General features: G+C 63.5%; 103 protein-coding genes, 1 other RNA gene and 2 pseudogenes (1 of these 106 running past the window's edge). 68 read left to right on the top strand and 38 right to left on the bottom strand.

From position 1 onward, the window contains the following. Both X735_RS141710 and X735_RS141715 read left to right on the top strand, forming a co-directional pair. On the top strand, positions 1-241 hold the 3' end of the coding sequence (locus X735_RS141710) for an ABC transporter permease (RefSeq protein ID WP_023813183.1). It extends 914 nt beyond the left edge of the window; the window shows 241 of its 1,155 coding nt (coding positions 915-1,155); the start codon falls outside the window, past its left edge; the stop codon is at positions 239-241. Between the two features lie 40 nt (positions 242-281). Beyond that, positions 282-1,253: an ABC transporter substrate-binding protein gene (locus X735_RS141715; RefSeq protein ID WP_013894623.1), complete on the top strand. Its 972-nt coding sequence runs from the start codon at positions 282-284 to the stop codon at positions 1,251-1,253. A gap of 42 nt (positions 1,254-1,295) precedes the next feature. On the opposite strand, the gene X735_RS141720 is transcribed toward X735_RS141715, so the two are convergent. After that, on the bottom strand, positions 1,296-1,754 hold the full coding sequence (locus X735_RS141720; protein WP_023813182.1) for an Lrp/AsnC family transcriptional regulator: 459 nt from the start codon (positions 1,752-1,754) through the stop codon (positions 1,296-1,298). A gap of 125 nt (positions 1,755-1,879) precedes the next feature. Here X735_RS141720 and X735_RS141725 point away from each other — a divergent pair, with 125 nt between their 5' ends. Then, the gene (locus X735_RS141725) at positions 1,880-3,163 is read left to right on the top strand and encodes a cystathionine gamma-synthase family protein (protein WP_023813181.1); all 1,284 of its coding nucleotides are present in this window, start codon (positions 1,880-1,882) and stop codon (positions 3,161-3,163) included. Positions 3,164-3,310: 147 nt separating this feature from the next. Then, on the top strand, positions 3,311-3,754 hold the full coding sequence (locus X735_RS141730; RefSeq protein ID WP_023813180.1) for a CHRD domain-containing protein: 444 nt from the start codon (positions 3,311-3,313) through the stop codon (positions 3,752-3,754). 52 nt (positions 3,755-3,806) lie between these two features. Here X735_RS141730 and X735_RS141735 read toward each other — a convergent pair whose 3' ends face one another. The 3 genes from X735_RS141735 to X735_RS141745 all read right to left on the bottom strand — a co-directional run bounded on the left by X735_RS141735 (position 3,807) and on the right by X735_RS141745 (position 7,660). Beyond that, positions 3,807-5,456, bottom strand: coding sequence for a thiamine pyrophosphate-binding protein (locus X735_RS141735; protein WP_023813179.1), 1,650 nt, complete (start codon positions 5,454-5,456; stop codon positions 3,807-3,809). Further along, positions 5,453-6,628: a CaiB/BaiF CoA-transferase family protein gene (locus X735_RS141740; protein WP_023813178.1), complete on the bottom strand. Its 1,176-nt coding sequence runs from the start codon at positions 6,626-6,628 to the stop codon at positions 5,453-5,455. The genes X735_RS141735 and X735_RS141740 overlap by 4 nt, the downstream gene beginning before the upstream one ends. Positions 6,629-6,727: 99 nt before the next feature. Then, the gene (locus tag X735_RS141745) at positions 6,728-7,660 is read right to left on the bottom strand and encodes an alpha/beta hydrolase (protein ID WP_023813177.1); all 933 of its coding nucleotides are present in this window, start codon (positions 7,658-7,660) and stop codon (positions 6,728-6,730) included. A 182-nt stretch (positions 7,661-7,842) separates the two neighbouring features. Between X735_RS141745 and X735_RS141750 the strand changes: the two genes are divergently transcribed. Continuing rightward, a complete protein-coding gene (locus X735_RS141750) occupies positions 7,843-8,850 on the top strand; it encodes a ribonuclease (protein ID WP_023813176.1) in 1,008 nt (335 codons plus the stop codon). A 135-nt stretch (positions 8,851-8,985) separates the two neighbouring features. Further along, a complete protein-coding gene (locus tag X735_RS141755; protein ID WP_023813175.1) occupies positions 8,986-9,165 on the top strand; it encodes a hypothetical protein in 180 nt (59 codons plus the stop codon). A gap of 4 nt (positions 9,166-9,169) precedes the next feature. Here X735_RS141755 and X735_RS141760 read toward each other — a convergent pair whose 3' ends face one another. Further along, positions 9,170-10,456, bottom strand: coding sequence for a GGDEF domain-containing protein (locus tag X735_RS141760; protein WP_023813174.1), 1,287 nt, complete (start codon positions 10,454-10,456; stop codon positions 9,170-9,172). 275 nt (positions 10,457-10,731) lie between these two features. On the opposite strand from X735_RS141760, the gene ettA reads away from it, so the two are divergent. The 4 genes from ettA (at position 10,732) to X735_RS141780 (ending at position 15,371) form a co-directional block, all read left to right on the top strand. Beyond that, a complete protein-coding gene (gene ettA / locus X735_RS141765; RefSeq protein ID WP_013530923.1) occupies positions 10,732-12,381 on the top strand; it encodes an energy-dependent translational throttle protein EttA in 1,650 nt (549 codons plus the stop codon). Between the two features lie 46 nt (positions 12,382-12,427). Next, on the top strand, positions 12,428-13,195 hold the full coding sequence (tam, locus tag X735_RS141770) for a trans-aconitate 2-methyltransferase (protein ID WP_023813173.1): 768 nt from the start codon (positions 12,428-12,430) through the stop codon (positions 13,193-13,195). A gap of 185 nt (positions 13,196-13,380) precedes the next feature. Further along, on the top strand, positions 13,381-14,502 hold the full coding sequence (locus X735_RS141775; RefSeq protein WP_023813172.1) for a beta-ketoacyl-ACP synthase III: 1,122 nt from the start codon (positions 13,381-13,383) through the stop codon (positions 14,500-14,502). Between the two features lie 251 nt (positions 14,503-14,753). Next, entirely contained in the window at positions 14,754-15,371 is a 618-nt protein-coding gene (locus tag X735_RS141780) for an MOSC domain-containing protein (protein WP_023813171.1), read from the top strand. 69 nt (positions 15,372-15,440) lie between these two features. On the opposite strand, the gene X735_RS141785 is transcribed toward X735_RS141780, so the two are convergent. Further along, complete coding sequence (locus X735_RS141785) at positions 15,441-16,406, bottom strand: D-amino acid aminotransferase (RefSeq protein WP_023813170.1); 966 nt, start codon at positions 16,404-16,406, stop codon at positions 15,441-15,443. Between the two features lie 150 nt (positions 16,407-16,556). On the opposite strand from X735_RS141785, the gene X735_RS141790 reads away from it, so the two are divergent. Continuing rightward, entirely contained in the window at positions 16,557-17,060 is a 504-nt protein-coding gene (locus X735_RS141790) for a hypothetical protein (RefSeq protein WP_023813169.1), read from the top strand. A 6-nt stretch (positions 17,061-17,066) separates the two neighbouring features. Here the strand turns inward: X735_RS141790 and X735_RS1000000170000 are convergent, their stop codons facing one another. Both X735_RS1000000170000 and tsaA read right to left on the bottom strand, forming a co-directional pair. Continuing rightward, positions 17,067-17,477: a DUF2293 domain-containing protein gene (locus tag X735_RS1000000170000; RefSeq protein ID WP_023813168.1), complete on the bottom strand. Its 411-nt coding sequence runs from the start codon at positions 17,475-17,477 to the stop codon at positions 17,067-17,069. Next, the gene (tsaA, locus tag X735_RS141800; RefSeq protein ID WP_023813167.1) at positions 17,474-18,013 is read right to left on the bottom strand and encodes a tRNA (N6-threonylcarbamoyladenosine(37)-N6)-methyltransferase TrmO; all 540 of its coding nucleotides are present in this window, start codon (positions 18,011-18,013) and stop codon (positions 17,474-17,476) included. Before tsaA ends, X735_RS1000000170000 begins: the two co-directional genes overlap by 4 nt. 121 nt (positions 18,014-18,134) lie before the next feature. On the opposite strand from tsaA, the gene X735_RS141805 reads away from it, so the two are divergent. Further along, positions 18,135-19,142 carry a metalloregulator ArsR/SmtB family transcription factor gene (locus tag X735_RS141805; RefSeq protein ID WP_023813166.1) on the top strand — a complete coding sequence of 336 codons (1,008 nt, stop codon included), beginning with the start codon at positions 18,135-18,137 and terminating at the stop codon, positions 19,140-19,142. After that, positions 19,142-20,059 (top strand): methylenetetrahydrofolate reductase [NAD(P)H], encoded by a 918-nt coding sequence (gene metF / locus X735_RS141810; RefSeq protein ID WP_023813165.1) that lies wholly within the window; start codon positions 19,142-19,144, stop codon positions 20,057-20,059. Before X735_RS141805 ends, metF begins: the two co-directional genes overlap by 1 nt. A 471-nt stretch (positions 20,060-20,530) precedes the next feature. Here metF and X735_RS141815 read toward each other — a convergent pair whose 3' ends face one another. Beyond that, the gene (locus X735_RS141815) at positions 20,531-21,448 is read right to left on the bottom strand and encodes a DMT family transporter (protein ID WP_023813164.1); all 918 of its coding nucleotides are present in this window, start codon (positions 21,446-21,448) and stop codon (positions 20,531-20,533) included. A gap of 199 nt (positions 21,449-21,647) precedes the next feature. Here X735_RS141815 and X735_RS141820 point away from each other — a divergent pair, with 199 nt between their 5' ends. After that, complete coding sequence (locus X735_RS141820; RefSeq protein WP_023813163.1) at positions 21,648-22,868, top strand: alanine racemase; 1,221 nt, start codon at positions 21,648-21,650, stop codon at positions 22,866-22,868. Between the two features lie 148 nt (positions 22,869-23,016). On the opposite strand, the gene X735_RS141825 is transcribed toward X735_RS141820, so the two are convergent. Both X735_RS141825 and X735_RS141830 read right to left on the bottom strand, forming a co-directional pair. After that, a complete protein-coding gene (locus tag X735_RS141825; RefSeq protein ID WP_023813162.1) occupies positions 23,017-24,198 on the bottom strand; it encodes a lytic murein transglycosylase in 1,182 nt (393 codons plus the stop codon). A 355-nt stretch (positions 24,199-24,553) separates the two neighbouring features. Next, positions 24,554-25,354 carry a GH25 family lysozyme gene (locus tag X735_RS141830; protein WP_023813161.1) on the bottom strand — a complete coding sequence of 267 codons (801 nt, stop codon included), beginning with the start codon at positions 25,352-25,354 and terminating at the stop codon, positions 24,554-24,556. A gap of 228 nt (positions 25,355-25,582) precedes the next feature. Between X735_RS141830 and X735_RS141835 the strand changes: the two genes are divergently transcribed. Continuing rightward, positions 25,583-26,962, top strand: coding sequence for a serine hydrolase (locus X735_RS141835; RefSeq protein WP_023813160.1), 1,380 nt, complete (start codon positions 25,583-25,585; stop codon positions 26,960-26,962). 18 nt (positions 26,963-26,980) lie between these two features. On the opposite strand, the gene X735_RS141840 is transcribed toward X735_RS141835, so the two are convergent. The 5 genes from X735_RS141840 to X735_RS141855 form a co-directional block, all read right to left on the bottom strand. Beyond that, positions 26,981-27,289 carry a HigA family addiction module antitoxin gene (locus X735_RS141840; RefSeq protein ID WP_023813159.1) on the bottom strand — a complete coding sequence of 103 codons (309 nt, stop codon included), beginning with the start codon at positions 27,287-27,289 and terminating at the stop codon, positions 26,981-26,983. 48 nt (positions 27,290-27,337) lie between these two features. Next, positions 27,338-27,595, bottom strand: coding sequence for a type II toxin-antitoxin system RelE/ParE family toxin (locus X735_RS01000000166275; protein ID WP_050592739.1), 258 nt, complete (start codon positions 27,593-27,595; stop codon positions 27,338-27,340). Between the two features lie 110 nt (positions 27,596-27,705). After that, on the bottom strand, positions 27,706-28,389 hold the full coding sequence (locus tag X735_RS141845; RefSeq protein WP_023813158.1) for a class I SAM-dependent methyltransferase: 684 nt from the start codon (positions 28,387-28,389) through the stop codon (positions 27,706-27,708). Continuing rightward, positions 28,386-29,684 (bottom strand): DUF3419 family protein, encoded by a 1,299-nt coding sequence (locus X735_RS141850; RefSeq protein WP_031213598.1) that lies wholly within the window; start codon positions 29,682-29,684, stop codon positions 28,386-28,388. The genes X735_RS141845 and X735_RS141850 overlap by 4 nt, the downstream gene beginning before the upstream one ends. Positions 29,685-29,717: 33 nt before the next feature. Next, positions 29,718-33,545, bottom strand: coding sequence for a hydantoinase B/oxoprolinase family protein (locus X735_RS141855; RefSeq protein ID WP_023813156.1), 3,828 nt, complete (start codon positions 33,543-33,545; stop codon positions 29,718-29,720). 195 nt (positions 33,546-33,740) lie between these two features. Here X735_RS141855 and X735_RS1000000168015 point away from each other — a divergent pair, with 195 nt between their 5' ends. From X735_RS1000000168015 to X735_RS01000000166270, 7 genes are all read left to right on the top strand, one after another. Continuing rightward, entirely contained in the window at positions 33,741-34,001 is a 261-nt protein-coding gene (locus tag X735_RS1000000168015; protein WP_081734943.1) for a hypothetical protein, read from the top strand. Positions 34,002-34,164: 163 nt separating this feature from the next. After that, complete coding sequence (locus tag X735_RS141865; RefSeq protein WP_023813154.1) at positions 34,165-34,884, top strand: DnaJ family molecular chaperone; 720 nt, start codon at positions 34,165-34,167, stop codon at positions 34,882-34,884. Then, positions 34,881-35,636 (top strand): N-acetylmuramoyl-L-alanine amidase, encoded by a 756-nt coding sequence (locus X735_RS141870; protein ID WP_023813153.1) that lies wholly within the window; start codon positions 34,881-34,883, stop codon positions 35,634-35,636. Before X735_RS141865 ends, X735_RS141870 begins: the two co-directional genes overlap by 4 nt. A 208-nt stretch (positions 35,637-35,844) precedes the next feature. Beyond that, positions 35,845-36,570 carry a lytic transglycosylase domain-containing protein gene (locus X735_RS141875; protein ID WP_023813152.1) on the top strand — a complete coding sequence of 242 codons (726 nt, stop codon included), beginning with the start codon at positions 35,845-35,847 and terminating at the stop codon, positions 36,568-36,570. Positions 36,571-36,620: 50 nt separating this feature from the next. Next, positions 36,621-37,030: RNase P RNA component class A (gene rnpB / locus X735_RS1000000166870), an RNA gene on the top strand. Between the two features lie 177 nt (positions 37,031-37,207). After that, positions 37,208-37,483, top strand: a complete 276-nt coding sequence (locus tag X735_RS141880; protein WP_023813151.1) for a type II toxin-antitoxin system ParD family antitoxin — start codon at positions 37,208-37,210, stop codon at positions 37,481-37,483. Positions 37,484-37,543: 60 nt separating this feature from the next. Then, entirely contained in the window at positions 37,544-37,780 is a 237-nt protein-coding gene (locus X735_RS01000000166270) for a type II toxin-antitoxin system RelE/ParE family toxin (RefSeq protein WP_348625603.1), read from the top strand. A gap of 8 nt (positions 37,781-37,788) precedes the next feature. Here the strand turns inward: X735_RS01000000166270 and X735_RS141885 are convergent, their stop codons facing one another. Beyond that, entirely contained in the window at positions 37,789-38,904 is a 1,116-nt protein-coding gene (locus X735_RS141885) for a cystathionine gamma-lyase (protein ID WP_023813150.1), read from the bottom strand. A 410-nt stretch (positions 38,905-39,314) separates the two neighbouring features. On the opposite strand from X735_RS141885, the gene mraZ reads away from it, so the two are divergent. The 24 genes and pseudogenes from mraZ (at position 39,315) to X735_RS141995 (ending at position 66,883) form a co-directional block, all read left to right on the top strand. Next, entirely contained in the window at positions 39,315-39,773 is a 459-nt protein-coding gene (gene mraZ / locus X735_RS141890; RefSeq protein WP_023813149.1) for a division/cell wall cluster transcriptional repressor MraZ, read from the top strand. Further along, a complete protein-coding gene (gene rsmH, locus X735_RS141895) occupies positions 39,770-40,804 on the top strand; it encodes a 16S rRNA (cytosine(1402)-N(4))-methyltransferase RsmH (RefSeq protein ID WP_023813148.1) in 1,035 nt (344 codons plus the stop codon). The genes mraZ and rsmH overlap by 4 nt, the downstream gene beginning before the upstream one ends. Before the next feature lie 3 nt (positions 40,805-40,807). Next, the gene (locus X735_RS141900) at positions 40,808-41,203 is read left to right on the top strand and encodes a hypothetical protein (RefSeq protein WP_023813147.1); all 396 of its coding nucleotides are present in this window, start codon (positions 40,808-40,810) and stop codon (positions 41,201-41,203) included. Further along, the gene (locus X735_RS141905) at positions 41,200-42,909 is read left to right on the top strand and encodes a penicillin-binding protein 2 (RefSeq protein ID WP_023813146.1); all 1,710 of its coding nucleotides are present in this window, start codon (positions 41,200-41,202) and stop codon (positions 42,907-42,909) included. Before X735_RS141900 ends, X735_RS141905 begins: the two co-directional genes overlap by 4 nt. Positions 42,910-42,963: 54 nt before the next feature. Then, positions 42,964-44,418: a UDP-N-acetylmuramoyl-L-alanyl-D-glutamate--2,6-diaminopimelate ligase gene (locus X735_RS141910; protein WP_023813145.1), complete on the top strand. Its 1,455-nt coding sequence runs from the start codon at positions 42,964-42,966 to the stop codon at positions 44,416-44,418. After that, entirely contained in the window at positions 44,415-45,872 is a 1,458-nt protein-coding gene (locus X735_RS141915; RefSeq protein WP_023813144.1) for a UDP-N-acetylmuramoylalanyl-D-glutamyl-2,6-diaminopimelate--D-alanyl-D-alanine ligase, read from the top strand. The genes X735_RS141910 and X735_RS141915 overlap by 4 nt, the downstream gene beginning before the upstream one ends. 18 nt (positions 45,873-45,890) lie before the next feature. Further along, entirely contained in the window at positions 45,891-46,973 is a 1,083-nt protein-coding gene (mraY, locus tag X735_RS141920; protein ID WP_013530954.1) for a phospho-N-acetylmuramoyl-pentapeptide-transferase, read from the top strand. A gap of 8 nt (positions 46,974-46,981) precedes the next feature. After that, positions 46,982-48,382 (top strand): UDP-N-acetylmuramoyl-L-alanine--D-glutamate ligase, encoded by a 1,401-nt coding sequence (murD, locus tag X735_RS141925; RefSeq protein ID WP_023813143.1) that lies wholly within the window; start codon positions 46,982-46,984, stop codon positions 48,380-48,382. Further along, positions 48,382-49,533, top strand: coding sequence for a putative lipid II flippase FtsW (ftsW, locus tag X735_RS141930; RefSeq protein ID WP_023813142.1), 1,152 nt, complete (start codon positions 48,382-48,384; stop codon positions 49,531-49,533). Before murD ends, ftsW begins: the two co-directional genes overlap by 1 nt. A gap of 1 nt (position 49,534) precedes the next feature. Next, complete coding sequence (gene murG, locus X735_RS141935) at positions 49,535-50,662, top strand: undecaprenyldiphospho-muramoylpentapeptide beta-N-acetylglucosaminyltransferase (RefSeq protein ID WP_023813141.1); 1,128 nt, start codon at positions 49,535-49,537, stop codon at positions 50,660-50,662. Further along, a complete protein-coding gene (murC, locus tag X735_RS141940) occupies positions 50,659-52,065 on the top strand; it encodes a UDP-N-acetylmuramate--L-alanine ligase (protein WP_023813140.1) in 1,407 nt (468 codons plus the stop codon). The genes murG and murC overlap by 4 nt, the downstream gene beginning before the upstream one ends. After that, positions 52,062-53,027, top strand: coding sequence for a UDP-N-acetylmuramate dehydrogenase (murB, locus tag X735_RS141945; protein WP_031213597.1), 966 nt, complete (start codon positions 52,062-52,064; stop codon positions 53,025-53,027). Before murC ends, murB begins: the two co-directional genes overlap by 4 nt. Positions 53,028-53,340: 313 nt before the next feature. After that, complete coding sequence (locus X735_RS141950; RefSeq protein WP_023813138.1) at positions 53,341-54,267, top strand: D-alanine--D-alanine ligase; 927 nt, start codon at positions 53,341-53,343, stop codon at positions 54,265-54,267. Beyond that, complete coding sequence (locus X735_RS141955) at positions 54,255-55,196, top strand: cell division protein FtsQ/DivIB (RefSeq protein ID WP_023813137.1); 942 nt, start codon at positions 54,255-54,257, stop codon at positions 55,194-55,196. The genes X735_RS141950 and X735_RS141955 overlap by 13 nt, the downstream gene beginning before the upstream one ends. Beyond that, on the top strand, positions 55,193-56,500 hold the full coding sequence (gene ftsA, locus X735_RS141960) for a cell division protein FtsA (protein WP_023813136.1): 1,308 nt from the start codon (positions 55,193-55,195) through the stop codon (positions 56,498-56,500). Before X735_RS141955 ends, ftsA begins: the two co-directional genes overlap by 4 nt. Positions 56,501-56,568: 68 nt before the next feature. Continuing rightward, the gene (ftsZ, locus tag X735_RS141965; protein ID WP_023813135.1) at positions 56,569-58,248 is read left to right on the top strand and encodes a cell division protein FtsZ; all 1,680 of its coding nucleotides are present in this window, start codon (positions 56,569-56,571) and stop codon (positions 58,246-58,248) included. A gap of 281 nt (positions 58,249-58,529) precedes the next feature. Further along, on the top strand, positions 58,530-59,480 hold the full coding sequence (gene lpxC, locus X735_RS141970) for a UDP-3-O-acyl-N-acetylglucosamine deacetylase (protein ID WP_023813134.1): 951 nt from the start codon (positions 58,530-58,532) through the stop codon (positions 59,478-59,480). A gap of 263 nt (positions 59,481-59,743) precedes the next feature. Continuing rightward, entirely contained in the window at positions 59,744-60,613 is an 870-nt protein-coding gene (locus tag X735_RS141975; protein WP_023813133.1) for an outer membrane protein assembly factor BamD, read from the top strand. A gap of 212 nt (positions 60,614-60,825) precedes the next feature. Further along, complete coding sequence (recN, locus tag X735_RS141980; RefSeq protein WP_023813132.1) at positions 60,826-62,499, top strand: DNA repair protein RecN; 1,674 nt, start codon at positions 60,826-60,828, stop codon at positions 62,497-62,499. A gap of 172 nt (positions 62,500-62,671) precedes the next feature. Further along, entirely contained in the window at positions 62,672-64,876 is a 2,205-nt protein-coding gene (ligA, locus tag X735_RS141985) for an NAD-dependent DNA ligase LigA (RefSeq protein WP_023813131.1), read from the top strand. Next, complete coding sequence (locus tag X735_RS141990) at positions 64,873-65,565, top strand: TIGR02453 family protein (protein ID WP_023813130.1); 693 nt, start codon at positions 64,873-64,875, stop codon at positions 65,563-65,565. Before ligA ends, X735_RS141990 begins: the two co-directional genes overlap by 4 nt. Positions 65,566-65,770: 205 nt before the next feature. Then, positions 65,771-66,073: pseudogene (locus X735_RS1000000168955) on the top strand (AzlC family ABC transporter permease); the annotation flags it as partial. A gap of 1 nt (position 66,074) precedes the next feature. Further along, positions 66,075-66,590 (top strand): annotated as a pseudogene (locus tag X735_RS1000000168950) (AzlC family ABC transporter permease); the annotation flags it as partial. Beyond that, entirely contained in the window at positions 66,587-66,883 is a 297-nt protein-coding gene (locus X735_RS141995; RefSeq protein ID WP_023813129.1) for an AzlD family protein, read from the top strand. The pseudogene X735_RS1000000168950 and the gene X735_RS141995, both read left to right, overlap by 4 nt. 326 nt (positions 66,884-67,209) lie before the next feature. Here X735_RS141995 and X735_RS142000 read toward each other — a convergent pair whose 3' ends face one another. The 3 genes from X735_RS142000 to X735_RS142010 all read right to left on the bottom strand — a co-directional run bounded on the left by X735_RS142000 (position 67,210) and on the right by X735_RS142010 (position 70,662). Beyond that, a complete protein-coding gene (locus X735_RS142000) occupies positions 67,210-69,054 on the bottom strand; it encodes an aminopeptidase P family protein (RefSeq protein WP_023813128.1) in 1,845 nt (614 codons plus the stop codon). A 146-nt stretch (positions 69,055-69,200) separates the two neighbouring features. Then, positions 69,201-70,073 carry a 50S ribosomal protein L11 methyltransferase gene (locus tag X735_RS142005; protein ID WP_023813127.1) on the bottom strand — a complete coding sequence of 291 codons (873 nt, stop codon included), beginning with the start codon at positions 70,071-70,073 and terminating at the stop codon, positions 69,201-69,203. A gap of 10 nt (positions 70,074-70,083) precedes the next feature. Further along, complete coding sequence (locus X735_RS142010; protein WP_023813126.1) at positions 70,084-70,662, bottom strand: SCO family protein; 579 nt, start codon at positions 70,660-70,662, stop codon at positions 70,084-70,086. A 189-nt stretch (positions 70,663-70,851) separates the two neighbouring features. On the opposite strand from X735_RS142010, the gene X735_RS142015 reads away from it, so the two are divergent. The 3 genes from X735_RS142015 (at position 70,852) to X735_RS142025 (ending at position 72,887) form a co-directional block, all read left to right on the top strand. Continuing rightward, a complete protein-coding gene (locus tag X735_RS142015; protein WP_031213595.1) occupies positions 70,852-71,367 on the top strand; it encodes a CreA family protein in 516 nt (171 codons plus the stop codon). Between the two features lie 149 nt (positions 71,368-71,516). After that, positions 71,517-72,158 (top strand): DapH/DapD/GlmU-related protein, encoded by a 642-nt coding sequence (locus X735_RS142020; protein ID WP_023813124.1) that lies wholly within the window; start codon positions 71,517-71,519, stop codon positions 72,156-72,158. A gap of 303 nt (positions 72,159-72,461) precedes the next feature. Then, complete coding sequence (locus X735_RS142025) at positions 72,462-72,887, top strand: low affinity iron permease family protein (protein ID WP_023813123.1); 426 nt, start codon at positions 72,462-72,464, stop codon at positions 72,885-72,887. Positions 72,888-72,890: 3 nt separating this feature from the next. Here X735_RS142025 and X735_RS142030 read toward each other — a convergent pair whose 3' ends face one another. Then, complete coding sequence (locus tag X735_RS142030) at positions 72,891-73,757, bottom strand: SDR family NAD(P)-dependent oxidoreductase (RefSeq protein ID WP_023813122.1); 867 nt, start codon at positions 73,755-73,757, stop codon at positions 72,891-72,893. 187 nt (positions 73,758-73,944) lie between these two features. Between X735_RS142030 and X735_RS142035 the strand changes: the two genes are divergently transcribed. Beyond that, positions 73,945-74,226 carry a hypothetical protein gene (locus X735_RS142035; protein ID WP_023813121.1) on the top strand — a complete coding sequence of 94 codons (282 nt, stop codon included), beginning with the start codon at positions 73,945-73,947 and terminating at the stop codon, positions 74,224-74,226. A 53-nt stretch (positions 74,227-74,279) separates the two neighbouring features. Here the strand turns inward: X735_RS142035 and X735_RS142040 are convergent, their stop codons facing one another. Beyond that, complete coding sequence (locus X735_RS142040; RefSeq protein WP_023813120.1) at positions 74,280-74,855, bottom strand: TMEM175 family protein; 576 nt, start codon at positions 74,853-74,855, stop codon at positions 74,280-74,282. Between the two features lie 240 nt (positions 74,856-75,095). Here X735_RS142040 and X735_RS1000000166865 point away from each other — a divergent pair, with 240 nt between their 5' ends. From X735_RS1000000166865 to X735_RS01000000166255, 3 genes are all read left to right on the top strand, one after another. After that, positions 75,096-75,497, top strand: a complete 402-nt coding sequence (locus tag X735_RS1000000166865) for an SH3 domain-containing protein (protein WP_023813119.1) — start codon at positions 75,096-75,098, stop codon at positions 75,495-75,497. Between the two features lie 184 nt (positions 75,498-75,681). After that, entirely contained in the window at positions 75,682-76,128 is a 447-nt protein-coding gene (locus tag X735_RS1000000169995; protein ID WP_245273278.1) for an MFS transporter, read from the top strand. Beyond that, positions 76,083-76,904, top strand: a complete 822-nt coding sequence (locus tag X735_RS01000000166255) for an MFS transporter (protein WP_245273283.1) — start codon at positions 76,083-76,085, stop codon at positions 76,902-76,904. Before X735_RS1000000169995 ends, X735_RS01000000166255 begins: the two co-directional genes overlap by 46 nt. Before the next feature lie 33 nt (positions 76,905-76,937). Here the strand turns inward: X735_RS01000000166255 and X735_RS142045 are convergent, their stop codons facing one another. Together X735_RS142045 and X735_RS142050 are read right to left on the bottom strand one after the other, a co-directional pair. Then, complete coding sequence (locus tag X735_RS142045) at positions 76,938-78,398, bottom strand: MATE family efflux transporter (RefSeq protein ID WP_245273277.1); 1,461 nt, start codon at positions 78,396-78,398, stop codon at positions 76,938-76,940. Between the two features lie 181 nt (positions 78,399-78,579). Next, positions 78,580-80,064 carry an esterase-like activity of phytase family protein gene (locus X735_RS142050; RefSeq protein ID WP_023813117.1) on the bottom strand — a complete coding sequence of 495 codons (1,485 nt, stop codon included), beginning with the start codon at positions 80,062-80,064 and terminating at the stop codon, positions 78,580-78,582. Between the two features lie 295 nt (positions 80,065-80,359). Here X735_RS142050 and X735_RS142055 point away from each other — a divergent pair, with 295 nt between their 5' ends. Further along, positions 80,360-82,771, top strand: coding sequence for an FAD-dependent oxidoreductase (locus X735_RS142055; protein WP_023813116.1), 2,412 nt, complete (start codon positions 80,360-80,362; stop codon positions 82,769-82,771). 12 nt (positions 82,772-82,783) lie between these two features. Then, the gene (locus tag X735_RS142060) at positions 82,784-84,337 is read left to right on the top strand and encodes a trimethylamine methyltransferase family protein (RefSeq protein ID WP_023813115.1); all 1,554 of its coding nucleotides are present in this window, start codon (positions 82,784-82,786) and stop codon (positions 84,335-84,337) included. A 141-nt stretch (positions 84,338-84,478) separates the two neighbouring features. Here X735_RS142060 and X735_RS142065 read toward each other — a convergent pair whose 3' ends face one another. Beyond that, complete coding sequence (locus tag X735_RS142065) at positions 84,479-85,504, bottom strand: LacI family DNA-binding transcriptional regulator (protein WP_023813114.1); 1,026 nt, start codon at positions 85,502-85,504, stop codon at positions 84,479-84,481. A gap of 196 nt (positions 85,505-85,700) precedes the next feature. Between X735_RS142065 and X735_RS142070 the strand changes: the two genes are divergently transcribed. The 5 genes from X735_RS142070 (at position 85,701) to X735_RS142090 (ending at position 90,687) form a co-directional block, all read left to right on the top strand. Beyond that, positions 85,701-86,732: a Gfo/Idh/MocA family oxidoreductase gene (locus X735_RS142070; protein WP_023813113.1), complete on the top strand. Its 1,032-nt coding sequence runs from the start codon at positions 85,701-85,703 to the stop codon at positions 86,730-86,732. Next, on the top strand, positions 86,729-87,637 hold the full coding sequence (locus tag X735_RS142075) for a sugar phosphate isomerase/epimerase (protein ID WP_023813112.1): 909 nt from the start codon (positions 86,729-86,731) through the stop codon (positions 87,635-87,637). The genes X735_RS142070 and X735_RS142075 overlap by 4 nt, the downstream gene beginning before the upstream one ends. Before the next feature lie 103 nt (positions 87,638-87,740). Next, complete coding sequence (locus tag X735_RS142080; RefSeq protein ID WP_023813111.1) at positions 87,741-88,754, top strand: substrate-binding domain-containing protein; 1,014 nt, start codon at positions 87,741-87,743, stop codon at positions 88,752-88,754. A gap of 89 nt (positions 88,755-88,843) precedes the next feature. Then, positions 88,844-89,641, top strand: coding sequence for an ATP-binding cassette domain-containing protein (locus X735_RS142085; protein ID WP_023813110.1), 798 nt, complete (start codon positions 88,844-88,846; stop codon positions 89,639-89,641). Then, entirely contained in the window at positions 89,638-90,687 is a 1,050-nt protein-coding gene (locus X735_RS142090) for an ABC transporter permease (protein ID WP_023813109.1), read from the top strand. Before X735_RS142085 ends, X735_RS142090 begins: the two co-directional genes overlap by 4 nt. Positions 90,688-90,970: 283 nt before the next feature. Here the strand turns inward: X735_RS142090 and X735_RS142095 are convergent, their stop codons facing one another. Beyond that, positions 90,971-93,640, bottom strand: coding sequence for a UvrD-helicase domain-containing protein (locus X735_RS142095; RefSeq protein WP_023813108.1), 2,670 nt, complete (start codon positions 93,638-93,640; stop codon positions 90,971-90,973). 252 nt (positions 93,641-93,892) lie between these two features. Between X735_RS142095 and X735_RS142100 the strand changes: the two genes are divergently transcribed. Then, entirely contained in the window at positions 93,893-96,208 is a 2,316-nt protein-coding gene (locus tag X735_RS142100) for a glucose/quinate/shikimate family membrane-bound PQQ-dependent dehydrogenase (RefSeq protein ID WP_023813107.1), read from the top strand. 137 nt (positions 96,209-96,345) lie between these two features. On the opposite strand, the gene X735_RS142105 is transcribed toward X735_RS142100, so the two are convergent. Beyond that, positions 96,346-96,780: a hypothetical protein gene (locus X735_RS142105; protein ID WP_023813106.1), complete on the bottom strand. Its 435-nt coding sequence runs from the start codon at positions 96,778-96,780 to the stop codon at positions 96,346-96,348. 434 nt (positions 96,781-97,214) lie between these two features. Here X735_RS142105 and X735_RS142110 point away from each other — a divergent pair, with 434 nt between their 5' ends. Continuing rightward, a complete protein-coding gene (locus X735_RS142110; RefSeq protein WP_023813104.1) occupies positions 97,215-98,102 on the top strand; it encodes a dienelactone hydrolase family protein in 888 nt (295 codons plus the stop codon). Positions 98,103-98,112: 10 nt separating this feature from the next. Here the strand turns inward: X735_RS142110 and X735_RS142115 are convergent, their stop codons facing one another. After that, on the bottom strand, positions 98,113-99,021 hold the full coding sequence (locus X735_RS142115) for a DMT family transporter (RefSeq protein ID WP_023813103.1): 909 nt from the start codon (positions 99,019-99,021) through the stop codon (positions 98,113-98,115). A gap of 89 nt (positions 99,022-99,110) precedes the next feature. Between X735_RS142115 and X735_RS142120 the strand changes: the two genes are divergently transcribed. Continuing rightward, positions 99,111-99,590 (top strand): Lrp/AsnC family transcriptional regulator, encoded by a 480-nt coding sequence (locus X735_RS142120; protein WP_023813102.1) that lies wholly within the window; start codon positions 99,111-99,113, stop codon positions 99,588-99,590. 16 nt (positions 99,591-99,606) lie between these two features. On the opposite strand, the gene X735_RS142125 is transcribed toward X735_RS142120, so the two are convergent. Beyond that, positions 99,607-99,804, bottom strand: coding sequence for a hypothetical protein (locus tag X735_RS142125; protein WP_013531006.1), 198 nt, complete (start codon positions 99,802-99,804; stop codon positions 99,607-99,609). 235 nt (positions 99,805-100,039) lie between these two features. Continuing rightward, the gene (locus X735_RS142130) at positions 100,040-100,519 is read right to left on the bottom strand and encodes a thioesterase family protein (RefSeq protein ID WP_023813101.1); all 480 of its coding nucleotides are present in this window, start codon (positions 100,517-100,519) and stop codon (positions 100,040-100,042) included. 102 nt (positions 100,520-100,621) lie between these two features. On the opposite strand from X735_RS142130, the gene X735_RS142135 reads away from it, so the two are divergent. Further along, positions 100,622-102,040, top strand: coding sequence for an FAD-linked oxidase C-terminal domain-containing protein (locus tag X735_RS142135; RefSeq protein ID WP_023813100.1), 1,419 nt, complete (start codon positions 100,622-100,624; stop codon positions 102,038-102,040). A 155-nt stretch (positions 102,041-102,195) separates the two neighbouring features. Continuing rightward, positions 102,196-103,131 (top strand): hypothetical protein, encoded by a 936-nt coding sequence (locus tag X735_RS1000000168000; protein ID WP_023813099.1) that lies wholly within the window; start codon positions 102,196-102,198, stop codon positions 103,129-103,131. A 70-nt stretch (positions 103,132-103,201) separates the two neighbouring features. On the opposite strand, the gene X735_RS142140 is transcribed toward X735_RS1000000168000, so the two are convergent. Beyond that, on the bottom strand, positions 103,202-104,185 hold the full coding sequence (locus tag X735_RS142140) for a Dyp-type peroxidase (protein WP_023813098.1): 984 nt from the start codon (positions 104,183-104,185) through the stop codon (positions 103,202-103,204). A 153-nt stretch (positions 104,186-104,338) separates the two neighbouring features. Between X735_RS142140 and X735_RS142145 the strand changes: the two genes are divergently transcribed. After that, positions 104,339-108,238 carry an AsmA family protein gene (locus X735_RS142145; RefSeq protein ID WP_023813097.1) on the top strand — a complete coding sequence of 1,300 codons (3,900 nt, stop codon included), beginning with the start codon at positions 104,339-104,341 and terminating at the stop codon, positions 108,236-108,238. Positions 108,239-108,251: 13 nt separating this feature from the next. Here the strand turns inward: X735_RS142145 and X735_RS142150 are convergent, their stop codons facing one another. Continuing rightward, complete coding sequence (locus X735_RS142150) at positions 108,252-108,689, bottom strand: helix-turn-helix domain-containing protein (RefSeq protein ID WP_023813096.1); 438 nt, start codon at positions 108,687-108,689, stop codon at positions 108,252-108,254. Between the two features lie 156 nt (positions 108,690-108,845). On the opposite strand from X735_RS142150, the gene X735_RS142155 reads away from it, so the two are divergent. Continuing rightward, positions 108,846-110,648 carry a chloride channel protein gene (locus tag X735_RS142155; protein ID WP_023813095.1) on the top strand — a complete coding sequence of 601 codons (1,803 nt, stop codon included), beginning with the start codon at positions 108,846-108,848 and terminating at the stop codon, positions 110,646-110,648. Here X735_RS142155 and X735_RS142160 read toward each other — a convergent pair. The 4 genes from X735_RS142160 to X735_RS142175 form a co-directional block, all read right to left on the bottom strand. Further along, positions 110,645-110,869, bottom strand: coding sequence for a ribbon-helix-helix domain-containing protein (locus X735_RS142160; RefSeq protein ID WP_023813094.1), 225 nt, complete (start codon positions 110,867-110,869; stop codon positions 110,645-110,647). The two genes, X735_RS142155 and X735_RS142160, sit on opposite strands and share 4 nt — an antisense overlap. Continuing rightward, entirely contained in the window at positions 110,866-111,063 is a 198-nt protein-coding gene (locus X735_RS142165) for a DUF4169 family protein (protein WP_023813093.1), read from the bottom strand. Before X735_RS142165 ends, X735_RS142160 begins: the two co-directional genes overlap by 4 nt. 9 nt (positions 111,064-111,072) lie before the next feature. Beyond that, positions 111,073-111,609, bottom strand: coding sequence for an SspB family protein (locus X735_RS142170; protein ID WP_023813092.1), 537 nt, complete (start codon positions 111,607-111,609; stop codon positions 111,073-111,075). A 118-nt stretch (positions 111,610-111,727) separates the two neighbouring features. Then, entirely contained in the window at positions 111,728-112,417 is a 690-nt protein-coding gene (locus X735_RS142175; protein ID WP_023813091.1) for a TetR/AcrR family transcriptional regulator, read from the bottom strand. Positions 112,418-112,605: 188 nt separating this feature from the next. On the opposite strand from X735_RS142175, the gene X735_RS142180 reads away from it, so the two are divergent. Beyond that, positions 112,606-113,811 (top strand): multidrug effflux MFS transporter, encoded by a 1,206-nt coding sequence (locus tag X735_RS142180; protein WP_023813090.1) that lies wholly within the window; start codon positions 112,606-112,608, stop codon positions 113,809-113,811. A 44-nt stretch (positions 113,812-113,855) separates the two neighbouring features. Here X735_RS142180 and X735_RS1000000169385 read toward each other — a convergent pair whose 3' ends face one another. Together X735_RS1000000169385 and X735_RS1000000169380 are read right to left on the bottom strand one after the other, a co-directional pair. Next, positions 113,856-114,377, bottom strand: a complete 522-nt coding sequence (locus X735_RS1000000169385; RefSeq protein ID WP_023813089.1) for a transposase — start codon at positions 114,375-114,377, stop codon at positions 113,856-113,858. A gap of 353 nt (positions 114,378-114,730) precedes the next feature. Continuing rightward, positions 114,731-115,249 carry a transposase domain-containing protein gene (locus X735_RS1000000169380; protein ID WP_196815349.1) on the bottom strand — a complete coding sequence of 173 codons (519 nt, stop codon included), beginning with the start codon at positions 115,247-115,249 and terminating at the stop codon, positions 114,731-114,733. Positions 115,250-115,343 lie beyond the last annotated feature (94 nt).

The raw sequence follows: 115,343 nt of genomic DNA, 5'->3' as shown, positions 1-115,343 counted from the left end.
CTTCAACGCGCTGAAGATCAACTCGACGCTGGCGCTGATCGGGGCCATCGTCGCCGAGTTCTTCGGCACGCCTGTCGTCGGCATGGGCTTCCGCATCTCGACCGAGGTCGGGCGGATGAACATCGACATGGTCTGGGCCGAAATCGCAGTTGCAGCACTTGCGGGTTCGGTCTTTTATGGCGTGGTCGCTCTTGTCGAAAGAGCCGTCACGTTTTGGCATCCCTCTGTCCGTGGTGGATAGGGGCGGTGGGTTTAGGGCACTAACTTCAGAGGGTAAAAAAATGAAAAGACTGATTATTCCCGTTCTGGCCGGCGCGATGTCGCTCGCCGCGTTCCAGGCAATGGCCGCCGACAAGGTGACGTTGCAACTGAAATGGGTCACGCAGGCCCAGTTTGCCGGCTACTATGTCGCCAAGGCCAAGGGTTTCTATGAGGCCGAAGGTCTCGACGTCGACATCAAGCCGGGCGGTCCCGATATCGCGCCCGAGCAGGTGATCGCCGGCGGCGGCGCCGATGTCATCGTCGACTGGATGGGCGGTGCGCTGGCTGCCCGCGAAAAGGGTGTGCCGCTGGTCAACATCGCCCAGCCGTTCAAGAAGGCCGGCATGGAACTGGTCTGCCCGAAGGACGGCCCGATCAAGACCGAAGCCGACTTCAAGGGCCACACGCTCGGCGTCTGGTTCTTCGGCAACGAGTATCCGTTCTACGCCTGGATGAACAAGCTCGGCCTCAAGACCGACGGCGGCCCGGACGGCGTCACCGTCTTGAAGCAGAGCTTCGACGTGCAGCCGCTGATCCAGAAGCAGGCGGATTGTATCTCGGTCATGACCTACAACGAGTACTGGCAGTTGATCGACGCCGGCTACAAGCCCGAACAGCTGACCGTGTTCAACTACTCGGCCATGGGCAACGACCTGCTCGAGGACGGGCTCTATGCGTCGGAAGACAAGCTCAAGGACCCGGCTTTCGAGGACAAGATGGTGCGTTTCGTGCGCGCTTCGATGAAGGGCTGGAAATACGCCATCGACAACAATGACGAGGCAGCAGGTATCGTCATGGACGGCGGCGGCCAGGACGAAAACCATCAGAAGCGCATGATGAGCGAAGTCGCCAAGCTGATCGACAATGCCGACGGCAAGCTCGACCCGGCAACCTACGAGCGCACCGCCAAGGCGCTGCTCGACCAGAAGATCATCACCAAGGAGCCGACCGGCGCCTACACCACCGCCATCACCGACAAGGCAGTGAAGTAAGCCTAGTTAGCAACATTTCGATCTCGAAAACGGCGCCTCTGGTCAGAGGCGCCGTTCTTTTATGGTGTTCATGACGAAGCTGGTTTCGATCGAGGCGACGCATTTCAGCCGCGCGATCTTTTCCTTGATGAAGCGCTCGTACTGTTCGAGGTTTCCCGTCACCACCTTCAGCACATAGTCGCGTGAACCGGTGACGAGGTGGCATTCCAGCACCTCTTCCCAGCCGCGGATCGCGTCCTCGAACATCACGATCTCGTCTTCGTTCTGACGGCTGAGCCGGATGGTGGCGATGGCGACCATGCTCCAGCCAAAGGCTGAGGGATCGACCAGCGTGGTGTAGCCCCTGATAATTCCGGTCTCCTCCAACCGCCGCACCCGCCTCAGGCAGGGCGATGGCGACAGACCGATCCGCTCGGCAAGCTCGTGGTTGGTGATGCGGGCGTCGGCTTGCAGCTCACGCAGGATCTTGCGGTCGAAATCGTCGGCTATCTTCTGCTGCACGTTCGGTCTCTCCGGGCAATTTGTTGCGGGAATGCAGCCATGAGAGCCCCAAAATAGCAAGAACTGGTGGAACAGGATCGCATAAATTGCCGTTCAATATTTCACTCGAACAGGCAGGAAAGATCATGACCGCGCCACGCCCGTCGAAAACCCATATCGGCAACCACAAGCTCCACCCGCAGACGCTGATGCTGAGCTATGGCTTCGATCCGCAGCTTTCGGAAGGCGCGGTCAAGCCGCCGGTGTTCCTGACCTCGACCTTCGTGTTCAAGTCGGCGGAAGAAGGACGCGACTTCTTCGATTACACCTCCGGCCGCAAGGAGCCGCCGAGCGGCACGGCGTCCGGCCTGGTCTATTCGCGCTTTAACCATCCCAACAGCGAGATCGTCGAGGACCGTCTGGCGATCTATGAAGGGACGGATGCCTGCATCCTGTTTTCATCAGGCATGTCGGCGATCGCCACGACACTGCTCGCCTATATCAGGCCGGGCGACGTCATCCTTCATTCGCAGCCGCTTTACGGCGGCACCGAGACGCTTTTGACGCGCACGCTCTCCGGTTTCGGCATCGGTGCTGTCGGTTTCGCGGACGGCGTCGACGAGACGGCGGTGCGCACGGCCTCCGACGCCGCCGTCGCGAAGGGCCGCGTGTCGGTCATCCTGATCGAGACGCCGTCAAATCCGACCAACAGCCTGGTCGACATCGCGCTGATGCGCAAGATCGCCGACGAGATCGGCGCGAGCCAGGGGTCGACGCCGATCGTCGTCTGCGACAACACGCTGCTCGGCCCGGTGTTCCAGCGGCCGATCGAACATGGCGCCGACGTGTCCGTCTATTCGCTGACCAAATATGTCGGCGGCCATTCCGACCTGATCGCGGGCGCCGCCATGGGCGGCAAGGCGGTCACCAAGCCGATCAAGGCGCTGCGCGGCGCGATCGGCACGCAGCTCGACCCGCATTCCTGCTGGATGCTCGGCCGCTCGCTGGAGACGCTGTCGATCCGCATGGAGCGGGCCAACGACAATGCGCGGCTGGTCGCCGAATTCCTGCGCGACCATGCCAAGGTCGAGAAGGTGCATTACCTGCCGTTCCTGGGCGAGGACACGCCGGCTGGCCGCACCTACAGGGCGCAATGCACTGGTGCCGGCTCGACCTTCTCCTTCGATATCAAGGGCAGAGAGAAGGCGGCTTTCGCCTTTCTCAACAACCTGCAGATATTCAAGCTGGCGGTGAGCCTGGGCGGAACGGAGTCCTTGGCCAGCCACCCCGCGGCCATGACGCATTCGGGCATACCCTTCGAGGTGCGCGAGCGCATCGGCGTGCTGGAGACCACGGTCAGGCTGTCGATCGGCGTGGAGCACCCGGACGATCTGATCGCCGACCTGACGCAGGCGCTGGCGGCGGTCTGACGCTCCCCGTATCCGGGGTATCGCGCGGTCCATTAGTTTGCACGTAAGTGTTACTCGCGCGCAGCCATTCGCTCTTATAAGCGTTGTGCCGATACATCCGCGCGCCGGGGAGCCGTGGCTGGATGTCATCAGCAAACGGAGATCCTCATGCGTATCCAATCCTTGGCGCCGATGCTTTCGGCACTGGCCATCTCGGCGTCCTTCCTTACGGCAGCGCCGGCCCTGGCCGAGACGGTGAAGCTGAAAGCGACGCTCGACGGCGCCCAGCAGAACCCGCCGGTGACCACAAAAGGCAAGGGCACCGCAGCTCTTACCTTCGACACGGCCACGAAGAAACTCAGCTGGAACGTCAAATATTCCGGCCTCAGCGGGTCGGCGACCGCCGGGCATATTCACGGCCCAGCCGCGATGGGTGAAAACGCCGGGGTGGCGATCCCGTTCAAGGGCAAGCTCAAGAGCCCGATCAAAGGGTCGGCCGTGCTGACCGACGCGCAGGCCGCCGACCTGATGGGCGGCAAGGATTATGTCAATTTGCACACGGCAGCCAACAAGGACGGCGAAATCCGCGGACAGATCGAGGCCGCGAAATAGCGCAAGCCGCATGACGAAAAGGGGCGGGCGACCGCCTCTTTTTTTGTTTGGACTACGCCTTGTCGCGTATCTGCGTCATCGTCTTGGTCGGCGTGATCGCTTCGGGGTCGAGGCGGATTTCCACGATCGCCGGCTTGCCGCTGGCGCGGGCACGTTCGAAGGCGGGAGCGAAATCGGCGGTCTTGTCGACCGTTTCGCCATGGCCGCCATAGGCGCGGGCGAGAGCCGCGAAGTCGGGGTTCTTAAGATCGGTGGCGACGACGCGGCCGGGATATTCGCGCTCCTGATGCATGCGGATGGTGCCATAGATGCCGTTGTTGACGACGACCACAATGATAGGCAGGTCATACTGCACGGCGGTGGCGAATTCCTGCCCGTTCATCAGGAAGCAGCCGTCGCCGGCGAAGGCGACCACGGTGCGCTCCGGAAACAGCTCTTTGGCAGCGACGGCCGCAGGCGTGCCATAGCCCATCGAGCCCGATGTCGGCGCACCTTGAGTGGCGAAGCGGCGGAAGCGGTGGAAGCGATGCACCCAGGTCGCGTAATTGCCGGCGCCGTTGGTGAGAATGGCGTCGTCGGGCAGCATCTTTTCGAGGTAGTTCATGATCGGGCCCATCTGGACCGAGCCGGGGCCGCCTTCCGGTGGCGTCGACCAGTCGAGATAGGAGGCATGCAGCTTTGGTGTCTCGGCTGCCCAAGTCGGCTCAGAGGCCGGCTTGCGCTTGGCGAAAGCGTCGATGAAGGCAGAAGGCGAGGCGTTGATCGCCAGTGTCGGCCTGTAGACGCGGCCGAGCTCGCCAGCGTCGGCATGGACATGGACCAGTGTCTGGTCGGGGTAGGGGCTTTTCAGCAGCGTGTAGTCCGAGGACGGCATTTCGCCCATGCGGCCGCCGATCAGGAGCACGAGATCGGCCTGCTTGATCGCTGTGGCCAGCTTGGGGTTGATGCCGATGCCGACATCGCCGGCATAGTTCGGATGTAGATGATCGAACAGCATCTGCCGGCGGAAGGAACAACCGACCGGCAGCGACCACGCCTCGGCGACCGTGCGCATTTGCGCCACCGCCTCGGCGTCCCAGCGCGTGCCGCCGAGGATGACGAACGGCCGCTTGGCCTTAGCCAGCAGCTTTTCCAGCGCATCGAGCTCCGCTTCGCCCGGCCGTGTCTCAACCGGCGTGTGCGGCAAGGCGATAGGTGCTTCGACGATGCTGGTCAGCATGTCTTCGGGCAGCGAGATCACCACCGGGCCGGGCCGGCCCGATGTCGCCACCGCGAAGGCGCGGGTGACGAATTCGGGGATGCGCGAGGCGTCGTCGATCTCGACCACCCATTTGGCGATATCGCCGAAGAACCTCTTATAATCGACCTCTTGGAACGCTTCACGCTCCTTGGCGTGGCTGGCGACCTGGCCGATGAACAGGATGACGGGTATAGAATCCTGCATGGCGATGTGGATGCCGGCCGAGGCGTTGGTGGCGCCGGGGCCGCGGGTGACGAAGCAGATGCCGGGCTTCCCGGTCAGGCGGCCGTGGCAATCGGCCATCATCGCGGCACCGCCTTCCTGGCGGCAGACGATGGTGCGGATCGCAGAATCGTGCAGCGCGTCGAGCACCGCCAGATAGGATTCACCCGGCACACAATAGATGCGGTCGGTGCCGTTGGCTTCGAGCGCGTCGACGATGAGTTGTCCGCCGGTCTTCATTGTCCAGACTTCTCCAGTTCGGCAAGGATTTCTTGCGTGTGCTCGCCCAGGCGCGGCGAGGGGCGCTCATAGACCAGCGGCGTGCCCGACATCACCATCGGCGCACGCACCGAAGGCAGAAGATTGCCATGGCCGTCGTCGAGATCAAGCCGCATGCCGCGCGCGATCGTCTGCGGATCGGCAAACATCTGGCCGATCGTGTTGATCGGGCTCGCCGGCACGCTGGCCGCTTCCAGCTTGGCCAGCAGCGGATCGCGGTCAAAAACCTTCAGCGCCTCGATCATGCGCTCATGCAATTTCACCCGGTTGGCGACCCGGGCGGGGTTGGTGGCGAAGTCGGGATTGGCAGGCAGGTCGCCCAGTCCGACAGCGGCGCAGAATTTGGCGAACTGGCCGTCATTGCCGACCGCCAGGATGATGTGCCCATCCCGGACCGGCACCACCTCGTAGGGGGCGATGTTCATATGCGCATTGCCCATCTGCACCGGCGATTTGCCGGAGACGAGATAGTTCAAATTCTGGTTGCCGAGCGCCGAGATCTGGGTGTCGAAGAGCGCCATGTCGACGTGCTGGCCTTCGCCGGTTTGTTCGGCATGGCGCAATGCTGCCTGGATGGCGATGACCGAATAGAGGCCGGTGAAGATGTCGGAGATGGCGACGCCCGCTTTTTGCGGCTCGCGGCCGACCTCGCCGGTGATCGACATCATGCCGGCCATGGCCTGGATGATGAAGTCGTAGCCGGCGCGCGGCGCATAGGGTCCGTCCTGGCCGAAGCCGGTGATCGAGCAATAGACGAGGCGCGGGTTGATCTTGCGCAGGCTGTCATAGTCGAGGTCGTATTTCTTCAGACCGCCGAGCTTGAAGTTCTCGATCAGCACGTCCGAGGTGGCGACCAGCCGGCGCACGGTCTCGGCCCCTTCCGGTGTCGAGAAATCGATGGCGATGGAGCGCTTGCCGCGATTGCAGGAATGGTAATAGGCGGCCGACAGGTTCTCGCCGTCCTTGCCCATGACGAAGGGTGGCCCCCATTTGCGGGTGTCGTCGCCGCCATCGGGGCTTTCGACCTTGATGACATCGGCGCCGAGATCGGCAAGCAACTGCCCGGCCCATGGCCCGGCAAGGATGCGGGCGAGTTCGACGACGCGGACGCCTTTCAGCGGGGGCTCAGCCATGGATCACCGTGGTTGCCGCAATCACCGTGACTGCTGCGAAAGCAGAGCCTCTATCAAGCCCTGCAACGGCTGTCACGGCTCTTGCAATGGGCCAATCCGTCACGCTTTGAGGACTTTGTCGGCCCAGGCGGCGAAATCATCCATGATGATGTCGCGATTCACCTCGTTCAGGCTTTCGTGGCGGGTGTCGACGTAAACCTTTGAAACCAGATTCGAAAAGCCCATCGCGCGCATGCGGCTGGCAAGATGCGTGATCCCTTTGCCATAATCCGAGGCGGGATCTCTTTCGCCGCCGACGATGCTGATGGGCAGGTCGCGCCGGATGCCGGCAAAGCCGGCATCCTTGCCGCCGTTCAGCGCCATCGAGACCACATCGCGCCACATCGATACCGAGGCATCCCAGCCGCAGAGCGGATCGGCGATGTATTTCGCCACTTCCGCCTCGTCGCGCGACAGCCAGTCGAACAATGTGCGGTGATTGGGCACCGCCTTGCCCCAGGCCTGGAAGGTGAGCTTCGGCAGCAGACGCGATGGCACGTCGGAGCCGAGCCGCATCCGTTCCCAGGCAAGGATGCCCAGCGCCACCTGTCCGAGCAGGCCTTCGGAGAAATTGCCGTTCCAGATAGCGGCGGCATGAATGCGCGGCGAGTGGCGCAACAGGTAGTTCAGCGCGACCGACGCTCCCATCGAATGACCAAACAGGATGACCGGTCTGTTTGGCTGTTCGCGGGCGATAAGATCATGGATGGTGCCGATATCGGCTATCACCTTGGCCGGGCCGTCGCTGGCGGCGAACCTGCCGAGCGGCGCGTCGGGGGCCTTGGTCGCGCCATGGCCGCGATGATCGTGGACATAGACATCGAAGCCGCGGGAGCCAAGAAAATCGGCAAAGCGGGCATAGCGCGCTGCGTGCTCGGCCAGGCCATGATTGATCTGGACGACGGCGCGTGCCCGGCCATCGGCCTGCCTGACGAAAAGATTGAGCTCGGCACCGGTTGGGGAGCGAACCACGCGCTGCTGGCTGAATGACATGCCGCTCGGTCCCGCCCTTGCATTATCGTCGTTGGCTTTGTTTGCGCCGGCCCACATTATGCGTCAATCCAGCAAACCCGCTTTTCGCGACGATGTTTCTTGCGTTTGGCCAGCAAAATATCGCAATTCTGACATGGAGACAGCTTCAGTCTGTCGCCCACTTGTCCAGCCGAGGATTTTCCATGCGCATTGGTGTCGTTTTCGGATTGGCCATGCTGGCCGCGTCGCTGGCCGGTGCCGCGCGTGCCGACGTCAAGATGAGCGGCTCCTTTGTGGCCGACGCTGCCTGTCCGGCAACGCAAGCCATCAAGAACGGCAAGAACCCCGGCAATGTCTCGACCGATGCCGGGCAGAGCTATCAGCTGCTTGCCGGCAACAAGGATACGCCGACGCATTATCTCATCCTGGTGCCGGGCGCCGATCCGGAGCGCCGCTGGGTGAAGGTCAGCTGCGGCCACGTTTCCGGCAGCAGCGCGGCGACCGTGCCGGCCGCACCTGACGGGCAAGGCAAGCCGGCGGCATCGGGGAAACCCGAATACGTCTTCGCGCTGAGCTGGCAGCCGGCGTTTTGCGAGACAAAGTCGAACAAGACCGAATGCAGGGCGCAGAGTGCTGGTGATTTCGACGCCACGCATTTCACCTTGCACGGTCTCTGGCCGCAGCCGAACGGCAATTTCTATTGCCAGGCGACGGCGAGCGACAAGGCCAACGACAATCCGGCCCACTGGAAAGACCTGCCGCCGGTCAATCTTGACGCCAACACCCGCACGGAACTCGATCAGGTGATGCCTGGCACGGCCTCCCACCTCGATCGGCATGAATGGATCAAGCACGGCACCTGCTACGGCAAGAGCCAGCAGGACTATTTCTCCGATGCGCTCAACCTGATGCGCGCGGTGAACAGCTCGCCGGTGCGCGAACTCTTTGCCAAGAACATCGGCGGCAAGCTGACGGCGGACCAGATCCGCGGCGCTTTCGACACTGCCTTCGGGGCGGGAGCAGGGGATCGCGTGCGCGTTTCCTGCGTCATCGATCCGTCGAGCGGCAGGCGGCTGATCGGCGAACTGACGCTCGGCCTCGCGGGTCCGATCGGGCCCAACAGCTCGCTTAAGGATCTGCTGCTGGCTTCGGTGCCGACCAACAAGGCCGGCTGCCCGACAGGCAATGTCGACGCGATCGGCTTCCAGTAACTCTCAACAGAGATACCGGACTGTCGCGCTGCCGCGCCCTGGTGCTATGCTGCGAGCGCATCATTCTGGCGGGGGCGGCAATGGATGGCATGACGAGCAGCGCGCTGGCGCGGCTGGCTTTCTGGGCCANCAAAAGTGTCCTGGCAGATCAACCGCATCATGCTGGTCATGTGCGGCTTGCTGGTGCCGGGCATCCTGCTGTTCATTGCCTACGATATCCAGGCCGGGCCGATCATCACGGTGCTGAAATGGCTGGCGATCGCGCTGATGGCGGTTTCGACCGTGACGGGCTTTCGACGGCAGAGGAATTCGTAACGAACTAGATCTGTGCGGATTTGGTCCGCGCAGCGGCTGTGTCGGCTTCTTGGCCGCCCGGCTCGCCGACGACGCGATCGCGGCCGGTCGACTTCGCCTTGTAGAGACGCTGGTCGGCAAGCGCGAACAGGTCGGCAAGGCAGCGCGTGGTTTCGCTGACGCTGGAAACGCCAGCGCTGACGGTGAGCTCGAAGCGACTGGTGGCGGCCGAGCCCTTGACCGCGTGGCGAATGCTTTCGCCGAACAGCCTGGCGACCGAGTGCGGACGCGAACTGAGGATGGCGAATTCCTCGCCGCCGATGCGGAACACCTGGTCCTCGGCGCTTGCCGTCTCGCCAAGCAGGGCCGCGACCGCCTTCAACACCTTGTCGCCTTCGGCATGGCCGAAACGGTCATTGATCGATTTGAAATGGTCGACATCGATGATCAGCAGGCTGAGCGGCCTGGCGGTGCGCAGGCTGGCCTGGACGGCGGCTTCACCGTCGGCGTCGAAGCGCCCGCGGTGCAGCAGGCCGGTCAGGCCGTCCCGCCCGACATGTTCGACCAGCGCTTCGTAGCGTTCGCGATAGGTCAGCGTATCGAAGATATCGGTCAATCCGCGCGGCGCGGTGACTTGGCGCTCCTCGAACCATTTGAGATAGGCGACGAGCATGGTGCTGAACGTCACCGCCGCCGCCATCTTGGCGAACCAGCCGCCGAAAAAGACGGCTATCGGCGCGCCGGCAACGAAATGCAGGGCGGTGAAAAACCCGGCCTGGTCGAATGTCAGCACGCAAGCGACCGAAATCAGGATGCGCGCGAACGGCGCCTTGCGCAGATAACGCCCGAGCTTTTCATAAAGCAGGATGATCAGGATGGCATCGACGAACAGCAGCGTCGTGCCCCACACCATCAGCCAGCCCATCTGGTCGATGAAGCCGATGTCTGGGAGCCTGCCGTCGGGAAGTGCCGCGATGACGTGCAGGCGCAGCAGCAGCACCAGCCCGATCATCAGCGCATTGCCGAGCAGCAGGCCGTAGATCGGCTGACGCACAGTTGCAGCGTCCTCTTTCATATAGAGCAGCAAAAGCATCACCAGCTTGCCGGAAAACAGCACCGCCGAGCCAGGCGAGACCATGCCGAACGGCAAGGCGACATAAAAAACGCTGGCGAGGTAGGTCTCGAGGAAGTGCATGACACCGAGCGCGCAGATGAACACGCCGAGGCCGATGCGCCTCCGGAAGCGGAAAAGCGTCACCATGACGCTGAAATAGACGACCGCTTCGGCAAGGAGCAGGAAACTGTTCAGCAATGCCGTCGACCCGATCTCTTTCTCGAAATCGCGAATAGCGAGCGATTCCACTCCGATCCTGTTTTGACGCCGAAGAGTTAACCGGAGATTTCAGCACGCTTCGTGCTGGTGGAAAACTTCGGCGGTTGGCGGACACTTCCGCGTGTGACCGGGCAGATATGGCAAAAGCGATTGCCGTTCGCCGCCGCATCGCCTACATAGCGGCCAACCTCCACTCAATTCGACAGATCCAGTCAGTTTTCTGGGCCAGTCAGTTTTTTTCAGGGAAAGCGCGCGTGGCACGCCAGTTCATCTATCACATGGCCGGCCTCAACAAGGCCTATGGCACCAAGAAGGTGCTCGAGAATGTCCATCTCTCCTTCTATCCCGACGCCAAGATCGGCATCCTCGGCCCCAACGGTTCGGGCAAGTCGACGATCCTCAAGATCATGGCCGGGCTCGACAAGGAGTGGAACGGCGAAGCCTGGCTGGCCGAAGGCGCAACCGTCGGCTACCTGGCGCAGGAGCCGGCGCTCGATCCGGACAAGACCGTGTTCGAAAACATCATGGAAGGCGTCGCCGCCAAGACCGCGATCATCGAACGCTATAACGAATTGATGATGAACTACTCCGACGAGACGGCCGACGAGTCGGCCAAGCTTCAGGACGAGATGGACCGGCTCAACCTGTGGGATCTCGAACAGCAGGTCGAGATGGCGATGGAAGCGCTGGGCTGCCCGCCCAAGGATTCGGAAGTCACCAAGCTTTCGGGCGGCGAGCGGCGCCGCGTCGCGCTTTGCCAACTCTTGCTGCGCCAGCCCGACCTTTTGCTGCTCGACGAACCGACCAACCATCTCGACGCCGAAACCACGGCGTGGCTGGAAAAGCATTTGCGTGCCTATCCGGGCGCCGTGATGATCATCACCCACGATCGCTACTTCCTCGACAACGTCACCGGCTGGATCCTCGAACTCGATCGCGGCCGCGGCATTCCCTATGAGGGCAACTACACCAAATACCTCGAAGCCAAGGCCAAGCGGCTCAAGCAGGAAGGCCGCGAGGACGATGCCCGCCAGCGCGCCATCGGCCGCGAGCGCGAATGGATCCAGTCGAGCCCGAAGGCCCGCCAGACGAAGTCCAAGGCGCGTATCCAGGCGTTCCAGGATCTTTTGGATGCAGCCGACAAGCGGCGTCCGAGCGATACGCAGATCGTCATCCCGCATGGCGAGCGGCTCGGCAATGTGGTGATCGAGGCGGAAGGCCTGTCGAAGGGCTTTGGCGACACGCTTTTGATCGACGGCCTGGAATTCAAGCTGCCGCCCGGCGGCATCGTCGGCGTCATCGGCCCGAACGGCGCCGGCAAGACGACGCTGTTTCGCATGATCACCGGCCAGGAAAAGCCGGATGCGGGCTCAGTGCGCGTCGGCGAAACGGTGAAGCTCGGCTATGTCGACCAGAGCCGCGATGCGCTCGATCCGTCAAAGACGGTATGGGAAGAGATTTCCGGCGGCGCAGAAGTGGTCAAGCTCGGCAAATTCGAGGCCAACACGCGTGCCTATTGCGCGTCGTTCAACTTCCGTGGCGGCGACCAGCAGCAGAAGGTCGGCAATCTGTCCGGCGGCCAGCGCAACCGCGTGCATCTGGCCAAGATGCTGAAGACCGGCGGCAATGTGCTGCTGCTCGACGAACCGACCAACGATCTCGACACCGAAACGCTGGCGGCACTCGAAGACGCGCTGGAAAACTTCGGCGGCTGCGCCGTCATCATCTCGCACGATCGCATGTTCCTCGATCGCCTGGCGACGCACATCCTCGCCTTCGAGGGCGACAGCCATGTCGAATGGTTCGAGGGCAATTTCGAGGATTACGAGCAGGACAAGATCCGCCGCCTCGGGCCGGATGCCGTCAACCCGCACCGCATGACCTACAAGAGGCTGACGCGGTAAGGGGTTTTCCGGGCGGCGAATTCTCAAGAAGACGTGAGGAGTTCACATGGCTGATTGGTCCGCCGCCCAATATCTGAAATTCGAGGACGAGCGCACGCGGCCCGCGCGAGACCTGGTGGCACAGGTGCCGGTGGACTTCCCGCGCCGGGTCGTCGACATCGGCTGCGGGCCGGGCAACTCGACCGAGCTGCTCGTCGAGCGCTGGCCGGATGCGCAGGTGAGCGGCTTCGACACTTCGCCCGACATGATCGAGAAGGCGAGGGCGCGTCTGCCCGAGGTCACCTTTGATCTGGCCGATGCCTCCAAATGGCAGCCGGCGGAGCCGGTCGACGTGATCTTCGCCAATGCGGTGTTCCAGTGGCTGCCCGAGCATCCCGCTGTGTTCCAGCGGCTGATGGGTTTTCTTGCGCCAGGCGGCGCGCTGGCCATCCAGATGCCCGACAATATGGGCGAGGACTCGCACCGCCTGATGCGTGAAACCGCCGCCGAAATGCCGTTTGCCGAAAAGCTCAAGGGCGCGGCACGCGGGCCGTTGCCGCCGGTGTCGTTCTATTATGATCTTCTGTCGCCGCTCAGCGATCGGCTGGATATCTGGCACACCATCTACAACCACCCGCTTGCCGATGCGCAGGCGATCGTCGAATGGGTGAAGTCGACGGGCCTGAAACCGTTCCTCGATCCGCTGGGTGCCGATGAGCGGACGCTGTTCCTCGAATGTTACACGGCCAAGATCGCCAAGGCCTATCCGAAGACGGCTGATGGCAAGGTGCTCTTGCGCTTTCCGCGCATTTTCATTGTCGCAAAACGAGCTTGATTATCCGTGTTGCGCGGCGTCTTAGGGCCGCTTGGCTTTGCCTGTGGCCATGTCAAGGATCGGCTTAAGTCGGCCCAGATCTTTGGTTTAAGCCGGCGTAAACCGCCTCGGTGAGAAAACTGTTGCGCCGGAGCATTCCGGCGCCCACATGAAGCCGCAGCGCCTGCGGATGGGACGGACTGGACATGCATCGCGTCATCATCAGCGGCATCGGCGTTGAAATCCCCGAACCCACAATCACCAATGAAGAACTGGTCGCCAGCTTCAATGCCTGGGTCGACACGGAAAATGCGCGCCGCCAGGATACTGGCGAGCCGCCGCTGCCGAAATCGGACAGCGACTTCATCGTCCACGCCTCGGGCGTGCGCACCCGCCATGTCATCGAGCGCGAGGGCATTCTCGATCCGACCCGGATGGCGCCGCGCATTCCGGCGCGGCCCGACGACGCGCTGTCGCTGGAGGCGGAGTTCGGCATCGCCTCGGCGAAGAAGGCGCTCGACCACGCCGGGCTGCAGCCGTCGGATATCGACCTGGTGATCTGCTCGGCCTCGCATCACCAGCGGCCCTATCCGGCGATCGCCATCGAAATGCAGGAGGCGTTGGGCACCAAGGGCGCCGGCTTCGACATGGGGCTTGGCTGTTCCTCGGCCGCGGCCGCGTTGCACGTCGCCGTCAACCTGGTGCGGTCGGGCGCGCACAAACGCATCCTGGTGACGACGCCCGAGATCATCACCGGCCATCTCAATTTTCGCGACCGGCAGACGCATTTCATCTTCGGCGACGCTTCGGTGTCGATGGTGGTCGAAGGGCTGGCCAAGGGCGACAAGCGGCCGGGCCGCTTCGAGGTGCTCGACACGCGCGTGTGGACGCAGATGTCGAACAACATCCGCACCAATCTGGGCTATCACACCCGCACCGCCCAGGAAGATCCTTACATGATCAATCTGGAAGGCAATCTGATCAAGCAGGTCGGCAACAAGGTGTTCAAGGAAGTCACCGTTGCCGGGCAAAAATTCATCGTCGAATTCCTCGCCGAGCACGGGCTGACGCCGCAGGCGATCAGGCGCTTCTGGCTGCATCAGGCCAATGCGCGGATGAATGCGATGATCCTGAAGCTGTCGTTCGGCCACGAAGTCGACCACGATCGCGCGCCGATGGTGCTGGAGCGGCTGGGCAACACGGCGGGCGCCGGCGCCATCGTCGCGCTGTCGGAAAACCACGCCGACATGAAACCCGGCGATTTCGGCCTGATCTGCGCCTTTGGCGCGGGGTATTCGATAGGCGGCGCGCTGTTGCGGATGCTCTAGCTATGTCGATATTCAGGTGAGGCCGCCCGGCGAATAGCAGCTTCCTGCGCTTCCCCGGCTCGGCCTGACCTGAATCTCAACACACCTTGGCGCGCAATACGTCTTGTTGCGTCAGGCTGGTGCGAACGGCACCAGAATCGGCCTGGCGATCGCCATCCCATCGGTGACGTTGATCGGACGATCAGCACTTTCGACTGGACGCCGCGAAGTCCGCCCGGCTAATTCGCTGGATGACGAGAGAAAAGAACGCCATGCTGGATCTCTTCCCCGAGGCTGAAAAGCCGATCGAAATCATCCCCGCGCGAAAGCTTACCGCCAAGGCGGCAGCGCTTTACGTGGCGCCGGCGGATCATTTTCAGACGCGCCCGGTGGACGAATTGCGGCTGGGTTTCGACGGCATATCAGGCGATTTCCATGCCGGACCGACACGGCGCTCGGGCGGGCGCGAGCCCTGGTATCCGCGCGGCACGGAAATGCGCAACGAACGGCAATTGTCGATCGTGGCGGCGGATGAACTCGCCATCGTCGCCGAGCGCATGGGCCTGGCCGAGATCAAGCCGGAATGGATCGGCGCCAATCTGGTGATCGAAGGCGTGCCGAATCTCTCCATGCTGCCGGCCGGCACGCTGCTGTTCTTCAAGGGCGGTGTGACCCTTAAGGTCGACGCACAGAACGGACCGTGCCGCATCGCCGGCCGGTCGATCGCCGAGAATGCCGGAATGGCCGACGTCGAAGCCGGCGCGTTGCTGTTCCCAAAAATGGCGAAGCGGCTGCGCGGCGTCGTCGCCTGGGTCGAGAAGCCGGGAACGGTCAGGGCCGGCGAAGAAATCTCGGTGCGCGTTCCGGAGCAGTGGATCTATCGAGCCTGAGGGCAGGCTGCGCTGTCCAAGCAAAAGTGGCGGGCTCAATCCTTGCGGTTTTTCTCGAGGCCTTGCTGACTATCGGGGATAATTCACCTGAGACGACCACGCCGGATCCTCGTGCTTCTCCCAATAGAGCGCCATCAGCCGGCTGGTGATCGGTCCGACCTTGCCGTTGGCGATCGCCGCGCCGTCGATCTCGGTCACCGGCATGATGCCGCCCGCGGTCGAGGTGATGAAGACCTCGTCGGCCTCGCGCAATGCAGTGACGCTGACATCGGCCGCGGTGGCTGCAAGACCTTCTTCGGCGCACAGATCAAAGACAGTGCGGCGGGTGATGCCGGGCAGCACGCCAATGGAAGGCGTCGACAGTTTGCTATCCCTGACGCAGAAGACGTTGAAGCCCGGGCCTTCGGCGACATTGCCGTTGAAGTCGAGGATCAACGCGGTCTCGGCGCCGCGGTCATAGGCGTCGTAGAGACCGCGCACCAGATCGAGCCAGTGGTAGTTCTTGATCGCCGGGTCGATCGAGGCCGGCGGAATGCGCATCTTGTCGCTGATGGCGACACGCAGGCCGCGCTGCAACTGCTCGGCATTGGCGACCGAGCCGAACGGCACGGCGAACGCCATGAAGCGGTTGACCGCCTGGCGCGGGTCGCGGCTGAAAGTCGGCGAGGCGCCGCGTGTGCACAGCATTTCGACATAGGCGGCGTGATGACCGGACAGCGCCACGCAATTGTGCAGGATTTCTGTCACGCTGTCGCGATCGAAGGGAATGGTCATGCGCAGCTTTTCCAGCCCGCCGAAGAAGCGCTCGAGATGCAAATCGAGGCGGAAGAAGCGGCCGTTCCAGACATGCACGGTGTCGTAGGTTGCGTCGGAATGCAGAAAACCCCAGTCCAGCACCGAGATCTTGGCCTGCGACATCGGCAGGTATTGGCCGTCGAGGAAAGCGACCCCCTCGGGATAGGAGTGCGGGTCGACATGGCGGTCGTCGACGACGGGCGGTCGCTTCTCGTCCTGTGTTGCCATTGTCCGGCTCATCGGGGCCTCCTGTCACGCAGGCGAGAGGCTAGCGGCGCTGGGCAGAAGGCATAGAGCCACCCGCCCGGCGCTGTTCGGCCTCCATGACGATCTGGCCGATACATTCGATCGCGATTGCCCTATCGTTCCGGGTCTGAACGGGAGGGGAAAATGGGCAGGTTTGGGGCCGTCACAGCGGCAATGATGATGTTCGCCGCTGCGGGCGACGCCCGCGCCCAGTGCGCGCGCGAAGGCGAGGAATTGTGCCAGGGCGGGCAGACCTATCGCTGCGAGAAAACCGGCGGCGAATTGACTCCGATCTTCCAGAACCTGCCTTGCGCGGTGAACGTGCCGTCGCTGAGCGGCACCTGGGTAGGCAATGGCCACCAGAGCCCGGCGGGTGACGCCGGCGCCGACTGGGCGATCGCCATGACCATCAACGATGGCAGCGCGTCGATCGACTATCCGTCACTCGGCTGCGGCGGATCGCTGTCACAGACGTCAAGGGACGACATTTCGGCGGAATACCACGAGAACATCACCTACGGTCAGGACAAATGCATCGACGGAGGCAACATCACCGTCAGGTTTTACAAGGGCAATCTGTCCTGGATTTGGGTCGGCCACGCCGATGGCCAGCCCTACAATGCGGTCGCCGTGCTGAAGCGGAAGTAGCCGTGGTCATTCCTCCTCGTCGTCGGCGTCGAGCAGGCGGGTTGCGCGCCAGCGGGTGAGCACGATGTTGGTCTGCTCGATGACGAAGAAACGCGCCGAGTCGCGGTCATAGCCTTCGCTCAGCAGTTTTTCGTAATCGGTGTGCATGTGGCGGATAAGATCGGAAGAGCACACGTCTNCGAAGAAACGCGCCGAGTCGCGGTCATAGCCTTCGCTCAGCAGTTTTTCGTAATCGGTGTGCATGTGGCGGATATGGGCAATCGTCGCCAGCCATACGGCGATGCCCGGCGGCAAGGTCTTCATGTGGACCGCGCCGGCGTCGGTGCGGATCTTCTCCATGTCGGCATAGGGAGCCAGCGGCAGAAGAGCGGTCAGCGCCTTGGCGATGGCGCGGCGGCGGCCGGTCGGCGCTGTCATCGCCGGGTCCGATCGGGCTCGTCGCGCCCTTCGATGGTCGCCTCGGCAATAGCGTCGGTCGAGGCGAAATAAGGTTTGATGTCGATGACCGGCGTGCCGTCGAGCACATCGATGGCGTCGAGATCGATGCGGCCGGTGCGTTGGTCGAGCGCGACGAGCCGGACCACATGCAGCCCGATGGGGTTGGGGCGGGCAGGGGAGCGCAGCGAAAATACACCTTTCGCTTCAGCGGCATGGCGCGGTTTCTGCACAATCAGGTCCCGCGGCGCATGATGCAGCCAGGATAGGATGATGACGTGGCTGGCGCGCTCCAGCCCCTGCAGGCCACTTCGGTAGGCTGTGTCGATGGTCAGCACCGCCTTCTGCCCGGTCTCGCGCGCGGCGCGCATGTTCTTCGGGCAGGTTTCGCGCGTCGTCCATGGCGAGGCAATGCGGCCGATGAAGACGATCCCGCCATCAGGCGGCATCAAGGCCGGATCGTTCTCCAGCCTCTGCTCGCCTTCGCGCGCCTCGAACATCTCACGCGTTTCAGTCATGGTCCACGTCTCTTAAAACGCCACACAGCGGCATTTTCTTGTCCGGAAGCGACATAGCGCTTGCAAGGTCGCTAAAATCGACATAAACATATGTTTATATCTTTTCAAAGAGAATACGCTGATGCATGTCTCGCTCGACACTATGGTGGATACGTTAAAGGCGGCGGCCGAATCCAGCCGATTGCGCATACTGGCACTTCTGTCGCGCGGTGACCTCACGGTTTCCGATCTTACCGAAATTCTCGGCCAGTCGCAGCCGCGCGTTTCGCGGCACCTGAAGCTGCTTCTGGAGGCCGGACTGATCGGCCGCTACCAGGAGGGGTCGTGGGCCTTCTTCCGCCTGTCGGATGCGGATTCCGCGCGGGACTTCGTCATGGGGCTGGTTTCCGGCATTCGCGGCGCCGATCCGCAGGTCGAGCGCGATCTTGAGCGTCTGGCCTCGGTCAAGCGCAAGCGGCAGGACCGGGCGGTCGCGTATTTTTCCGTGAATGCGGCAAGCTGGGACCATATCCGATCGCTGCATGTGCCGGACCGCGCCGTCGAAGCCGCAATGCTGAAACTGGTCGGCAAGCGGCCGTTCCAGTCGATGCTCGATCTCGGCACCGGCACCGGGCGGCTGCTTGAAATCTTCTCGCCGCTTTATCGGCGTGGTGTCGGCATCGACATGTCGCGCGAGATGCTGACCGTGGCGCGCGCCAATCTGGACAAGGCAGGCGTTTCGAACGCGCAGGTTCGGCAGGGCGACATCTTCGCACCGCCGGTCGAGCGCGATGCCTTCGATCTCGTCACCATCCATCAGGTGCTGCACTATCTCGACGATCCCGCCCGTGCCATCCACGAGGCGGCGCGGCTTTTGCGTCCGGCCGGACGCCTGGTCATCGTCGATTTCGCGCCGCATGCGCTGGAATTCCTGCGTGAGGAACACGCGCATATGCGGCTCGGCTTTTCCGACCGGCAGATCGCCGACTGGTTTTCGGAAGCCGGCCTCGATCTTGAAGACAGTCAGGAATTCGAGCCGCGTGGCGGCAACGAGGCCAGGCTCACCGTAAAACTCTGGCTTGGCCGCGACCGGCGCCTCTTGATCGCCGATCCTTCCAACGACACAAGGCAGATAAGGGAAACCGCCTGATGAACCAGTTCCGCTTTTCCCGCCGCCCCGACATTGGCGACAAGGTCAGGGTTTCCTTCGAATTCTTCCCGCCGAAGACGGACGAGATGGAAGCGAGGCTGTGGGAGACTGTGACGAGGCTGGAGCCGCTGAAGCCGAAATTCGTCTCGGTGACCTACGGCGCCGGCGGCTCGACGCGAGAGCGCACCGCGCGCACTGTAAAGCGCATCCTGACGGAAACCGGTATTCCTGCAGCGGCGCATCTGACCTGCGTCGGGGCAACGCGCGACGAGGTCGACGCGGTCATCCAGGATTACAAATCGATCGGTATCAACCGGTTCGTGGCGCTGCGCGGCGACCCGGCCTCCGGCGTCGGCGGACCGTACCGGCCGCATCCCGGTGGTTACGAGAACGGCGCGGAGCTGGTCGCCGGGCTCAAGGCGATTGCCGATTTCGACATCTCCGTCGCGGCTTATCCGGAAAAGCACCCGCAAAGCCCCGATTTCGCCACCGACATCGAGATGCTGAAGCGCAAAGTCGACAATGGCGCGACGCGTGCCATCACTCAGTTCTTTTTCGACAACGATCTCTACGAGCGCTATGTCGAGCGCGTCCGCCGCGCCGGCATCTACATCCCGATCGTGCCGGGTATCCAGCCGGTTCACAGTTTCAAGCAGGTCGCGAACTTTTCCGCGAGGGCGGGCGCGCATGTGCCCGGCTGGCTGGCGGAGCGTTTCGAAGGCCTCGACCGGGACCCGCAGACGCATGCGCTGGTGGCGTCGGCGGTGGCGGCCGAACAGGTGATGGACCTTGTCGAGCGCGGTGTCGGCGATTTCCACTTCTACACCATGAACCGCGCCGATCTGGTCTTTGCCATCTGTCATATGATCGGCATCCGCTCGCACGAGGCGGCGGCCGCCGGATCAGCTGCGGCATGAGGGTGGGCTCAACAACAAAAGGCCGGGAAAAACCCGGCCTTTTGAATTGGTTGGACTATTTGGGTGCTGGTCTTCCCCGCTTTGGCGGTCAGGGAAGGAAGCCCATAATAAGGGCTCCGATAAAGGCGAACGCAGCACAGATCATCAATGCGTTGATAGGCCTCGTAAGTCCCATGACATAGCCTCCTCTTAAAGAGCTATGTCACGGAGTCTAGGTTCATTTGTGCCACAGGCAAGCGGAAAATGTGCTGCATTGCGACGTGATTGTGAAATCCGCGACATGTCTTTTGCCGTTAGGCTTTGAAACTCCTAAGCAAAAACCGGCTTCAGGCCTGTGAATAAAATGTGGCCGACTCGTGTCGCTGCCGTGTCATGGCAGCGCTACCGCTGCGAAAGTCGATTCGACTTTCGCGATGCGGGGCAATTGGGTGGTTAGAGCATCCTTTGCGCGTCCAGTGAACGCGCGGCGCTCTAACGTCGGCCGAACAACCGCCCGTCAATGGTGACGAGGCCGAGCGCGATCAGCACCACGCCGCCGATTTCGAACAGCTCCAGCCGCTCGCCAAGGAACAGGAAGCCGAGCAGCATGGCGCTGGCCGGCACGACAAGCGTGACCAGGGAGGCGTTGGTCGCGCCGGCCGAAGCGACGAGGTTGAAATAGAGGATGTAGGCGAAGGCGGTGGACAGAAGCGCCAGCGCCAGCACCGCCGCCCAGACCGGCGGCGAGGCCGAAAACAATCCGGATGGACCGTGGGTAAAGAGCACGATCGGGATCATGATGATGGTCGATGCCGTCAACTGTCCGGTGGCGATGATCGGCGAGGGCACGCCCCTGAAGCGGCGGGCAACCATCAGCGCGACGGCATAGGACAGCGAAGCCCCGATCAGCGCGAATTTGGCCCAGACCGGGCCGCCGAGCCCGGCAAGCAGGCCGGGGCCGATCATGACAGCCGTGCCGGCGATGCCGAGCGCAATGCCGGCGAGCTTGTTCCAGGACAGCTTTTCGTCCGATGTCAGCGCGTTGGCGAGGATCAACGTCCAGAACGGCGTTGTCGCGTTGAGCACCGAGGCGATGCCGGCTCCGAGCTCCGTCTGGCCGGCGAAGATCAGCGAGAAGGGCACGACATTGTTGGTGAGCGCCAGCAGGAAGAACAGGCCGGCATGCGGAAGCGCGAGGCGAAAGGACGGGCCACGCAGACCGAGATAGATCTGCAGCGCAATCGCGGCAACGGCGACGCGAAACAGCACCAGCACCAGCGGGGGAAGTTCCGCCACCGCGATGCGCGCGAAGAAGAACGAGCCGCCCCAGATCGCGCCGAGCAACAGGAGTTGCCCCCAATCCTTGAGCACCATCGGCCCGCGTGGTGCGGATGTCGCGGCCATTGCCATGTGAGTCGCCCTCCCAGACGTATGCCAGTCAGGCAGAAGCCATATCCGGTTCGGAGACAAGGGCCACCCGAAACGTGATTGAGGCAAACGCCTGCCGCCAAGACCTAGCGCCCCAGCGTCAGCCGTACGAGACACAGAATTGTTTTCATTAGCCGCTAGCTTGGATTAATTGTGCGCAGGCTAGATCAAGGATTCGTCGATGCAGCGATTCGAGAATGCCCGCGAGGCGGCACTGGCGCTTCGCCCGGACGATCCCGTCTATTGCTTCCGCCCGCAGGTGCTGATGGCGGATGCCAGGCAATTCATGGGCATGTTCCCGGGCAAGACCGCCTATGCGGTCAAGACCAATGGCGAGCAGATCGTGCTGAAGACGCTGGTCGAAGCCGGCGTCAAGGCTTTCGACGTCGCTTCGCCGGGCGAGTTCGCTGCCGTGCGTGCCGTCTCTCCCGATGCCGAGATGCTCTACATGCATCCGGTCAAGGCGCAGTCGGACATCAAGCTGGCGCTGGAGAAATACGCCATCCGCGTGATTTCGCTGGATCACGAGGACGAGATCACCAAGCTGACGCGAGTGGTGCGGGCGCTCGACATCGATCCGGGCGCGATCAGCGTGTTCGTGCGGGTGCAGACCAAGGGCCATGCCGCTTACGAGCTGTCGAAGAAGTTCGGCGCCGGGCCGGCCTACGCCGTCGAACTTGCCGAGCGGCTGAACCGTACCGGCTACAAGGTTGGCCTGTGTTTCCATGTCGGCAGTCAGATCGAGGATCCCGACACCTATGAACGGGCGCTGGCCTCCGCCGATTGGGTGCGCAACCGGCTGACCTTCGATATTGCCGGGCTCGACGTCGGCGGCGGTTTCCCCGCCGAATACGGCCATGACCCCAACCGCAAGCAGATCGAGATGCCGTCGCTCGGCCAGATCATGTCGCGGCTTTCGGGCGATCTGAAAGAGTATCAGTTCGACCAGATGCCGCTGGTGGCCGAGCCGGGCCGCGTGATCGTGGCGCGCTGCCTGTCGCTGATCGTGCGGGTGCTGCTGCGCAAGGGCAAGCGGCTCTACATCAATGACGGCATCTGGGCGTCGCTGTCGGATTCATGGACCGGAAAGATCACGCTGCCGGCCCGCTTCATTCCTGATCCGGCGATCCGCTCGCGCAATGGCGAGGAGAAGAACATCGTGCCGTTCAAGGTCTGCGGGGCGACCTGCGATTCCGTCGACATCCTGTCGCGGCCGTTCTGGCTGCCGGAAACGGTCGATACCGGCGACTGGATCGAGATCGGCCATATCGGCGCCTATTCGCTCTCGCTGCGGACCCGCTTCAACGGCTTTTACCCCGACACCTTCGTCGAGGTGACGACGCCGTTCGACGAGGGCGACGCGCCGCAGGGGTTTGCCAGTTTGGAGACAATGGCGGATTAGCGAATAGGGAATAGGGAATAGGGAATAGGGAATAGGGAATAGGGAATAGGGAATAGGGAATAGGGTGGCAGGCACTGCTTCGGAGTAATTTTCTACTGCCTACTGCCTACTGCCTACTGCCTACTGCCTACTGCCTACTGCCTACTGCCTACAATTTCCCCAGCAGCTCCGGCGTCGGCCAGCCATCCACCGGCAAGCCTAGCCGCATCTGCTCCTTGCGGATCGCCTCGCGGGTGTTGGTACCCAAAATGCCGTCAACAGTGCCGACATCGTAGCCTCTGGCTTCGAGCTTGGTCTGCAGCGCCTTCATCTGCTCGTTGTTGAGGCCAGTCTCGGGATTGCGCGGATCGAACTGTTTTTCTCCCGCCAACCTGGCGGCGAGGTTGGCCGCGGTCAGCGCATAGGTGAAGGACTGGTTCCACTCAAGATAGACGTCGAAATTGTCATAAGCGAGGAAGGCGGGCCCCTTACGGCCCATGGGCAGCGCCAAGCCTGCCTTGAGGCCGTTGTCGACCAGCGGCGCGCCGCTGGGGTAGGTGACGCCCCATTGCGCCCACTGCGACAGCGGCAGCTTGTTGGTGCGACCGGTCTGGTCCCACGGCATGTCTTCGGGCACGCGGACTTCCTGGATCCACGGCTGGTCGCGTTTCCAGCCGCGCGACAGCACTTTGTTGGCGGTGGTCATGATCACATCGGGCACGCTGCCGCGCAGGTCGATCTTGCCGTCGCCGTCGCCGTCGACGCCGCGTGCCAGATAATCTGAGGGCAGGATCTGCGTCTGGCCGATCTCGCCGGCCCAGGCGCCCCTGACATCGGCCGGCAACACGCCGCGATCGATCAATTGCAGAAGCGGTATCAACTGAGGCCGAAACAGTTGCGGGCGGCGGCAATCATGCGACAGCGTCACCAGGGCGCTCAGCGTGTGGAAGTCGCCCTGCACGGCGCCGAAATCGGTCTCCAGCGCCCAGAAGGCGGCGATGATCGGCGCCTGAACGCCGAACTGCTGGTCGGCGCGGGCGAAGACATCCGCGTATTTCTTCATGTTCGCCGCACCTTGCTTCAGGCGATAGGCCGAGATCATGCGGTTGGAAAACTCGACAAAGGTTTGGGTGAAGACGCCCTGGGCGCGGTCGCGTGCCAACACCTTGTCGTCGAAGGTTGCCGCTTCAAGGGCGTCGAGACCGGCAGTGCCGACGCCGGCCGCCTTGGCTTCCGCGGCGACGCCCTGCTTCCACGTCTCGAAGTCGCCGCCGCATTCCTGCGCCATCGCCGGCAAGGCCGTGGCACACAGGGTCAGCGCAGCCGCGAGGACTTTGGAACGCAGTCGCATCAGCTTCCTCTCGAAACGAATAGCGGGCAGTTGTTGTGCTCCCCCGGAGGCCCAACGCCCTGAATTGCCGGCGGTTGCACTTTTCACCGCTGGCTGTGTCGAAAAGCAGGCGGCAGGCCCTGTGTCAACGGTTCTTGTGCCGCAGCCCCTTATTCCGCCGGCTTCTGTGCCGTTGCACTGGCGGCAACGGTGTTCTGCGGAGCTTCTTATCTCGGACGGACTCGCTGCCGTTGCACCGGTTCAACGGAAGCTCTGCTGGAGTGATTTGATCCATGGCGGTGCTGCCGTTGAACCGGTTCAACGGAAGCTCTGCTGGAGTGATTTGATCCATGGCGGTGCTGCCGTTGAACCGGTGTCAACGGGTGTTCTGCCGCAGCCACTTGTTCCAGGTGGCTTCACTGCCGTTGAAGACGTTGATGTCGGCCTTGCCGGTCATGCCCGGAATGATCCCGGTTCCTGTGTACTGCCAGAATGTGAAGGGGTGGCTGCCGTATTTCTCACGTGGATGGCCGGCGACAGAACGCAGCCAGTACGGATAGCCGCGAAACCCCGCCAGGCCGTTGTCGTCGAAGAAGTCGACCGAGGTGTAGATGATCGGCTTCTTGCCGTAGTGGCGTTCGACGATCTCGAGGAAGGTGGTCATCTCCGCGCGCACCGTGGCGGCGTCGGGACGCAGCCTGCAGGTCGGCGATTGTGGGTTCCATTCCATGTCGAGGACCGGCGGCATCGCCGAGCGATCGACGGGGACGTTGCGGATGAACCAGCGCGCCTGCACGGCAGCCGGGGTGCAGAAATAGTAGAAGTGATAGGCGGCGCGGGGAACGCCCGCAGCTTTGGTCCGGGTCCAATGCTCGTTGAAGTATTCATCGAAGCGATCGCCGCCCTCGGTCGCCTTGATGAAGGCGAAGGAGATGCCGCTGGCCTTGGCCGCCGGCCAGTCGACCGAGGTCTGGTATTTGGAAACATCGGTGCCGTGGACGGCATAGTTCCACGGCGCGCCGCTCTCCCATTCATGCGGCTTGGAATCGGCAAAGCGCGGCGCCCGGACAGTGACCGTCGGGCTGCTCGACGCCGACGGCGACAGTGGCGAGAGATCGTCTACTGTCGAGCACGCGCCAAGCAGCGCTAGCATAATGAGGCCCGCAAGACGGCGCATCGCAATTCCCGAGCCGGATTCAGCCGGTCGCTGATGGGTCTATACCTGATGGCCGGCTTGTGATTGGGCCCCCTCCGAGCGATCGCCCCACAGCATCGCTCAGCATATCCTGTGATCGCCGATCATGGTTGATAATCCGTTGATGGCGCTCGACAAGCATTGTGATTTGCGGAAGCAATGGCGGCAAATCGATGACATAAGGGCTCGCGCAGGGCCCGGAGGAAATAAATGCGGATCGTCGTCAAGATCGTCAGATGGCTGCTTGGTCTGATCGTGCTGGCGGTCGCCGCGCTGTTTGCGTGGCTATACATCGCGCCGCCCGAATTGATCCGCGTCGGCTCGGGTTACTCGGCCAAGATCGTCTGTTCGAACGTCTTCATTGCCGGCCGCGATCCCAATGAGGTGCTGGCCGTCGACGTGCAGGCGCCCGGGCATCCCCTGCTGCGGCTAATGCGTGTTTCGGTGGACAAGAACAGGGGAACGGTGTCTGCCGGTCTGTTCGGGTTCCTCGGCAAGAGCGTCGCCGTCGCCCGCGACGGGTTGGGCTGCGCTTCGGTTCCGGACGGCGATGTCGGCAAGGCGCGGCGGACCGCGATCCAAGCGGAGCCGTCGGCAGCCACCATGGGCGACCTGTGGCCGGAAGGCGAGCGGGTTGAGGCATCGCAGGATCCGGTGATTGCCAAACTGCTGGACGATGCGGCGCTGAACGGCACCGGCATGCGGGCGGTGGTGGTGGTCAAGAATGGCCGTGTCGTCGCCGAGCGCTATGGCGATGGTTTTTCCGCCAGAACGCCGCTGCTCGGCTGGTCGATGACCAAGACGGTGAATGCCGCCATCATCGGTACGTTGGTCAAGGACGGCAAGATGGCTTTCGACGACAAAAACCTGTTTGCGACGTGGAAGGCGGACGGCCGCACCGCCATCAGCCTTGCCGAGATGATGGCGATGTCGAGCGGGTTGGAGTTCAACGAGGATTATGGCGACGTCGCCGACGTCACGCGCATGCTCTATCTCGAGCCGGACATGGCGGGCTTTGCCGAATCCAAGCCGCTGGCTGCAGAGGTCGGCAAACAGTTTTCCTATTCGAGCGGCACGGCGGTGATGCTGTCGCGGCTCTGGCAGGACGCGGTCGGCGACAAGGCCAAGGCGCTGACATGGCCGCGCACCGCCCTGTTCGAGCCGCTTGGCATGCATAGCGCGGTGCTCGAGACGGGCGAGCAGGGCACCTTCGTCGGCTCGTCCTATCTTTACGCGACCGCGCATGACTGGGCGCGCTTCGGCCAGTTCCTGCTGCAGGGCGGGGTGTGGAACGGCAACCAGATCCTGCCAACCGGTTTCGTCGACTGGATGCGCGAGCCGGCATCCGCCTCGAAGGTCTACGGCAAGGGTCAGTTGTGGATCGAGGCCCCGGGCGATGAGGAAAACCCCGGCGCCGGCGTCGCGGCAGGCCTGCCCAAGGACACGTATTGGATGGAAGGCCATGACGGGCAGACGGTCGCCATCATCCCTTCGGAGCAGTTGGTGGTGGTGCGGCTAGGGCTGACGCCTGCCAAGTTCGGCTACCGGCCGCAGACGATGGTGGGGGCGCTGATCAAGGCGCTGCATTAGCGCGGCGCAAACTCTTTGCTATGCAGCTGTCGCCAATGGCTTGGCGCGGTCAACTCGCGCCCGCTCGTCGGGCGAGTTCATGACCTGCCAAAGATCGCTGCGGCGCTGGACGTTCAACCAGAAGTCCGGGCTGTTGCCGAACACCCGCGCCAGAATAAGCGCGGTCGCCGCCGTCACGTTGCGGCGGTCGTTGCACAATTCGTTCACATGCTTGCGCTGGACCCCCATCGCCTCGGCCAAAGCCGCCTGCGTCAGGCCAAGCGGCTGCATGAATTCTTCCGTGAGAATTTCGCCAACCGTTGCCGGCTTGCGTGCGGTCATCAACATGTTCTCACCTCATCTATAGCTGTGGTCGTCGAGATAGATGTCCGACGCCTAACCGCGGCCGCCGTCCCAGCGGAAGATCAGCCGCCATTGCTTGTTGACGCGTATTGAATGGAAGCCTTCGAGAATGCCGCGCAGCTTCTCGAAATGATTGCTGGGCGGCACACGCAAATCCTGATCGATCATCGCGTCGTCAATCATCTGGAGCTTGCGGAACAAACGGCTTTCGAGATCGGACGGAATGTTGCGAGAATGGGTGTCTTCCACGAAGAAGGCCCGCAGCCATTCATCCCTGAAGCCGATGATCACCACATGCTTCCATGCATGTGAGATAGTGTACCGCTCTCGGGGTCATAAGGCAACGTTGATCCAACGGATCGTGGCTGCTTCGCCTTTATGTGCCTTTCCCACGGCAATATTCAGGAAGTGATCTTGATAACCGCCAGCCAGGCATAGCCGCGATAAAGCGTGCGGAAACGGAAGCTTGCGCTGGTTCGCCGGGATTCCGATTCCAGCACTTCGCGCAACGATTCACGCGGCGCGACGTGGAATTTTTTCAGCCAGCCGCGCAGCAAGGTCCGGAACCAGCCGGGCAGGCCTTCCTGCTGGCCGAAATCGATGATGTGCAGCGAACCGTTCGGCGACAGGGCGGCAAGCGCTGCCGACACAGTTTTTTCCCAACCGGGGATCATCGACAGCGAATAGGACACGAAGACACGGTCGAAGCGTTCGACACTGAAGAGTGCACGGGCATCGAAATCGGTGGCATCGCCCCTTGCCAGCACGACGCGGCCGGACAGGCCCTCACGGTCGATCGCCTTTCCGGCCGTCTCCAGCATTTCGGCCGAGATATCGAGGCCGTAGAAGCGGGCATCGGGATAGCGGCGGGCAGCCAGGATGATGTTGCGGCCGGTGCCGCAGCCGAGCTCCAGCACGGTACCACCGACAGGCACGTCGAGCCCCGAGATCATTAGGTCGCGGCCGAGCAGGTAGTATTTGCGGGTCAGGTCGTAGATATGGCGCTGCCAGCGGTAGACGCCGTCCATCAGTTCGGCGTGGTTGGCCTTGAATTCGGGGCTGGCCGGCAGCTCGCTGGTGCTCATGCCGCGCGCTTTAGGTAGAGGTGGAAGCCGCCATAGATGGCCGAGCGGTCGCGGGCCGAAAATTCGCGCGAAGCCTCGTCCTGATAATCCCACTGCTCAAGCAGCGAGTTGGAGACGCGACCCGGCAGCAGGCTGGGTTCGGCGGCGGTGCGGAAGATGACGCGGGCGCCGGCCGAAGCCGTACGGGTGATTTCCGCCCACAGCGCGTTGAGCTGGTCGTCGGTCATCCAGTCCTGCGCATCGAGCAGGATGAAGCGGTCGACGGAGCCTGCATCCTTGCCGGCGAGGAATTCGATCAGATTGGCATGGTGGATGGCGACGCGGTCGACATTGCCGCGGATGGTGTCGTAATTCTGCTTTTCCAGATAGGCGGGCAGGGCGGCCTCGCCGGGGTTCGGATAGCGCCGGGCAAAGGCCTGCCAGGCGAAGTAATTGTTCTCCAGCGGAAAATCGCAAGCGAGTTTTTCCAGCCGGGCTTTCAGCACGCTGGCCATGGTGCCGTCGCCCGACGTGATCAGCGAATCGTACTGCGCCGGCGGAATGCCGAGGCCGAACAGCGAAGCCTTGCGCGACGTCGCCCATTTCAGCAGTGGTTTGTCGAAGACCGGCGCCAGCTCTTCGTTGAAAAAGCGGCGCTGCTCGCCGATGTTCCTGGCCTGCATGATGCCGGCGGGGTCGACGCCGAAGAACTTTGCCGTGCGATGGCCCATGGCGATGAACAGGCCGAGCAGGCCGGTCTGGTAGAAATTGCGGTCGAACACAGTGATGCGCCTGATACCGCGCCAGTTGCGGCGCTCCCAGTAGTGACGGCTGACAGGATCGAGATGCGGCGCGATGAAACGGTCATACGCTTTCGAATTGTGGCTGGTGTCGGCGGCGCCGAAGAAGCGGAACAGGTCGCCCTGCGATGGCAGGCGGCGCACCGCCTCCAGCTTCATGCGGTTCAGCGCGATGTGCGCGGTGTTGAGGTCGACGGCGTCGACCCGGGCCGGCGAGCGCGTGAGGTAGGCCAGAATGTTGCAGCCGCCGGAGGCGATGGTGACGACGCGGTGGCCCTGGCCAAGCTGCATCGCCTCCATGTCGACATCGGGGTCCTCCCAGATCTGCGGATAGACGAGGCCGGAAAACAGGAAGGCGAACAGCCGCTCCGAAATGCCTGCCTTCGACAGCGGGCGGTTCTGGTAGACGGCCTTTCCAACTTCCTTGCCGCGGCGAAAAACCAGATCAGCGGAAACGTCCGTCATGGCAAGATGATTCCCCATTTGCTTTGCCGCAAGCGGGTAGCTCAGGGTCATGACAGGCCGGTGACAGCCTGTTGACGCATCTTTTCACGGCTTGCCAAATCCGCCCGGCGTCGGCGTCGTCAGGATGACGGCGTCGCCGGCCTGCAGCACTGTCTGGTCGCAGGCTTTCAGCATGTCGATCGTGCCATCCTTGCGGCGGACCTTGGTCGAGCCGACCTCGCCATCGCCGCCACCATCCAGCCCTTGCGGCGGGCGGTTGCGGTGCGAGGACAGGATCGCGCATTCCATCTTTTCGAGGAAGCGGATGGTGCGTTTGGTGCCGTCGCCGGCGCTCCATTTGCCCTTGCCGCCGGAGTTTTCCCGAATGTGGAAATCCTCGAGCAGCACGGGAAAGCGCAATTCCAGCACTTCCGGGTCGGTGAGGCGCGAGTTGGTCATGTGGGTATGGACGCCGGAGGTGCCGGCAAAGCCGCGGCCCGAGTTCATCTGGCCGGCGGGCGAGCCGGAACAGATCGTCTCGTAGTATTGGTAGGTCTTGTTGCCGAAGGTCAGGTTGTTCATCGTGCCTTGCGCGTTGGCCATGGCGCCCATGGCGCCGAACAGCGCATTGGTGACATGCTGCGAGGTCTCCACATTGCCGGCGACGACGGCGGCGGGGTAGGCGGGTTTCAGCATGCAGCCGTCGGGAATGATGATGTTGATTGGCCGCAGACAGCCGGCATTCATCGGGATCATGTCCTCGACCATGACGCGGAAAGCATAGAGCACGGCCGCTCGGGCGACGGGTTCGGGCGCGTTGAAATTGTTCTTCATGACCGGCGACGTGCCGGTGAAGTCAACGGTCGCCTCGCGCTTTTGCCGGTTGACCGTGATCTTCACCTTGATGATTTGGCCGGTGTCGGTCGGGTATTCGTACTGCGAACTATCGGGCAGCCGCTCCAGCACGCGGCGCACGCTTTCAGCCGCATTGTCCTGGACATGGCCCATATAGGCCTCGACGACATCGAGGCCGAAATGCGCGACCATCTTGCGCAGTTCCGCGACGCCCTTCTCGTTGGCGGCGATCTGCGCTTTGAGGTCGGCGATGTTCTGGTGCGGATTGCGGGCCGGGTAGCGGTGGTCGGTGAGCAGCGTTTCCAGCTCCTTCTCGCGGAATTTTCCACGATCGACGATGCGGAAATTGTCGAACAGCACGCCTTCCTCGTCGACCGTGGTGGCAAGCGGCGTCATCGAGCCGGGTGCCGTGCCACCGATATCCGCATGATGGCCGCGAGAGGCTGCCCAGAACAGGATTTCGCGTTGGGCGTCGTCGAACACCGGCGTCACCACGGTGATGTCGGGCAGATGCGTGCCGCCATTGTAGGGCGCGTTGAGGGCAAAGACGTCGCCGGGGTGGATGTCGCCGGAATTCAGCCGGATGATGGTTTCGACCGAGCGGTCCATCGAGCCCAGATGCACCGGCATATGCGGCGCATTGGCGACCAGCGCGCCAGTGCGATCGAAGACGGCACAGGAGAAATCCAGCCGTTCCTTGATGTTGACCGAATAGGCGGTGTTCTGCAGCGTCACGCCCATCTGCTCGGCGATCGACATGAAGAGGTTGTTGAAGACCTCCAGCATGACCGGATCGGCCTCGGTGCCGAGCGCTGCCTGCCGGCGCTTTTTCTCGACACGGCGCAGGAGCACATGGTTCCTGGCGGTGATTTCGGCCTGCCAGCCCGGCTCGATGACGATTGTCTGGTTCGGCTCGATAATCAAGGCAGGTCCCGCAACCCTGTTTCCCGGCTTCAGCGCCTCGCGGCGGAAGATGGGTGAAGTGTGCCACTCTCCTTCGGTGAAGATTTCGCGGGTTTGCGAAGGGCTTACGGCAAGGTCTTCGGTTCGCGATTCAGTTTCGTCGCGCCCGGTGCCGCCGGTGTCCGCGCCTTCGACGCCGACGGTCTCGACGATCATCGGCTTGTCGTCATAAACGAAACCGAACTGCGCCTTGTGGGCGATTTCAAAATCGCGCCTGGCCTGGAAAATCGAATCCGCCTCGAAATTCACCGGCAGTGTCGTGTCGGTGCCGTCATAGCGAATGTGCAGCACCGGCTTCGTGGCGACCGTATCCTCGCCGATGCCTTGCGCCGCGAGTTCGGCGATGACGGCTTCTCTCAAGATGGCAATGAGGCTGCCGATCTCTGTTCTGGACTCTTCGGCAAGCGGCTTTAGCAGCGCCTGCTGGCGCGAGGCAAAGACCGAGGACAGGCCGATGCCATAGGCCGACAGCAGGCCAGAGAAGGGATGGATCAGCACCGCCTCCATGCCGAGCGCGTCGGCGACCAGGCAAGCGTGCTGGCCGCCGGCGCCACCGAAGCAGTTCAGGAGATACTCGGTGACGTCGTAGCCGCGCTGCACGGAGATCTTCTTGATGGCATTGGCCATGTTCTCCACGGCAATGGTGACGAACCCTTCGGCGACAGTCTCGGGCGACCGGCCATCGCCGATTTCGGCGGCGAGTGTTGCAAATTTTGCTCGCACCGTCTCGACGTCGAGCGGTTCGTCCTGGCCGGGTCCGAATATTGCCGGAAAGAAATCGGGCTGCAGCTTGCCCAGCATGACGTTGGCGTCGGTGACGGCGAGCGGGCCGCCGCGCCGGTAGGCTGCCGGGCCGGGATTGGCGCCGGCCGAGTCAGGTCCGGCGCGAAAACGGCCGGCCTCATAGTGCAGAATCGAGCCGCCGCCGGCGGCGACGGTATGGATGCGCATCATCGGCGCGCGGATGCGCACGCCGGCGACCTCGGTGTCGAAGGCGCGCTCATATTCGCCGTCATAATGGGCGACGTCGGTGGAGGTGCCGCCCATGTCGAAGCCGATGACCTTGTCGAAGCCGGCGAGCCTGGCCGTCTCGACCATGCCGACGACGCCACCGGCGGGCCCCGACAGCAGTGCGTCCTTGCCCTGGAACATGTCGGCGGCGGTGAGACCGCCCGACGACATCATGAACATGAGGCGAGGCGATTGGCCGATCTCCCCCCTTGTGGGGGAGATGCCCGGCAGGGCAAAGGGGGGCGTGACAGAATAAGGCGTTGGCGGGACAGCGCCCCCCTCTGTCGGCTTCGCCGACTGCCCTTCGCTATGGCTCCGGGCGTTCGTCGCTGAAAAAGCCAAATCGTTGGTTTTTTCTCGGCCTTCGGCCGATCGCTCCTCACCTCCCACAAGGGGGGAGATTGGCGCCACGCCCAGCTCGCCCGCCACCCTTTGCACATAGCGCGACAGGATCGGCGACAGATAGGCGTCGACCACGGTGGTGTCGCCTCGGCCGACCAGCTTGATCAGCGGCGAGACCTCATGGCTGACCGAAACCTGGCTGAAACCAAGCTTTCGGCAGACCTTTGCCACGGCCTTCTCGTGGTCGGGGTATTTCCACGCATGCATGAAGACGATGGCGACGGCGTCGATGCCGTCGGCCCTGGCCTGTTCGATCGCCGGCCGGCAGGCGGCGATGTCGAGCAATTGTTCGACGCGGCCATCGGCGCGCACACGCTCGTTGATTTCGATGACGCGCTCGTAGAGCTGTTCGGGAAGGACGATCTCCTTGGCGAAGATGTCGGGGCGCGCCTGGTAGGCGATCTTCAGCGCATCGCGAAAGCCCTTGGTGATGAGCAAAAGCACGCGGTCGCCCTTGCGCTCCAGCAGCGCATTGGTGGCGACCGTGGTGCCCATCTTGATGTCGCCGATCAGGCCGCTTGGGATCGTGTCTCCGGACGACAAGCCAAGGAGGTCGCGAATGCCCTGGATGGCGGCATCGTTATAGGCTTCGGGATTTTCGGAGAGAAGCTTGCGCGGGTGCAGCCCGCCTTCCGGATCTCGGCCGATGATATCGGTGAATGTGCCGCCGCGGTCGATCCAGAAATCCCATTTTTCGGTCATGACAGCCCCTGTCGCTCTTCTGTTCGATCGGTGGTTCGGCACATTCTGTTAGTTGGCCACGGCCCGAGCGGCAATCGCAAATGAACCAGACGATGTTACATGCGGAAACGCAACGTTACGAAACTCATGGTCGTCTGACGCATTTGTCCTTCGACCGCTCACGGCAACGTGAGCGTGTGTTGAAGGAGAGACAAAATGAAAAAGCTCATTCTCGCGTCCGTTTCCGCTCTGGCCTTGCTTGGCGTCGCCGCCTGCAGTGACAGCGGTACGGACAATACCACCACCCAGAGCACCAATCCGCCGGCCGCCGAGGAACCGATGAAGCCGGCTACCCCGGAAGCCACGCCGCCGGCCGCGACGCCTCCGGCAACGGATAATTCGACCACGAAGAGCATCACACCCGAGAAGCCTGCCGAGCCGGCTCCGGCAACACCAGCTCCTGCGCCCGCGCAGTAGTGAGCAAGCAGTACTTCGTGTGATGAATGAGAAAGGCCGGCTCGCGCCGGCCTTTTTCATATTGTCCGAGCGCCGTGGCGTTCGAGTCCGATCTATTTGCGCGCAAAGCCTGCGGCACTGTCCCGGCTTGATAGGAGCGGGCGGTGGCTCTAAGAAGCAGGCCATGTCGATTTGGGATCGCCTCGGCGAATTCATCACCCGCGTTTCATCCTCAGCCTCGTCGGGTGTCGCCGACGTGGTCGAGGCCGTGCGCACGGTTTTCGCCGGCGATGCGGATTTGCGCCGGCGTGTCGCCTTTTCGGTGGCGATGATCGCGCTGTCGGCCAAGATGGCCAAGGCCGATGGCATCGTCACCCAGGACGAGGTGCGCGCGTTCCAGGAAATCTTCGAAGTGCCGCCGAAGGAGACGCGCAATGTGGCGCGTCTGTTCGATCTCGCCCAACGCGACGTGGCCGGTTTCGAGACCTATGCCGAGCGGATGGCGCAGATGTGCGGTTCCGGGCATTCCAATTGCGTGATGCTGGAAGACATACTCGACGGTCTGTTCCACATCGCCAAGGCCGACGGGCTGGTGCACGAGCGCGAAGGCCACTTCCTGCACCGCATCGCCGAGATTTTCCGCATCGACGAAGCGCATTACGAGGCCATCATGGCGCGGCACGTCAATCTCGGCGCCGGGGATCCCTATGTCGTGCTTGGCATCGAGCGCGGCAAGCCGTTCGAAGAGGTCAGGAAACGCTATCGCAAGCTGGTTTCCGACAATCATCCGGACCGGCTGATCGCGCGCGGCCTGCCTCAGGAATTCATCAAGATCGCGACCACCAGGGTGGCGGCGATCAACGCCGCCTACGAGATGATCGAGCGGGGCCTGCGCCACGCATGAGCGGCTTTCTGCCCGACGAGCCACGTGCCGAAGTCAGGGTATCGCCGAATTTCGGCCCGCGGCACGAGACGCCCAGGCCTGACATGATCGTGCTGCACTACACCGGTATGGCGACCGGCGCCGGGGCCGAGGCTTGGCTTTGCGACCCGGCCAGCGAGGTCTCGTCGCATTATCTCGTCCACGAGAATGGCCATATCGTGCAGATGGTCAGGGAAAGCGACCGCGCCTGGCATGCCGGCAAGAGTTCGTGGTTCGGACGGGCCGACATCAATTCCTGTTCGGTCGGCATCGAGATCGTCAATCCGGGGCATTCGCTGGGTTATCCCGGTTTTCCCCGGCGGCAGATCGATGCGGTGATCGGGCTGTGCCGTGGGATCGCCGGTCGGCATTCGATCGCCGCCGAGCGGGTACTCGCGCATTCCGATATTGCGCCGGGGCGCAAGATCGATCCCGGCGAGAGGTTTCCGTGGCGGACGCTGTTCGAAGCCGGTGTCGGTCATCTCGTGGCGGCCGCACCCGTCAGGCGAGGCGCCACTCTGACAACCGGCGACACCGGCGGCGACGTCGAAGCGTTGCAGTCGATGCTGGCGCTCTACGGTTATGGCGTTGAAATATCCGGCGTTTTCGACCGGCAGACCGAGGCGGTGGTCGAGGCCTTCCAGCGTCATTTCCGGCCGCGCAAGGTGGACGGCGTTGCCGACGGCTCGACGCTGCGGACGCTGCAAAGGCTGCTTGCTTCCGTGAGGCGCTGACCCCCGGGAAGCCTCTTCCAAGCAATTCTTTCCAATCCTTAAGTTACAAGCTGTCACTCAAAGTGACTTGCCTGGCCTTGTTTGACACCAATTCGGGCGTCAAACGGCTGACGTGTAGATGTCGGACCCCAAGCCCCCGGGTTGTTCCGACGTTGGTTAGGCGTTGCTGCGCGAACATCTTCGCGCGGTTCAGACAGAACAGGATCACATGCAGAAATTTACCGTTTTAACGGCAGCTCTTGCTGCCGGCGTAATGACTTTTGCCTTCAGTGCCGCAGATGCCGCGCCCCTCAGCCCGCGAGCCGATCAAGGGCCTGTCGTGGCATCCGCGAAAGGCGGCAAGGCCCCACAGGCCAGAAGCGGCAAGGCAGGCCAGGACGCCAAGGCGACGAAGCGGGCTTCCGCGAAAATGGAAAAAGCAAGCTGGTCCAAGCCGAAGAAGTCCGCCAGAAAGCAGACGAAGCGTGGCCGAAAAACCGTCGACATGACGGCAACGGCGTCGATCGGTGTCCGGAACGCGGCAGCCTCGGCGGCCACGGTGGCCAGCAGCGGGCAGTATTCCGCAATCGTTGCCCGCTATGCGGCGATCGAAGGCGTTCCGGTATCGCTCGCCTCGGCGGTTATCCAGATCGAAAGCAACTATCGGCCCAACATCGTCGGCGGCGCCGGCGAGATCGGCCTGATGCAGATCAAGCCGGCCACGGCTCGGATGATGGGCTATAGCGGCTCCGCCAAGGGTCTGTTCGATCCCGACACCAACATCAAATACGGGATGAAATACCTTGCCATGGCGCGGAGCCTCGGCGGCGGCACGACCTGCGGCACGATTTTGAAATACAATGCCGGCCACGCCGCAACGCGGATGAACCCGGTGTCGGCAGCCTATTGCGGCAAGGTGAAGGTGCAGATGGCTGCGCTGGGATCGCCCGCATAAGTCTGCTTTTTCGTTTGCGTTTTCGGGCGTGAACCCCTTTATACGCTCTGCCAGCTGGCTGGGCGGCCGCACCCGCAAACGCCGAAAGGTCGTGGGTGAGGAAAGTCCGGGCTCCATGGAAACACGGTGCCGGTTAATGGCCGGCGGGGGCGACCCCAGGGAAAGTGCCACAGAAAGCAAACCGCCACGATCCGGCTTGCCGGATTCGGGGTAAGGGTGAAAGGGTGGGGTAAGAGCCCACCGCGCGACTGGCAACAGGAGCGGCACGGTAAACCCCACCGGGAGCAAGACCGAATAGGGGCGGTGCGAGGGGAAACTCTCGAGGGCTGTTTCCGGCTCACCGTCCGGGTAGGTTGCGTGAGGCGCATGGCAACATGCGCCCAAGATGAATGGCCGCCACGTTCTCGCCTCGCAAGGGGCGAGGGCCATACAGAACCCGGCTTACAGGCCAGCTGGCAATTTTTTCTCCCGCGATATCGAAGAGAAGTCTCTTGATATCAACAGGTTGCGCCCTCGGGCGCGCCTGTTGATTCAAGCCTGTTCGTCCGCCCATCTATGCGAGGGAGGGCAGACCAGTGCTTGAAGCCGGTGCGATTAAATCGTACCGTACGTCGCCAAGGAGCATCGGGAGCTTCTCATGGGACAGGTCGACAAACGCAGCATCACGCTGTCGCCGGAACTGGCGGCGGCGGTGGACGATGTAGTCGCCGCCGGCGAATATGCATCGGCCAGCGAAGTGATCCGCGACGCGCTCAGACAGTGGAAAGACCGGCGCGACCTGCATGGCTACACGGTCGAGGAATTGCGCAAGCTGGTGCAGGAAGGGATCGACAGCGGGCCTGGTCGATTTGCGTCAATGGATGACATCAAGGCTGAAGCGAGGAGACGCCTGCGATCTGACGACGCGGCATGAATCTGCTGCCCATCGTCCGGAATGCGCGCGCAGAAGACGATTTGATCGCGATCTGGCTTCATGTTGCACGCGACAGCGAGGCTGCGGCCGATCGGTTGCTCGATCGCATCGAGGCGCGGTGGCGGCAACTGCACCTATCCCTTCTTAGGCGCACCGCGCGACGACATCGCGCCAGGCATCCGTCATCTGGTCGTTGGCGACTATCTCACCTTGTACCGGGTCGATGACGATGCGATCGAAATAATCCGCGTGCTGCATGGCAAGCGCAACATCGAGGCCGATGACGTCGGCGCGTAGCCGTTTCGTCAGCCGCCGATCTTGTCCAGTGACGCCTCGATCGCCTTCCAGAGCTCGTCCACCGGCTCGCAGCCGACCGAGAGGCGAACGAAGCCGGCGGCAACGGCATCGCCTCGCTTCAAGCGCCGCTCGGCGGAGGTGTGGACGCCGCCGAAGGATGTCGCGGCCTGCATCAAGGCGCAATTGTTGATGAAATCCTCGGCCTTGTCCTCCGAGGCGAGCTCGAAAGAAATGAGAAAGCCAAAGCGCTCCATCTGGGCGCGGGCAAGGTTGTGCGACGGATCGCCTTCCAGTCCGGGATAACGCAGACCGCTGATTGCCCGATGGCCCTGCAGCCGCCGCGCGATGACTTCCGCCGAGGAACACATGCGATCGAAGCGCACATCCAGTGTCTCCAGGCCGCGGTGCACCAGCCAGGCTTCGAATGGTCCGGGAATGCTGCCGGAAACTTCGCGCCAGCCGGTCACGGCGGCGATGATATCGGCATTGCGGCTGGCCACATGGCCGAACAGCACGTCGGAGTGGCCATTGGGTGCCTTGGTGTCGGCGGCAACGACGATATCGGCGCCATGGTCGAGCGGCCGCTGGCCGAAGGGTGTCATGGTCGTGTTGTCGACGACAAGGATCGCGCCGGCTTTGTGAACAGCATCGGCAACGGCGGCGATATCGCAGATATCCAGCCCCGGATTGGCAGGGGTTTCGACAAACGCCAGCCGATAGCCATCGAAGCCGCCATCGAGGAAGGTCGAGGTCGGCCTGACATCGTAGGTGATGCCGAGCGGCTTGAGGAAGCGATCGGCCAAAGCCCGCGTCGTGTGATAGCCGTCTGAAGGCAGCAGGATACGGTCGCCGGCCTTGAGCATGGCAAAAAACGCCGCCGAGATTGCCGCCATTCCTGAAGGGAAGGCAACGCACGGCGCACTCTCCAGATGAGCCAGCATATGTTCGACCGCGTCCCAGGTCGGGTTGCTGAAGCGGCCATACTGGTTGAAGCCGGTGGCGTCGCCGGGCGCATGAAAAATGGCGGCCATGGTCAGGGGCAGGGGAATGGAATCGCCCATGGCAAGCCCGCTGCGACGCAGATGAGGAAGTGCTGCAGCGCGTGACTTTGCTGTTTCAGACATCGAATTTCCAACCCTGTTTGCGACCGACGAGATGTGGCGAGACGCTATGCCCGGCAGCGGCGCGCGGCAAGGCGCGTCCGGTTGGGCCAAGCGGCTCTAAACGCTTCGTTAGGCTTAATAGACGATAAAGACGAGACGTGTCGTCGAGGCTGTTCTCATTGGTCGCGGCGCGCGTGTTTGTGAAGCCTATTCCCGTTGACGCCCATAGTGCCCCATGATATCCCATCCAGACATCAAAGCCTTCGTTCCGCGTCAGGGTAAAGCGTACGCCAATCGGGCAGCCGCGGCGGCTGCGCGTTTGCCGGTTTTTGCCCGTGCGGACGAGACTGATACGGGCCAGGGAAGGCGCCGCGGCGGCGCCGGCGACAAGATGGAGAGGGGTGCGGCGGCGCAAGCGGCCGTAGCGTGTAATGGACCGGTTTCTGTCAAACTCGGTGAGCAGGATCGATGCGAAGGGGCGGGTGTCCGTTCCCGCGCATTTCCGTGCCGTCGTGCAGAAACGCGGCTATTCGGAACTCTATGCGCTACGCTGCCTGGATCTGCCGGCGATGGATGTCGGCGGGCTCGATCTGCTCGACCGCTACGAGCAGCGCATCGCGCTCGAGGATCCCTTCCTGCAGACCGCGGACGATATGTCGTTCTTCTGCCATGGCGACGGAACCTTCTTGAAACTCGACCAAGACGGCCGCATCACGATGAGCGATTTCATTCGCGAACACACCGGCATTTCGGCGGAAGTGGCCTTTGTCGGGCGCGGCAATTTCTTTCAGATCTGGGAGCCGGGACGGCTTGCCGCCTATGGGGCGCAGGCGCGGGCACGGCTTTTGCAGCTTCGGCAGGGGACGAAGCCTGGGGAGCGACCGGAATGACGGCAGGCCACGGCGATGACCTTCCTCACGCCGTCGATGGGCACGCCGTTGGCGGATCGGCCCGCCACATTCCGGTCCTCCTTGCCGAAGTGCTCGAAGCACTGGCGCCGGCGCAGGGCGACCTCATCATCGATGGCACGTTCGGCGCCGGCGGCTACACCAGGGCCATTCTGGCGACGGGCGCCTCGGTTGTGGCGATCGATCGCGATCCGGATGCAATCGATGCCGGGCGCGATCTGGAAGCGCAGTCCGGCGGCCGGCTGCGGCTGGTGCAGGCGCCGTTCTCGACGCTGGACGAACATGTCGAGAGCGCCGAGGGTGTCGTGCTCGACATCGGCGTGTCCTCGATGCAGCTCGACCAGGCCGAGCGCGGGTTTTCGTTCCGCGCCGACGGGCCACTCGACATGCGCATGGCGCAATCGGGTCTCAGCGCTGCCGATGTCGTCAATTCCTTCAAGCCGGGCGATCTTGCCCGCATCTTCGGCTTCCTCGGCGAGGAGCGTCATGCCGGGCGCATCGCCCGCATGATCGAGGCTCGCCGCGAAAAGCGCCCGTTCGAGCGCACACTGGAACTGGCCGATGCCATCGAGACGCATATCGGCCGGGCGCCGAAGGACAAGATCCATCCGGCTACGCGCGTGTTCCAGGCGCTGCGCATCTTCGTCAATGACGAGCTTGGCGAACTGGCCAAGGCCCTGTTCGCGGCCGAACGCGCGCTGAAGCCGGGCGGTCGGCTCGCCGTGGTGACGTTCCATTCGCTGGAAGACCGCATCGTCAAGCGCTTCATCGCCGACCGGGCCGATGTTGCGACCGGCTCACGTCACCTGCCCGAGGCTCATGCGCGCACCGCGACGTTCCGCAAGGCGGGCGGCGGCGTGACTGCCGGCGACGCCGAGGTGGCGGCCAATCCGCGCGCCCGTTCGGCCAGGCTGCGCGCGGCGATCCGCACCGAGGCGCCGGCGCGCGGCAGTGATTTTTCGATTTTCGGCCTTCCAAAGCTTCCCGGTATCGACCGGCCGGGGGAGAGGTAACACGTGTTTCGTACCAGCGACATTGTCCTGATCGCCGTCATGGTTGCGGTCGCGGCCCTTACCTACAAGGCCAAGCGCGAGGCCGAGGAACAATTGGCTTCGGTGCAGAAGATCCATGCGCAGATACGCTATGAGGAGGACACGATCGACCTGCTCAAGGCCGACTGGAGCCTGCTTACCCAGCCGTCGCGGCTGCAGAAGCTGGCTGAACTCTACAAGTCGCAGCTCGAACTCGAGCCGGTCAGCGCTCGTCAGATCGGCGGCATCGGCGACCTGCCGGCCAAATCCCTTGACATCCAGGACATCCTGTCGGGACGCCAGGGCGGCATGGCCGACAATTCCGACCAAGCGCCTTCGGACAGTAAGGATCCCGTCGTGACCGGAGGCATCGCCCAATGATCGGCAAACTGCTGAAGCGTCGCGCCAGGACGAGTGAGGATGGATCGATCGTGGTCGAGGGCGCCCGCAAGGCGACCGGCGGCAAGGGCAGGACGCGCATCGTCATGACGATGGCGGTGTTCTTCGGCATCTTCTCGACCATATCAGGGCGGCTGGTCTATCTCGGCTTCCAGACCCCCGATATGTCGGGCGGTCCGCAGAGCCGGGTGACGGCGTCGCGGCCCGACATCGTCGACCGCAACGGCGAAGTGCTGGCCACCGATATCAAGACGGCGTCGCTGTTTGCAGAACCGCGCCGCATTGTCGACGCCGACGAGGCGATCGAGAAGCTGTCGACGGTGCTTCCGGACATCGACTATGAGCAGACCTACCATAAGCTGAAGAGCGGCGCCGGTTTCGTCTGGCTGCAGCGGCAGCTGACGCCCAAGCAACAGTCCGACATCATGCAGCTCGGCATTCCCGGTTTCGGCTTCCGCACCGAAAAGCGCCGCTTCTATCCGAGCGGCGAGACCTCGTCCTACATTGTCGGCCTCACCAACATCGACAACCAGGGCATCTCCGGAATGGAGAAATATGTGGACGAGCAAGGCTTGAGCGACTTGCAGGCATCGGGCCTTGCCATTGCCAAGGATCTCAAGCCGGTAAAGCTTTCGATCGATCTGCGCGTGCAGCATGTGGTGCGCGACGAGATCGCCGCCGGCCTTGAGCGCTATCGTGCCATGGGGGCCGGCGCCGTCGTGCTCAACGTCAAGACCGGCGAAGTGGTGGCCATGGCTTCCGTGCCGGATTTTGATCCGAACAATCCCTACAATGCACAGGACAAGGACCGGCTGAATCGCATGTCGGCGGGCCTCTACGAGATGGGCTCGACCTTCAAGAGCTTCACATCCGCCATGGCGCTCGATTCCGGCAAGGCGACGATGGCGAGCCGCTTCGATGCTTCGCATCCAATCCGGGTCGGCCATCAGGCCATTCACGATTTCCACGGCAAGAACCGTGTGCTGTCGTTGCCGGAGGTGTTCCTCTATTCGTCCAATATCGGGTCGGCCAGGGAAGCCGAGATGGTCGGCATCGAGGGGCATCGCGAATTCCTGCACCGCCTTGGCATTCTGGACAGGATGCAGACCGAATTGCCGGAGACTGCCCGTCCGACTGAACCGAAGGTCTGGAAACAGGTCAATTCATTCACCATCGCCTTCGGCCATGGCGTGTCGACGACGCCGCTGCAAGCGGCTGTGGGCTGCGCGGCGTTGATGAATGGCGGCTTCCTGATGAACCCCACCTTTCTGGTGCGGACGCAGGCGGAAGCGATGGCCACCGCCAAGAGAGTGGTGAGCGAAAAGACCGTCGAAGGCATGCGCTACCTCTATTCGCTCAATGCCGAAAAGGGCTCTGCCAGAAACGCCAGAGTCCCCGGCTACCGCGTTGGTGGCAAGACCGGAACGGCCGAGAAGGTCGTCAATGGCCGTTACTCCAAGGACTTGAATTTCAACACTTTCGTCGCCGCCTTCCCGATGGACGATCCGCAGTATCTGGTGTTTACCATTGCCGATGCCCCGCACCCGGAAAAGCCTGGCATGACGGATGTCGCGGCCGCAAATGCGGGGGTCATGGCCGGCAATATCATCAGGCGTTCAGCTGCCATGCTTGGCGTGAAGCCAGATTTCAGCCATGAAAATGGTGCAACGCTGGTTTCCTATCAGTGATTCTTAGGGCGCGCCGGCAACAGCGCGCTATTTTGTTGCGGTGAACGGGACTCGATGAAGCTCAGAGATCTAGCCGGTATCCTGCCCGTCGAGGGAATAGCTTCCGTCGATCTGGAGGTTACAGGGATTTCTTCGGATTCCCGCCAGGTAAAACCGGGCGTTGTCTTTTTTGCGCTCGCCGGAACCAAGGCCGACGGCGCCGTTTATGCCGCCGACGCCGCCTCGCGCGGTGCTGCCGCGATCGTGGCGGGCAAGGGCAGCACCATTGCCGGGCTGTCGGTTCCGGTGCTGGCGGTCGACGATCCGCGCCTGGCGCTGGCGCTGAGTGCGGCACGCTATTCCGGCAAGCAGCCTGAGATCATGGTCGCGGTGACCGGCACCAGCGGCAAGACCTCGGTCGCCGCCTTCACCAGGCAGATCTGGGAGCAGGCCGGTTATGCCGCCGCTTCGATCGGCACCACCGGCGTGGTGGCGCCTGGACGCAACGACTATGGCTCGCTGACGACACCCGATCCGGTCGCCCTGCACCAATTGCTGCGGGAATTGGCGGATGCCGGCGTCACCCACGCTTCGATGGAAGCCTCCAGCCATGGGCTCGACCAGCGCCGCCTCGACGGCGTGAAGCTGGCCGCCGGCGGCTTCACCAATCTCGGCCGCGACCATATGGACTATCATCCGACCATCGAGGACTATCACCGCGCCAAACTGCGTCTGTTCGACACGCTGCTGCCGAAGGGCGCACCGGCCGTGATCTTCGCCGACGATCCATGGTCGGCGCCGACGATCGAGGCCGCACAGGCTGCCGGGCTCAATGTGCTGACGGTCGGCCGCCATGGCGATTTCCTCAGGCTGAAGCGGGTCGAGCACGAGCGCCACCGCCAACGCGCCGAAGTCGAGGCCGATGGCGTGCTCTACGAGATCGACCTGCCGTTGGCCGGTGATTTCCAGATTTCGAACGCGCTGGTTTCGGCGGGTCTTGCCATCTCCACGGGAACACCTGTCGCCAAGGCCTTGATGGCGTTGGAGAAACTGAAGGGCGCGCCGGGCCGGCTCGACCTCGTCGGCACCACCGCCAGCGGCGCGCCGGTCTATGTCGATTATGCCCACAAGCCGGACGCGCTGGAAAACGTTCTGGCCTCGGTCCGGCCGTTCACCACCGGCCGCGTCATCGTCGTGTTCGGCTGCGGCGGCGACCGCGACCGCGGCAAGCGACCGATCATGGGCGAGATTGCGACGCGACTTGCAGATGTCGTCATCGTCACCGACGACAATCCGCGCTCCGAAGTGCCGGAAACGATCCGCGCCGCTATTTTGTCCGCCGCTCCCGGTGCCATCGAGATCGGCGACCGGCGCCAGGCGATTCATGAGGCGGTCGCCATGCTGCATGCCGGCGACACGCTGATCGTGGCCGGCAAGGGGCACGAGGAGGGCCAGACGATCGGCTCCGAGACCTTGCATTTTTCCGATCACGAGGAGGTTCGCGCGGCACTCACGGAGCGTGCCGCATGAGCTTGCTGTGGACCTCCGAGGCGCTGGTTGCCGCCATGGACGGGCGGCCGCTCGGGCCGATGCCGGACGGCATTTCAGGCATTTCGATCGACAGCCGCAGCCTGCAGCCGGGCGATGCCTTCTTCGCTATCAAGGGCGAGGCGATGGACGGCCATGACTTCGCAACCGCCGCCATCAAGGCTGGCGCCGGCGTGCTGGTGGTGGCCGAAGGCAAGCTGCCGTCGCTCGGCCGGCTGACGGCGCCGATCATCGTCGTCGAGGACGTGCTGGTCGCACTGGAAAAGCTTGGAGTTGCGTCGCGCGCCCGCTCGAGCGCGAAAATCATCGCTGTGACCGGTTCGGCCGGCAAGACCACCACCAAGGAAGCGCTGCGCCATGTGCTGCAAGCCGCCGGCAAGGTGCATGCCTCGGCGCAGTCCTTCAACAATCACTGGGGCGTGCCGCTGACTTTGGCACGCATGCCCGATGATTGCGACTATGCCGTGTTCGAGATCGGCATGAACCATCCCGACGAGATCCGTCCGCTGGTCAAGATGGTGAGGCCGCATGTCGCCATCGTCACCATGATCGCGGCCGCCCACCTAGGTTTCTTCCGGAATCTGGACGAGATCGCCAAGGCCAAGGCCGAGATTTTCGAGGGGCTGGAGCCCGAGGGGGCCGCCGTCCTCAACCGCGACGATACGCGCTTCAAGCTGCTCGACAAGATGGCCCGTGCCGCCGGTGTCGAGCACGTATACGGCTTCGGCGAGAATGCGCGCTCCACCTTCAAGCTCACCAAATGCGAACTGCATGCGGATCATTCCGACATCATCGCCAGGATCGGCGGCCACGAAGTGTCGGCGCGGATCGGCGCGCCCGGCCGCCATATGGTGCAGAACGTGCTGGCGGTGCTGGGTGCGGTGCATCTGGTCGGCGCCGATCTCGACCAGGCGGCACTCGCACTGGCCGATCTCTCCGCCGAGCGCGGGCGCGGCAAGCGCCATGTGCTGCGCCATCCCGGTGGCTCGACTTCGAGCCACCCAGGTGGACCGATCACGCTGATCGACGAAAGCTACAACGCCAATCCGGCGTCGATGGCTGCTGCCATGGCATTGCTCAACGCGACGCCTGTGACGGGCGAGGGCCGCCGCATTGCCGTGCTCGGCGACATGCTCGAACTCGGCGACCATTCGGCCAAGCTGCATGCAGCCCTTGCCGAACTCATCGTCGGCACCGGGACACAGACCGTCTTCCTCGGCGGCCCGGAAATGCGGGCGCTGGCCGAAGCGCTGCCGGCTGAGATCAAGACGGAATACCGCGCTGGTGTCGAGGAGCTGAAGCCGGTGCTGCTTGCCGCGCTTAAGCCGGGTGACGTGGTGATGATCAAATCGTCGAAGGGCATCGGTTTTGCAAAATTGGTCGATGCGCTGCTGGGCAAATTCCCGGCTGAATCGACAGCCAGAAAACAGACCTAGGTCGGGGGACGAAAACGCATGTTTACACTGCTCGTCGATTTTGCGGACAAGGTCTCGGTCTTCAATGTCTTCCGCTACATCACCTTCCGCACCGGCGGGGCGCTGATCACGTCGGCGCTGATCGTCTTCATCTTCGGACCGACCATCATCAATTCGCTGCGGCTGCGGCAAGGCAAGGGGCAGCCGATCCGCGCCGATGGGCCGCAGACACATTTCAAGAAGGCCGGCACGCCGACCATGGGCGGCCTGATGATCCTGTCGGGCATCATCGGCTCGTCGCTTTTGTGGGCGAACCTGTCGAGCATCTATGTCTGGGTGGTGCTGCTGGTGACGCTGGGCTTCGGCTCGATTGGCTTCTACGACGACTATCTCAAGGTAACCAAGCAGTCGCATCTCGGCTTTTCCGGCAAGGCACGCCTTGCGCTTGAATTTGTCATTGCCGGCATCGCCGCCTGGGTGATCATGCACAACGGCCAGGCGCCGTTCTCTTCGTCGCTGACATTTCCCTTCGCCAAGGAATTCATCGTCAATCTCGGCTGGTTCTTCATTCCGTTCTCCTGCTTCGTCATCGTCGGCGCCGGCAATGCTGTGAACCTCACCGACGGCCTGGACGGACTGGCGATCGTGCCGATCATGATCGCGGCTGCCTCCTTCGGCGTCATCGCGTATCTCTCGGGCAATGCGGTGTTCGCTGAATATCTGCAGATTCATTTCGTGCCCGGCACCGGTGAACTGGCGGTCGTGCTCGGCGCGGTCATCGGCGCTGGTCTGGGCTTCCTCTGGTTCAATGCGCCGCCTGCGGCGATCTTCATGGGCGACACCGGCTCGCTGGCCATGGGCGGCCTGATCGGCACCGTTGCGGTCGCCACCAAGCACGAGATCGTTCTGGTCATCGTCGGCGGATTGTTCGTCGTGGAAATCCTGTCGGTCATCATCCAGGTCGGCTACTTCAAGATGACCGGCAAGCGGGTGTTCCTGATGGCGCCGATCCACCATCATTTCGAAAAGCTCGGCTGGACCGAAAGCCAGGTGGTGATCCGCTTCTGGATCATCGCCGTCATCCTGGCGCTGGTCGGCCTGTCGACCCTCAAGCTGAGATAGGAAGCCCTTTGATCCCCGCCGCATCCTTTTCAGGCAAGCGCGTTTCGCTCTTCGGGCTCGGTGGCTCGGGGATCGCGACGGCGCGCGCGCTGATCGAGGGCGGCGCGGACGTGCTGGCCTGGGACGACAATCCCGAAAGCGTTGCCAAGGCCGCCGTTGCCGGTATCGCGACCGCTGATCTGCGCGGCGCCGACTGGGCGAAATTCTCGGCTTTCGTGCTGTCGCCGGGCGTCCCGCTGACGCATCCCAAGCCGCATTGGACGGTGGAACTCGCGCGCGGTTCAGGCGTCGAGATCATCGGCGACGTCGAGCTTTTCTGCCGCGAGCGGATGCTGAGCGCGCCGACATCGCCTTTCATCGCCATCACCGGCACCAACGGCAAGTCGACGACGACCGCGCTGACCGCGCACATCCTGAAGGCCGCGGGACGCGACACCCAGATGGGCGGCAATATCGGCCGCGCGGTGATGACGCTCGATCCGCCCGAGCCCGATCGGCACTATGTCGTCGAATGCTCGTCTTACCAGATCGACCTCGCGCCCTCGATCAATCCGACGGCAGGCATCCTGCTTAACCTGACGCCCGATCATCTCGACCGCCACGGCACCATGCAGCACTACGCCGCGATCAAGGAGCGGCTGGTGGCCGGCAGCGAGACGGCGATCGTCGGCATCGACGATTCTTGGTGCGCGCAGATCGCCGAGCGGCTGGAGCGGGCGGGGCGGCACGTCATCCGCATTTCCAAGCGCCTGCCGCTGACCGATGGCTATTTCGCCGACGGCAGCAATTTGATGGAAGCGGTGCACGGCCGTTACAGCCGTGTCGCCTTCCTCGAAGGCATCGGCTCGCTGCGCGGCCAGCACAATGCCCAGAACGCTCTGGCAGCGGTCGCCGCTTGCCTCAAGGTCGGGCTGGAGCTTGGCGAGATCCAGTCGGGGCTGGAAAGCTTTCCCGGCCTCGCGCACCGCATGGAGCAGGTCGGCCGCAAGGATCATGTGCTGTTCATCAACGATTCCAAGGCGACCAATGCCGATGCTGCGGCGCCGGCGCTGTCCAGCTTCCCGCGCATCTACTGGATCGCAGGCGGCCTGCCCAAGGAAGGCGGCATCGAGCCCTTGCGCGGCTTCTTCCCGCGCATTGCCAAGGCCTATCTGATCGGCGAGGCGGCGCCGGCTTTTTCGGCGACGCTGGGCGAGGCAGTTCCCTACGAGATCTCAGGCACGCTGGCCGCGGCGGTCGAGCACGCCGCGCATGATGCGGCTAAGGACGACAGCGGCGAGGCGGTGGTGCTGCTGTCGCCGGCCTGCGCCAGTTTCGACCAGTTCAAGAATTTCGAAGTCCGCGGCGAAGCCTTCAGGCAAGCTGCGAATGCTATCGAGGGTGTGAAACCCATCGGAGGGGCACGATAATGCAGAGCCGTCTCGACAAAAGTCCGGTTGCGACCTGGTGGTGGACGATCGATCGCTGGTTCCTGGCGGCTTTCCTGTCGCTGATGGGGCTTGGCATCGTCTTGTCCTTCGCCGCCAGCCCGGCGGTGGCCGAACGCATCGGCCTCGACAGTTTCCACTTTGCCACCAGGCAGATCATCTTCACCGTGCCGGCGCTCGGCGTAATGCTGGCCGTTTCCTTCCTCGATTCCAGGCAGATCCGGCGCATGGCGCTGGTCATTCTGTGCCTGATGCTGGTGCTGATGGTGGCGGTGCTCTATATCGGCGTCGAGGTGAAGGGCGCGCGCCGCTGGGTGTCGCTTGCCGGCCTGTCGATCCAGCCCTCGGAATTCCTGAAGCCCGCCTTCGTCATCATGTGCGCCTGGCTGTTCGCCGAGCACAAGCGCCAGCCTGACATCCCGGGCAATCTGTTCGCCATGCTGCTGCTGGTGCTGGTCGTATCGCTGCTGGTGGCGCAACCGGACCTCGGCCAGACCATGCTGACGACCGGCACCTGGGGCATCATGTTCTTCATGGCCGGGCTGCCCTGGCTGTGGATCGTCGCGCTCGGCGCGGCCGGCGTCGGCGGCGTTTTTGCCGCCTATACGGTGTTCCCGCACGTTGCCTTGCGCATCGACAAGTTCCTCACCGGCGAGGGCGACACGTTCCAGGTCGACATGGGGCGCGAAGCGCTGATCAATGGCGGCTGGTTCGGTGTCGGACCGGGCGAGGGCACCGTCAAGCGGGTCATTCCCGACAGCCATGCCGACTTCGTCTTCTCGGTCGCGGGCGAAGAGTTCGGGCTGATCATGTGCTTCTTCATCATGTCGATCTTCGCCTTCATCGTTCTGCGCGGCCTCAACACGGCGCTGAAGGAGCATGACGATTTCACCCGCTATGCGGTCGGCGGTCTCGTCACCGTGTTCGGCCTGCAGGCGGTCATCAACATGTGCGTCAACCTCCAGCTCGTGCCGGCCAAGGGCATGACGCTGCCGTTCATCTCCTATGGCGGCTCCTCGCAGATCGCCATCGCCATCTCGATGGGCATGGTGCTGGCGCTGACACGCAAGCGGCCGGAAAAGCGCAAGCAGATGGGCTTTGGCCTGTCGCAACGCGCCGTGCCGGCGGAGTGATATGGCCAGAGGCGTCATCCTTCTCGCGGCAGGCGGCACCGGTGGGCATCTTTTCCCGGCTGAGGCGCTGGCGCATGAATTGAACGAGCGCGGCTGGTCGGTGCATCTGGCGACCGACGACCGTGCCGAGCGTTTTGCCGGCCATTTTCCGGCCGCCGCCGTCCACCCGATCCAGTCGGCGACGATGGGCTCGAAAAACCCTTTTGCCCTGCTTGGTGCCTTCTGGAAAATTTGGCGCGGCGTGCGCCAGGCCTCCGCCGTCATCGGCAGGATCAAGCCTGATGCCGTCGTCGGCTTCGGTGGCTATCCGACCTTGCCGCCGCTCTACGCGGCGACACGGCGCAAGGTGCCGACGCTGATCCATGAGCAGAACGCGGTGATGGGGCGCGCCAACCGGGCGCTGGCCGGCCGTGTCGATGCCATCGCCGGCGGCTTCCTGCCGCAGGACACCAGTGCTGCCGGTGTGAAGACAGTGACGACAGGCAATCCGGTCAGGCCGGCCGTGCTGGAAGCGGCCAGGACGAATTATGCGGCATCGACCGGGGAACAGCCGTTTCGCCTGCTGGTGTTCGGCGGCAGCCAGGGCGCTCAGTTCTTTTCCGATGCCGTGCCGGGGGCGATCGCGCTGCTTTCCGATGCTCAGCGCAAGCGGCTGGTCATTACCCAACAAGCTCGCGCCGATGATGTGGCGCGGGTCAAGGCGGCCTATGCGGCACTGGGCGTTGCTGCCGAGGTCTCACCCTTCTTCACCGACATGGCGCAGCGCATGGCGGCTGCGCACCTGGTGATCTCGCGCTCCGGCGCCTCGACCGTTTCGGAGATCGCCGTCATCGGCCGGCCGGCGCTCCTGGTGCCTTACCCCTACGCGCTCGACCACGACCAGGCGGCGAACGCGGCGGCCCTTGCCGCTGCCGGCGGCGGCGAAGTGCATCCGCAATCCTCGCTCTCGCCCGAACGCATCGCAGCGCTCATTGGCGAGCTGATGGACGACCCCGATCGGCTTGTGGCGATGGCGGCGGGCGCGAAATCGGCCGGCCGGCCGAACGCGGCACGGTTGCTCGCTGATCTTACAGAGGCTATTGCGTCCAAAAAAACCATTTCGGATTTCAGGAAGGGGACGCAAGCATGAAGATGCCGCAGACCATCGGCCTTGTGCATTTCATCGGCATTGGCGGCATCGGCATGAGCGGCATTGCCGAAGTGCTGCACAATCTCGGCTACAAGGTGCAAGGGTCCGATCAGGCCGAAAGCGCCAATGTGCAGCGGCTGCGCGACAAGGGCATCGAATGCTTCGTCGGCCATAGGGCCGAGAATCTCGGCGATGCCGAGGTTGTCGTCGTCTCGACGGCGATCAAGAAATCCAACCCTGAGCTCAAGGCCGCGCGCGAAAAGCTGCTGCCGATCGTGCGCCGGGCCGAAATGCTGGCCGAGCTGATGCGCTTTCGCCAGGCGGTGGCGATCGGCGGCACGCATGGCAAGACGACCACGACCTCGATGGTGGCGACCTTGCTCGATGCCGGTGGGCTCGATCCGACCGTCATCAATGGCGGCATCATCAATGCCTACGGCACCAATGCGCGCATGGGCGACGGCGAATGGATGGTGGTCGAGGCCGACGAAAGCGACGGCACTTTCCTGAAACTGCCGGCCGAGATCGCGGTCGTCACCAACATCGATCCCGAGCATCTCGATCACTATGGCAGCTTCGACAAGGTGCGGGAGGCGTTCCGCCAGTTTGTCGAGAACGTGCCGTTCTACGGTTTTGGCGTGATGTGCACCGACCATCCCGAGGTGCAGGCGCTGGTCAGCCGCATCGAGGACCGCCGGGTCATCACCTATGGCGAGAATGCGCAGGCCGACGTGCGCTTTACCAATCACCGCATGGCAGGTGCCATTTCGGAATTCGACGTGGTGATCCGCGACCGCAAGACAGGCGGCCAGACTGTCATAGCAGGCCTGCGCCTGCCGATGCCCGGCCGCCACAACGTCTCCAACGCGACGGCAGCGATCGCGGTCGCGCATGAGCTCGGCCTGTCGGCCGAGGCGATCAAGAAGGGCCTGTCGTCCTTCGCCGGCGTCAAGCGCCGCTTCACCCATACCGGTTCGTGGGACGGCGTCGAAATATTCGATGATTACGGCCACCATCCGGTCGAGATCTCGGCGGTGCTGAAGGCGGCGCGCAGCGCCACCCAGGGTCGCGTCATCGCCATTGCCCAGCCGCATCGCTTCACCCGGCTGCATGATCTGTTCAACGAGTTTTCCACTTGCTTCAACGACGCCGACACAGTGATGGTGGCGCCGGTCTACGCGGCCGGCGAAGAGCCGATCGACGGCGTCAGCTCGGACGCGCTGGTGTCGCGCATCCGCGCCGGCGGCCATCGCGACGCGCGCTACATCGAGGGTCCGGCGGCGATCGCGCCCGTCATCCGTGATCTGGCCAAGCCGGGTGACTTCGTCGTCTTCCTGGGCGCCGGCAACATCACCCAATGGGCCTATGCGTTGCCCAAGGAGCTTGGCGGGACCGTCTCATGATGCACGGCCAGGCCCTGATCGACAGACTTGGCGACCGGCTTGCCGGCCTGCGCGGCCGCCTCACGCCGAACGCCGAGATGGACAAGATCACCTGGTTCCGTGCCGGGGGCCTGGCTGAAGCGTTGTTCCAGCCGGCTGATGAGGAGGATCTTGCGGTGTTCCTCAAAGCCGTTCCTGAAGAAATACCTCTTACCGTCGTTGGCGTCGGCTCGAACCTTTTGGTCCGCGACGGCGGCATCGAGGGCTTTGTCATCCGCCTTTCGGCCAAGGGCTTCGGCGAGGCCGAGGTGATTTCGCCGATCAGGATCAAGGCGGGAGCTGCGACCCCCGACAAGCGTGTCGCAGCGGTGGCGCTCGAGGCCGGCATTGGCGGCTTTCATTTCTACCACGGCATTCCGGGTGCAATCGGCGGTGCGCTGCGGATGAATGCCGGCGCCAATGGTGTCGAGACGCGCGAGCGCGTCGTCGAAGTGCGGGCGCTCGACCGCAAGGGCAATGTGCAGACGCTGAGCAATGCCGATATGGGATACGCCTATCGCCATTCAGCGGCGCCCTCCGGGCTGATCTTCACCTCGGCCGTGTTCGAAGGCTTTGCCGAGGAGAAAACGGCGATCAAGGCGGCGATGGAGGCCGTGCAGAACCATCGCGAGACCGTGCAGCCGATCCGCGAGAAGACCGGTGGCTCGACCTTCAAGAATCCGGAAGGCACGTCGGCCTGGAAGGAGATCGACAGAGCGGGCTGCCGCGGCCTGATGATCGGCGGGGCCCAGATGTCGCCGATGCATTGCAACTTCATGATCAACACGGGAACCGCGACCGGCTACGACCTTGAATATCTCGGCGAGACGGTGCGCACGCGGGTGCTGGAGAATTCCGGTATCCGGTTGCAATGGGAAATCAAGCGAATCGGCAATTTCCGGCCGGGGCATGCCGTGCAGGAGTTTCTCGGGCAGCTCCTTTAAGGTGCACTTTGGCGCGCGTTGAAGTTCATATGATGCATGAACTTCAACGAGGCCGAAACGGTCCGCGACCGTTGCCGCAAAGACTCAACGACACGCTTTTCGCATCCATTTTCTCAGAAAGTGAATCTCTCGGAATCGTAAGCACTTGCCAGTGAATCAACTCTCTGATTCTCTGCTCGAAAGCGTTTCCTGATTTGAGTCGTTCGACGCGTTTTCAGCGTTTTCCGTCTGGGGGGCAACCTGCCGGGAGACTCTGACTCAATGTTGCGGAAAATCTGGTTTTGGTCCGCCGTGAGAGAGGGGATGCCGGGGAATGAAAAACAAGCATGTGGCCGTCCTGCTGGGTGGTTTTTCGTCCGAGCGGCCCGTGTCTCTTTCGTCGGGAAGGGCTTGTGCCGATGAGCTCGAGAAGGAAGGCTACCAGGTCACCCGTGTCGATGTCGGGCGCGATGTCGGCTCCGTGCTTGCCGAGCTCAAGCCGGATGTCGCCTTCAATGCGCTGCACGGCCCTTTTGGCGAGGACGGCACCATTCAGGGCATCCTTGAATATCTCGGCATTCCCTACACCCATTCTGGCGTGCTCGCCTCGGCTCTGGCCATGAACAAGGAGCAGGCCAAGCGGGTTGCCAAGTCGGTCGGCATCGTGGTCGCCGAATCGAAGGTCGCCAGCCGCTTTGCCATCCAGAACAAGCATCCGATGAAGCCGCCCTATGTGGTCAAGCCGGTCAATGAGGGTTCGAGCTTCGGTGTCGTCATCGTGCATGAGGGCCAGTCGCATCCGCCGCAGGTTCTTGGCTCGTCGGAGTGGAAATATGGCGATACCGTCATGGTCGAGCGCTACATCCACGGCAGGGAGCTGACCTGCGCGGTGATGGGCGATGTGGCGCTGGGGGTCTGCGAGATCATCCCGACCGGCCATTCCTTCTACGACTATGATTCAAAATATGTCGCCGGGGGATCAAAGCACGAATGCCCCGCAAAAGTTTCACCGAATATTTACCAAAAAATACAAACACTGGCGCTCAAGGCTCACCAAGCGATCGGCTGTCGAGGCGTTTCCCGTTCGGACTTCCGTTATGACGATCGTCATTCCGAAAACGGCGAGATTGTCTGGCTCGAGGTCAACACCCAGCCGGGTATGACGCCGACGTCTTTGGTGCCTGAAATCGCCGCCCATGCCGGGCACTCGTTTGGCGATTTGTTGAGTTGGATGGTGGAGGACGCTTCGTGTCTGCGTTGAAATGGGGACAAGGTAGGGAGAGGGGCGCGGCCGGGCCGGCGCTGTTCGGCCTGTCATTGTCGTTGGACCATTTCGTACTGCCGCGCATGCTTCGCCGCCCGGTGCGCATTCTGGCGCGCCTGGGCGTTGGGGAATTCCAGGCGCCGCGCTTTTCCGCGGCCATGATGTCGGCCGTGCTGATTTTCTCGAGCAGTGCCTATGGCGCCTATCTCGGTGGTCACGTCGACGGTATCGTGCAGAGCATCACCGCCCGTACCGGCTTTGCCGTCGATCAGGTCAAGGTGGTCGGCAATCGCCAGACCTCGGAAATCGATATACTCGACAGGCTTGAACTTGATGGCTGGACGTCGCTGATCGGCTTTAATGCCGAGGCAGCGCGCGAACGGATCTCCGGCCTGCCGTGGATCGAGGTTGCGGCGGTGCGCAAGGTCTACCCGCATACGCTGGAAGTACGTGTCGAGGAGCGCGAGGCTTTCGCGCTCTGGCAGCAGGGCGACGAGCTTTCGGTCATCGAGAGGAATGGTGCCATGATCGCGCCGTTCTCGGGCGGCAAGCAGGTGCTTCTGCCGCTGCTGATCGGCACCGGCGCGCCGGCGAGCGCGCCCGATTTCCTGGCCAAGGTCGAAAAATATCCCGAGCTCGCGAGCCGGATCAAAGGTTATATCCGCGTCGGCGAGCGGCGCTGGGACCTGAAGCTGGACAATGGCATCACCGTCAAGCTTCCCGAGGACGACGAGGATCAGGCGCTCGCCGAACTCGTGAAGATGGATCATGACAGCGGCTTGCTGTCGCGTGACATCGCCGCCGTCGACATGCGCCTGACGGACCGGCTGGTCGTGCAGTTGACGGCGGAAGCGGCGACGCAGCGCGAAGCCGCCCTCAACGAGAAACCCAAGAGCCTGAAGCGCAAGCCGGAGACGAAGATATGAACTGGCTTGGCGGTCCTGGCGATGCCGCGTCGCGCCGGTCCGGCACCCTGACGGTGCTGGATGTCGGTTCGAGCAAGGTCTGCTGCATGGTGGCCAAGCTGAAGCCGTGCGATGACGGCAAGCTGCTGCGCGGCCGCTCGCACCGGATCCAGGTGATCGGCATCGGTCACCAGAAGTCGCAAGGCGTGAAGTCGGGTGTCATCGTCGATCTCGACCGCGCCGAGCACGCCATCCGCCTTTCCGTCGACGCGGCCGAGCGCATGGCCGGGCTGACGGTCGATTCGCTCATCGTCAACATGACGGCCGGCCGGCTCAAGAGCGAAGCCTTCTCCGCCACCATCAATCTTGGCGGCCATGAGGCCGACGAGGCCGACATCAAGCGCGTTCTCGGTGCTGGCGCCAAGCAGGCGCTGAAGGCCGAGCGCGAGGTGATCCATTCGCTTCCCGTCGGCTTCTCGCTGGATGCCGAACGCGGCGTGCGCGATCCGCGCGGCATGGTCGGTGACGCACTCGGCGTCGACATGCATGTGCTGACCGGCGACGCCGCGCCGATGCGCAATCTGGAGCTTTCCATCAACCGTTCGCATCTGTCGGTCGAGCGCATGGTGGCGACGCCCTATGCCAGCGGTTTGGCGGCCCTGGTCGACGACGAGCTGGAAATGGGTGCGGCCTGCATCGACATGGGCGGCGGCACGACAACGATTTCGGTGTTTTCGGAAGGCAAGTTCGTCCATGGCGACGCCATCGCCATCGGCGGCAACCACGTCACGCTGGACATGGCCAAGGGGCTGTCGACCTCGCTCGATGCCGCGGAACGGCTGAAGGTGATGCATGGCTCGGCGCTGCCGGGCAGCGCAGACGACCGCGACCTGGTCTCGATCCAGCCGATCGGCGACGATGGCGACGTGCCCTTGCAGATCCCGCGCTCGGTGATGACGCGCATCGTGCGTGCCCGTATCGACGAGACGCTCGAACTGCTGCGCGACCGGCTCAACAGGTCCGGCTACGGCAATGCGGTGGGCAAGCGTGTGGTGCTCACCGGCGGCGCCAGCCAGCTTGCCGGCCTGCCGGAGGCGGCGCGCCGCATCCTGGGACGCAATGTGCGCATCGGCCGCCCGCTCGGCGTGGCCGGCCTGCCGGAAGCGGCGAAGGGGCCGGCCTTCTCGGCCGCGGTGGGGCTTCTGATCTATCCGCAGATGGCGAGCTTCGAGAGCCATCCTGCGAAAGGAATTTCCGGTCTCAAAATGACCGGAACGGGCGGAAAACTGCATCGCATGAGTCAGTGGTTGAGAGACAGTTTCTAAAATTGACGGGGACAGCCCCATAGGCGGCCGCGGCGGCGAAGCGGCGTGAAAGGCAAAGGACGGAGACAATGACCATCAATCTGCAGAAGCCGGACATCACCGAGCTTAAGCCGCGCATCACCGTGTTCGGTGTCGGCGGCGGCGGCGGCAATGCCGTCAACAACATGATCACCGCCGGTTTGCGCGGTGTCGAGTTCGTGGTGGCCAACACCGACGCGCAGGCGCTGACCATGTCGAAGGCGGGCCGCCTGATCCAGCTCGGCGCGCATGTCACCGAAGGCCTTGGCGCCGGCTCGCAGCCGGAAGTCGGCCGTGCGGCGGCGGAAGAGTGCATCGATGAAATCCTCGATCACCTGACCAACACCCATATGTGCTTCGTCACCGCCGGCATGGGCGGCGGCACCGGCACCGGTGCTGCTCCCGTCGTTGCCCGCGCGGCGCGCGAAAAGGGCATCCTCACCGTCGGCGTCGTCACCAAGCCGTTCCACTTCGAAGGCCAGCGCCGCATGAAGACCGCGGATTTCGGCATCGAGGAATTGCAGAAATGCGTCGATACGCTGATCGTCATCCCCAACCAGAACCTGTTCCGGCTGGCCAATGACAAGACCACCTTCGCCGATGCCTTCGCCATGGCCGACCAGGTGCTCTATTCCGGTGTCGCCTGCATCACCGACCTGATGGTCAAGGAAGGCCTGATCAATCTCGACTTCGCCGACGTCCGTTCCGTCATGCGCGAGATGGGCAAAGCGATGATGGGCACCGGCGAGGCTTCCGGCGAGGGCCGCGCGATGGCCGCCGCCGAAGCGGCGATCGCCAACCCGCTGCTCGACGAGACCTCGATGAAGGGGGCCAAGGGCCTGCTGATCTCGATCACCGGCGGCCGCGACCTGACGCTGTTCGAAGTCGACGAAGCCGCGACCCGTATCCGCGAGGAAGTCGACCAGGACGCCAACATCATCCTGGGCGCCACCTTCGACGAGGAACTCGAAGGCGTCATTCGCGTCTCGGTAGTTGCCACCGGCATCGACAAGTCGGCGGCTGAAATCGCCGCCGCGCCGATCTCGATCCGCACGGCGCCTCCGAAGCCGGCCAACCGCCCGGCGGCTCAGATCGCGGAGGTTCGTCCGGCGCCTGTCCAGCAGGCGGCATACGAGCCACGCGCTGTCGACCCGGTCGCGGAAGCCATCCATCTGGCCGAAGCTAATGCCGCGGCCATGGCGCAGGCGCGCCCGGCCCCGGTCGCCCACGCTGAAGATTTCCGCCCGCAGAGCAAGATCTTCCAGGCACCGCCCGCCCAGCCGATGCCGCAGCCGGTGGTCCAGCAGATGCAGCCGGCCCCGCAGCCGCGCGAGATGCTGCGCGAAGCCCCGCAGCCGGTTGCGATGGCGCCGCAGCGTATGCCGCGCGTCGAGGACTTTCCGCCGGTCGTCAAGGCCGAGGTGGATGCCAAGAGCCGCCCGGTCGATCACGAGAACAACAGCGGACCGATGGGCCTGCTGAAGCGCCTGACCAATGGCCTGACCCGCCGCGAGGAGGAACCCGCAAGGCTGCAGCCGGCGCAGCCGCGCGAGCCCAAGCTGCGCCAGGCAGCGCCCGAAGTACGCCGTCTCGCCAGCCAGGATGCGCAGCTGTATGCGCCGCGCCGTGGCCAGCTCGATGATCAGGGCCGCCTGACGCCGCAGGTGAGGACGACTCAGGAAGAAGATCAGCTGGAGATTCCGGCGTTCCTGCGCCGCCAGGCCAACTGATTGGTAAACGGACTGTAACATTTGTTAACAGGCAAGCGAGGAATCGCTTGCCTGTTAACGTTTTAAATGATGGGATTTCAACGACTTACCAATTCGTACTCATTCCATTTCGCGGTTACACAGAGTAAGAAACCGTGATTTGGAGTCTCCCTGACGGGACATTATCTTCGCTGCCTACCATCATCGGTTTGCCGGGATTTCGGGGGAAGTCGCCCTGCCAGCCGATTCACACAAGAGCCGCGCCCTCGGGCTGGAGAAGCGGACCTAGGCATTACGGGCTTATGGGGATTGTCTTGCACGACTATCAGACGACATTGAAGACGCGCGCGTCGCTTACCGGCACCGGCGTCCACAGCGGCAAGGAAGTGTCCATCAGCTTCGTGCCCGCGGATGCCGACACCGGCATCGTTTTCCAGCTTTTCAACGGTGCGGAGCAGGGCCGCGAGTTTCGTGCCCTGGTTTCGGAAGTCGGCGCTACCGACCTGTGCACCATGCTTGGTGATCCCGCCGGCGAGCATATCGCCACGGTCGAGCACATCATGGCGGCGCTGTTTGGGCTCGGCATCGATAATGTCGCTGTCGAGATCGATGGTTCCGAGGTTCCTATCTTCGATGGCAGCGCCATGGCGTTCGTCGAAGCCATCGACCAGGCGGGTATCGAGACGCTCTCGGTCAAGCGGCGCTATATCAGGGTCATCAAGCCCGTCCGCATCGAGAACGGCGCCTCGTGGGCGGAGTTTCGCCCCTATGACGGGACCCGTTTCGAGATCGAGATCGACTTCGAAAGTCCGGCGATCGGTCGTCAGCTGTTCGCCTCCGACCTCAATGCCGATATTTTCCGTCGCGACATCGCGCGCGCCCGCACCTTCGGCTTCATGAAGGATGTCGAGCGGCTGTGGGCTGCAGGCTATGCGCTCGGCTCCTCGCTGGAGAACTCGCTGGTCATCGGCGACGACAACCGCGTCATCAATATGGGCGGCCTGCGCTATCCCAACGAATTCGTGCGCCATAAAACGCTGGACGCCATGGGCGACCTGGCGCTGGCCGGTGCCCGCTTCATCGGCTGCTTCCGCTCCTATCGCGGCGGTCACAGGATGAATGCCGCGGCCCTGCGCCGTCTGCTCTCGGACCGCACGGCATTCGAAATCGTCGAGACGACACGCCGCGAGCGTGGCCGCAGCGCCGAGATGAACGCCGTCAATGCGCCACTCTACGCGCCCTGGATGATCTGATTTCCCGGGGTTTTTCGGGTTCCATGGGCGGTATCGCGTGTGGCAGGAATGCACCACTCGCCAGTGAAATTGCATTGACGTCCAAGCTGCGTCCGGCCGCCACAAAAATGTGCGATTGGCCGGAGATAGCGTTGTCGGGCAAGGCGGTTATGGTTTATGGCTGCTGCCGTCGATTAATGCATGTCGTTCAAAAGTGGGGACCAGTTTTGAAACAATGGCATGCAACTGGCATTGAAATAGCGCCGAAAGGGCGAGATCCAATCATGTTCTTCAAGCGAGTTGGTCAATTGAAAGCACCGCAGAGGGCTGTTTTCCTGGCGCTTTCAGTAGTTGTTCCATCGCTCTTTCTGTCGGCCTGCATGTCGTCGGAGAAAGATATCGACCTGTCGACCTATGTCGACCAGACCGAGCCGGCCGATGTTCTCTACAATCAGGGCCTTGCCAATCTCAATGCCGGGCGCCTGCAGGAGGCGAGCAAGAAGTTCGACGCCGTCGACCGCCAGCATCCCTATTCGGAATGGGCCCGCAAATCGATGGTGATGGGCGCTTTCGCCGACTATCGCCAGGGCAATTACGATGAGGCGATCGGCTCGGCCAAGCGCTATCTCACGCTTTACCCGTCGACCGATGACGCCGCCTATGCGCAGTACATCATCGGCTTGAGCTACTACCGTCAGATCAAGGACGTGACGCAGGACCAGAAGGAAGCGCGTCAGACCGTCCAGACGATGCAGGATCTGGTCACGCGCTGGCCGACATCGGAATATGTCGACGACGCCAAGGAAAAGATCCGCTTCGCCAACGACCAGTTGGCCGGCAAGGAAATGCAGATCGGCCGCTACTATCTCGAGCGGCGTGAATACATCGCTGCCGTGAAGCGCTTCCGCACCGTGGTCGAGAACTATTCCAACACCCGCCATGTCGAGGAGGCGCTCGCCCGCCTGACCGAAAGCTATTACGCGATGGGTCTGACCTCGGAGGCACAAACCGCCGCCGCCGTGCTCGGCACCAATTACCCTGACAGTTCATGGTACAAGGATTCCTACAAGCTCTTGCAGAGCAATGGGCTTGCACCGCGCGAAAATGCCGGGTCGTGGATATCCAAGGCCGGAAAGATGATCACCGGCGCCTGATCCCAAGTGCAGGCTTCACCAACACGCCGTCTGCCTGGTTTTGTTGCTTGTCGCGGGTTCTAGCCGCAAAACCGCGCGACACTTTTGCGGAACCTGCCTGGAGCACTCGGATCGAAGCGTGCGCTTTTTCGGATTGATCCGGTGCTCAAACAAAAAGATAGTGCGGCGCTGCGACTCCAAACGGTCGCGTGCCGTTCTAGATTTGGGTTCTGATGCTTTCCAGACTGTCGATCCGCGATATCGTCCTGATCGAGAAGCTGGATATCGACTTCCAGCCGGGTCTTTCGGTGCTGACCGGCGAAACCGGTGCCGGAAAATCCATCCTGCTCGATGCCTTGTCGCTGGCGCTCGGAGCGCGCGGGGACGCGTCGCTTGTGCGCCATGGCGCGGCGCAGGGGCAGGTCATCGCCGTCTTCGACGTGCCGCGTAACCATCCGGCGCGTACGCTGCTTGCCGACAATGCGATCGAGGATGACGGCGACATCATCCTGCGCCGCCTGCAGACGACGGACGGCCGCACCCGCGTCTTCGTCAACGATCAGCCTTCAAGCGTCACCCTGATGCGCGATGTCGGGCGCGCGCTGGTCGAGATCCACGGCCAGCATGACGAGCGCGCGCTGGTCGATCCCGGAGCGCACCGCGAGGTGCTCGATGCTTTCGGTGGCCATCTCGGCGCCGTCCGCTCGACCGGCGAGGCATGGCGGCACTGGCGCGCCTGCGAGCAGGAGCTGTCGCGCCACCGCACCAAGGTGGCGGCGGCCGCGCGCGAGGCCGACTATCTGCGCGCGGCGGTGGCGGAATTGACCAAGCTCGATCCGCAGCCGGGCGAGGAGACCGACCTTGCCGAACTGCGCGCGTCTATGATGCGGGCCGAAAAGATCGCTTCCGAAATCCATGACGCGCAGGATGTGCTGTCGGGTCCATCTTCGCCCCTGCCGCAACTGGCCAGCCTGTTGCGGCGGCTGCAGCGCAAGGTGACGGAGGCGCCCGGCCTGCTCGACGATGTCGTCAAATCGCTCGATGAGGCGATGCTGTCGCTCGACGCGGCGCAATCGGGTGTCGAGGTCGCGCTGCGCGCCACCGAATATGATCCGCAGCGGCTGGAGAAGGCGGAGGAGCGGCTGTTTTCGCTGCGCGCGGCCTCGCGCAAGCACAGTGTCGCCGTCGACGATTTGGCGCAGCTGCGCGACACGATGTCGGCCGATCTCGCCGATCTCGATGCCGGCGAGGAGCGCCTGCACGGGTTGGAAAAGCAGGCCACCGCCGCGCGCGAGACCTATGACATTGCCGCCGCGCAGCTGTCCTCGCTTCGCCATGCGGCGGCGGTCGGCCTGACCAAGGCGGTGATGGCGGAATTGCCGGCTCTGAAGCTCGAACGCGCCGCCTTTATCGTGGAAATGAAGAGCGAGGTCGAAAGCCGCATGGAAGAGGGGATCGATCAGATCGAATTCTGGGTGCGGACCAATCCAGGGACGCGGCCCGGGCCGATGATGAAAGTGGCCTCCGGCGGGGAGCTTTCGCGCTTCCTTCTGGCGCTGAAGGTGGCGCTGGCTGACCGCGGCTCCGCACCGACGCTGGTGTTCGACGAAATCGACACCGGTGTGGGCGGCGCTGTCGCCGACGCTATCGGCCAGCGGTTGGCGCGGCTGTCGAAGCGCGTGCAGGTGCTGTCGGTGACGCACGCACCACAGGTGGCGGCGCGCGCGGCGACGCATTTCCTGATCTCCAAATCAGGCACCACCGACCGTGTCGCCACAGGCATTGCCGAAATGGATCGGCCGGCCCGGCAGGAAGAAATCGCGCGCATGCTGGCTGGCGCCACCATCACCGACGAGGCGCGCGCCGCCGCCGAGCGATTACTGCGTGAGAATACCGCCGTTTCCTGATGGCGCTGCTTCCCGATCGGGGGTGCCTCTAAACTGGTGAAATTCGACGCACGAACAGAGTCAGCATATGGCTCCATCCTGCTGTTTCGGCGTGGTTTTGTCAGAATTCAGCTCCCTTCCATCCGAATCCTGATCTATTGTCCCGGGGCCAACAGCAGCCAGGTGCAAAACCATGTCCGAAAAACCAGTCGATGCCCTGACCGAAAGCGAGGCCGAAGCTGAGCTGAAGCGCCTCGCGGAAGAGATCGCCGAGCACGATCGGCGCTACCATACCGAAGACGCGCCAGTTATCACCGATGCGGAATATGATGCGCTGGCACGGCGCAACCTTGCCATCGAGGAGCGCTTTCCAGCGCTGGTTCGCGAGGACTCGCCATCGCTGAGGGTTGGTGCAGCACCCGCGGAAGGCTTTACCAAGGTGCGCCACGCCGTGCCGATGCTCAGCCTTGCCAAGGCCTATACCGACGATGACGTCACGGATTTCATCGAACGCGGGCGGCGGTTCTTCGATCGCGACAAGGAGCTCGACATCGCCTTCACCGCGGAACCGAAGATCGACGGGCTGTCGGCTTCGCTGCGTTACGAAAACGGTGTGTTCGTGCAGGGCGCGACGCGTGGCAACGGCGCCGTCGGCGAAGACATCACCGCCAATTTGAAGACGATTGCCGATATTCCAGCGAAGCTGAAAGGCTCGGGCTGGCCCAAAATCATCGAGATCCGCGGTGAGGTCTACATGACATATGCGGAATTCGAGGCGCTGAAGCAGCGCTCGGCGGCGGCCGGCGGCCAGGACTACGTCAATCCGCGCAACACGGCAGCCGGGTCGCTGCGCCAGAAGGATCCGTCCGTCACCGCCAGCCGCAACCTCAAATTCTTCGCCTATGCCTGGGGTTACACGACGGCGGATCCCGCTTCGACCCAATATGATTCGGTGCAGAAATTCGCCGAGTGGGGGTTCAAGATCAGTCCGCTGATGGTGCGGGCGAAATCGGCCGAGGAGTTGATCGCGCATTATCATCGGATCGAGGAGCAGCGCTCGGCGCTCGGCTACGATATCGACGGCGTCGTCTACAAGGTCGACCAGCTGGAGTTGCAGCGCCGTTGGGGCTTCGTCACCGGCGAACCGCGCTGGGCGATCGCGCATAAATTTCTGGCCGAACAGGCGATGACGACCGTGCAGAAGATCGACATCCAGGTCGGCCGTACCGGTACGCTGGCGCCGGTTGCGCGGCTGGCGCCGGTCACTGTCGGCGGCGTCGTGGTCGAGAACGTCACGCTGCACAATGAAGACTACATCAAGGGCCTGGACTCGACCGGCGAGCCGATCCGAGATGGCATCGATGTGCGCATGGGCGATACGGTCGTGATCCAGCGGGCAGGCGATGTCATTCCGCAGATCGTCAGCGTCGTCATCGACAAGCGGCCTGCTGATGCGGTGCCTTACGAGTTCCCTCACACTTGCCCGATCTGCGGCTCGCCGGCGACGCGCGAGATCAACGAAAAGACCGGCAAGGAAGATTCCCGCCGGCGCTGCACCGGCGAACTGATCTGCCCGGCGCAGGCGGTGGAGGGATTGCGCCACTTCGTGTCACGCGGCGCCCTGGACATCGAAGGCCTCGGCGCGGAGAACATAGACACGTTCTTCAATGCGGGATTGATCAAGACCGCCGCCGATATCTTCACGCTCAGGGACCGCCGTCCGGCTGTCACCAGGGCGCTGGCCGAGCGCCGTGAGGAGCAGGCAAGGCAGCGCGAGGCCGCATCGGGCAAGGCACGCAAGAATGTGCGCAGCGTCGAGGATCGCAACTACGAGGGCCTCGACAAGCTGTTCGCCGCCATCGATTCGCGCCGCGAGCCGGAGCTGGACCGCTTCATCTTCGCGCTCGGCATCCGCCATATCGGTGAAACGACGGCCGCCGTGCTTGCCCGCACCTTCTCGACCATCGAGGAGCTGATCCGCGTCGGCAAGGAGACAGCGGCAGCGGAGGATCCACATACGGTTTTCCCCTCGGTCAACGGCATCGGCGATACCGTGATCGATGCTTTGCGCGACTTCTTCGGCAATGAGCGCAATGACGACGTGCTTGACGCGTTGCTCCGCCAAGTCAAGCCGAAGCCGTATATCGTCAACGTCTCGGCCGACAGCGAGGTCGCCGGCAAGACGGTCGTGTTCACGGGCTCGCTGGAGAAGATGACACGCTCTGAAGCCAAGGCGATGGCGGAGCGCCTGGGTGCCAAGGTCGCGGGCTCGGTTTCGGCGAAGACGGATCTGGTGGTCGCCGGGCCGGGTGCCGGTTCCAAGCTTAAACTCGCCAGCGAACTCGGCATCGAGGTGATCGACGAGGATGCCTGGCTGGTGCGGATCGGCAAGGCATGACCGGACCGTTCAGCGGCTTCGGCCCCAAAGCCATTCCATTCCTCAAGGCGCTGGATTTCCACCAGAGCCGCGAGTGGTTCCTGGAGAATCGCGACCTCTTCGAAAAGGATTTGCGCGATCCATTCGGTGATCTCGTCGAGACGCTGACCGAGCGCTTCGCGGAGGCAGGTCTCGGCCTGCGCGGCGACCGCAAGAAGTCGCTGTTCCGGATCAATCGCGACGTGCGCTTCGCCAAAGACAAGCGGCCCTACAACAGGCATTTGTCGGCCATCCTGTCGCCCGACGGCACCAAGATGGAGCAGGGCGTGTTCTACGTCCATATCGGGCTTGAACGCTGCTTTGCCGACATTGCCTGGTGGCAGCCGGAGCCGGCGCTGCTGCTGGCGATGCGCAAGGCTATTGCGACGAAGCCGGACAATTTTCGCGGCCTCGTGGCGGCGTTGAAGAAGAACCGGCTTGAACTCGAGACCGAAGGCCGTATGAAGCGTACGCCACGCGGCTTCGAGGAAATCAGCGATCCCGATCTGGTCGCCGCCACCCGCCACCGGCATTTCTATGTCCAGCATGTCATCGATCCGGCGGGAATCCATACGGCTGATCTGGTCGACGAACTCGTCGATTTCACCTTGCGCGCCAAGCCGCTGCTCGACTGGGGCAGGGCGATCGAGGGCAAAATCCTGAAGGAGTAAGCGCCCAGAGCAGTTCACCGTTTCACACTTTTCCTGGAATTGCTCTGGTTTCGCCGATCCGGCGATCATTTCGGCTGATCGTTTGGCTCAAGCGAATTCGTGTGACACGGCAAGCCGCGCCACCTACATACCGCGCTTCCCTTGTTGTTGTGCATGTCGTTATCCCCGCTACGCACTTTTGGGCGACATGCATCAGGAGTGGTTGATGGCGACGGACGCAATTTCGGAGAGCAGCGAAAGAAGCGATTTCTGGCAGGGCGTGCGGCTGTCGATGCCTGTCGTGGTGGCGTCGGCGCCGTTTGCGGTGCTGTTCGGTGCGCTCGCCGTCGACAATGGTTTTTCGGTCCTGGAAGCCTTCCTGATGAGCGCGCTGGTCTATGGCGGCGCCAGCCAGATGGTCGGCATCCAGCTGTTCGGCCAGCATGTGGCGCCGTGGCTGATCGTGCTGTCGATCTTCGCCGTCAATTTCCGCCACGTGCTCTATTCCGCAGGCATCGGCCGGCGCATCNCAGCATGTCGCGCCATGGCTGATCGTGCTGTCGATCTTCGCCGTCAATTTCCGCCACGTGCTCTATTCCGCAGGCATCGGCCGGCGCATCGCGCACTGGCCTGTCATCCAGCAGGCACTTGGTTATTTCATCCTCACCGATCCGCAATTCGCGGTAGCCGAAGCGCGGGCGCAATCGGGCCAGACGGTCGGCTTTGCCTGGTATCTGGGGCTTGGCTTGCCGGTCTATCTGTTCTGGATCGTCGAAAGCGCGCTTGGCGCACTGTTCGGCAAGCTGATCCCCGACACGCATGCGCTCGGCATCGATTTCCTGCTGCCGATCTATTTCCTCGGTCTCGTGCTGGGCTTTCGCAAGCGGCCGCTGTGGCTGCCGGTGGTCATCGCCAGCGCCGCCGCCTCGATCATCGCCTATAAGACCGTGGGGTCGCCTTGGCATGTCTCGATTGGCGCTGTTGCCGGTGTGCTGCTGGCGGTCATCCTGCCTCCCCATCACAGCGGCGTAAAGGCACGGCCATGAGCACGACCTTCTGGATCATCATCGCCGGCGCAATCGCGACCTATCTGACGCGAATCGGCGGGCATCTGGTCATCTCCCGCTTCGACACCATCCATCCGCGGGTCGAGGCCGGTCTCAACGCCGTGCCGGCGGCGGTGCTGACGACGCTGGTGGCGCCGGAACTGTTGAATGCCGGGCCGGCGGAATGGGCCGCACTGGTGGTCACCGCGGTCGTCTCGCTGCGCGGTGGGTTGATGGCGATGTTTCTGGCGGGTGCGGCGATGTTGATCGTTGCCCGGCAGTTCGTGGGGTAAAATTCTAAGGGCGAATCGGTTTGGACGTTAGCGCCGCCTTTATTGCCCTGCCGGGCACTTCTCCCCGTAAACGGCCGGGCTGTCACGTATGGATTCTTGCGAAGAAGAACCCCCACCCTAACCCTCCCCACAAGGGGGAGGGAACGCTGCCGCGTGCCTTTAATTCTTCTTGGCGCCGAAAAGACAGGCGATTCTCCTGGGTCAGCGCCAACGGAAGTCTCCCTCCCCCTTGTGGGGAGGGGTTAGGGGTGGGGGTCCGTGCCGGGCAGCCATCTCAAGAATCCATACGCGATAGTCCTGCCGTAAACGGGAGAAAGAAGCTCACCTCAAATCTTCGCGTCGTGCGGCAGCGGCGCTGTCGCCTTCTCCAGCCAGGCCAGCGTTTCGCCGTCGAGCATCGGGCCGATCTCGGTCAGCACGCGCGCATGGTACGTGTCCAGCCAGTGCAACTCGTCGCGCGTCAGGAGGTCCGACTGCACCAGTCTTGTGTCGATCGGCGCCAGCGTCAGCGTCTCGAAGCCGTGCATGGCGATATCGCCGCCCTCGATCTCTTGCGCCGGCGTCACCAGGATCAGGTTCTCGATGCGGATGCCGTAGGCGCCTTCCTTGTAGTAGCCCGGCTCGTTGGACAGCATCATGCCTTCGAGCAGCTTTTCGGTGCCGGTGCGGGCGATACGCTGCGGCCCTTCATGCACGGCCAGATACGAGCCGACGCCATGGCCGGTGCCGTGGGCGAAGTCGCAACCGTGCTTCCACAGCGCCATGCGCGCGACGGCATCGATCTCGGAGCCGCGCGTGCCGGCGGGAAAGCGCAAGGTGGAAATGCCGATCATGCCTTTCAGCACCAGGGTGAAGCGTTCGCGCATCTCCTGCGTCGGCTGGCCGATCGGCACGGTGCGCGTGATGTCGGTGGTGCCGTCCTGATACTGCGCACCGGAATCGAGCAGGAACAGCTCGCCGGCCTGCAGCTTACGGCTGGTGGCGCGCGACACGCGGTAATGCATGATGGCACCGTTCGGGCCGGCGCCCGAAATGGTGTCGAAGGAGACATCGCGCAACGGCATCTGGGTCTCTTCGCCGGTCTGCCGGCGCTGTTCCTCCAGCCGGGTGACCACCGATATCTCGTCGAGCGATCCGGGTTTTTGCAGCTCCAGCCAGCACAGAAGCTTCGCCACGGCGGCACCGTCACGCCGATGCGCGGCGCGCGAGCCGTTGATTTCGGCCTGGTTCTTGGTGGCGCGCGGGATGCGGGCGGGGTCGGCTGCGGCGATCACGGTGCCGCCATTGGCCTCGACCAGCATGCGCAGCCTGTCGGCCGCCAGCACCGGATCGAGCGCGATTTTCGCGCCACTCTTGGCAAGTGCCGCAATCGCCGCTTCGAATTCGCCGGGCTCATGCGGCTCGGCGAGCTGGGTGAGGTAGGCCGCGACCTGGCGCGAGAACTTGCGCTTATCCATGAAAAGCTGGTGCGACCCATCGGCGGCGAGGATGGCGAAGCCGAGCGCCAGCGGCGTGTGCGGCACGTCGCCGCCACGGATGTTGAAGGCCCAGGCGATGGAGGAGGGGTCGGTCAGCACCGCATGGGTGGCACCATCCTTGGCGATCGCCGCCGCCAGCCGCGCCAGCTTGTCCTTGGCAAGCTCGCCGGCAAAGCCGATCGGGTGAAGCTCGACGGGTGCCACCGGCGCCTCGGGCTGATCCTTCCAGATGATGTCGACCGGGTTCTTGTCGAGCGGCACCAGCACGGCGCCTGATTTGTCGGCCGAGGCCTGCAGCGCCTTGACCTCGCCGATCGTGTGCAGCCATGGATCGAAGCCGAGCCGTGCGCCCTTGCCAAGATTGTCTTTCAGCCAGACGGCCGGGGGATTGTCGACCAGGCTTTCGATCGAAAAGACGTCGAGATTGACCTCGCTGCGCACCTGCAGCGTGTAGCGCCCGTCGACAAAGACGAAGGCGCGGTCGCGCAGGACGATGGCGACACCGGCCGAGCCGCTGAAGCCAGTCAGCCATTTCAGCCGCGCCGAGCGGTCGGCGACATATTCGCCCTGATGCTCGTCGGCACGCGGCACGATGAAGCCGTCCAGCCCGTTGGCTTCAAGCCATTGGCGCAGCAACGCCACACGCGGTTTACCGACGGCCGGGTCGCCGGCGGAATCGAAGGTCTGGAACATTGTGGGCCTCCTGCGGTCAGCGCAACCGTAGCGTACGGTCGCGGAAATCGGAATCGATTTCCGGCTGGGCGCAACCTGCTACAGCATCGCTTAGCTGACAATCGGCGGAACTTGGTCCAAGCTCGGTCGTTGCCGGCCTGCATGCCTCAATGCTTCAGATGGATCGTCACCCAGCCTTCGCGGTGCAAGGTGCGCACGTGGCGAAAATTCTGGCCGACATAGGCCGATATGACGGCGTCGCGCTGACGCTCGAGGATGCCTGACAGCACGACCGAGCCGCCAAGTGCGATGTGACCAGCCATTTGCGGCGCCAGCCGCATCAGCGGCCGTGCCAATATGTTGGCGACGATGAGATCGAAGGGCGCGCGCTTGCCGAAGATCGGATGGTGAAAGCCAGGCGCGGTTGCTGTTTCCACCAGTGCCTTGACGTGGTTGAGCCGCGCATTGGCGGCAGCCACCCGCACCGCCACCGGATCGATGTCGGTGGCCAGCACAGGAATATGCGCCAGCTTGGCGACGGCGATCGCCAGCACCGCGCTGCCGGTGCCGAGGTCGAGCGCATTGCGCGGATGCTCGCGCCGCACCACTTTCTCCAGCATTTCCAGGCAGCCGGCGGTGGTGCCGTGGTGGCCGGTGCCGAAGGCGAGGCCGGCCTCGATCTCGATGGCGAGCTCGCCGCTGTGGCGTTTCCTGCGGTCATGCGCGCCGTGGACGAAGAAACGGCCGGCACGCACCGGTTTCAGCTCTTCCAGCGAATGCGCCACCCAGTCGATGTCGGGCAGGGCCTCGCGATTGATCGGCTTCGACAAAGCAAGCCCGGCAAGGATGTCCTTCAAACGGGTCTCGACCGCATCGACGTCGCCATCGGCATAGAGCGACACTTCGTGGATGTCCTTGTCCTCGTCGACCTCCAGGACGGCGATCGGCAGCCCTTCTTCCTCGAAGGCTGCCTCAAGCGCCGCAAAAATGCTGACGGACTCGGTCTTTCCGGTGGTGAAGTAAAGGCGCGTCTGGGTCATGAAATGGTAATCAGCCTTTCGCCGCCAGCCGCTTCAGCTTGGCGATGGCCGTATCGGCGCTTTCGCCGTAGGCGATTGTGCCGGCAAAGTCGCCCTTGGCGTTGAGCAGCAGCACCGAGGCGGTGTGGTCCATTGTGTAGTCGCCGTCGCCGGTGTCGACCTTCTTCCAGTAGATGCCGAACGACTTGGCCATGGCATGGACCTTGTCCGGAGCGCCCGTGATGCCGACGATGCGGTCGGAGAAATTGCTGACATAGGCGTTCATCACTTCCGGCGTGTCGCGCTCGGGATCGACCGAGACGAAATAGGCGTGCAGGTTCTTGCCGTCGTCGCCGAGCGTCTTCAGCCAGCCGGCCAGTTCGAACAGCGTGGTCGGGCAGACCTCGGGGCAATGGGTGAAGCCGAAGAAGACGACGCTGGGCTGCCCCCTGAAGGCGGCTTCGGTGATCGGCGTGCCTTTCTGGTCGACCAGGGTGAAGGCGGCACCGAAAGGTTCGCCGCCATAGTGGCCGCGGTACCAGTCGAAGGTCAGCCAGCCGATGCCGGCCGCCATCAGGACGAGAATGCCGACCAGGATAGAACGCATCATCATCAAAAGTCCGTCTGCAGAAATCGCCGCGCCGGCTCAATGCCGCGCCTGTGCGACAGTCTTAGCGGTTCGGCCTCGCACAGGCAAAGTGCCGCGTTGCCGCAACCGCAGTGGTGTTGACCTATCTGCTTGCAAAGCCGGGCTGCTCGCCCCACCTGTGACCGGCAACTCGAACCGCAGGAGGCTAGTTTGCGACGACTGATTGGGCGACGACTGATTGGGCGAAAACTGATCGGCGGCGCGTTGGCCGCGTGCGTTGTCCTAGGCGCCGGTGCTGCTGTCGCCGAGGAAGTCGGCAAGGTCGGCGTCGACTGGCTTGGCAACGACATCATCGTCGAGGCGATCAAGGATCCGAAAGTGGAGGGCGTGACCTGCCATGTCTCCTATTTCGATCGCGGCATCATCGATCGCCTGCACAAGGGCAACTGGTTCGAGGATCCGTCCGATTCCTCGATCTCCTGCCGCCAGACCGGTCCGATCACCATCGGTGACATCGACATGAGCGAGGGCGGCGAGGAGGTGTTCAAGCAAGGCATCAGCCTGATCTGGAAGAAGCAGGTGGTGAACCGCATCTACGACAAGCCCAATGAGACGCTGATCTATCTCTCGCATTCGCGCCAGGTGCAGAACGGCTCGGCCAAAATGTCGGTCACCACCGTGCCGCTCTACGGCCAGAACGTGGTGTGGAGCAAAGGCAAGCCGTAACAGGCGGCCCAGTTCCTTCCCGGAACTGGCCGGACGGACGAATGGTCCCGCTTGCGGGACCATTCGCTCGGCGAATCCTTGCTGGAAAGGATCTGACGGACGATTGGCCCCGCTTGCGGGACCAATCGCCTGGGGGTAAAGCCGCCGGCATGGACCGTTCCGAAAACCTCGTCCCGAAAGACCCCGAGCCACGCATCCATCCGACCGCGGAGCTGAAGGCGTGCAAGCTCGGCCGCTATGCCTCGATCGGCGAGCGAGTGGTGCTGCGCGAGGTGAATGTCGGCGACTTCTCTTATTTTGAACGCCACTGTGAAGCGATCTACACGACGATCGGGAAATTCTGCTCGATCGCCGCCAACAGCCGCATCAATGCGCTGGAGCATCCCATAGAGCGGCTGACCCAGCACAAGCTCAGCTACCGGCCGAACGAGTATTTTCGCTGGCTGGGCGTCGATGCCGCCTTCCGCGAGCGGCGGCGGGCGAAAGCGGTGACCATCGGCCATGATGTCTGGATCGGCCACGGCGCGGTGATCATGCCTGGGGTCGCCATCGGCAACGGTGCCGTCATCGGCGCCAACGCCGTGGTGACGCGTGACGTGCCGTCCTATGCGATCGTCGCCGGCGTGCCGGCGAAGGCACTCCGGCCACGCTTCGCTCCGGATATGGCGGCGCGGATCGAAGCTCTCGCCTGGTGGGACTGGCCGGTCGAGAAGCTCGCCAGAGCGGTTCCCGACATGCAGGCAATGCCGATCGAAGCGTTCCTCGACCGCTGGGAAAACGACGCCGTCTGACCAGTTCAAGTGCGTAGCGTTGAGACGGAGTCGGGCGACGCGCTTCAAGGCCCGCCGGACTGAAACCCCTTCCGCCATGCGGGGGTGGCGCAGCGGAAGGGGCTGGAGTTAAACCGCTGTGAAGCGGAAGGAACAGGCACTCTCGCCTGCAGGGTCATTGTGACATTGAACCCATAAGGCGTGTTTTCCAGGCTATTCTCCCTATGCGTGTAGGCAATTGTACCTGAGGTATTTGCTTGCATCGGGAACCTGAAACGGTCGCTGATTGTTCTCATCGCGCCGCAGCGTTGAGGATTTCGATAGATGGAAAAGCATTTCACCAAGGTCGCCAACTGGGTCGCCCGCATAGCCGGCCTGCCGCCGACATTCGCCCTCTGTTGCCTGATCGTCATCGTCTGGGCGGTGAGCGGTCCGTTCTTCGGCTTTTCGGACACCTGGCAGCTCGTCATCAACACGGGCACGACCATCATCACCTTCCTGATGGTCTTCCTGATCCAGAACACTCAGAACCGCGACGGCGCGGCGATCCAGGCCAAGCTCGACGAACTGATCCGGGTCGGCAAGGGCCACAACCACTTCATAGGCATCGAGCATCTGACCGAATCCGAAGTCGAGGAAATCCGCGCCAAATGCGAGCGTGCGGCAAAGCGGCATGACGAACAGATCGCCGACACGGCGGCGAAGAAGGTTGTGGCGAGGAAGCGAGGGTCGAAAAAGCAGGCGGCCTGAAAATCAGCCTTTCATGAACGCCGCGAAACTGTCCTTGTGGTCCGGGTGCCAGCGCGACAGGGCTGGGCGGTTTTCGATGATGTCGCCGATCGCCCAGGCCATGCGCTTTTCATCCAGCGGGCGGGCCGCCTCATTGTCCGGGCACAGCATGTAGAAATCGCCTCTGGTCAGGGATTCCAGCATGAAATCCACAACCTGTTCGCCGGTCCAGGCGCCGGCCGGTTTTTCCGTCGCGCCCTCGGTCAGGCCGGTAAAGGTGAAGCCGGGGATCAGCAGATGGGCAGCGACATGGGCGCCGGGTTCGTTGCGTAACGCATGCGCCAGGCCCTCGGTGAAGGTTTTCACCCCTGCCTTGGAGACATTGTAGGCAAGGTTGCCGGGCGGCGTGGTGATGCCTTGCTTGGAGCCGGTGTTGACGATCAAACCCGGCCCGGCCGAGGCCAGCATTCGCGGCGCGAAGGCCTCCACGCCATGCACGACGCCCCAGAAATTGATGTCCAGCAGCCGTTTCCAGGCGTCGCGGTTTTCCCATGGCTTTCCGGGATTGTCGCCGACGCCGGCATTGTTCATCAGCAGCGACACGCCGTCGAAGGCGCCGAACGCCCTCTCGGCGAGGCGGTCCACCTCATCCGCCTTCGAAACGTCGGCGGCGACGGCAAGCACGGCATCGTCGCCGGCAATCGCAGAAACGGCGCGCGAGGCGTCGTCAAGCCGCGCGCCGCCAATGTCGGCCAGCACGATCTTCATGCCCATCAGTGCAAGCCGCTTGGCGGCCGCCAGACCGATGCCGCTGGCGGCGCCGGTGATCACGGCGGCATTGCCTGGGGCAAGCGCGGGCAGGGCGGTCTGGATCTCGGCGTCGGTGATCATGGGCGATGGGTTCCTTGTTCGATGCGCCGAACTTAGCGCCGGAACCGGTCGGTGCAAGCCTCTGCTCGCCTTGTCGGGTTGACCAGTTCGGTCGAGGCTGCGCATGTTGCCCTTTGCCTCCGCAAAAGAGATTTTGCCCTGGGGACAAAACAAACTTTAGCCCTGGGGAAAAACGGAGATTTCCTGATTGACGGACTGGGTTGCAATCCTGAAAGAACAGACCGCCATTGGCGACCAGATGGGCCGCGAGGTGCCGCAGATGCTGGCCAATCCCGACATCAGCGAAACGCAGGTGAAGACGCTCTTTTCCGCCCTGGAGAAACAAGCCGAGTTCGTCGAGAAGCTGCGCATGGCGCTGGAAAAGTTCGGCCATGATTTCTCGATCATCAAGGCCGCGGAACGGCTGGAGGAGCGCTATGCCGACCTTGCCGCATCGGTGGCGGAAAAACTGAAAGCGATGCGCAAGTAGCGCAACTCTGGGAAAGACGTGCAACGCTTTGCCTTGAAAATGCGTGAAGACAGCTACTTTTCAATCACCCGCGCAAAGCGCGTATCCGGTACGAGCCATATCATCGCGACCAGCACATAGAGCGCGACGCCGATCCACTGGCTGACGAAGGTCAGCACGACGGCTGCGATGTAGACAGCCAGGGAGAGCTTCCCCTTGCGGTCAGTACCCAGCGCCTTGGCAAAAGCGGTATCATTGCCGTGAAGCCGATGCAGCGCGGCGGCGAGTATGGTGTAGGCGATGGCGCATAGCGCGAGGTCGGTGCCATAGACCGCGACCGGCACCGGCGCAAAGTGGTTCTCGCCCATGAAGGCTGTGGTCACCGGCATCAGCGACAGCCAGAACAGCAGATTGAGGTTGGCCCACAGCACGCGCCCGTCGACCCGCTGCACGGCGTGGAACATGTTGTGCAAATTGTTCCAGTAGATGCCGACATTGATGAAGGACAGCACGTAGCAGAAGAAGATCGGCCACAACGGCACCAGGACGGAGAAATCCTCGCCATGCGGCACTTTCAACTCAAGCACCATGATGGTGATGATGATAGCCACGACGCCGTCGGTGAATGCCTCGACCCTGCCTTTGCCCATGGATCCCATCTTTGCCCGCGATGAATTGTCGAAAGAGAGTAAACGCTAGCGGATGTTGGGGAGCCAATAAATGGCAACCGGGAAATTCCTCAACCATGTCCAAGGAAAATCCGGCATCAGTCCCGCTGGTCAGGACGATTACGGCCGCTCACCGTTGACTTTTCTTGGCTTGGCCGCTCCTCTTGCAGGGCAGTCTTGGCCGAAGCAGATGTACGGCCGGGATTCGAATGGAGGGGACTGATGAGATTTCGTTTTCTGCTTGTGGTCGCGACCATCCTGGCTGCGGTCTTCGGGACGTCGGCCGCGGCCTTCGCCTACAGCGCCCACACCTCGACCAACCTCAACGTCCGTAGCGGGCCGGGAGCGGGATACGCCAGAGTGGGAACGCTGCCCGCCGGCTTCAGGGTCAATGTCACCGGCTGCCAGCCGGGCTGGTGTAGAATCCACGGCGGCGGCGTGAGCGGCTGGGCCAGCGCCGGTTATCTCGAACGCTCCCAAATCGTTCGACCGCCGATCATCATCGTGCGCCCGCCGCATCGGCCGCACTGGCAGCACAGGCCGCACCGTCCTCCGCACCATCGCCCGCCGCACAAGCCGCGCCCCGGCAAGTGCAAGATCGCGCCCGGCTTCCCCTGCAGGTGAGGCCGACCGGTTGAGCGATAGATGACGGATCGGAGCCGCTGGCCCCGATCCGAGCCTGTTCAGCCGGCGGATATCCCGCTCAAGCAATGTCCACGGTGCTGTCAGGAGCCTCCCTGTCGGCTGGAACGTCGTGGATGAAACCGCGTTAAATCCTCGATCCCCGAAATTGGTGACGAGGTTGGCCATGGCCATTCGCAATTTTGCGCATACGCACGAAGGAGCAGGTGGCGACGCTCTTGCAATCCCCACCGTCGCCGCGATGATTGCGGTGCTGTTTGCCGGCAGCACGGTGCTGACGCCGCTCTATATTGTGTACAAGCAGCAATTCGGCTTTTCACAAATCACCCTGACGCTGATCTACGCCGTGTATGTCGTCGGCAATCTGGCGGCATTGGTGATGTTCGGCGGGGTGTCCGATGTCGTCGGGCGCCGGCCCGCGAGCCTGGCGGCGATGCTTGTCGCCATCGTCAGTGCGCTTGTCTTCCTGTTTGCCGGAAACGTCGTCTCGCTCGACGTCGCCCGCATCCTGAGCGGGCTTGGCATCGGCGTCGGNTCGGCGTCGGCGCGGGGACCGGAACTGCGTGGATTGCCGAGCTTCTTCCCGGCGCGGACAAGTCGCGCGCCAGTGTGATCGCCACCAGCACCAATTTCCTCGGCCTCGGCTTCGGCGCACTGATTTCGGGACTTCTGGCTGAATATGAGCCATGGCCGTTGCGGCTGATCTTCATCGTCTATCTGGCAGCACTTTTGGTGGTAACGGTCCTGGTCTGGCGCACTCGCGAAACGATGGCGAAGCCGGGCGGCCTGCGGCGGCTTTCCTTGCGGCCGCAACTTTCCGTCCCGGAGGAAATCCGTGCGCGCTTCGTCGCGCCGGCGGTGACCGGCTTCGGCGCGATGGCGCTGGTCGGGTTCTACGCCGCGTTGGCGCCGAGCATCCTGGCGCAGCAACTGCATGTGACCAACCACGCCGTCGCCGGCGCGCTGTTCTTCGAACTGGCGATCGTCACCGCGATCAGCATTGTCGTTCTGATGCACATGAAGAGCAACAAAGCGATGCTGGCTGCGCTGGCATTGATGATCCCAAGCGTCTCGTTGGTGGTGGCGGCGCAGATACTGGCCTCGATGGCACTGATGGTTGCTGCGACAGCCTGCTGCGGCGTTGCGGCGGCGCTTGGTTACCGTGGCGGGCTGCAAGTGGTGAACGAGATCGCGCCGAAGGCTCGTCGCGCCGAAGTGGTGTCCAGCTTCTTCATCTGCTGCTTTGTCGGCAACGCCTTGCCCGTCATCGGCATCGGCATCGTTTCGACCTATGCCAGTCCCATCGCCGCCAGCCTGGCGTTCGCCTGCGTGATCGTGGCGTTTGCGTTGGTGGCACCGGCTTTTGAGCTGAAACAACACGGGCGTTGAGCCCTGGAGCTGTCCAGCGGAACCGGGTTGGCTTCAGCCGTTCGGTGTTTCAGGCGAAAGATGCGCGCGTCCGCGCGGCACGCCAAGACCGGTGTCCGGCGGCTCGCCGGCGGCCGGCCTGTTCTCGATCATGTGCGTGGTGCGCCAGCGGCCGAAACGGTAGTAGGCAGAGGCCAGTATAAGCGAGCTGATCGAACCCACCGGGAAACTCCACCACAGCGCTTCCTCGCCGATCACGCCACGCATGAAATAGGCGAAGCCGGTGCGCACGACCAGCACCGAAATGACCAGGATGATCAGCGGCGGCATCACGGCACCCGTGGCTCGTACGGTGGCAAACAGCACGATGGTTATGCCGAACAGGATGAACGACCACGAGGCGACATTGTTGATGTGGACGGCGATGTCGATCGCCGCGCTGTCGCTGCTCAGGAACAGGCTCAGCACCGAACGGTCGAAAACCGACAGCACGGCAACCAGCGCGCCGGTCAGGACCAGGTTGAAGCCGACGCCGGAGGCGGCGATGCGGCCGATCCGGTCCCAGCGCCCGGCGCCGACATTTTGTGCCGCCATCGAGGACACCGCGGCGCCGATGGCGAGCGCCGGCATCTGGATGTAGGTCCACAGTTGGGCGGCGATGCCGTAAGCGGCCGCGACCTGCGAGCCGTTGGAGTTGACCATGCCCATCACTGTCAATGCAGCCGCGGAGATGACGATCATCTGCAGACCCATCGGCACGCCCTTGAAGACGACGATGCGCAGCAAGGTGGGATCGGGCCGCAGCAGAGCGAGGTTGGCGCCGGCCAGCCGCAGCGGATGCTTGCGCACATAGAGCACGATCAGGATGGCGATCACGCTTACCGTCTGGCCGATCAGCGTCGACGTGGCGGAGCCGGCGATACCGAGTTCGGGAAACGGCCCGATGCCGGCGATGAGCAATGGGTTGAGCACGATGTCGAGGACGACGGCCAGCGCCATGAAGAAGAAGGGCGCGCGTGAATCGCCGGCACCGCGCAGCACGGTCATGACGAAGGACAGAAGGTTCATCATCGGCACGGCGACGAAGATGATGCGCAGATAGGAGCGCGCCAGCGGCAAGGCATCGGCCGGTGTGCCGAGCGTGTTGAGAATGGCGTCGACCCAGATCCAGCCGCAGACCGCGAAGACAACCGAGACGAGGAAGAAGAACGTCGCGCTGGTGCCGACGATGCGGCGCGCCTCGGGCAGGTCGCGGGCACCGACCGACTGGGCCACCAGGATGGTGGCCGCCATGCCGATGCCGAACACAGTGCCGAGGATCAGGAACAGGACGAGGTTGGCGTTGGAGGTGGCGGTCAGCGCCGATTCGCCGAGGAAACGGCCGACCCAGACGGCGTTGATCGAACCGTTGAGCGACTGCAGCACGTTGGAGCCGAGCACCGGCAGGGCGAACAGCAGAAGCGTGCGCGGGATCGGGCCGCTGGTCAGGTCGCCGGTGCCCCGGCGCGCGGGCATTTTTTCGTCCATGGCGGGCAGCTCGGCGGATGGTGATTTGGATCCAGTCCACGATGATATCGCAGGCGGGACCGAGATGCACCCTTGCGAACGCGCCGCACGGCTGAAAGCCGCTGCCCCCCGTTCATATCAGCCGCTGCCCCAGCGGACGCGCCAAGCGCGCCCGTCCGTGCAGTGGTCGTTACTTCTTGGCCAGACCCGGCAGCGTGACCTGATAGACCAGGAACATGGTGTCGACATTGGCGCCGTCTTCCGCCTTGTAGGGCGCGCCGACCTGGAAACCGTCCTGGGCAAGGAAGTCGTTGTCGTTGGCGACGAACAGGAAGTAGTCGTCGGGCAGCTTCGCATCGAGCACGCTGACCACCGACATCGCCTCCCACTTCTCGGACAGGTTGTTCTTGTCGTTCGGCGCGCCATTGTGCAGGCCGAAGCGGCCGAGCTCGGCACTGTCGTTGATGTCGATGAATGGCGTCAGCTTGGCCGGTGTCACCGATGGGTCGACGACGCCCTTGGGGGCGACCGGCTTGTCAGCGGCATCGAAGGCGCTGTCGGCGATGTCGGTCGCGGTGGATAGGTCGACGACGTTGACCTGGCGATAGAGCGAGGCATCGCCCTTCAGGCCCTGGCCGTTGCCGCTGTCGCGCGCCAGCATCAGGAAGGTCTGATCCGACAGTGCCACGATCTCGCTCTGCGCGGCGACCTTGGTCTTGCCCTTGGCATCCTTGAACACCGGCAGCGGCACGACATACTCATGCGCCAGCTTGAGATGGCCGAGGTCGGATGCGTCGTAGACCAGGGCGCGGGTGTTCTGGCGCGTGGCGGGCGAATCGCCGCCGTCCTGCCGGGGCGCCGACTGCAGCACGGCGATCAGGAACTTGCCGTCTGGCGTCATTGCCATGCCTTCGAGGCCTTGGTTGTTCTGGCGGCCGGTTTCGGGATCCTTCGGATCGGGCTCGGCGGCACCGGGTCCCGGATTGTCCGAGGCGAAGTTCGGCGTGCCGTGGCGCATCGGCACGAGGGCGGCCGGTGGCTGGGTTGCCGACAGCAGATGCCCGTCGGCGGAAAACCGATAGATGTTCGGGCCGTATTCGTCGGAGATGAACATCGAACCGTCGGGCAGCCGCACGATCGCCTCGTTGTCGAGCGCCAGCTTGCCATTGTCGGCTTGCGGCAGGATCGGCATGTCGCCGCTTGCCGCGCGCACGCCGTTGAGCGGATCGAGGCCTGTGGCATCAGCCCCCTTGTCGTCGGTAAGAAGCATGGTGTCGGCGAGCGTTGCCTTGACGCCGGTCTGCCGCTGGCCGGCAGCAGGTGCCGCATCTGGTGCCACCGGGGTAAACTCGATGCCGATGGTGTTGAGGCGCGGCCGGTAGTCGGTGGTACCGACGACATTGTAGCCGCGATCCGGCAGCAGCCAGAGCGAACCTTTGTAGCCAGCGGCCTTATGCGTCCAGCCTGATGTGTCGATCGACATGCCGGAGCCCGAACCAAACGTCTCGCCGAACTTGTCGCGCTGAGCGGCCGGGATGCGACCGACGCCGACCAGCCCTTTGTTGACAAAGCTCGTGCCGCCGACGGTCGCGGTGCTGTCGGCGAGGGCCGGCGTCAAGGCGGTGAACAAGGCCAGCGCGACGCCGAGCGACGCGGTTCGATACAGGTGTTTCATGGATAATCCTCTTTGTGCCGGATGTGCCGCGGGACGAAAAAACTGAAAGAGGCGCGACATCGATGATGCCGCGCAGGCCTCCCCGAAACGCGGTCTACGGCGCGAACATGATGCTTGCGTGACAGCGCGCAGTGCATGCCGGCGGTCTTCTTCACGTGCCGATAGAAACGTGCGCCTGGCGGAAGATCATTCCGTCAGTCTCAGACCGGCAAAAAAAGCCGCGCGCGCTGGTACTGGACACTTATGTCTAGTGCGTATATAGTCCGGCCTTCGGACCAACCGTGGAGGGGAAGCCTTGAAGTCGCACTACCGCGCAGTCGTCATCGGGGGTGGCGTGGTGGGAGCCTCGGTGCTCTACCATTTGACGCGGTTCGGCTGGAGCGATGTGGCGCTGATCGAGCGCGCCGAACTGACGGCCGGTTCGACGTGGCACGCGGCGGCAGGCTTCCATGCGCTCAACGCGGATCCCAACGTGGCGGCGCTGCAGGACTACACCATCAATCTCTACCGGGAGATCGAGGCCGAATCCGGCTGGGATATCGGCCTGCACATGACGGGCGGCGTCAACATCGCCAGCGATCCCGCGCGCTGGGAGTGGCTGAAATCGGCTTGGGCGGTGTTCCAGTCGGTTGGCATCGAGACCGCGCGCCTCGTCACGCCCGACGAGATCAAGGCGATCTGCCCGATCGTCGACCTCTCCGGTGTGCTTGGCGGTCTGCATGATTCCAACGAAGGCCATCTCGACCCGTACGGTACGACGCACGCCTATGCCGGCGCTGCAAAAAAGCGCGGCGCCGACATCATCCTGCGCAACCGGGTCGTCGAGTTGGAGCCGCGCGCCGACGGTCGCTGGGATGTCATCACGGAGCAGGGCACCATCATCGCCGAGCATGTCGTCAATGCCGGCGGGCTGTGGGCAAAGCAGCTCGGCCGCATGGCCGGCGTCGACCTGCCGGTGACGCCGATGGAGCACCATTATTTCATCACTGAGGACATTCCCGAGATCGCGGCGCTGGACAGGGAAATCGGCATCGCCGTAGATCTCGACGGCTTTTCGTATCTCCGGCAGGAGCGCAAGGGCGTGCTGCTGGGCGTTTACGAGCAGAACCCGAAGCACTGGAACATGGATGGCGCGCCATGGAACTACGGCATCGAGCTGATCCCGGAAGACATCGACCGCATCAGCCCCGAACTCGCCAAGGCGCATGAGCGCTTCCCTTGCCTGGCGACTGCCGGCATCCGCAAATGGGTCAACGGTGCCTTCACCTTCACCCCGGACGGCAATCCGATTGTCGGGCCGGTGCGGGGGCTGAAGAATTACTGGGTCGCCTGCGGCGTCATGGCCGGTTTCAGCCAGGGCGGCGGCGTCGGCAAGTCGCTGGCCGAATGGATGATTTACGGCGAACCGCAGGCCGACATTTTTGGCATGGACATCGCCCGCTACGGCGCCTTCGCCGCCAACCGGGAATATCTCAAGCAGACCACGCGCCAGTTCTATTCGCGCCGCTTCGTCATGACCTTTCCCAATGAACGGCTGCCCGCCGGCCGGCCGCTGAAACGCCCCGGTGCCTATGACGGCATGAGCGCGGCGGGATGCGAATGGACGGCGTCATGGGGGCTGGAAATCCCGGCCTATTTCGCGCCGATGGGATTTGCCGAGAACACGACGCTGCGGCGCTCCAACGCCTTCGACATCGTCGGCGACGAGGCGCTGCAGGTGCGGCGCGCCGCCGGTCTCGTCGATATCTCGGCCTATTCGCGCTATGCGGTGGCGGGGCCAGGTGCGGAAGCCTGGCTCGACCGGCTGCTCGCCTGCAAGCTGCCGAAACCCGGACGGGCCGGCCTGGCGCCAATGCTCGGTCTTGACGGACGGCTGAAGGGCGACCTCACCTTCTTCAACTGGGGCGGCGGCAGCTATTGGCTGATGGGCTCCTACTATCTCCGGGAATTCCACATGCGCTGGTTCGAGAGCCATGCGGCTGAAGGCGTCACCGTCGCCGACCTGTCCGACACGATGAGCGGCTTTCTGCTGACCGGGCCGAATGCGCGCAAGATCCTGGAGCGCACAACGCATCAGGATGTTTCCGGCGCGGCACTGCCATTTATGGCTTGTGGAGCATTCGACGTCGGCATGGTGCAGGCACGTGTGGCAAGGCTGTCGATCGCGGGCGAACTCGGCTTCGAAATCAGTTGCCCTGTGACCATGCATGCCACTCTGCGCGAAACGCTGCTGGGCGCTGGCGAGGATCTCGGCTTGGCCGAAATCGGCTATTACGCGCTCAACGCATTGCGACTGGAAAAAAGCTTCGGCATCTGGTCGCGGGAATTCACGCAGGGCTATACCCCAGGCCAGACCGGTCTCGACCGCTTCATCGCTTTCGGCAAGGGTGACTTCACCGGTCGCGAAGCGGCGTTGAAGGAGCGCGACGCCGGTGCCTCGCAACGGATCGTGACGCTGGAGATCGACGCTATTGATGCCGATGCCAGCGGTTTCGAGCCAGTCTGGCATGACAGTCGGCGCGTCGGTTTCGTCACCTCGGGCGGATTTGGTTACACGATCGGCAAGAGCGTCGCACTGGCGTTGGTGGACGACGATTTTGCCGAGGAGGGGACGGCGCTTTCGGTGCGCATTGTGGGCGTCGAGCGGCCGGCACGCGTCATCGCGGCCTCGCCCTACGATCCCGAGGGCAAGGCGATGCGGCAATGAGGAGAATACACCATGGTCGATGACGCGGCACGGGACAGCAGGCGCGAGCGCCGGCGTGGACGCACGGGCGAGGCAGGCAGCGAAAGCAGCCGCCGGCCCAATTATCATTCGCTGAAGAATCCGTTCCTGCCGCAGCCGATCTTCTCGGATGATCAGGTCGTCGCCATCCATGACACGGCGTTGCGCGTGCTGGAAGAGCTCGGCATCAAGGTGCTGCTGCCGCAGGCGCGTGAGCTTTTCGCCAATGCCGGCGCCCTGGTCGATCCGGACACCGACATGGTGCGCATCGGGCGCGACATGGTGACGGCGGCACTCGCCTCGGCGCCGAGATCGATCCACGCTCATGCCGGTTCGCGCGCCCGCGATCTGATGCTGGAGCTCGGCTCGATGACCTTCCTGGCCGGGAGCGGAGCACCGAACGTCACCGATCTCGAGCGCGGCCGGCGGCCGGGAACACTGGCGGATTTCGAGGATCTCATGCGGCTGGTGCAGCATTTCGACGTGCTGCATATGCTGGGGCCCTGCATCGAACCGCAGGATGTCGACAACCGCTTTCGGCACTATGCCGTCAACCGCGCGCAGCTGACGCTGTCGGACAAGTTTCCATTCGTCTTCGCGCGCGGTACGCCGCAGGTCGAGGACGGGTTCGAGATGCTGCGGCTGGCGCGCGGCCTGTCGCAGGACGAGTTTCTGGCAAATGCATATTGCTACACCGTCATCAACACCAACTCGCCGCGCCAGCTCGACATCCCGATGGCGCAAGGCATCATCGATTTCGCCCGCGCGGGCCAAATCTCCGTCATCACGCCGTTCTGCCTGGCAGGCGCCATGGCGCCGATCACGGTGGCCGGCGCGTTGACGCTGCAGCACGCCGAAGCGCTGGCCGGGCTGACGCTAGCGCAGATCGTGCGGCCGGGTGCGCCGGTCGTCTATGGTTCGTTCTCCTCCAATGTCGACATGAAATCCGGCGCGCCAGCCTTCGGTACGCCCGAGCATGTCAAGGCGACGCTGGGCGCCGGTCAGCTGGCGCGCTTCACCGGGCTGCCGTGGCGGTCCGGCGGCGGCAGTGCGGCCAACATCTCCGACGCGCAGGCCGCGCACGAGACGCAGTTCGCGCTGTGGGGTTCGGTGCTGGCCGGGGCGACGATGTGCATCCATGCCGCCGGCTGGCTGGAGGGGGGCTTAAGCGTTTCCTTCGAAAAGCTGGTCACCGACATCGAGGCTTTGCAGACAGTGGCCGAGCTCTGTGCCCCGACGCCTGGCGACAGCGATTCCATCGGTTTCGAAGCGATCGCCGAGGTGCAGCCGGGCGGCCACTTCTTCTCGGCCGGCCACACCATGGCGCGCTACCGCACCGCCTTCTACGAACCGCTGGTGGCCGACTGGTCGAATTTCGGCAACTGGACGCAGAGCGGCTCGAAGACGGCGAGCGAGCGCGCCACCGGTGTCTGGAGGCGGGTGCTTTCCGATTTCGCGCCGCCGGCAACGGCTGCCGCCACCGCCGGCGTGCTGGATGAGTTTATCGCGCGGCGCACGGCAGAGGGCGGAGCGGCGCCGGTATCTTAAGACTTGCTCTCGCTGATCGCCCTCATTGTGGCGCGATCCGGAACCTGCAGCGCCTCCCGCGCATTCAAGGTTGCGGCCGGTGCACTGCGCACCGGTGTGCTGTTTGAGGGGACGACGACATCGGCGGTCCTGCTGCCACCATCAATCACTGTCGCGCGCCACCAGTTCCAGCGGCCAGACCTCGCGCATGATCCGTGGACCTTCCGGGCCGGCGAAGGCGGGAAGCGACGCCAGCAGCATTTCGGCGAGGCGTTGTCCCATTGGCTCCAGCGCCGGGCGGAAGGCGGTCAGAGCCGGGGAAAAATAGCGGCAGAGCGGCGTGTCGACGATGACGGTCACCGCCATGTCGTGGCCCGGCCTGATGCCCATCTCGGCCAGCGCCTTGCAGCCGCCCAGCGCCATTGCATCATTGTTGAAGATGATGGCGGTTGGCGGGGCCTTGGAGCGCATCACCTGAGGCGTCACCTCGTAGCCGCCGGCCTCGTTGATGAAGCCGGAGGCGATCAGCTCGGGGTCGATCTCGATGCCGTGCCGCTTTAGGGCCTTGCGGTAGCCGGCCAGGAACAAATAGCCGAAGTTGAGGTCGAGCGACGGACGGACGGCGGCGATGCGGCGGTGGCCGCGCGCCACCAGGCGGTCGACGGCGTCGGCGCCGGCCTTCTCGAAATCGAGGTCGAGGGAAGGATAGGACTTGGCCCCGGAGCGACTGCGGCCGAGCGTGGCGAAGGGAAAGCCGGCTTGCGTGAGATAGTCGATGCGCTCGTCCTCGCGCCGCGTCCAGGCCAGCAGCACCGCGTCGGCGCGGCGCGTTTCGACGACACGGCGCAGGCGCTCCTGCTGGTAGTCGCCTGGCGCCCCCATGACCACGGTCAGGTCGAGCCCGCTTTCGGCAAGCCTGGCCTGCAGCCCGATCAGGAATGGAATGAAGAACGGCTCACCATATTGCTGGTCACCGGGATGCGGCTGCAGCATGAAGGCGATCGAATGGGTGGCGCCTTGCCTCAGGCTGCGGCCGGACTGGTTCGGCGAATAGTTGAGCGTCCTGGCCGCCTCGAGCACGCGCTGGCGCGTGTCGGCATTTACATCGGCGCGACCGTTCAGCGCTCGCGACACCGTGCCGATCGATATGTTCAAGTGACGGGCAAGGTCGTGAATGCTGGATGCCAAGTGACTGTACTCCCCTTGCTTGGCTAGCACCGGTAGCCGCTCAGGCCAAGGCGACAGGACGATTTTCGCCAACGGCCAATTGACATTCTACGCCTTCGGGTGTGTTCTCGTAAACGTTTACGGAAAAACGTTTACGGTCCTGCCGTGGATGCCGTGACGATCGGTCTGGAGGGACCGAGCGGAGGAGGAGCGCTGGATGATCGATGTCGTCCTGGTCGGCTGCGGAGCGATGAGCAAGGCCTGGCTCGATGCCATCAGGCAGATCCGCGGGCTCACCCTTGTCGGCCTCGTGGATATCGATGCCGAGAGGGCACGGGCGAGGGCGCGCGAATACGATCTCACCAATGCCTTCATCGGCAGCAATCTCGACGCCGTGCTCGACCAGACCAAACCGCAAGCGGTGTTCGACGTGGTGGTTCCAGCCGCCCGGCGCGAAGTCGCTTTTTCCGCTTTTGCCCACAATTGCCATCTGCTGACGGAAAAGCCGCTCGCCGACAGTCGGGAAAATGCGCGCGCCATCGTCGAGGCCGCGCGCCGCGCCGCGCGCATCCATGCGGTCGTGCAGAACCGCCGCTATGTCGCCGATGTCAGGCGCATCCGCAGGTTCCTGGATTCCGGCGCCATTGGTACGCCGACCAGCATCCACGCCGACTTCTTCGTCGCGCCGCATTTCGGCGGCTTTCGCGAGGAGATGGCGCATGTGCTGCTGCTCGACATGGCGATCCACACCTTCGACGCCGCCCGCTACATGGTCGCCGGCGAGCCGGCCAATGTCTATTGCCAGGAATGGGAGCCGGCCAATTCCTGGTACCGGCAGGGATCGTCGGCCAGCGCCGTCTTCGATCTCGGCCGCGGCAAGGTCTTCACCTATGCCGGCAGCTGGTGCGCCGCCGGCTTCCGCACCAGTTGGGAAAGTACATGGCGCATCGTCGCCGAGCGCGGCAGCCTCATCTGGGACGGTCATGACGACCTGAGGGCAGAAGCAGTGATGCCGGGCCGCGACGGAATGTTCGACAAAACCCAGCCGATCGCGGTGCCGCCGCTCGATGCGTCCGATCGCGTCGGCGGCCATCTCGGCATTCTCCAGGATTTCGTGGACGCCATCGAGACCGGCACCGAGCCGGAAACGCGCGGCGCCGACAACATCAAGAGCCTGGCCATGGTTTTCGGCGCCATCGAAAGCGCCGAGACCGGCCGCCGCGTGACAATCGCAGAGGACGCACAATGACGCCGAACCCGCTTCTCGACATCCGGATCGGCACCATGGTGCCGGCCAATCTCGACGACCCGGCGGCTTACGTCAAACAGATCCTGCCGCTCGGCTTCGAGAGCATCCAACCCTTCTTCTGGCAGACGCTTGGCGGCAAGGACCTGCCGCTTCTCGCCGGCCAGATCCGCGAGGCGATCGGCGATGCCGACGTCACCGTGTCCTCGCTCGGCGTGTTCGGCAATCCGCTGGAAGACGGCGAGGTCGACCGCGGCGTGCTCAAGGCCTGGGAGACGGTGATCGACAACGCGCATCTGTTCGGCACCTCGATGGTCAGCGGCTTCACCGGCCGTCTGCGCGGCAAGCCTCTGCCGGACAGCCTGCCGCGCTTCAAGGAGGTCTGGGGACCGCTGGCCAAGCGCGCCGCCGACAAGGGCGTCCGCATCGCCTTCGAGAACTGCGCCATGGACGGCAACTGGGCCGCCGGCGACTGGAATATCGCCCACAATCCGGACGCCTGGGAGATGATGTTCAACGAAGTGCCGGACGACAATCTGGGCCTCGAATGGGAGCCCTGCCACCAGCTCGTCTATCTGATCGATCCGATGCCGCAGATCCGCAAATGGGCGCCGCGCATCTTCCATGTGCACGGCAAGGACGCGACGGTGCGTTGGGACGTGATCCGCGAGCATGGCGTGTTCGGCCGACTGCCCTTCGTGCAGATGCGCACGCCCGGTTTCGGCGACAGCGACTGGACCCGGGTGATCAGCGAATTGCGACTGGCCGACTACAAGGGGGCCATCGATATCGAAGGCTGGCACGACCCGGTCTATCGCGGCGACCTCGAGATCACCGGCCAGGTGCGGGCGCTGGAATATCTCAAGCAATGCCGGGGAGGGGCCAGCTACCTGCCGAACCCGATGTGAGGATCGGCCGGCGGGAGGAGCCGGCCGGGATGTCTGTAGCGCGCATTGCCGAAGCGAATGTCGAAACCCCTCGCTTGCGAGGACAAAAAGGGAGGATAAGTGCATGAGCATGACGATGAGAAGGACCGTTCTGCGCTCGACCGTCGTGGCCGCCGCCACGGTGCTTGCCGCTGCGATCTCCACCTTGCCCGCGCAGGCGCTCGACGCCAAATGGTGCAAGGATGTCCACATCCGCTTCTTCGTCGGCGGCGCCGAGGGCGACGCTTTCGGCACCATCGTCTATAATGGCGCCAAGCAGGCAGAGACCGATCTCGGGCCGAAGGTCGACTACATCTTCTCCCAGTGGGACATCGAAAAGATGGTGCAGCAACTGCGCGAGGCCATTGCGGTCAAGCCCAACGGCATCGCCATGATGGGCCACCCCGGCGACGCGTCGATCATGCCGCTCGCCAAACAGGCGCACAAGGACGGCATCAAGATGATGTACCAGAACGTGCCGGTGCCAACGGTGACGGCGGCGTTCGGCGGCGGCTATGTCGGCGCCCAGCAGGAGCAACAGGGCCGCGCGCTCGGCGCCGAGGCATTCAAGCTCGGCAAGCTGAAGGCCGGCGACAAGGCGATCATGATCGGCCCGTTCGAGAATGAGGCCCGCGGCGCGCGTGAGCGCGGCACGGTGGCGGCGCTCAAGGAGGCCGGCGTCGAGGTCATCCAGCTGTCCTCGCCGCCGAGCGGCGAATGGGCGTCCGATCCCAATCTGGCCATTCCGGTGATCACCGCGGCGCTGCTCAACAATCCCGACGTCAAGGCGGTCGGCTATCCCGGCGGGCAGATGCTCGGCAATGTCTCGACCTACATGCAGGCGGCGGGACGCAAGGCGGGCGAGATCTTCAATTTCGGCTTTGACACCAGTCCGCAGATCGTCGAGGGCTTCAAGGGCGGCTGGGTGCAATTGACCGCCGACCAGCAACCGTTCCTGCAGGGCTATCTGCCGATCCTCAGCCTCTGCCAGCAGGTGGTGCTGGGGCTGGCGCCGATGAATGTCGACACCGGCGCCGGCTTCGTCACGCCCGAAAATTACGAGATCGTCGCCGAGCTCGCCAAGCAGGCGCTGCGCTGACCTCCCAAGCCGCCGGCCGGGATCTCAGGCCCCGGCCGGTGGGACCGCTGGCGACGAAGCCGGCAAGCGACAATCAAAGCGAGGATCCGATGGCAGAACGCCTCATCGAACTGCGCGACATCAGCAAATCCTATGGCCAGGTCTATGCACTGGGCGGGGTCAATCTCAGCGTCGACCGCGGCGAGGTCGTCGGCCTGCTCGGCGACAATGGCGCCGGCAAGTCGACGCTGATCAAGATCCTCTCCGGCGTGGTCAAGCCGACCAGTGGCGAAATCCTCGTGCGCGGCAAGCCGGTGACCGGGTGGAGCGCCGCGCGTTCGCGCGAGGCCGGCATCGAGACGGTGTTCCAGGACCGGGCGCTGGCCGTGCAGCAGACCATCGTTCGCAACATCTTCATGGGCCGCGAGCTGACCGGATTCCTGGGCTTTCTCAGGGTCAACAAGGAGATCGAGGAGGCAAGCCGGCTGATGCGCGAGATCGGCTTCACCTCGAAAGTGTTCACGCCGCAGTCGATCGTCGGCCAGCTTTCGGGTGGCGAGCGCCAGGGCGTGGCGATCGCCCGCGCCATCTACAAGCAGGCGGAGTTGATCGTCCTCGACGAGCCGACGACGGCGTTGTCGCTGACCGAAACCGCCAAGGTGTTCCATTTCGTGCGCCAGGTGCGGGCGAGCGGCCGCTCGATCCTGTTCATCGGCCACAACATCCATCATGTCTTCGACATCGCCGACCGCTTCGTCGTGCTCGACCGCGGCAAGGTCGCACTGACGACCGACCGCAGCGAGGTCAAGTCGGCCGAAGATCTCATCAACTTCATGGAAGAGGTCGCGCATCCCGGCGGATTGGCCGGGCTGCACGATGCCGGCGACGCGGAGCAGAGAGCACGATGAGCAAGACCATGGAGCCCGACCTGCACGAGCCGTCCGCCGGCATTCCCCGCCCCAGTGCCCAGAAAGAGTGGAAACACCCATCCGATCACTGGATGCGCGGCTTCATCCTCGACAACCGTGCCGCGCTCGGCACGCTCGCCGTGTTCATCGTCATGATGGCGGTGTTCATGATCGCCAACCCGACCGTCTTCACCACCTGGTATCTCTACCGCTCGGTGCTGACGACGCTGCCGGTGGCGCTGTTCGTGGTGGTGCCGCTGGTGTTCGTCGTCACCTGCGGCGAGATCGACCTGTCGTTTCCGGCAACGATGGGCTTCGCCTCATGGGTCTTCGCGCTGGTCGTGCAGGCCGGCTACGATCCGTTTCTCGGCATCGCCGCGGCGCTCGTCACCGGCATGCTGCTCGGCTTCCTGGTAGGCTCGCTGGTGGTCTATGGCGGGCTGTCTTCACTGATCGCCACGCTCGGCATGAATTTCCTGCTGCGCGGCCTGATCCAGATCATCAACGAAGGCAAGTCGATGGCGCTGACCAGCCTCAGCGACAGCTGGGCCTACACGATCTTCTCAAGCCAGCTGCTGGGCATTCCGGTGCAGATCTTCTGGGCCATCGGTTTCGTCGTGCTGTCGGCGATGCTCTATAACCGCCATCGCTTCGGCGCGCAGGTGAGGGTGGTCGGCGACAACCCCGACAGCGCCCAGCAGATGGGCATCGACGTCAAGCGCGTGCGGGTGAAAGTGTTCGTCTTCGTCGGCATTGGTGCTGCGATCGCCGGCACCTTCTCGGTGATGATCAATTTCACCTGGTGGCCGACCGCCGGCGACGGCTATCTCCTGCCGGTGCTGGCCTCGGTGTTCGTCGGCGGCACGCCGACCTGGGGCGGCATCGGCACCGTGGTCGGCGGCGCCATCGGCGCCGTCACCGTGTCGTTCATCCAGACCGGTGTCGTGGCGGCAGGCCTGAGCGGCTTTTACGTCCAGTTCTTCAACGGCCTGATCATCATCCTGTCACTGCTGGGGCATAAGTGGAACCAGGCGCGGTATCGGTGAGGGGCTGTTTCGTTGGCGGACCGCATGCCTTGCGCGGACGCCCATCATTTCGTCATCCACGGGCGAAGCAAGGAGCGTAGCGACGCGGCGCAGACCCGAGGATCCATGCCGCGACTTAAAAGTACCGCTCCGGTTGTGGAATTCTGCTCCGCTGCATTTCTGGGCGAAGGTCGCGGCATGGATCCTCGGGTCTCCGCGACGTCGCTTCGCTCCTGCTCCGCCCGTGGATGACGAAGGTGGGGGCTTCCGCCAGAGAATGGTCGCTTGTAGGGCAAGCAACCGCTCACACCGCCGCGACGAACCCGTCCAGCACGCGCTTCTGGCCGGCCTTGTCGAAGTCGATGGTCAGCTTGTTGCCTTCGATGGCCGAGATGTTGCCGTTGCCGAATTTCTGGTGGAAGACGCGGTCGCCGACGTTGAAGGCGGATGGCGTGTCGGAGACGGATTTGGCGACCAGTTCGCCGTCGATGGTGCGGCCTTTGACCGAGGTGCGGCCGGCGCCGTAGCCGGAGTCGGTTTCGCCATAGCCGATGCGCTCGACCTGGTGGCCGGAGCGCGAGCCCCAGTTGCGGTCGGTCGCCTCGGTGCGGTTGGCCTGGGCGCGCTGCCAGCCCGGCGTCGCATAGGTGTTGGAGAAGGCGCCGGATTTTTCGGTGTCGGCGCCGACATTGTCGAAGCGCGAGGCGCCATAGGGGTTCTGCCGTCCTGCCCCCTGGCCGCCACGGCCGGAGGCAAAAGAACCGCCGCCGTAGGAATTGCCGTAGCCGCCGTAGCTGTTGCCGCTTTCGGCGACCTCGACATGGGCTTCCGGCAGTTCGTCGAGAAAGCGCGACGGGATGGTCGACTGCCACAGGCCGTGGATGCGGCGGTTGGAGACGAACCACAGATGCAGGTTCTTCTTGGCGCGGGTCAGGCCGACATAGGCGAGCCGGCGCTCTTCCTCCAGTCCGGAGCGGCCGCCTTCGTCCAGCGCGCGCTGATGCGGGAACAGGCCTTCTTCCCAGCCGGGCAGGAAGACGGTCTCGAATTCGAGGCCCTTGGCCGAATGCAGCGTCATGATCGAGACGGCGTCGAGCCCGGCGTTCTGCTCAGCGTCCATGACCAATGCGACATGCTCGAGGAAGGAGCGCAGCGATTCATACTCCTCCATCGAGCGGATCAGCTCTTTCAGGTTCTCCAGCCGGCCGGGCGCTTCGACCGAGCGGTCGTTCTTCCACATGTCGGTGTAGCCGCTCTCTTCGAGAATGGTCTCGGCGAGTTCGGTGTGCGGCGTGGTTTCCAGCGCCTTCTGCCAGCGTTCGAAATTGGCCGCGACTTCGCGCAAGGCGGCGCGGGGCTTCGGCTTCAACTCGTCGCTTTCGGCCAGCTTGGCGGCGGCTTCCAGCATTGGGATGCGCAGCGCGCGGGCCGTGTCGTGGATCTGGCGGATGGTGGCTTCACCAAGGCCGCGCTTGGGCACATTGACGATGCGCTCGAAGGCGAGGTCGTCGGCGCCTTGCGCCACCACGCGGAAGAAGGCCAGCGCATCGCGGATCTCCATGCGTTCATAGAAGCGCGGACCGCCGATGACGCGGTAGTTGAGGCCGAGCGTGACGAAGCGGTCCTCAAACTCGCGCATCTGGAAGGAGGCGCGGACCAGGATCGCCATGTCGTTGAGATTGTGCTTTTGCCGCTGGTAGGTCTCGATCGTCTCGCCGACGGCGCGGGCTTCCTCCTCGGAATCCCAGGCGGCGTGGACATGCACCTTGCCGTCCTCGGGATCGTTGCGGTCGGTGAACAGCGTCTTGCCGAAGCGGCCCTCATTGTGGGCTATGAGGTGGGAGGCGGCCCCCAGTATGTGCGCGGTCGAGCGGTAGTTGCGCTCCAGCCGGATGATGGTGGCGCCGGGAAAATCCTTGTCGAAGCGCAGGATGTTGTCGACCTCGGCGCCGCGCCAGCCATAGATGGATTGGTCGTCGTCGCCGACGCAGCAGATGTTGACTTTGTTGTCGCTCACGGCCGCGCGCTCGCTTCGTTCGCTGGCCTCCGCGGGGGCGGCCTGGCCGGCCGACGCCCGGTCGGGCTTGCGGCCTTCGGCCGATCGCAGGTCCGTCGATGTCGACGCGCGCCCGGAATCGGGCCTCTGCGCCAAAAGCCGCAGCCACATGTACTGCGCGGTGTTGGTGTCCTGGTACTCGTCGACGAGGATGTATTTGAAGCGCTTGTGGTATTCCTTCAGCACGTCCGGATTGGCGCGGAAGATGCGGATCGGGTGGCAGAGCAGGTCGCCGAAATCGCAGGCGTTCAGCGTCTTCAGCCTCTCCTGATAGGCCTTGTAGAGCTCGCGGCCCTTGCCGTTGGCGAAGGCGCGGGCGTCGCCCTCGGCGATGTCGGCCGGGCCTTGCCCCTTGTTCTTCCAGCCGTCGATCATCTGGGCGAACTGCTTGGCCGGCCAGCGCTTGTCGTCCAGACCTTCGGCCTGGATCAGCTGCTTGATCAGCCGCACGACGTCGTCGGTGTCGAGGATGGTGAAGTCGGAGCGCAAACCGGCGAGTTCGGCATGGCGGCGAAGCAGCTTGACGCCAATCGAGTGGAAGGTGCCGAGCCATGGCATACCCTCGACATCGCCTTCGCCGATCAGCACGCCGATGCGGATCTTCATCTCGCGCGCGGCTTTGTTGGTGAAGGTTACCGCGAGGATCTGCGACGGGAACGCCTTGCCGGTGGCGAGGATGTGGGCGATGCGCGTGGTGAGCACGCGGGTCTTGCCGGTACCGGCACCGGCCAGCACCAGAACCGGCCCCTCCGTTGTTTCAACAGCTAGCCGCTGCTCCGGGTTGAGGCCCTTCAGATAGTCGGGTGCGTTGTTGTGTCCGCTGCGGGCAGCCATGGCGCGCGCGGCGATGCCCGACGGGGCCGTGGGCCGCGCATTGGGTTCGTCGAAAAAGGGCATGTCTTCGGAAAAGCCGGACATTGCCCCGAATGTAGTGATTCGGTGGGGAAAGACCAGAACTGTCTACGTTTTGTTCCGCTAAAGTGCCCGATTGCTGCCCCGCGCTCCCACTGCGGTCGATGTTATCCCAATTGCGATGGACCATTGCGGCTTGCGCTTGAGGCCCGTGCTTGACAGGCGGGACCGTCAGGAGAAAGTTGTGCTTCGGGCAGCGACGCAATGCCGGGTTGCCATGGCCGCGCCGCGAAGCGCAACAGTCGAAGGAGTATCATCTTGGCTGTCACCATCACCTCCCTCATTCTTTTCCTCATCGGCCTGGCACTCGGCGGCGGCGGCATCCGCCTGGCGATGCTGGGCGGCAGCTGGTACTATGTCATTGCCGGCCTTGCCTTCCTGATCGCCGCCTGGCTGCTCTACCGGCGCAGGTCCACCGCACTGTGGCTCTACGCGGTGATCGTGCTCGGCACGCTGGCCTGGGCGGTCTGGGAAACCGGCTTCGACTGGTGGGAACTCGGACCGCGCGGCGGCATCATCGTGCTTCTCGCTTTGTGGCTGCTGACGCCATGGGCGAGGCGGGGTCTTGCCGGCCCTGACGGGCGCGCACCGCTGATCCTTGCCGTGCTGGCATCACTGGCCGTCGCCGGTTATTCGATGACCTCAGATCCGAAGGACATTGCCGGCGAACTCGGCACCGACAAGGTGGTCGCCAACGCCAATCTCGGCAATGATGTGCCGGCCGGCGAGTGGCACTATTACGGCCGCACGCAGTTCGGCCAGCGCTATTCGCCGCTCGACCAGATCACACCGGACAATGTCGCCAAGCTGCAGCCTGCCTGGACCTACCAGACCGGCGATGTGAAGGGTCCCGACGATGTCGGCGAGACCACCTATCAGGTGACGCCGCTGAAGATCGGCGACACGCTCTACATCTGCACGCCGCATAATTTCGCCATCGCCATCGATGCCGCGAGCGGCAAGGAGAAATGGCGCTTCGATCCCAAGGTCAAGCTCGACAAGGACCGCCAGCACCAGACCTGCCGCGGCGTGGCCTATTACGCCGATGCCGCCGGCGCCGCCGGGCAGCCCTGTGCGACCCGCGTCTACCTGCCGACCTCGGATGCGCGGCTGATCGCGCTCGACGCCGCCAACGGGCAGGTCTGCCCGGCTTTTGCCGAGGGCGGCACGCTGAACCTTCTGACCAACATGCCCTATCCGAAGTCGGGCTATTACTACTCGACCTCGGCCCCGCTGATATCAGGCGGCAAGATCATCGTCGGCGGCGCGGTAAACGACAATTATTCGACGCAGGAGCCGTCCGGCGTCATCCGCGCCTACGACGCTGCCACCGGCGCGCTGGTGTGGAACTGGGATTCCGGCAATCCGGACCAGACGACGCCGCTGCCGGCCGGCCAGACCTATACCGCCAACTCGCCCAACATGTGGTCGACGCCGAGCGCCGACGAGAAGCTCGGCCTGCTCTACGTGCCGCTCGGCAACCAGACGCCGGACCAGCTCGGCGCCGGGCGCAGCGCCAATGTCGAGAAGTTCTCGTCGTCGATCACCGCGCTCGACCTCAACACCGGGCAGGTGCGCTGGGTGCGGCAGACCGTGCACCACGATCTCTGGGACATGGACGTACCGGCACAGCCGAGCCTGATCGACATCAGCAAACCCGACGGCACGGTGGTGCCGGCGCTGGTCGGGCCGACCAAGCAGGGCGACCTCTATGTGCTCGACCGCCGCACCGGCGAGCCGGTCATTGCGGTCAACGAAGTGCCGGCGCCCGGCGGCGCGATCGAAGGCGACCACACATCGCCGACGCAGCCGGTCTCCGATCTCACCTTCATGCCGAAGCCGCTCACCGGCGCCGACATGTGGGGCCTAACCATGTTCGACCAGTTGGCCTGCCGGATCGAATTCCAGGGCCTGCGCTATGAGGGGCGCTATACGCCGCCTTCCGTCCAGGGCTCGCTGATCTATCCCGGCAATTTCGGCACCTTCAACTGGGGTGGCGTCGCCGTCGATCCGGTCCGGCAGGTGCTGTTCGGCATGCCGACCTACCTGGCGTTCAAGTCGCAGTTGATCCCGCGCGATCAGGTGCCGCCGCCGGACGAAGGGCGCGGCAGCGAGCAGGGGCTGAACCGCAACGAGGGCGCGCCCTATGCGGTGGTGATGGGGCCGTTCCTGTCGCCGCTTGGCATCCCTTGCCAGGCGCCGCCCTGGGGCTATGTCGCCGGCGCCGATCTCAGGACCGGCAAGATCGCCTACAAGCACCGCAACGGCACCGTCTACGACATGACGCCGCTGCCGCTGCCGCTGAAAGTCGGGGTGCCGGGCATCGGCGGGCCGATGATCACCGCTGGTGGCGTCGCCTTCCTGGGGGCCGCGGTCGACGACTATCTGCGCGCCTACGACCTGACATCGGGCAAGCAGCTGTGGCAGGCGCGGCTGCCGGCCGGCGGGCAATCGACGCCGATGACCTATACGGTCGCCGACGGCCGCCAGTTCGTGGTCATCGTCGCCGGCGGCCACGGTTCAGTCGGCACCAAGCCTGGGGACTATGTGATGGCCTACGCGCTGCCGAAGTAGGGGCGACAGGGTAACGCGATCTTTCAGAGGTCGCGCCGCCCCTCATCTGTGCCGGTGTCTTTTCCCGTATAGTGACGGGGAAAAGTGCCCGACTGGGCGATGAGGGGCGGGAAATCTTCCGATCGGCCCGTTCTCGATCAGCCGATCCCCAGATGACCCTTCAGGCTGGGCACCGAGCCGAGCACCGTGTTGGTCAGGTCGGGGCCGGCGGCGGCTTCGGCCTGCTGGATCAGCGTCGCGCCGGCCTTCTGGATCTGCGCCATGTCGAGCCCGGATGCCTTGAGCGCGGCGACGCCGTTGATCAGCGCGCCGGCCTTCTCGCCGAGAACGCCGCCAAGCGCCCCCTGCAACGACGACAGAAAACCGCCACCGCCGGCCGGAGCGGCAGCCATGACGTCATATTGATGGGCGAGGTCGTCGGCGCCGGGGATCTTGGCGAAGAACGCCGAGACGCTTGTGCCTTCCGCCTCGTGTTCGAGCACCGAGAAAATGGTGCCGACGACTTTCTCCGTCGTCGTCTGGTCGAGGCCGGCCTTCTGCGAAACGGTGTTGACGATGTCCTGGACGTTCATAGCGTCACCTCAACCCTGGGTTTTCGCGTTGCGGTTCCGCTCAGTGCGGACCCTGATCAACGATGGTCTGCCTGCACTCGCAACCATCGAGCGCAGGGCCAAAGCGGCACTCGCCGCAAGGACGAGCGCGCTGGCGAGGATCGGGGAAGGCATGGTCATGGTCATCGCTTCCTTCTGGGTTTGACGTGTAGGCACGCGGTCAAGATACCGTCGATAGCCACCTTCCCTCACGATTGTGGCAGCGCCAGCAGGATTTATCGCCAATGACCAAAAAGTGATGACACGGCCGTGCATGGCACCGGCTTTACTGCCGGGACGCGGCCAGCGGCCTACGCCCTGAGGCAATCGGCGGCCGCGATGAGTGCTCGACTGGACCATGCCGGCTTGGTCCCTATGTAGCTGGCAATTAAAGCCCGAAGCAGAGGACCCGATCCATGACGAAACCCGACGCCAAGCCCGCCATCACCCAGGCGATGATCGACGCCTATGACGAATATACGCATCTGACGCTCGATCGCCGCCGGTTCATGGAGCAGTTGACCCGGCTTGCCGGATCGGGTGCGGCGGCCGCCGCGATCGCCCCGCTTCTGGCGGCAAATTCGGCGCAAGCGGCTGTTGTCGCCGACAACGATCCGCGGGTGAAGGGCGAGGACATCAGCTATCCCGGCGGCAGCGGCGAAATGAAGGGCTATCTGGTCAAGCCGGTGGACAAGGCGGGCAAGCTCGGCACGGTGATCGTCGTGCATGAGAACAGGGGGCTCAACCCGCATATCCGCGATGTGACGCGACGCGTGGCGCTGGAGGGGTTCGTGGCGCTGGCGCCGGATTTTCTGTCGCCGCTCGGCGGAACGCCAACCGATGAAGACAAGGCGCGCGACATGTTCGCCAAGCTCGATCCGGCGCAGACCATCGCCGACGGTGTTGCGACCGTCGCTTTCCTCAAGAGCGACAAGGACGGCAACGGCAAGGTCGGCGCCATCGGCTTCTGCTGGGGTGGCGGCACGGTCAACATGCTGGCCATCAACGCCCCCGATCTCAGTGCCGGCGTTGCCTATTACGGCATGCAGCCGAAGGCCGCCGATATGTCCAAGATCAAGGCGGCCTTGCTGCTGCACTATGGCGGACTGGACGAGCGCATCAATGCCGGCATCGACGCCTTCAAGAAGGAACTCGACGCGGCGCATGTCGAATACACGGTCTATGTCTATGAAGGCGCCAACCATGCCTTCAACAACGACACGTCGGCAGCGCGCTACGACAAGAAGGCGGCCGACCTGGCCTGGGGCAGAACGATCGCCTTCCTCAAGCAGAAACTGGCATAGGGGCGTCCGTCTAATCCGTGTTCGCCGGCTTGTGGAAGGCGACGCCGGCGGCCACAAGCGCAATGCCGAGGCAATCGGTAAAGCTTGGAATCTGGCGCAGCACGACGACGCCGATCAGCGTCGCGGTGACGGGCAGCAGCGACAGCATCAGCGCGAAGCTCGCGCGTGGCAGCCGCGACATGGCGAGCTGGTCGCAGATGTAGGGGATAACCGACGAGCAGATGCCGACGCCGATGGCGGCGAGCAGCAGCGGCGGCGAGAAAAAGGCCGGCAGCGCATCGGTGAAGCCGATCGGCAGCACGACCACGAAAGCGATCGCCATGGCGGCACCCAGGCCGGCAATGCCGCTGCCTGCGCCTGACGCGGCGACGCGGTGGCCGAGCACGATGTAGCCGACAAACAGCGCGCCGTTGAGGAAGGCCCAGAACAGCCCGATGGGATCATCGGACCATTTGACGTCGATGAGCAGCAAGGTGCCGGTCACCGCGACGGCAAGGGCGGCAAGATTGCGCGGGCTCCTGAGGCCGACCACCGCGACGCCGATGGTGCCGACGAATTCGATCGCCGCCACCAGCGAGATCGGTAGGCGGTCGAGCGCCAGGTAGAACGAACAGTTCATCACCGCCAGACAGGCGCCGAAGGCCAGCAACAGCAGCCTTGTCGAGAGATCGGCGCGGGCGAGGCTTCGCCATGGGCGGGTCAGGGGTGCGAAGATGAGTGCTGCCGTGGCGATACGCAGCCACGCCATGCCGAGCACGCCGACATGCGGGAAAAGCAGGACGGCGAATGCCGGCCCGAGATAGTGGAAGACGGCGCTGACGCCGAACCAGACATGCGGCGGCAGTTTTTCCGTCAGCCTGGCGAGGGTGGAGCTGGCAGGGACAGGGTCTGCCGCGAGAGCTTGCGTTTGATCGACCATCGGATCAGTATCGCAGGCGGATTTGCCCATTTATATGGGAGATGATTGGTTCTTCCGGCTATCTTTCTCCCGGAAGCAAGGAGTTTTCCATGAAACGCCTTCGAACTGAAAGTGCCGATCTCGATGTCGCGGATATGAAGATCCTGCGTCTGCTGGAGAAGGACGCGCGCACCAGCACGGCGGAGCTGGCACGCTCGGTTGGCCTGTCGGCGCCGAGCGTGGCAGAGCGCATCAAGCGGCTGCAGGAAAGCGGCGTCATCGAGGCCTATTCGGTCAGGATCAACCCGGCGGCACTCGGCCTGCCGATGTCGGCATGGCTGCGCATCCGTCCGGTGCCGGGACAACTGGCCGTTGTGGCCGAAATCATCCGCGAACTGCCGGAGATCGTGCAGTGCGACCGCGTAACCGGAGAGGATTGTTTCGTCGCGCTGGCGCATGTCGGCTCGGTGGCCGACCTCGAGCGGGTGATCGACCGCATCATTCCTTATGCGATGACCAATACGGCGATCATCCAGTCGTCGCCGGTGGTGGCGCGCTCGGCCCTGGCGGCGTTGAGGCGCCAGGCTTGACGTACAGGGAGAGGACCTATGCGTGGCCGCGCTTCATGCGCGCCTGCTTCAGGATGGCGCGCCAGCGGATCATGTCGAACGGGATCGGCTCGTTGTTGTTGGCGATGTGGAAGATCTCGTTGTTGACGTTCTTGAGCGAGCGCCAGAAATCATAGTCGGTGATGCGCGGATCGGCAGCCAGCCTGTCCACCTCGACCTTGATGTCGGTTTTCATGCACTTTCCTCGAACCGGCGCCGCGCCGCCCGTGTCGCTACCTCGATGCGGATCGTTTTCGACCGACCCGCTGAGTCGCGCAACGGCTCAAATGGCTTGTTCCCGTTAAAACCTTGGTAAGGTTAACGTGGGCGCCGCGCTGCTTCAAGCACTGCTGCCGGCCGATGGGAGGGTTCTGCGATTTTAGATTGCCGGTGTGGCTTTGAAGCCGGAAACGAGAAGTATCGGCTTCGCCCTATTTGCGTTTGATGCCGATCGAGCGGCCGGCCCGTTCCGGCATCGGCAGTGCCGAATGGGCGGCGCGCATGGCTTCGACCCTGGCCAGCACATCGGCGGGGAAGGGCGCCACCTTCGGCCCGGACATGTCGACATGCAGCGACAGCGATTCGGACGTCGCGGCCAGCCAGCCGTCGACATGGCGGATTTCCTGATAGGCCCGCAGCCGCTTGTCGTCGTGGTCGATGAGCTGGAATGAGACCGTGACCTTATGCTCGAGGTGCAGCTCCTGCACGTAGCAGACATGGACTTCGGCCGTGTAGATGGTGAGGCGACGATCCCTGGCATAGTTCGGTCCCATGCCCATTGCCTCGAAGGCATCGTCCGAGCAGCGGTCGAACAGCACGTTGTAATAGGCCATGTTGAGATGGCCGTTGTAGTCGATCCAGTCCTTCTCGATGTCCATGGGTTTTGAGACGAAGGGAGTGGGGATGGGCATCGAAACTTCCTTGTTCTGGTGCTGGACAGAGCGTGGCTCCGGAGACTACGCATCCATAGACGCATAACAAGCGTGGACGCTGGTCCATTCGCGGAGGAATTCATGGCTCTGAGCGACCTCAACCCGGTCGAACGCAACGAGGAGGGCATCGCCGCTGTGCTCGGCATCCTCAAGCAGCAGCTTGGCGAGCGATTCCAGACCGGCCAAGCCATCCGCTCGCAGCACGCGCACACCACCACCTATATTCCGACGCAGGCGCCGGACGGCGTCGCGTTTCCCGAGACGGCCGCCGAGGTGCAGGAGATCGTGCGGGCCTGTGCCGCGCACCGCGTGCCGGTGATCGCCTTCGGCGTCGGCTCCTCGCTGGAGGGTCACACCAACGCACCGGGCGGCGGCATATCGGTCGACACGTCGCGCATGAACCGCATCCTGGCGGTCAATCCGCAGGACCTCGACTGTACGGTCGAACCCGGCGTCACCCGCGAGGACCTTAATCGGCATCTGCGCGACACCGGCCTGTTCTTTCCGATCGATCCGGGCGCCAATGCCTCGCTCGGCGGCATGGCGGCGACGCGGGCGTCCGGCACCAATGCCGTGCGCTACGGCACGATGCGCGAGAACGTGCTGTCGCTGACCGCCGTGATGGCCGACGGCGAGACGGTGACGACCGGCAAGCGCGCGAAAAAGAGCTCGGCCGGCTATGATCTGACGCGGCTGCTGGTCGGCTCGGAAGGCACGCTCGGCATCATCACCTCGCTGACCTTGAAGCTGCAAGGCATCCCGCAGGCGATCTCTGGCGGCGTCTGCCCGTTTCCGAGCGTCGAGGCGGCCTGCAACGCGGTCATCGCGACGATCCAGATGGGCATCCCGGTGGCGCGCATCGAACTGGTCAACGCGCTGCAGATGCGGGCGATGAAGAACTATTCGAAGCTCGACTATCCCGAAAGCCCCTGCCTGTTCGTCGAGTTTCACGGCAGCGATGCCGGCGTTGCCGAACAGGCCGAGACCTTTGGCATGATCGCGGAAGAGAATGGCGGCGGGCCGTTCCTGTGGACCAGCGTCGCCGAGGAGCGCACCAAACTGTGGAAGGCCAGGCATGACGCCTACTGGTCGTCGCTGACGCTACGGCCAGGCGCCAAGGGGCTGTCGACCGATGTCTGCGTGCCGATCTCGCGCTTTGCCGAATGCGTCATGGAGACCGAAGCCGACATTGTCGAGATGGGCCTGATCGCGCCGATCGTCGGTCATGCGGGCGACGGCAATTTTCACGTTCTGGTGCTGATGGATGTGAATGATCCGAAGGAGATCGCACTGTCGGAAAAGTTCGTCGCGCGGCTCAACATGCGGGCGATCGCCATGGACGGCACCTGCACCGGCGAGCACGGCATCGGCCAGGGCAAGATCGGCTTCCTGCGCCATGAACTCGGCCACGGCGTCGACATCATGCGCACGATCAAGCAGGCGCTGGATCCGCTCGATATCATGAACCCGGGCAAGATATTGCCGGGCGCCGGGAAATAGAGGAATAGCCTCAAGCAGACACTGCTGCCGATCGACGTAGCCACTATGGCCCGCTGGCGCGCCGCGAAGCATCAGGCGGCCAAGGCCTCTTTCGAGGATTGGCAACATCTAAAAGATAACGGTGATCTAGGTAATAATCACACGAGGTGGCCGAGATGCAAAAAGAAACGCGAAAACGGAAGAAGCCAAAGACCACAACGGAGTCCGATGACTGCGTTGTTCATGATCATCCGGTTCCGCCGGAGGAAATCAGGCGATATAGCCCAGTTCGTGACGCGGATGCCGAACAAGATATCGCAAACTACGTCGCGGGTCAGGCGCAAGATGAAGCAGTGAAGCATGTTGAACGTGTGAAAAAGGAATATGTGCTGGGGGAAGCGTATGAAATTTGGGATGTCACCACAGATAAAAATCGTTGGTGGGTGATCACGAATCTGACGAATTTGTATTCGCAACGATATTTTCCAAGTCTCGACTACACACTTTCATTTCATATCGGATTGATGACGCGCCTTCGGAGCCGCGAGGGAAGGCCGGACCCCGATCATCCTAACCCGTTCGACGAAGTGCTACGCAGACAGGAGCAGGCATTCAGCCGCTTGGAAAGTGCCGTAGAGGCAGAGGATCTGCAAGCTGTAGGCATGCAATTGCGGGAATGCCTTCTCGCCCTCATTACCGCGGTGAAACGACGAGTTGATCTCACGGGCGTCGCGGAGCAACCTCAAGCGGCCAATTTCAAAGCCTGGAGTGAAGTGCTGGTGGGGCTCTTGTGTCCTGGCGGCAGCAACAAAGAGTTGAGAAGCTATTTGAAGGCTATGGCGGATGACACATGGACACTCGTGAATTGGCTGACCCATCACACGAACGCCACTGAAATGGCCGCATCAATCGCGGTACACGCCACCGATACTCTCGTTGGGCATTTCGTGCAGGTGGCCATGCGAGTTGGGGCAGGCGCAATCAGTCAGTGTCCGCAATGTTCCTCGCGAAATATCCGTTCCCATTTCGACATCCGGATCGAGCCGGATGGGGATTATTACAGTACATGCGGTTCTTGCGGTTGGAGCAACCATCCCGGAGGGCGAGAATAGCGCGCCCATGCCGCAGCCGAAACGGCGTTAAGAAAGATTGATGGGAAGGCGCCGCCCAAATTTAATTGATCTAGCGCGAGGCCTGCCTCTCCCGTGGACCCTCGACAAGAGCCTGCAGGATCGGGCGGGTTGGCGCGAAGAACGTTGTGCCGGTCTGCGGCGTCGAGAAATCGAGCAGGCGGTCGTAGGCGCCCGGCGGGTCGCCGATATACATGCGCTGCAGCATTTTTTCGATGACCCAAAGATATCTGGAATAGCCGATGAAGTAGGTCCCGAACTCGTTTTGTCCGGGCCTGCCGAACGGCATGTTGTCGCGCAATATGTCGTACTCGTTGCCATCGGCATCCTCGATGGTGGCCAGCGACTTGTGTGATTTGCGCGGCGCGTCGTCATCGTCGATTTCGATGTTGTCGATCTTGGTGCGGCCGATGATCGCTTCCTGCTCGGGCGTCGGAATGCGCGCCCAGGCCTGCATGTCGTGCAGATATTTCTGGACGACGACATAGCTGCCGCCAGCGAAGTCGGCGTCTTCATCGCCGACGAGCGCAGAGGCGGGCAAATCGAGGCCGGTCGGGTTGGCGGTGCCGTCGATGAAGCCGAGCAGGTCGCGCGCATCGAAATAGCGAAAGCCGGAAACCTCGTCGACGACGCTCACGCCGTCGCCGAGATTGTCGAGCAGAATGCGCTCGAACTCGAAGCACATGTCGGGGCGTTCGGAGCGGATGTGGAAGAGAAGATCGCCAGCGGTCGAGGGCGCCGAATGAACGGATCCCTTGATCGGCGCAAACGGTTTCAGTTCCAGCGGCCGCCGATCTGGAGAAAGACGATCCCAGAGATCGCGGCCGATGCCGGCAATGCACGAAAGCCGCCCGGAAAGATCGCGGAACCCGACGGTTTTGACGAGATCGTCGAGCCCACCAAGCACGGAGGCCACCTTGGCGAGCGCGGTCTGCTCGCCGGCGACGGTGACGACAAGAAAGACCGCCGAAAGCGACAGCGGAGCGTCGACGCTTTGCGCGTCGATCGGCACGCGATCCCAGTTCTTCCCAGACATCCGAATTCTCCGCTTCGCCGGGATTTGTTTCAGATCGCCCGAGATCACGCAACTGCGGATGAGACATCGCGCAACACTGGATGAATTGCCTCTTTATCGACACGCGGATGCGGGTAGAGTGCGGCAGAATTTCAATCAACCCATTCGGAGCTGATGCTCGCACGCCTGTTCGTGATCTTTGGTGGCCTGTTCGTGCTGGTGCTATGTGCGGCGCTGGTGGTGCCGTATTTTGTCGACTGGACAGGCTACCGCGCCCAATTCGAGCGCGAGGCGAGCGCCATTCTCGGCCGCAAGGTGACCGTGCAGGGCGACGCCACGGCAAGGTTGTTGCCGTTCCCCTCGGTGACCTTCTCGAATGTCGCTGTCGCCGGCGGCCCCAATGGCCAGCCGGCCATGACCGTCGAGACGTTTTCGATGGATGCGGAACTGGCGCCCTTCCTGCGTGGCGAAGTGCTGATCTTCGACATGCGGCTGGTGCGGCCGAAAGCGACCATCGACATCGCCAACAATGGCACGGTCGACTGGGCGATGCGGCCGTCCTCGCCCTTCGACCTCAACCAGATCTCGATCGAGAAGCTGACGGTGACGGAAGGGCAGATCGAACTGCGCCATGCCGCCGGCGGGCGCAGCCATCTGTTTTCCGAGATCAATTCAACTATCTCGGCCAAATCGCTGGCCGGGCCATGGCGCATGGACGGCACGCTGCGGCTGGACGGGTTGCGCACCGCGGTCACCGCGTCCACCGGCAAGGCTGAAGGCAACGGGCAGATGCGGCTGCGGCTGAAGGCCGATCCGGACGCCTATCCGCTGGTCATCGAAGCCGACGGCAATGCTGGCATTGTCAATGGCGCTGCCGTCTATTCCGGCCAATTCAAAATCTCCGGTGCGGACAAGAACAGCGCCGAGCTGCGCAGCACCGACGGTGAGACGGTGAAGGTTTCCGCCGGCAAGCCCGATCCGGGCTTTCGGCTGAACGGCAAGTTTTCGCTCGACCACCAGAAGTTGGGCGTCGACGAATTCCGCTTCGAGACCGGGCCGCTCGACAACCCCTACACCGCCGATGGCAAGGCTTCTGTCGATCTCGGGCTGAAACCGAGTTTCGCCATCGAGGCCAATGGCGCGCAGGTGCAGTTCGACGAGGCGGTGGGCGCCGAGGCCGGCGCCGGCCTGACGCTGGACCAGCGCATCGCGGCGTTTGAGCAGGCGCTGCTCGACATGCCGAAGCCGACTATCCCCGGCACCGTCGAGGTCAAGCTGCCGGCGGTGGTGGCCGGCGACACCACGGTGCGCGACGTGCATCTTTCCGCCGAGCCGGTCGATGGCGGCTGGTCGGTGAAATCGCTTGCCGCGACCTTGCCCGGCCGCACCACGCTGGAAGCCGATGGCATGCTCGTGCTCAATTTGGAGGGTCATTTCGGCTTCAACGGCTCGCTGCTGCTGGCCGTGGCGCAACCCTCCGGCTTTGCCGCCTGGCTGTCGAAGGATGTCGACGAGGCGATCCGCCGTCTGCCTGCCGCCGGCTTCAAGGCCAAGGTCGACCTCTCGCAGAAGCGCCAGGCCTTCAGCGATCTCGAATTGATCCTGGGTAAGGCGAGGTTTTCCGGCCGCATCGATTCCAGCCAGCCCGACGATGCCAAGCCCTCAGTGCTGATGCGTCTCGAAGGGGGCGACCTCGATGTCGACGGGCTGGCGGCCTTCGCCTCGATCTTCGTCAGCGACAAGGGCGCCAATCGCTTTGCCGACCGCGACCTCGATTTCCAGATCAAGGCAGGGCCGGTCAACGCTGGCGGATTGACCGCGGATACCGTCGACACGGCGCTCAGGCTGCGCGACGGGCTGCTCGAAATCGACCGGCTGTCGGTGGGCGGGCTGGCCGGCGCCTCGATCAGCGCCACCGGCAGGATCAAGGATTTCCCGGCGAGCCCGACCGGCAAGCTCGATGCGTCGGTGGTTGCCGTCGACCTGAAGCCGCTGGTCGACGTCGCCGCCCGGCACTATCCCGACAGTGCCGTGCTGAAAGGGCTGGCGAGCCGCGCCGCTGCCTATCCCGAGCTGTTCCAGGATGCGCGTGTCGACCTGGTGGCGAGTGCGGCCGACAATGGCGACGGCACCACCGGCCTGGCGGTGAGCGGACAAGGCAAGGCCGGCGGCTCGGCCTTTTCCGCATCGCTGTCGGGGAAGGGGGTGGTGGACAAGCTTCTCGAAGCGCCGGTGGCGCTTACCTTCAACGCCAAGAACCCTGACGCCACCACGCTGCTGGCCCTTTACGGCCTGCCGGCGCTGCCGCTCGGCATGCTGGGCGAGGCAAGCACCGACATTCAGGCCAAGGGAACGCTGGGTGGCGGCCTGGCGACGAATTTCAGCCTTGCCGGCAACGACTTCAAGGCTGGTTTCGAAGGCACGATCGCCGATACGCCGCAAGGCTTCGCCGCCAAGGGCAAGCTCAGCCTCGATGCCGCCGACATCGAGCCATGGCTGATGACGTCAGGCATCGGCCTGCCCGGCATGGGGGCGGGCATGTCGACGTCGCTCGCCGCGCAGGGCGACTATGGCAACGGTCTGCTGGTGCTGGACGAACTCAGCGGCGCCATCAACGAAGCGGCGGTGTCCGGCGACGTCAATATCGATGTAAAGAACGGCGTGCCGCATCTGGCTGGGGCGCTGGCGCTCGACGAACTCGACCTCGATCCCATGGCGGTGGCGCTGTTCGGCGATTCCGCCTTTCTTGCCGACAAGGAAGAAACCAACAAGGGTCGCGCGTGGCCGGCCACACCGTTCAGCCAGAAATCCAGCCTGCCTTTCACCGCCGACCTCGACCTGACCACGGCAGCACTTGCCGCCGGGCGGTTCGCCACCGCGTACGATGCCGCCTTTTCGCTCAAGCTCGACCAGGAAGGCATCCGCGTTTCGGATCTCAAGGCGAAATTGCTTGGCGGGGCGCTCAGCGGCCTGTTCGAGCTGAAGAACAATGACGGCACCGGGCTGTTCACTGGTCAGATGAAACTGGCGGGCGCCGATCTGGCGACCGTGCTGCCGGATGCCGGCATCAGCGGCATCGGCGACTTCTCGACAGCGCTGTCAAGCAGCGGCAAATCGGTCGAAGGGATGGTGGCCGCCTTATCAGGCTCCGGCACTGCGGCGTTGAAGGGCGTGAAAGTTGCTGGCGTCAATCCAGATGCGTTCAGTGCGTTCCTCGTCAAGGCGGATGCGATCGGGCGTGACATCGATGCGGCCAAGACTGCCGGCTTCGCGCCTGACATCGCCGCTGATGGCAGTCTAGCCGCCAAGGACACCGACATAGCCTTCACGGTTGCCGGCGGCACGCTGCGGGCGCCGCCGGTCAGCCTGGAAAATCCGGCGGCGACCTTGTCCGCCGACGTCACGGCGGATCTCAACGCGGTCACGGTGTCGGCCAAGGGTGCGATCACCTATCGGCCGGGCGACGAGGCGCTGGTCGGCTCCGAGCCGGTCTTGAATTTCACCGCCGAGGGGCCGTTCGGCGCGGTAAAACGAGCATTCGACAGTGAGCCGCTGGCGCAGTTCCTGACCCAACGCGCGCTGGAAAAGGAACAGCAGCGCGTCGAGGCGATGCAGGCCGCGCTGCTCGAAAAGCAGCGGCTTCGGCGCGAGGTCCGCTACTACGCGGCGCTGCAGGATGCTCGCGACAAGGCGGCCGAAGAACTGCGCAAGCAGCAGGAAGCGGCGCGGCTGAAAGCCGAGGCGGACGCCAAGGCAAAGGCGGAAGCGGATGCCCAGGCCAAGGCTGAGGCGGACGCAAAGGCCAAGGCCGATGCCGATGCGAAGGCGGCTGCCGAAAAGCAGGCCGCCGACGAGGCGGCCAAAGCGCAGGCCGAGCAGGAGCGGCAGAAGGCGGAAGAGGCGGTGCGCATCGCGGCGCAGGAAAAGGCAAGGCTCGAGGCCGAGCGCAAGGCCGCGCAGCAGGCTCCCAAGGTGGAGCGTGCCCCGCTGCCGCAGGCCAATGACAATCCGCCGCCGGCCAAGCCGAAGTCCAATCCGTTCACGATCGACAATCTGCTGAAGTCGCTGCAGTAGTAGTTGACGGCGGTTACCCACGGTCCCGATCGAGCAGACGTCGCAGCATAGGTTCGATGCGTGACAGCTCGTCGAGATGCGCCGCCGACAGCTCGGCCAGACAATCGTCGGCGCGCTCGGTCAGTTGCAGTAGCACGCGACGGTGGTCGTCCTTGTCCTGATCCCTTGTGACCAGCCCCGCCTCGCCGAGGCGGTTGACCAGTTCGACGGCGCTGTGGTGGCGGATACGCAGGCGTTCCGCGAGATCGCCAACCGTCACCGGGCCGCCGCCGGGGAATCCCTTGATCGCCAGCAGCGCCTGATGCTGGCGCGGGGTCAGGCCGGCGTCTTCCGCCTGGACCTGGCTGAATTCGAGGAAGCGGCGGATCAGGTAGCGAAACTCCGATAGCCGCTGGTAATCGGCTTGGCTGATGGCGGGGCGTGATTTTTGTGGCTGCGACATATCAGACATGTGTTCGTTTTCCGGCGAAAGCTCAAACGGATTTCGGGCGAAACCGGCTTGAATATTTATATCGTGTTACGATACATAACCACCAACAAGCCCGGCTGGCCGCTTCGACCGTGCCGCATCTCAGACATACGGCGCGCCGCCAGGAAGCAAACTGCCATGAAGACCCCTCACTCGAACCCGGAACATCTGCGCGATTTCACCACGGATGCCAGGGTGCTGTTCGTCGCCGCCATTGCCGTGGTGGTGGCGACAGCTGGACTGGTTGCCGGCATCGCGCTTTTGAAGCTGATCCGGCTGGCCACCAACATCGCCTATTTTGGCCAGTTCACGCTCGCCGATCTGAAGCTCGAGGACACGCCGCTTGGCTATGCCTCCGTCATCGTCCCGGTGATCGGCGCGCTGATCATCGGCCTGATGGCGCGCTTCGGCAGCGAGAAGATCCGCGGTCACGGCATTCCCGAAGCCATAGAGGCGATCCTGCTCGGGCGTTCCAGACTCGACGCCAAGGTGGCGATCCTGAAGCCGCTGTCGTCGGCGATCTCGATCGGCTCCGGCGGACCGTTCGGCGCCGAGGGCCCGATCATCATGACCGGCGGCGCGATCGGTTCGCTGATCGCGCAGATGCTGCCGGTCAGCGACAACGAACGCAAGACGCTGCTGGTGGCCGGTGCTGCGGCGGGCATGACCACGGTGTTCGGAACCCCGATCGCCGCCATCATGCTTGCGGTCGAACTGCTGCTTTTCGAATGGACCCCGCGCAGCTTCATTCCGGTGGCGGTCGCGGCTGTTATCGCCGAGGTGGAGCGCACCATGCTGCATCTGCCCGGACCGATCTTTCCGTTTCAGGGCGGCATGGAGGTGTCCTTTGTCGGCCTTGCCGGCTGGGTGGCGATCGGCGTTTGTGCAGGACTTTTGTCGGGGCTGCTGACGCAGATGGTCTATGCCTGCGAGGACGGTTTTCAGAAGCTGCCGATCCACTGGATGTGGTGGCCGATGCTTGGCGGACTGGTGGTCGGCATCGGCGGGCTGATCGAGCCGCACGCGCTCGGCGTCGGCTATGACAACATCACTGACATGCTGGACGGCCGCACCGTCGCGACGGCAGCACTCCTCCTGCTGGTGGTGAAGGCGATCATCTGGTCGGTAGCGCTCGGCTCGGGAACGTCGGGAGGTGTGCTGGCGCCGCTGTTGATCATGGGCGGGGCCATGGGCGCTGTGCTCGCCGGCGTTCTGCCTGCCGCGGATCCGGGTTTCTGGGCGCTGCTGGCGATGGCCGCCACGATGGGCGGCACGATGCGTGCGCCGCTGACCGCCACGTTCTTCGCCGTCGAACTGACCGGCAACACGCATATGCTGGTGCCGCTGATTGCTGCCTGCGCTGCGGCGCACGCCGTCACCGTGCTTCTGATGAAGCGATCGATCCTGACCGAAAAGATCGCCAGAAGGGGACATCATCTGGTTCGCGAATACCGCGTCGACCCTTTCGCCCTGACCAGGGTGCGCGAGGTGATGACGTCACAAGTCGAAAGCGTGCCGGCGACGATGACGCTGCATGGCGCGGCAGCGTTCCTGACAGCGCCGGAAACACGGCATCCGAGTTTCCCGGTGGTCGATGAGCGCGGCCATGTGCTGGGCCTCATCGATCCGCCGGCGATATTGCGCTGGAGACGCGCCGGCACGCACCGCACCACCACGCTTGGCGAACTGCTGGCCGGCAGCAAGGTGACGCTGGCCTATCCGGACGAATATCTCGAAGGCCTCTCCGACAAACTGCTGCTGGCCAACGTCTCTCATCTGCCCGTCGTCACTCGCGAAGGCTCGTTGCTGGTCGGCTATGTCGGCTGGAAGGATTTGATGCGCGTGCGGTCCAGGAAACAGGCCGAGGAGCGCGAGCGTTCGACCTTGCTTGGCTTCGGCACCAGACACACGAAAAAGAACGACGCCGTCGAAAGCCTTTAGATTCTCTCTGCGTGCTTCGCCCATTCCAGCACATAGAGTCTCAACGCCGAGGACAGGTTGGTGTCGCGGGGCCGCGTCTCGTCGACTTCGGCGACAAGAGCAGCGAGCGTCAGCTTTCTGGTCGCCGCGACCGCGACGAGGTCGTCATAGAAGGGCTTTTCAAGCGAGTAGCTGGTGCGGTGGCCGCGAATGGTCACCGAACGCTTTTCGACCGGGCTCATTGGCGGTCGGGGTCGCCGGGCTTTTCACGACGATGCCCGGCAACGAATTTTTCGCTCTTGTCGGCGACGATACGGTCGCGTTCTTTTTCGGCTTTTGAGCGGCCGTGCAGCGCGCGATTCTGTTCGGCGGCGCGCAGCTTTTCGTCCCGCGCCTTTTGCTTGCGGGCTTGGCGGAGATTGACGATTTCGGCCATGCCGCCGGTCTATTTCTTGCGGAAGGCGTCGAGCGAGACCACTTCGGCGCCCTTGGTGGCGGCGTCCGCGGCCGCGGGCTTCTTCTCCGCCTCGGCGGCGGCCTTCTTCTCGGCCTTCGGCTTTTTCTCGGAGACGATGGTCAACGGCTCCGGAGTTGGCGCAGCCGGTTCGTCGGTTGCCGCGCCATCCGTCTTGACGTCGAATTCGAGTTCGAAATTAACCGAGGGATCATAGAAGCCGCGCACGGCCGAGAACGGGATTTCGAGTTTTTCCGGAACATCGGAGAAGGACAGGCCGACCTCGAAGCCGGTATCGGTCACCTTCAGGTCCCAATACTGGAACTGAATGACGATGGTCATCTGCTCGGGATAGCGCTCGCGCAGCCGCGAAGACACGCGTACGCCCGGCGCGCCGGTCAGGAAGGTGATGAAGAAGTGGTGGTTGCCGGGGAGGCCGGTGCGCGCGACCTCGGCCAGGACCTTGCGCATGACGCCGCGCAACGCCTCCTGGGCCAGAATGTCGTAGCGGATGTGGTCGTCGGCCATGTGGCGGTCGGGTTCCGTTGAATCGTCCGCATAGCTGTAATCAAGCTTTAGGGCGGCGTAAACCGCATATAGATCACCCTTGCGCGGAAGCGAAGACTATTGCCAGCGATTTGATCGCTCAGGCGCTGGCGAGCGCGCTTTGCTTTTCGGACGATGCCGCGGACCGGCGCTTGCCGAAGGCGCGCAGGAATGTGCGCACGCCATTGGTCGCGGATTGCAGCACCTCGTCCTCGCGCGGCGAGCCGCCAAGCATGAAGGTGGTCTGCAGTTCGGCATTGACGAGGCCAAGGAACTGGCGTGCCGCCACATCCGGGTCCTCGATCGTGAGATAGCCGCCATAGGCGAGGCGGGCGAAGCGGGCGGCGATTGCCGGCCATGTTCTGCCCGGTCCCTGTTCGCGCCATTCGGCAAACAGTTCGGGATAGCGCTCGCCTTCGGTCTGGATCAGCTTGCGCAGGAATTTTCCGTCGCGGTTGCAGATGCAATTCTGGTTCAAGCGCACGGCAAAGCCGATCAGATCGGCTTCGAGATCCTTGGGCTGGTCGGGGAAGGTGGCAATGGTGGCGAAGATGCCGGCATTGCAGCGTTCGGTGAGGTCGCGGACCACGGCGACGAACAGTTTCTCCTTGTCGCCATGATGGTTGTAGATCGTCTGGCGCGAAACGCCGGCTTCGGCCGCGATCAGATCGATGTTGGCGCCGGCGAAACCTTCGCGGCAAAACACGGCAGCCGCGGAATCGACGATCGAGAGGCGCTTGGCCTCATGGCCGCGTGGCGGGAAAATGTCAGGAGAAACGTGCAGCTTCATAAAAAACTATATAGAGGTGATTGACGATTTAGACAAGAGTGTCTAAATTTGTGGACACAAGATAAAGAGATTTTCACTCGACGAGACGAATAGAATTCGCTCTTGGAGTGTCGGAATTTCATGGGATGGAACGTCCTAGGTTAGACGTCGCCCCGCGGCGGCAACCAGATTTGAAAGAAGCCTTTATCATGAGTCCCAAATTCCTCCGCATCGCGGTCGTGCTCGGCTTGTTGTCCGCCATCGGCCCGTTCGCCATCGACATGTATCTGCCCGCGCTGCCGTCGATCGGCGCCGATCTGCATGCGAGCACCGCTGCCGTGCAGATGAGCCTGTTGATCTTCTTCCTGTCGATGGGTTTTGGCCAGATCGTCGTCGGGCCGATCTCCGACATGGTCGGCCGCAAGCTGCCGCTCTATGGCGGCCTTGCGCTGTTCATGGTCGGCGGCATCGGTTCGGCAATGGCGCCGACCATCGAATGGCTGATCGCTTTCCGCTTCCTGCAAGGGCTTGGCGCCAGCGCCGGCATGGCTGTTCCGCGCGCCATCGTGCGCGACCTGCATACTGGCAATGAGGCCGCCAAGCTGATGTCCTTGCTGATGCTGGTGTTCTCGGTGTCGCCGATCCTGGCGCCGCTGACCGGCAGCGTGATCATCGAGAGTTTCGGCTGGCGCGCCGTGTTCTGGACAGTGACGGGCGCGGCTCTGCTGGCCACCATCCTTCTGGCGACTTCGCTCAAGGAGACGCGACCGGTGGAAGATCGCGCCGGGTCCTCGTTCGGCACCGCGCTGTCGGCCTACCGCTTCCTGATGGGTGATCGCAACTTCCTCGGTCTGACGGCGATCGCCGGCTTCGGCATTGCCAGCTTCTTCGTCTATCTGTCGAGTTCGTCGTTCATCCTGATCGACCATTACGGGCTGTCGCCTTCGGTCTACAGCGTGTTCTTCTCGATCAACGCGGTGGCCTTCATCGGCATGTCGCAGATGACGGGGCTGCTGGCCGAGCGCTTCGGCCTGAGGCGCGTGGTGCGCGTCGCGGTGACCGGCTATGCGACGACGATGGTGGTGCTGTTCGCGGTAATGGCGACAGGCATCGACCGGCTCGACGTGATGGCGGCGCTGCTGTTCGTCGGCTACGGCTTCCTCGGCCTGGTCATCCCGACCACCTCGGTGCTGGCCATGGAAGAACATGGCGAGATCGCCGGCACCGCTTCAGCGCTGATGGGCACGCTGCATTTCGCCATCGGCGCACTCGCCATGGGTGTTGCCGGCGTGTTCTTCGACGGTACGCCGCTGCCGATGGTGGCCGGCATCACGCTGTGTGCGGTGATTTCCTTCACGCTGGCCAAGATCACGCTCGGCCGCTCGCGCGAGGTTGCCGAGGCACCGGCGGAATAAGCAACCAAACAAATGAAAAAGGCCGGGTTCATCCCTAATGCAGTTCACTTAGGCACCTTCAGTGTTCTGACAGGATATTTGGCTGGTAGCTTTTTGACGACACGGGGGCATGATCGCCCCCGTGTTTTTGGGAGGATGAGGTCTCCCAGCCGTTGTCTTAATCGGATGAGGTGTGCGGGTAGTTTTGCTGGCGCTTCGATCGCCATCCACCCCCATTCGTGACGAATGTAGTGCAGGGCTGTGGTGAAGCTCAATTCGGTTGGCTTGACCTCGGCTTCAGAGGCAACCTCGGCCATTTCCAACCGCACCAGATTGTAAGCCAGCAAGGCTCCCCAAACTTCCTGATAAACGGTCTGCGGTGTGCCGCTGCGCAGCGTCAATTCGCTGCCAAGAAGCTCCTGCTTCAGCTCTCGATAGCTGGTTTCGATCCGCCAGCGGTCTTCGTATTGCTGCACGATCTCCTGGGCAGGATAGGCCTTCTTGTCCGTCAATGAGGTGAGCAATATTCGCTTTTGCCCATGCCGGTTGACCGTCTCGATCGCCCGAGCTTCCCAGAATGTCGGCAAGTCGGGCNTCCGTCAATGAGGTGAGCAATATTCGCTTTTGCCCATGCCGGTTGACCGTCTCGATCGCCCGAGCTTCCCAGAATGTCGGCAAGTCGGGCTCGGCCTCGCGTGCTTGCGGCGAGACTTTCATGCGCACCCGATAGTCGGTGGCGTTCTGGTCCAGGCGCTGCCATGCACTGTTGCCTTTGGCCGGCAGGAGCCAATGACGTTGCTTGCCCTTCGATTGAAGCTGCAGCAGCAGGCTGGCGCTGAAAAAGCCCTTGTCGAAGACCGTCAGGGATTGGTCCGGCACTTGGTCGAGCAAGCTCTTGGCATAGAGCATCTCATTCTTGCCGTAGATCCCAAACACCGCATCACGCAACCAGGTGCGTGGCGAGCGCCGTCAGGGTCAAGAGCCGTAGCTGCGGATAACTTGCAACAGCGCCGGATGCATAGGCTTGCGCTCCAAAATGCGCGCGGTTCTCCACGCTGTCGGCGACACGCAATGTGCTGCCATCCACGGCATAGCGCGCAAGACCCCGCCAGCCTCGCCCGACTTGGTGTCGCTCGTCCCAGCACGTCGCGCTCATCGCAAACAACTGCGCCAGCGGCGCCTGGCCTAAGCGCTGGCGGGCCTGCGTCAAGGCGCTCTTGGCAATGTCCGGGTTCACCTCATCGGGCAACACCAGATCCAGATGGGCCACCACCTCAGGCATGGACTGATGACGATACAAGGAAAGCGCAATCACCAGCCAGACAACTTGCTCGGCGGGGAGCTTGCGCTTGCGGATGCTCGCCTTGCCGCTGCTGGCAAGCGCCAAGGCGATCCATTCCGGATCAATTGCACCCGAAAGTGCCGATAAATCGGCTGTATGTCCTATGCGACCTGGCATCTCAAAACACGAACAGGATGGAAACGAATCTCCATCCTGTTCGATAGGTCTTACCAGATCCTCATCCAGCCCAACTTAAGTGAACTGCATTANA

The sequence above is a fragment of the Mesorhizobium sp. L2C084A000 genome (assembly GCF_000502875.1).
Taxonomy (GTDB): Bacteria; Pseudomonadota; Alphaproteobacteria; order Rhizobiales; family Rhizobiaceae; genus Mesorhizobium.
The sequence above is the reverse complement of the archived record's forward strand: the minus strand, read 5'-3'. Positions and strand labels throughout refer to the sequence as shown.

Coding starts and splice junctions, on each gene's coding strand:
- X735_RS141715 (WP_013894623.1), top strand. CDS start 282: ATGAAAAGACTGATTATTCCCGTTCTGGCCGGCGCGATGTCGCTCGCC.
- X735_RS141725 (WP_023813181.1), top strand. CDS start 1,880: ATGACCGCGCCACGCCCGTCGAAAACCCATATCGGCAACCACAAGCTC.
- X735_RS141730 (WP_023813180.1), top strand. CDS start 3,311: ATGCGTATCCAATCCTTGGCGCCGATGCTTTCGGCACTGGCCATCTCG.
- X735_RS141735 (WP_023813179.1), bottom strand. CDS start 5,456: ATGAAGACCGGCGGACAACTCATCGTCGACGCGCTCGAAGCCAACGGC.
- X735_RS141740 (WP_023813178.1), bottom strand. CDS start 6,628: ATGGCTGAGCCCCCGCTGAAAGGCGTCCGCGTCGTCGAACTCGCCCGC.
- X735_RS141745 (WP_023813177.1), bottom strand. CDS start 7,660: ATGTCATTCAGCCAGCAGCGCGTGGTTCGCTCCCCAACCGGTGCCGAG.
- X735_RS141750 (WP_023813176.1), top strand. CDS start 7,843: ATGCGCATTGGTGTCGTTTTCGGATTGGCCATGCTGGCCGCGTCGCTG.
- tam (WP_023813173.1), top strand. CDS start 12,428: ATGGCTGATTGGTCCGCCGCCCAATATCTGAAATTCGAGGACGAGCGC.
- X735_RS141775 (WP_023813172.1), top strand. CDS start 13,381: ATGCATCGCGTCATCATCAGCGGCATCGGCGTTGAAATCCCCGAACCC.
- X735_RS141780 (WP_023813171.1), top strand. CDS start 14,754: ATGCTGGATCTCTTCCCCGAGGCTGAAAAGCCGATCGAAATCATCCCC.
- X735_RS141785 (WP_023813170.1), bottom strand. CDS start 16,406: ATGAGCCGGACAATGGCAACACAGGACGAGAAGCGACCGCCCGTCGTC.
- X735_RS141790 (WP_023813169.1), top strand. CDS start 16,557: ATGGGCAGGTTTGGGGCCGTCACAGCGGCAATGATGATGTTCGCCGCT.
- tsaA (WP_023813167.1), bottom strand. CDS start 18,013: ATGACTGAAACGCGTGAGATGTTCGAGGCGCGCGAAGGCGAGCAGAGG.
- X735_RS141805 (WP_023813166.1), top strand. CDS start 18,135: ATGCATGTCTCGCTCGACACTATGGTGGATACGTTAAAGGCGGCGGCC.
- metF (WP_023813165.1), top strand. CDS start 19,142: ATGAACCAGTTCCGCTTTTCCCGCCGCCCCGACATTGGCGACAAGGTC.
- X735_RS141815 (WP_023813164.1), bottom strand. CDS start 21,448: ATGGCAATGGCCGCGACATCCGCACCACGCGGGCCGATGGTGCTCAAG.
- X735_RS141820 (WP_023813163.1), top strand. CDS start 21,648: ATGCAGCGATTCGAGAATGCCCGCGAGGCGGCACTGGCGCTTCGCCCG.
- X735_RS141825 (WP_023813162.1), bottom strand. CDS start 24,198: ATGCGACTGCGTTCCAAAGTCCTCGCGGCTGCGCTGACCCTGTGTGCC.
- X735_RS141830 (WP_023813161.1), bottom strand. CDS start 25,354: ATGCGCCGTCTTGCGGGCCTCATTATGCTAGCGCTGCTTGGCGCGTGC.
- X735_RS141835 (WP_023813160.1), top strand. CDS start 25,583: ATGCGGATCGTCGTCAAGATCGTCAGATGGCTGCTTGGTCTGATCGTG.
- X735_RS141840 (WP_023813159.1), bottom strand. CDS start 27,289: ATGTTGATGACCGCACGCAAGCCGGCAACGGTTGGCGAAATTCTCACG.
- X735_RS141845 (WP_023813158.1), bottom strand. CDS start 28,389: ATGAGCACCAGCGAGCTGCCGGCCAGCCCCGAATTCAAGGCCAACCAC.
- X735_RS141850 (WP_031213598.1), bottom strand. CDS start 29,684: ATGACCCTGAGCTACCCGCTTGCGGCAAAGCAAATGGGGAATCATCTT.
- X735_RS141855 (WP_023813156.1), bottom strand. CDS start 33,545: ATGACCGAAAAATGGGATTTCTGGATCGACCGCGGCGGCACATTCACC.
- X735_RS1000000168015 (WP_081734943.1), top strand. CDS start 33,741: ATGAAAAAGCTCATTCTCGCGTCCGTTTCCGCTCTGGCCTTGCTTGGC.
- X735_RS141865 (WP_023813154.1), top strand. CDS start 34,165: ATGTCGATTTGGGATCGCCTCGGCGAATTCATCACCCGCGTTTCATCC.
- X735_RS141870 (WP_023813153.1), top strand. CDS start 34,881: ATGAGCGGCTTTCTGCCCGACGAGCCACGTGCCGAAGTCAGGGTATCG.
- X735_RS141875 (WP_023813152.1), top strand. CDS start 35,845: ATGCAGAAATTTACCGTTTTAACGGCAGCTCTTGCTGCCGGCGTAATG.
- X735_RS141880 (WP_023813151.1), top strand. CDS start 37,208: ATGGGACAGGTCGACAAACGCAGCATCACGCTGTCGCCGGAACTGGCG.
- X735_RS01000000166270 (WP_348625603.1), top strand. CDS start 37,544: ATGTTGCACGCGACAGCGAGGCTGCGGCCGATCGGTTGCTCGATCGCA.
- X735_RS141885 (WP_023813150.1), bottom strand. CDS start 38,904: ATGTCTGAAACAGCAAAGTCACGCGCTGCAGCACTTCCTCATCTGCGT.
- mraZ (WP_023813149.1), top strand. CDS start 39,315: ATGGACCGGTTTCTGTCAAACTCGGTGAGCAGGATCGATGCGAAGGGG.
- rsmH (WP_023813148.1), top strand. CDS start 39,770: ATGACGGCAGGCCACGGCGATGACCTTCCTCACGCCGTCGATGGGCAC.
- X735_RS141905 (WP_023813146.1), top strand. CDS start 41,200: ATGATCGGCAAACTGCTGAAGCGTCGCGCCAGGACGAGTGAGGATGGA.
- X735_RS141910 (WP_023813145.1), top strand. CDS start 42,964: ATGAAGCTCAGAGATCTAGCCGGTATCCTGCCCGTCGAGGGAATAGCT.
- X735_RS141915 (WP_023813144.1), top strand. CDS start 44,415: ATGAGCTTGCTGTGGACCTCCGAGGCGCTGGTTGCCGCCATGGACGGG.
- mraY (WP_013530954.1), top strand. CDS start 45,891: ATGTTTACACTGCTCGTCGATTTTGCGGACAAGGTCTCGGTCTTCAAT.
- ftsW (WP_023813142.1), top strand. CDS start 48,382: ATGCAGAGCCGTCTCGACAAAAGTCCGGTTGCGACCTGGTGGTGGACG.
- murG (WP_023813141.1), top strand. CDS start 49,535: ATGGCCAGAGGCGTCATCCTTCTCGCGGCAGGCGGCACCGGTGGGCAT.
- murC (WP_023813140.1), top strand. CDS start 50,659: ATGAAGATGCCGCAGACCATCGGCCTTGTGCATTTCATCGGCATTGGC.
- murB (WP_031213597.1), top strand. CDS start 52,062: ATGATGCACGGCCAGGCCCTGATCGACAGACTTGGCGACCGGCTTGCC.
- X735_RS141950 (WP_023813138.1), top strand. CDS start 53,341: ATGAAAAACAAGCATGTGGCCGTCCTGCTGGGTGGTTTTTCGTCCGAG.
- ftsA (WP_023813136.1), top strand. CDS start 55,193: ATGAACTGGCTTGGCGGTCCTGGCGATGCCGCGTCGCGCCGGTCCGGC.
- ftsZ (WP_023813135.1), top strand. CDS start 56,569: ATGACCATCAATCTGCAGAAGCCGGACATCACCGAGCTTAAGCCGCGC.
- lpxC (WP_023813134.1), top strand. CDS start 58,530: ATGGGGATTGTCTTGCACGACTATCAGACGACATTGAAGACGCGCGCG.
- X735_RS141975 (WP_023813133.1), top strand. CDS start 59,744: ATGTTCTTCAAGCGAGTTGGTCAATTGAAAGCACCGCAGAGGGCTGTT.
- recN (WP_023813132.1), top strand. CDS start 60,826: ATGCTTTCCAGACTGTCGATCCGCGATATCGTCCTGATCGAGAAGCTG.
- ligA (WP_023813131.1), top strand. CDS start 62,672: ATGTCCGAAAAACCAGTCGATGCCCTGACCGAAAGCGAGGCCGAAGCT.
- X735_RS141990 (WP_023813130.1), top strand. CDS start 64,873: ATGACCGGACCGTTCAGCGGCTTCGGCCCCAAAGCCATTCCATTCCTC.
- X735_RS141995 (WP_023813129.1), top strand. CDS start 66,587: ATGAGCACGACCTTCTGGATCATCATCGCCGGCGCAATCGCGACCTAT.
- X735_RS142000 (WP_023813128.1), bottom strand. CDS start 69,054: ATGTTCCAGACCTTCGATTCCGCCGGCGACCCGGCCGTCGGTAAACCG.
- X735_RS142005 (WP_023813127.1), bottom strand. CDS start 70,073: ATGACCCAGACGCGCCTTTACTTCACCACCGGAAAGACCGAGTCCGTC.
- X735_RS142010 (WP_023813126.1), bottom strand. CDS start 70,662: ATGATGCGTTCTATCCTGGTCGGCATTCTCGTCCTGATGGCGGCCGGC.
- X735_RS142020 (WP_023813124.1), top strand. CDS start 71,517: ATGGACCGTTCCGAAAACCTCGTCCCGAAAGACCCCGAGCCACGCATC.
- X735_RS142025 (WP_023813123.1), top strand. CDS start 72,462: ATGGAAAAGCATTTCACCAAGGTCGCCAACTGGGTCGCCCGCATAGCC.
- X735_RS142030 (WP_023813122.1), bottom strand. CDS start 73,757: ATGATCACCGACGCCGAGATCCAGACCGCCCTGCCCGCGCTTGCCCCA.
- X735_RS142040 (WP_023813120.1), bottom strand. CDS start 74,855: ATGGGCAAAGGCAGGGTCGAGGCATTCACCGACGGCGTCGTGGCTATC.
- X735_RS1000000166865 (WP_023813119.1), top strand. CDS start 75,096: ATGAGATTTCGTTTTCTGCTTGTGGTCGCGACCATCCTGGCTGCGGTC.
- X735_RS142045 (WP_245273277.1), bottom strand. CDS start 78,398: ATGCCCGCGCGCCGGGGCACCGGCGACCTGACCAGCGGCCCGATCCCG.
- X735_RS142050 (WP_023813117.1), bottom strand. CDS start 80,064: ATGAAACACCTGTATCGAACCGCGTCGCTCGGCGTCGCGCTGGCCTTG.
- X735_RS142060 (WP_023813115.1), top strand. CDS start 82,784: ATGGTCGATGACGCGGCACGGGACAGCAGGCGCGAGCGCCGGCGTGGA.
- X735_RS142070 (WP_023813113.1), top strand. CDS start 85,701: ATGATCGATGTCGTCCTGGTCGGCTGCGGAGCGATGAGCAAGGCCTGG.
- X735_RS142075 (WP_023813112.1), top strand. CDS start 86,729: ATGACGCCGAACCCGCTTCTCGACATCCGGATCGGCACCATGGTGCCG.
- X735_RS142080 (WP_023813111.1), top strand. CDS start 87,741: ATGAGCATGACGATGAGAAGGACCGTTCTGCGCTCGACCGTCGTGGCC.
- X735_RS142085 (WP_023813110.1), top strand. CDS start 88,844: ATGGCAGAACGCCTCATCGAACTGCGCGACATCAGCAAATCCTATGGC.
- X735_RS142090 (WP_023813109.1), top strand. CDS start 89,638: ATGAGCAAGACCATGGAGCCCGACCTGCACGAGCCGTCCGCCGGCATT.
- X735_RS142095 (WP_023813108.1), bottom strand. CDS start 93,640: ATGTCCGGCTTTTCCGAAGACATGCCCTTTTTCGACGAACCCAATGCG.
- X735_RS142105 (WP_023813106.1), bottom strand. CDS start 96,780: ATGAACGTCCAGGACATCGTCAACACCGTTTCGCAGAAGGCCGGCCTC.
- X735_RS142110 (WP_023813104.1), top strand. CDS start 97,215: ATGACGAAACCCGACGCCAAGCCCGCCATCACCCAGGCGATGATCGAC.
- X735_RS142115 (WP_023813103.1), bottom strand. CDS start 99,021: ATGGTCGATCAAACGCAAGCTCTCGCGGCAGACCCTGTCCCTGCCAGC.
- X735_RS142120 (WP_023813102.1), top strand. CDS start 99,111: ATGAAACGCCTTCGAACTGAAAGTGCCGATCTCGATGTCGCGGATATG.
- X735_RS142125 (WP_013531006.1), bottom strand. CDS start 99,804: ATGAAAACCGACATCAAGGTCGAGGTGGACAGGCTGGCTGCCGATCCG.
- X735_RS142130 (WP_023813101.1), bottom strand. CDS start 100,519: ATGCCCATCCCCACTCCCTTCGTCTCAAAACCCATGGACATCGAGAAG.
- X735_RS142135 (WP_023813100.1), top strand. CDS start 100,622: ATGGCTCTGAGCGACCTCAACCCGGTCGAACGCAACGAGGAGGGCATC.
- X735_RS1000000168000 (WP_023813099.1), top strand. CDS start 102,196: ATGCAAAAAGAAACGCGAAAACGGAAGAAGCCAAAGACCACAACGGAG.
- X735_RS142140 (WP_023813098.1), bottom strand. CDS start 104,185: ATGTCTGGGAAGAACTGGGATCGCGTGCCGATCGACGCGCAAAGCGTC.
- X735_RS142145 (WP_023813097.1), top strand. CDS start 104,339: ATGCTCGCACGCCTGTTCGTGATCTTTGGTGGCCTGTTCGTGCTGGTG.
- X735_RS142150 (WP_023813096.1), bottom strand. CDS start 108,689: ATGTCTGATATGTCGCAGCCACAAAAATCACGCCCCGCCATCAGCCAA.
- X735_RS142155 (WP_023813095.1), top strand. CDS start 108,846: ATGAAGACCCCTCACTCGAACCCGGAACATCTGCGCGATTTCACCACG.
- X735_RS142160 (WP_023813094.1), bottom strand. CDS start 110,869: ATGAGCCCGGTCGAAAAGCGTTCGGTGACCATTCGCGGCCACCGCACC.
- X735_RS142165 (WP_023813093.1), bottom strand. CDS start 111,063: ATGGCCGAAATCGTCAATCTCCGCCAAGCCCGCAAGCAAAAGGCGCGG.
- X735_RS142170 (WP_023813092.1), bottom strand. CDS start 111,609: ATGGCCGACGACCACATCCGCTACGACATTCTGGCCCAGGAGGCGTTG.
- X735_RS142175 (WP_023813091.1), bottom strand. CDS start 112,417: ATGAAGCTGCACGTTTCTCCTGACATTTTCCCGCCACGCGGCCATGAG.
- X735_RS142180 (WP_023813090.1), top strand. CDS start 112,606: ATGAGTCCCAAATTCCTCCGCATCGCGGTCGTGCTCGGCTTGTTGTCC.
- X735_RS1000000169380 (WP_196815349.1), bottom strand. CDS start 115,249: ATGCCAGGTCGCATAGGACATACAGCCGATTTATCGGCACTTTCGGGT.